Consider the following 112,841-nt stretch of genomic DNA (forward strand, 5'->3'; position numbering starts at 1 on the left):
CCTTCAGCGCCCGGGTCGGCTTGGTGCCCGTGCCGGTGGTGTCCGAAGGAAGCACGATCCCCTTGGGCGCGACGGTCCCGCTGTCCACCGCGCGGTGGAGCGGTCCGGTCGCGTAGACCGTGGAGTCGGTGTTGCCGGGGTGCATCGGGTCGTGGCTCAGCTCCCGCGCGTAGGGGTCGATGAGCAGCTTGTTCGGGTTGAATCTGTTCCCCTGAGCGTCCACGTCGGAGAGGAACCCGGCAGCCGACCCCTTGGTCCACGAGGAGCTGAAGGGCCAGTTGGGGCCCCACGCGCGGTAGCCGTAGTAGACGGGGCCGGTGATCCCGTAGGAGTTCCGGAGCGTCGTGACCGGCACACTGGTGGACCAGACGCCGTCGGCGCCCTTGGTCAGCGTGAGGGCCGCGGTCTCCTGGCTCCCGGTGGGCGCGCTGTAGAGGTAGAGATCGATCCGGGTCGCACGCGAGGAGTAGATCCGGAAGTCGACGGCCGTACCGGCCGCGTTGTAGTGGGCCCCCAGGGACGACGCCGAGGAGGCGGCGGCCGTCGGGACGAGCGCGGCCGGTGAGCCGGGGCCGGCCAGGCTCACCGTGAACATGGCGGCGATGGCCAGCGCGGCAGCGCGCAGGGCGAAACGGGTACGTCGTGGCCGTGGACGGGAGAAAAGGCGCATGGCGGCTCCTGGGACGGAGGAAAAGCCGCACGCGCGACGACCGTTGCATCTTCGTGGTTCTTGCGAACGCGCTGGACAATAACCGTGCTCGCCGTGATCGGCAAGCCCACCCGCGACCGTTCCGGCGTTGTCACCGGGACGCTCAGGGCCGTACCCGTCACTTCCTTGGGCTGAGGCCGGCGCCGCGCGACGGCGACGGCCACGACGGCCCAGGGCCGGACGACATACGGCCGTCATGAGTAGACGGCGGCCACCTGGGTGTCACGCAGGTCGGGGCCGGAGCGGTGAGGCAATCGGCACCGCCCCGCGGCAGACCCCAGAGACCCCGCCGTCGGACGCTCGCTGAGCAGTCTTGGGGAAGACTCCCGGGTGCGGGGACGACTCCGGCCCGGACCTGGGCGACACCGTGCGCGGGGGGAAGACTCCCGCGGGTGCGGGGACGACATGGTGACTGAGCGGCGCTCGTAGTCGGCGTACGGAAGACCCCCGCGGGGTGCGGGGACGACTCCCGCGCCACCGTGAGGGTCGTTTCCCCTGCCGGAAGACCCCCGCGGGTGCGGGGACGACGGCCTCCTGACCGTCCTCCCGGACATCATCGCTGGAAGACCCCCGCAGGTGCGGGGACGACTCCTACCAGGCCGGTGAGGCCGTTGCCTACCCCGGAAGACCCTCGCGGGTGCGGGGACGACGTTGCCGACAGGGACGGCGTGGCTGCCGATGAGGGAAGACCCCCGCGGGTGCGGGGACGACGGGCGGCCAGGCTGGCGGGAGAGCGCGCATGCCGGAAGACCCCCGCGGGTGCGGGGACGACGGGGTGCCAGTCGATCAGGTACAGGCCGGGCGAGGAAGACCCCCGCGGGTGCGGGGACGACGCCACCACGGCGGGGAATGCGGCCACCGTCGCAGGAAGACCCCCGCGGGTGCGGGGACGACTGGCAGCAGTAGGCATTACCTATTCCTTATCTAGGAAGACCCCCGCGGGTGCGGGGACGACACTTGTTGACCTGCTCGTTTACAGCGGCGGGGGGCGGTTTTCAATCGGTACGGTTCGGGAGAGCATCTTGGCATCCTGGTGCGAGCGGCGGTTCGGCGACTCCAATTTCGCGGATCCCCCGTCGGTTGTCAGTGGCTTGTCTTATGGTCTGTTACCCGAAGCGATTGTACGAGCTGTTGCAAGGGTGGCACGTTGAGTGACGAGTGGGGCGGGGTGGCCCTCGACATCGAAGGGATGTTGGGCAGTCTGTGGGGGAAGTCGGCGGAGAAGGCCGGCGGCAGGAAGAACCTGCTGCTGTCTCACCTCTTCGATACCGCTGCCGTGGCCGAGCTCATGTGGGAGGGGTTTCTGGCCCCCTCCACCCGGCTGGTGCTCGACGACATCGCTGGAGGCCCTGGAGCAGGGAAAAAGTTCTTCGCCTGGCTCTGTGGCGTACATGACTGTGGGAAGGCCACGCCGGCCTTTCAACGCATGTGGCCCGAGGGCGCCGCGGAGGTACGGAAAGCCGGATTGACCTGGCACGACCACCTCATCCCCCGGAAGCCGTGGCGTCACGACCGGGCGGGAGGGCACCTGTTGTGCCGGGATCTCGCCGGGGCCGGGTGGACGGAGGAGCAGATCGATTGGCTCTGGCCGCTCGTCGCCGGGCACCACGGGCGGTTTCCCAGCCGGGGGGAGCTCAAGCCCGCCAACCGGGCTAAGGGACAGCTGGTCGGCACCGGCTCCTGGCCTGCTGTTCAGCGTGCGTTGTTGGAGCGCTTCACCGAAGGGTTGGGCTTCGAGGGCGTGGCAGCGGTGGCTCCAGCCCGCAAGCCCTCCCGGGCGGTGCAGCTGCATCTGAGCGGTCTGATCGTGATGGCGGACTGGATCGCCAGCGATGAGAAGTACTTCCGTGGGGTGGATGACCTCCGCCGAGTGACCCTGGAAGCCGCCCGCGAACGAGCGGGGGAGGCCTGGCTGGCCTTGGGCCTGCACCAGGGCTGGGGCGGCCATGGGATTCCCGGGCAGGAGGCGTTCAGGGAGCGTTTCGGTCAGGAACCGCGTCCCTCCCAGATGATGGTGATCGAGGCGGCTGGGCGAATGAGCGCGCCCGGGCTGTTGCTTGTCGAGGCGCCCATGGGGGAGGGGAAGACCAAGGCGGCCTTGTTGGCTGCGGAGGTCCTCGCGGCACGTTTCGGGGCCGACGGTGTCTTCGTCGGCATGCCCACCCAGGCCACCAGCGATCCGATGTTCAGTGAGGTTCGTAAGTGGCTGAGCCGAATCGATGAAGAGCTGCCGTCCCGGGTTGCGCTGTTGCACGGCAAGCGCATGTTCAACCCGGAATGGCGTGCACTGCTGGAAGGCTCCGAGGCAGACGATGCTTCCCGGTTCGGCGGTGTGGACGAGTACGGCGAGTGCCTTGACGACGATCTGTACGGGGCCGGAACCAGTGACTGGGAGGACAGGACTCCGGCGCCGGGTACGGGAGCGCGGGGCCCCGCAGACTGGTTCCTCGGGACCAAGCGCGGGCTGCTCTGTCCCTTCGTCGTCGGGACTATCGACCAACTGCTGCTGGCCGCGACCAGGACCAAGCACGTCATGCTGCGTATGGCCGGCCTCATGGGCAAGGTCGTCGTCCTCGACGAGGTCCATGCCGCCGACGTTCACATGTCTCAGTTCCTGATGGAGGGACTGCGCTGGCTGGGGCAGGCGGGGGTGCCGGTGGTGCTGCTCTCCGCCACCCTGCCGCCCCGGCAACGGCAGGATCTCGTCACCACCTACCTGGCAGGAGCCTCGTCCCGCGAGGAGTACGTGGCGCACGGGCTGCCCGAGACTGATGGGTACCCGTCGGTGACGGCCGCCTGGCCGTCGAGCCGATCCGGGTCCGTTGCCGAAGCCGGTGGTGTGCCTGAGCCTCAGTACTTGGTCGCGTGCTGCTCGGGGTGGCGCACCGATCTCTCCCTTTCGGTCGATCTCCTCGGTGAGGTCGTGCCACCGCCCCACACCAAGCGAGAGGACCGGGAGGCAGCTGAAGATGGCGCGGCGCGCTCAGTAGTCGACCTGCTGGAGCGGGAACTCAATGCCGGCGGCTGCGTTCTGATCATCCGCAGCAGTGTGCCGCGAGCCCAGAGGCTCTACCGGCTGCTGCGCGACCGGTACGGCGACGAGGTGCACCTGTTGCACGGACGTCTCGCTGTGGGGGAGCGGGCGGACCGGACCGCGAGATGCTTGCGCCTTCTCGGCCCTCCGCAGGGAGTGGAAACCGGAGAACGGCCCGGGCGGATGATTCTGGTGGCCACCCAACTCGCCGAGCAATCGTTCGATGTCGACGTCGACCTGCTGGTGACCGATCTGGCTCCCATCGACCTTCTCCTGCAGCGGATTGGAAGACTGCACCGGCATGCCGGTGTGTCCCGCCCCGCCGGGCTGACCGCGCCGCGTGTGGTGATCACCGGCGTGGACGCGGTGGACCTCGCCGCGCCTCAGTTCCCGGGGGTCTCCGAGGCAATCTACGGACGATTTCTGCTTCTGCGGTCGGCGGCCCTCGTGCGACGGGCGCTGGCGAGTACGGAGGGGACGGCCAGGGGCAGCGGGTGGCGGGTCCCTGCGCAGGTGCCCGAGCTGGTCGCCGCCGGGTATGACGTCTCGGACGCCCTCCTGCCACCGCAGTGGCTGGAAGCCGCCGAGGCCGCTCATCGGCAGTGGGAGAAGACGGAGGGGGAGCGGGCGGAGAAGGCGAGCCAGTCCCTGTTGACCAGGCGCGGTGACAAGGAAGGGAGCACCCTGGCGGGTCTGCACTACGCGGGCCGGCCCGAGAGCGGTGGTGACGCCACGGTGGAGTGGTTGGTGCGGGATGGGTCCCCGACCGTGGAGGCGATCCTGGTCGTGCGGAAGGGCGAGGTCCACTACACCTTGAACGGGCGCGCTCTCTCCGTGAACGGAGATGTCGGAGCCGACCTGTTGGAGGACGTCCTGGCCGGTACCGTGCGGCTTCCGCCGTCCCTCACCGAGTCCGCGCTGAAGGAACTGCGCCCGCTGCCGGGGTGGTTCGGTCACGCCAGGCTGCGCCACTGTCCGGCCTTGCTGCTGGATCACCGAGGACGCACCGTTCTGGGGGACCACGACGTGAGCTACGACCCCGATCTGGGATTGCTGGTGCAGCGGCTCGTCACGAACTGACCGGGCGCCCGGACGAGGCCCAGGTCCCGTCCCCGCTGATGCGGGGCCGACCGGTCGGTGAGACACAGAAGGGGACCACCCCCGCCGCAGTCCGATGCCTCCTCTCGGGAGGGCGGCTGCTCGCGGGGCCGAGGCAATTCTCGCATTCGGCTGCGGAGCGGGGAAGAGCCGTGCCAGAGTTGGCGCTGCTTCAGACAAAGAAGATTGGGAGAGGTCAGTGTCGTTCAACCTGCTCGACGATCCCTGGCTGTCCGTGCAGGTGGTGGACCCGAGTCTGCCGGCCGGCACCGGAGAGGGAGGCACCGTCGAAGTGGGCGTGGGAGAACTCCTGCTCCACGCCGAGCGTTACCGGGATCTGGTCGTTGATCTGCCTACCCAGAAGCCCGCCATTCTCAGACAGGTACTCCTGCCGGTCCTCGTGGATGCGCTGGGGTATCCCGCCGGAGCCGGCGAATGGCTCGCCATGCTGCGTGCCGGTGGCCTCTCCTCTCAGCAGCGCGACACCCTATCCGCCTATCTGGAGGAATATCGGGGCCGTTTCGACCTCTTCGATCCGGTTGACCCTTTCGCCCAGGTGTCCGGGCTGTGCACAGCGAAGGGGGAGAGCAAAGGGGCCGCCCTGCTGGTGGCGACCGCCGCCACGGGGAACAACGTGCCGTTGTTCGCATCGCGGACCGAAGGCGATGTGCTGGAACTGACTCCGGCGGCGGCGGCCCGATGGCTGCTGCACACCCACTGCTGGGACACCGCAGCCATCAAGACCGGGGCGATGGGGGACCCGCGTGTGAAAGCGGGCAAGACCACGGGGAATCCCACCGGGCCCCTTGGCCAGTTGGGGGTAGTGATGCCCATGGGCAGCACCCTGTTCGAGACGCTTGTGCTGAACACCCCCTTCGGCCGTACGCGGCTGTCGGACGACCTTCCGCAGTGGCGTCGGCGCCAGACCACCGGCCGGATCCTGGACACTCTCTCCTGCGCTCTCCCCACCTGGCTGGAACGTGCTTCTCGCGGCCCGCTGGATCTGTGGACCTGGCAGTCCCGGCGCATTCGCCTCATCCCAGAGCAGACCCCGGCCGGCACCCGGGTGACCAGGGTCGTTGTTGCGGCGGGGGACCGGCTGACCGCTACGCCGGACCACGAACCGCACACCGCCTGGAAGCTCACCCCTGCCCCGAAGCGGCCGAGAACCGGGACCGCGGCGAAGCGACCCGTCCCCGCCGTCCTGCCTCGCCGTCACCAGACCGGAAAGGCCGGATGGCGTGGCCTGGAGGCTTTCCTCGCTGTCGAGCGGGAGCAGCGCGAAGCCCGCGGTGACCGTGCCGGCTTCCGCACCAGCGTGCTGCTGGACCAACTCGGTGGGGTGCGGGACCGTCTGCCCGCCACCTACCCACTGCGCGTGGAGCTGACCGGTATGGCGTACGGAAACCAGTCAGCGGTGGTGGAGGACCTCTACTTTGACGCCATTCCCCTTCCGCTGTTGGCCCTCGATCCGGAGGGGCCGGTATCCGCCTCGTTGCTGGAAGCCGCTGACCAGGCGGAACAGCTCGCCGCGGCGCTCAATCACCTGTCCGGCGACCTGATGCGTGCGGCCGGCAGCGAACCCATCCCCTGGGACAAGAGCCAACGGCCCGGTGAGACCCTGCTCTACGCCCTGGACAGCCCGGCCCGTCTCCTCCTTCTGGATCTCCGGGCCGAACCCGAGGACTTCGACGCCTCGGAGAGCGCACTCGAGAAGTGGGAGCACACCGCTGCCAGACACACCTGGGAGGTGGCCGAGCAGGTCCTGGCCACCACCGCTCCCGGCATCTTTTCGGGCCGGCGGAAAGTCAAGGACAAGACGGAGCACGTCTACCGGCTTGCCACCGCCGAACAGAGCTTTCGTGCACGGCTGAGGGTCATCCTGCCTCGCTGGGCGGCCTCTCGCCTCGCCGCACGTCTCGACGCACCTCCGGACCCCACTCCACTTTCCAGCGAAGGATGACCGACGCCGTGACCACCGACAGCACTGCTTCCCCGCCTCCTGGTTCCGAAGGGGCAGATGTGTCCCCGGGCCCTCTTGAGGAGGCGTCCTCGGGCGCCGTCCGCTACTGGGACCGGTACGTCTCCGCCCGGGGGACCTGGCGGCTCCACCCTGTCAGCCGTCAGCCGATGGAGCCGCCGGGGGAGGATCTCGCCGCCATGCGTGCGGGGCTCGCACATCCCGCTGGTGAGGTGTTCGCCCTGTGGCCCTTCTACACCGCCCCCTGCGACGGACGCATCACCCGGCGGCTGGAGGCCGAACACGCTGCCCTCGCCCTCTACGGCCTGCATCAGCAGAGCCGCCGTGAGCCCATGCACCGGCCGGGTGTCGGCTTCGGCGCCGCACTGGCCCGCCTCCGGGAGGGGGGACGCTTTGGCGCCGAAGCGCTGGACCGCCGTGTGGACACAGCGGCCAACGCCACCTCGGTGGCTTCCCTGCGGCACCGGCTGCGAGGGCTCGTCACGCAGTTGCGTACCGGCGGCCAGCCCCTGGACTACAACCGTCTCCTCGAAGACCTCCATGACTGGCATCTGCCCGAGAGGCGTCGCCGTGTCCGCCGCAAGTGGGGGCTCGAGTACTACGCACGCAAGTCCGAACCGCAGAGCTGATCACAGTCCCCGCGGTAGTCAACTCCCGCCCTCGAAAGACGAGGGACTCGACAAGCTGAAGGGAACCGGAGAAACCCGTGACCTCGCGCCAGTACATCGACGTACACATCATCCAGACCGTGCCGCCGGCCAACCTCAACCGTGACGACCAGGGGAACCCCAAGGAAGCCCACTTCGGTGGCACTCGCCGCTCGCGCGTCTCCTCCCAGGCATGGAAGCGAGCCACCCGCCTGCACTTCGCCGAGCGCGTACCGAAGCAGGATCTGGGCACCCGCACCAAGCGCGTCGCCGGAAAGCTCGCCGAACGCATCACCGCCACTGCCGGGGTGGACGCGGACGCCGCGACACGCCTCGCCGGTGCCCTTCTCGCGCCGCTGAAGATCACCGCGGGCAAGAAAGAAGGGGACACCGCCTACCTCTTCTTCTACGGCCGACGGCAGCTCGACGCCGTCGCCGAACTCGTGCGGGGCCGCGCCGCTCAACTCGCCGCTCTTGACGACGACGAACTGGCCGCCGAGATCAAGCAGATGCCCGTGCGCGAAACCTTCCGCTCCGGGCACCCCATCGACGTCGCCCTGTTCGGCCGCATGGTCGCCGACATCCCCGCCCTGAATGTGGACGCCGCCGTGCAGGTCGCCCACGCGCTGTCCACCCACACCACCGAGCTCGAGTTCGACTACTTCACGGCTGTTGACGACGAGAACGAGAAGGAGGAGACGGGCGCCGGCATGATCGGCACCATCGGCTTCAACTCGGCCACCCTCTACCGGTATGCCACCGTCGGCATGCACCAGCTCGTGGACAACCTTTCCGACGAGAAGGCAGCCGTCGACGCGGTTGCCGAGTTCGTTACCTCCTTCGCCCGCTCCATGCCCACCGGCTACCAGAACTCCTTCGCCCACCACACGCTGCCCCGGCTGGTCGCCGTCACCGTCCGCACCGATCAGCCGGTCAACCTGGTTTCCGCCTTCGAGGAGCCGGTCGACCTCGGCACCGAGACACACACCGGCATTGCCCCGGCCTCCATTCGCCGCCTGGCACGCGAACAGCTCACCGCGGTTCGCGCGTGGGGCAACGAGCCTGCCTTCAGCGCTCACTGCCACACCCTCGATCCCGATCACCGGGACGCCATCTCCCTTCTTGGAGAGGCTTTCGGTTCGGTCCGTCCGTTCGACGAACTGCTGATCGCCCTCCGGACCCACCTCACCGGCGGGGACGCCCGATGACCCCAACCCCATCCGGGGACGAGGCCGTACTGCTGCTCCGGCTCGCAGGTCCTCTCCAGGCCTGGGGTGACAGGAGCGCCTTCAACCGCCGCGAGACCCGTCCCATTCCCACCAAGTCGGGAGTCATCGGCCTGCTCGCCGCCGCCGCCGGCCGCGCTCGCGAGGATCCCCTCGACGACCTGTCACACCTGACGCTCGGCGTGCGGGTGGATCAGCCCGGAACACTTCTGCGCGACTACCACACGGTGAGTGACTACCGCGGACGTCCATTGCTCCAGGCGGGGGTCTCGGCCAAGGGGACCCAGAAACCCACCTCCCCCGCGAAGCACACCCACGTGACCACCCGGTACTACCTTCAGGACGCGGTGTTCCTGGCCGCCGTCGCGGGCCCACGGGAACTCCTCCTAGGCCTCCAGCATGCTCTTCGCAACCCTGCTTTTCCGCTGGCCCTCGGGCGGCGCTCCTGTCCGCCCACCCAGCCACTCTGCCTGGGGCTCAGGGAGACCGATACCGAGTTGGCACTGCGCGACACCCCCTGGCAGGCATCCCGACGAGTGCAGGACCGCTACGCCGGCCGATGGCGCCGCGAACGGAAAGCCGAACGTTCTGCGTACCCGACGACCGTTCCCTGCCCGGTCACCCTTGAGGATCCGCGCGGTGACGACGTCCTCAACGACGTCCCGGTCTCCTACGACCCACTGCGCCGGACCTTCGCAGACCGGCGGGTGCGACACGACTGGTTCTCCGTCCCCACAGCCTTCCCGGCCACGACCGGGCCCCGTACGACCGACAGCCCGGAGGACGGCACCGGGCACGACCCCTTCGCCCTCCTGGGCTGGTGATCACCATGACCTACCTCTCCCGCATCCGCCTGAACCCCTTGCGCGCCATGAGCCGCACCCTCCTGGCCAACCCTCGGGCCATGCACGGTGCGGTGGCCGGCGGCGTTCCCGGCGGCCCTGGCTCCGAGCGGGTGCTCTGGCGGCTCGACGCCGACAATCCCTACCGGCCCCACCTGTTCGTCCTCACCCGTTCCAAGCCGGACTGGACGCACATCGTCGAGAGCGCCGGGTGGCCCGATGCGGATGGTGAACACGCTGCCATCCGCGACTACACCCCTCTCCTCGACAACATCGCACTGGGCCGTGAGTTCGCCTTCCGGCTCACCGCCAACCCCGTGCAGAACACCCACACCCCGCTCAACCCCACCCCAACCCAGAAAGCAAAGCTCGACGCGGCAGCCACCTCGGGAAAGGCGGGGCGCCCTCGAGGACAACGCATCGGCCACCGTACGGTGAGCGCCCAGCTCCGATGGTTCCTCGACCGCACCGAGCGATGGGGTTTCACCGTCCCCCCGGCACGCCTCCCGACTCCAGGAGGGGACGAAGGCACCTCCGTCTTTCCGGAGCCCGACCCACCGCGCGACCTTCGCATCACCGAGCGGCGGCGTCACTCCTTCGCGAAGAGGGAGGAGCAGAAAGCCCGCGTCACTCTCACCACTGCCACGTTCGAAGGCCGCCTGCGCGTCACCGATCCGGCTGCCCTTACCGAGAGTCTCCTCGGCGGCATCGGGCCCGCCAAGGCATACGGGTGCGGACTGCTCACCCTCGCTCCGCTTCGTGAAGGGAGTAACTGACCCGTGGCCGACATTTGGTGGAAGGCCGACCCGCACGACCTGCATCGCATCACCGACCGCGTCTCCAGCGTGTACGTCGAACGCAGTCACCTCGACCGTGACGAGAACGCCGTGGTCATCATCAACAAGCGCGAGACCGTGCGCGTTCCGGCAGCGATGATCGCCGTGGTCCTCCTCGGCCCCGGGACACGGGTGACCCACGGCGCGATGCGTCTCCTCGCCGACTCCGGCACCGCGGTGTGCTGGGTGGGGGAACAGGGAGTGCGCATGTACGCTGCCGGCCTCGGGCCTGCCCGCGGGGCAGGGCTGCTCCACCGGCAGGCGTGGCTTGTGACCCGCCCCAAGGAACGCCTGGCGGTCGCGCGGGCGATGTACGCAATGCGATTTCCGGGTGAGGACGTCTCCACCGCCACCATGCAACAACTCCGTGGCCGGGAGGGGACCCGCGTACGTCGGCTCTACAAGGAACATTCCCGCCGTACCGGCGTGCCATGGGACGGCCGTGTCTACAAGGCGGGGGATGCCTTCGCCGCCGGAGACGATCTCAACCGGCTGCTGTCGGCTGCCAACGCTGCCCTCTACGGCATCAGCCACGCGGTCATCGTGGGCGTGGGCGCGAGTCCAGGGCTCGGCTTCGTGCACACTGGATCGGCCATATCCTTCGTCCTCGACATCGCTGACCTCTACAAGGCCGAGTACACGATTCCCCTGGCCTTCGATCTGGCGGCCAAAGGGTTGACCGAGGAACGCGACGCGCGCCTCGGCCTCCGTGACCTCATCGCCGAGAACAAGCTCCTCGGCCGCATTGTGCAGGACATCAAAGGGCTGCTCTCCACGGACGGAACAGACTTCGACACACCGGTCGTCGGTGAGCTGTGGGACGAACGCGTGGGCGCGGTGCCGTCCGGAGTCAACTGGTCGCAGGGCGGAGAGGAAACACCCGTCCCCGCCGCCCCTCCCGAAGGGGAGCGCTCCGTCCCGCCGCCCCTTCTTCGGTCGGCAGACATGGGAGAGGAGCACATCGCCGTCATCGGTCCTGAGTTCGATACGCCCTCCGCCACTCCGGAGTCATCCCCATGACCGTCATCGTTCTCATAGCAGCTCCGGAAGGCCTGCGCGGCCACCTCACGCGCTGGATGGTCGAGGTCAACGCAGGTGTCTTTGTCGGCAACCCCAGCCGTCGAGTACGCGACCGCCTGTGGGAACTCCTCGCCACTCGGATCGGCGATGGCCAAGCGGTTCTCGTGGAGCCTGCCGCCAACGAACAGGGGTGGGCCGTCCGCACCGCAGGCCGGGACCGCTGGCGTCCGGTGGACTACGACGGTCTTCTCCTCTCCGCCCGGAACCGGCGGTGACCTGATGCGATTCCAACTAAATGAAAACGACCCCTCACCGCGCTAAAACCCCAGGTCAAAAAGTGTCGGCCCCGCACCCGCGGGGATGGTCCTGCGCATCATCCGGCGGTGCCTCCCAATGCCCGGTCGGCCCCGCACCCGCGGGGATGGTCCTGTAGATATCCAGTTCGTTTCCCGTCTCCTCCGGTCGGCCCCGCACCCGCGGGGATGGTCCCTTCCCCAGCGAGGTGATAGGGACCCATGCCACGTCGGCCCCGCACCCGCGGGGATGGTCCCGCGTCTTGCGCCCTCTGCCCCGTATGGCGTACGTCGGCCCCGCACCCGCGGGGATGGTCCGGCCACGCGCTTTGGGTGCTTTCCACTCGTCACGTCGGCCCCGCACCCGCGGGGATGGTCCCCGGCCGGCGGGGGCCCGTGATGGGCCCCCGCGGTCGGCCCCGCACCCGCGGGGATGGTCCTCTCCGGGTCCATCCCGTTGCCGTAGCGCACCCGTCGGCCCCGCACCCGCGGGGATGGTCCGTCCTCTATGGCGGCCATCAGTCCTCCTGTCCGGTCGGCCCCGCACCCGCGGGGATGGTCCTCTCACCCACGGCCTGCAGCCCGGCCAGATGATGTCGGCCCCGCACCCGCGGGGATGGTCCGCTTTCCGATCGGTCGTGCGCACGTGGTCTTGAGTCGGCCCCGCACCCGCGGGGATGGTCCTACCGATTCGTAGTCGTCCGCCAGGAACGAGATGTCGGCCCCGCACCCGCGGGGATGGTCCGCGCCACGAGCTGACACACATGCGCCGCGCGAAGTCGGCCCCGCACCCGCGGGGATGGTCCGCAGCCCTCACCGCCGCCGCATGTCCTCCCTCAGTCGGCCCCGCACCCGCGGGGATGGTCCGAGACATGGGCTGGATCCACGAAGACCCCGACCGTCGGCCCCGCACCCGCGGGGATGGTCCGCACGTCGAGTCCATCACGGACATCTCGGAACAGGAGGGCTCATGGCGGCGAATCGCTTCCGCTGCCCGAACTCGCTTCCACGGCGTACCGCAGGCGCGCGGTGAGGGTCGGCGGTCCGGGGCGGCAGTGCTGTCGGGCGGGGCCGGGCACGTCGTAGGCTGGGGCGCGCAGCTGGTTCGCCCCGTCCGCCAGGCGGGATGCGTCGTAAGAGGGAACCCCGGTGGGAATCCGGGACTGCCCCGCAGCGGTGAGCGGGAACGACCGCCGTCATCGAGCACTGGGTCCGACGTACCGGACCCGGGAAGCGACGGCCAGTAGGTGCCCGGTGTTGAGACACCGGGTGTGCCCGCGAGTCCGAAGACCTGCCCGCTGCCCGCGCGCCACCTGCGCGCGCGGAAGCCGTCCCGCCGCGACTCGCGAAGGAGAGTTGACGTGGCCGAAGCCAGCGTGCCCGTGCGTTCCGCGCCCAAGACCCCGGCCGATTCCCGGGTGACCCTCGCTCACATCATGAGCGAGCACGACACCAACCTGTACGGCACCATCCACGGCGGTGTCGTCATGAAGCTGATCGACGACGCGGCGGCGGCCGAGGCCCGCCGCCACGCCGACGGCCCGGCCGTGACCGTGTCGGTGGACCGCATGTCCTTCCCGGCGCCGGTGCGCGCCGGTGATCTGCTTCGTCTGCACGCCGAGTTGGAGAAGGCCGGGCGGACCTCGATGACTGCCGTGGTGCGGGTGACCGCCGAGCGCTGGAACGCCTCGGGGCCGTTGACGGACGTGGCCACCGCCCGGCTGACCTTTGTCGCCGTCGACGCGGAGGGCCGGCCCCGCCCGGTCCCGCCGCTGGAGTCGGCCTCGCCGGCTGCCGCCTGACCCACCCGCTACCCGGGCCGCCCCTGAGGGGCGGGCGCCCTCCCCTTCCGCCTGCCGGTGTCCGCGCCGGCGGGGGGTGGGGTGCGGGGCGGAGTGGGTCTCCCCGGAAGAGAACCGGAAGCGACCGGAAGACAAGGAGAGTGTCGTCGTGGGCGAGAGGCCGGAAGGAAGCGGTCCGGTGCCGTGCCGGGTCACGGTGTGCCGGGACTGCTGCTGCGGCAGCGCCAAGGTGGCCGGTGTCGACCATGCCGGGCAGGTCGAGCGGCTGCGCCGGGAGACGCGGGTGCGGATCTCGGAGTGTCTGGATGTCTGCGAGAGGGCGAACGTGGTCGTGGTGCAGCCGTGGGCCGCCGGCCGCGCGGCCNCCTGGTTCGGGCTGGTCAACGACCCCGCCGCGACAGAGGACATAGCGGACTGGGTGCGGGCCGGCGGTCCGGGGATCGCCGACTGCCCCGAGGTGCTGGAGCTGTACGCCTTCCCTCCGCCCCGGCGGCACCGGGCCGGTCCGCCCGCTGTGCCGTAACCGCTCCCGGCCCACCCCCGCGGGCCCGGGAACGCGGTTCGCGGGGGCGGAGTGGGGTCAGGTCCGTTCCCACGCCACGACCAGGTCGGCGCGGGCGCCGAACTTCTCCAGGTGGCGTCCGACGACGCCCTCCACCCGGTCCAGCGTCTCCCGGTCCACCGCACGCGAGCGCAGTTCCAGGTCGCCCTCCCGTGCCACAGCAGCAGGCAGTCACCGCCCGGGAAGACCACGCGCGAGCCGGCCTCCTCCTCGACTGTCTCCAGCTTGCGGCCGAGGTGGGAGACGAGCTGCTTGGCGTAGTGGTGCTGGGTGTCGGTGCGTACCACCGCCCGGCCGGTCAGGCCCGGGGTGCCGTCGGTTCCGGCGGTGGCGCCGGGGGTGTGAGGGGTGTCAGTCTTAGAAGACTCCGATCCGGTGTCCGTCGATGTCATGGATGGCGATGCCGAGGTCGTAGACGGTCCACAGGGCGTCGGACCGCAGGATGTCGGCCGGGGCGCCCTGACGGACCACGCGTCCGTCGCGCAGCGCGACGATGTGGTCGGAGTAGACGGACGCGAAGTTGATGTCGTGCAGGACGACGACGGTCTTGCCCAGCTCGTCCACCGCCCGGCGCAGGAAGCGCATCATCTCCACCGCGTGTTTCATGTCCAGGTTGTTCAGCGGCTCGTCCAGGAGCAGGTAGTCGGTGTCCTGGCACAGCACCATCGCGACGAAGGCCCGCTGCCGCTGGCCACCGGACAGTTCGTCCAGGTAGCGGTCGGCCAGGCCGCCCAGGCGCAGGTGGTCCAGCGCCCGTTCCACGTGCTCCCGGTCGACGACGGTGAGCCGTCCCCGGGAGTGCGGGTACCGCCCGAAGGTCACCAGCACCGTCGACAGCAGCAGACTGTCGTCGACCGTGTTGAAGTTTCCGGTGAGGAGCTCGAGCTGGATGCCGCTGGCCTGGAACTCGGCGGACAAGGTCAGCTCGGCCGTGTTCCTGGCGAGCCGCTTGAGCTCGTGGTCGGTGAAGTGACCGGCGTCCGGGGAGCGGCTCCCTTGAACTGGTACTTCGCGGCGGTCTTCCCGCCCCTCGTGCGGCAGGCGCTTCCGGCGGGTGCGTCGGGCAGTCGTGACGTTCTACCGCCGCGCTGGGGCGGCAGCGACGGGCCTTGGATGCTTGCCCGGCGGATCTTGTGGCCATCTGATGGCCGGCTCGTTGCGCCGGGCCTGGCGGGGGGATCTGCCGGACGCCGTCGTCAGGGCCGGTTCGGGTCGGGGTGCACCACCAGGAAGAGCGACCACGCGGGCGCGGCTGGGTCGTCCGGGCGGGCGGCGAACTCGTCCAGCAGATCCTTGAGCCGGGTGCGGAACTCCTCCATCTGCGGCGGTGGCAGGCGCAGCGCCATCCTGATGCCCTCGGCCTCGGCCTCGACCGCGGGGACGAGGGCAAGTTCCTCCAGGAACGCGTCGAGCATCGACCGGTCCAGCGCGGGCGCTTCGAGGCTCCAGCTCTTGCGCGTCGCCAGATACGGGATCTCTCGTGCGCCGCGCGCGCCGCGCCGTTCTTCCTGCGCCTCCAGGAACCCGGTGCGGACCAGCGTTCTGGTGTGGTGCAGCACGCTGGCCGGGTCTCGGCCGAGGATCGCCGCGATCTCCTTGTTCGTGCGCGGCTCCCCTGCGCAGATGCGCAGGATGCGCAGGCGGAGGGCGGAGGCGAGTGCCTTCGCCTCCGCGTCGGTCGCCAGCCGGCGTTCGGTCATGACCGGCAGCCTACTGAAGAGCGGACAGCATCCGTTGAAGGGCCAGACCATGAGTGATTGACAAAACCCAATCACTCGACCAGAGTGCCGCTGTGCCCTTCACAGCCCGGGGATCCGCAGATCTCCCGCCACGCCCACCGTGGCCCGAACAAGCGAGGTCAACCATGCCGAACCGTCCCGGAAAGACCGGCGGGACCGCCGCTCCCGAGAGCCCCGCCGAACAGGCGGATGGTGTCCTGGGTGAGTCCCGTCGAGGCACCCCGGGGCCCGGGGAGAGGGCGAACGACTACGACAGCTTCGCCGAGGCGTACACGGCCGAGAACGAGACCAGCCTCCTCAACGCCTACTACGCGCGCCCCGCGATCGTGGACCTGGCCGGCGACGTGGCGGGCCGCCGGATCCTCGACGCCGGCTGCGGCGCCGGCCCCGTGGCCGAGGCCCTGCGCGAGCGGGGCGCCGTCGTCGCCGGCTTCGACTCCAGCGCCGGGATGCTGGAGTTGGCCAGGCGGCGGCTCGGCGAGGGCGTGGTGCTGGAACGCGCCGAACTGGGCGGCCCGCTGCCCTTCGCCGACGCCGGGTTCGACGACGTCGTCGCCTCCCTGGTCCTGCACTATCTGGAGGACTGGACGACGGCCCTGGCCGAACTGCGGCGCGTGCTGAGGCCCGGCGGTCGCCTCATCGGGTCCGTCCACCACCCCTTCGTCCAGCATATGACGGCACCGCCCGGAACCGACTACTTCGCGACCCGCTCCACCTCCCAGTGGTGGGAACTCGGGGGCACCAAGCACCTGATGACCTTCTGGGACCGGCCGCTGCACGCGATCACCGACGCGTTCACCGCGGCCGGCTTCCGGATCGACGTCATCAGCGAACCGGCCCCGGGACCCGGCGCCCGCGAACGGTTCCCCGAGGTCTTCGAGCAGAAGGAGTCGGGCAGGTTCCTGTGCTTCCTGTTCTTCGTCCTCACGAAGGCATGACCTCCGCCCGTGGGCGCGGGCTGTGGGCTCAGGAGCCGGCCACACGCACGCCTCGTACGGCGTCGCAGATGTCGAGGACCACAACCCCGTCGATCTTCTCGATGCTGCCCTTTCCGAAGCGGCGCCGCAGCGGGTGGGCCCCGGCGTCGCGGGCGAAGGTGAGCTTCTGCGCGGAGGCCGGGTTCGGTGCGGAGTCGATCTCCACAGCGATGTCCTGACCGCCGGATGGCCAGATCACCACGTCCAGTCGCCCGGTCCACGGAGTGGCTGCGCGCGGGAACCCTCCAGCACATGACGTACGTCGTACGGAGCCTGCCCGGCGGTTGAGTGGGTCACTGGGCAGGCTCCATGGAGCCCGGTTCTGCCTTGCGGGGGTCAGTCGAACAGCGGCGCCAGCGCGGCCTCGCCCGCGAGGATCCGCCAGGCGGGCACCCGCACCGTCCGGCCCACCCGGCCGGGCTTGGCGCCGTGGCCCCCGGAGGGCAGGCCGGTGAGCAGGTCGCCCCGCACGTGGAGCAGCCGAAGGTGCCGGGCAGGGTCCGCGCCGGCTCCCGGGCCGGGGTCGATGAGCACCGCCGTGTTCTCACCGGCATCGGTGAACAGCAGGTCCACCGGGTGTCCGCCCACCGGCACGGCCCGCTCCACATCGGTGACGCCCCGTCCGGTCAGGTACGCCTGCAGACGATCGGCGAGGTCCGCGCGGGACTCTGTCACCGGGCTGGGCGTGCCCGCCTCGTCCGCCGCTCCACTGCCTGTTCCCAGCGGTGCCGAGCGTGCGGCGAGGAGGGCCGGCAGGCCGCTCTGCCCCTGCCAGAAGGAGAGGCCGCCGACCGTGATCAGCTGCGACCTGGCCCGGGTCACCGCGACGTTCCACAAGTTGACCTGGCTCGCCACCCAGTGCGTCGTCCGGGGCGGGGTGTTGGCCGCCGCCACCGGACTGAGCACCATCACGTCGCGCTGTCCGCCCTGGAAGGTGTGGACGGTACCGACCCGTACCCGGTCGTCGTCCCGCCACATCCTGGCCAGGGCCTCCTTCTGGGCGCGGAACGGCGTGACCACTCCCACCGTCGCGTCCGGCGGGAGACCCGCCAGCAGTCCGTCGACCACGCGCCGCACGGCCTCCGCCTCCGCCGCATTGCGCCAGGACTGCCCGCCGCCGCCGCGTGCCGACTCACCGGACGGTACGTCGACCCAGCCGAGCACCGGAGCCGGGTCGGCCGTTCCCACCGGGTCGTGCACCGGAACCTGCCGCCGCACGTCGGTCAGCACCCGCAGCCGGCCGCCGTAGCAGTGGCCGTTGACGACGTCCGCGATCCGCGGGTGACAGCGGTAGTGCTCGTCGAGGAGCAGCGCGCCGTCGCCGTGCTGCTCGGCCGCGTGGTACGAGGAGTGCACGTGGTAGGTGAGGCGGTGGTGCTCCAGTTGGGCCGCGCGCAGCCCGGCCCGCGTCCGCGCCTGCCGCTCCTGCTGCGGTGACACTCCGGGGATGTGCCCGAGCTGCATGGGGTCACCGATGATCAGTGCCCGGCGGGCCCGGAACAGCAGCGGCAGCACCGAGGGGATGGAGCACTGGCTCGCCTCGTCGATGACGACGAGGTCGAACAGTTTCGGTGTGAGTTCCAGTTGACGCACCGAGTGGGTGCTGACGGCCCACCCCTTGATATGCGTCATCAGGTTCTTCTGGCTGCGCTGGTAGCCGGACCGGCGGCGGAGCGCCTGGAGCCGCTGGTTCATCAGTGCGGTCGCCCGGCCGGTGGCCTCGGCGGACAGCGCACGGGACAGTTCCGCCGCCAGCCCGCTCAGGGCCTCCGCCGTCGCCAGCCGGGACTCCATGAGCCCGTCCTCGTCCCATTCCCCGTGCTGACGGACGAGTTCCCGCACCTCCCGCTCCACGGACACGACACCGGCCAGCGACTCCAGCAGTTCCGGGGGCACCGGTCGTTGCGAGGCCCAGGCCGGCCATGCCGGTCCGGGCCCTTCCGCTTCTTCGGCCCCAGCCGCCCCCGCAGCGACCAGCGCGGCGAGTGCCCGCCCGCGCCGCCATGCCCCGAGCTGCCACCAGCGGGCCCCGGCAGTCCTCCGCGCCTGGTCCGCCCACCGGTTGAGCGGGGACAGACCGTCCGCGTCCGCCGCCCAGGCCCCTTCGAGGAGGGACAGAGGCAGCTCCAGGGCGGTCGTGCGCTCCTCCCGGTCGCGGAGCAGTTCCAGCAGCCGGATCTCCTCGCCGATCCGCTGTGCCGCCTCCTCCCGCAGCCGGTCGGCCGTCCTGCGGGTGTTGCGCAGCTCGCCGCCCACGGTGGCCGATCCGCGTCGCAAAGGCTCGGCCGGTTCGGCGAGCAGCCGTTCCAGCTTGGCCGCCTCCTGCTCCAGCGCCTCCGCGTTGCCCGTCCGCATCAGCAGGCCGGAAGCGATGTCGTCGCAGCGCTGGGCGACGACGTTCACCGCCTCGTTGTTCGTGGAGGCGACCAGCACCGACTGCCCGGCAGCGACGCAGGTGGTGACGACGGCCGTGACGACCTCGCTCTTGCCCGTGCCGGGCGGCCCCGTCGCCACCGTCAGCGGCTGGGTCATCGCCGAGGAGATCACCTGCTCCTGGCTCTCGTTGCACGGCCCCGGGGCGACGGGCGTCACCGGGACCGTGGTGGTGGCCGGCGCCTGCCCGGCCCCGCGGGCCAGCAGCGCCTCCAGGGCGGTGCCGGGAATCTGCGCGGTCCGCGTGGAGATCTCCAGGAGATTGTCCACCAGCGCCTGGGTGGCCCTGGCCTCCGCGCCCGAGGGCACCAGCAGCACGGCAGCATTGTGCGCTCCGGGCCGCAGGGCCTGCATGACCGTGCGGTCGCTCAGCGCGGACGGGGCCAGCGGTTCGAGTTCCGGCAGCCCCAGCTCCTCCAGCAACTCCCTCACGGCACGCAGCATCTGGGCGTCGTTGCCCTCCTGCCAGGCCGGTTGCCAGCGGGCGACCAGGTCGGCGGCGTCGCCCGCGTCGAGGAATTCCGAGACAACGCCACTGTGGAGGGAGGGCATGCCGCTGGGCCGGAGCACGTCCCGGCCATTCTCATCCGGCGCCAGCTCCAGCTGCTGGATGAGCAGCGGCGCCAGCTCAACCGTGGCGCGTCGCCCCCGGCCACCGTCCCGCGCGGGCAGCGTGATCGCCGGATACCCGTACCAGTACTCCTGCCGTGTCCCCGCCTCAGTAGCCGGCCCGGTCTGTTCGTCCTGAGGCCGCGAAAGCGGTCCGGGCGCGACGATGTGCGGTCCCCGGCCCGACTGGACTGTTTCCTCACCCTGGCTCAGCAGGAAGTACTTCGTGTTCCGGCCGGCGTCCCGGTCGGGCCGCATCCCGGCGGCCGCCTGCGCCGTGAGGCAGTCCGCGTAGTACCGCAGGAGCCGCTGCGAGTCGATGCCGTCCCGTTCGTCCGCCTCGGCCGCCTGCCGCGCCTTCAGCAGCGCGGGGGAGTGCCGGGCGGCCTCGGTGGTGTCATGGGGCAGGGAGGGAAGCCGCACCGGTCGTGCCACGGACCGAGCGAAGGGCAGGCTCCGGGTGGCCCGGATCGTGGACTTGGTGGGCCGCTGCTCCTCTGGTACCCCGTTGCGGGCCATCTGGGCAGTGAGGTAGTCGAAGAGATCGTCGGGGGTGATCCAGCCGCCGTCCTTGACATGCCCGTTGCGCAGCCCTTCGACGATCTCCCCGGTGAACCGTGAGGTGCCGAGGCTGGATCCGGGCGGCGCCATCGCGGAGGCCGCCTGGAGGGCGTCGGACGCGGTGATGAAGTACACGCCGGTCGGCCGCAGCAGGGTGCTCGGCGCGGGCCGCTCCGGCTCCCCCGCCGGACCCTTGGCGGTCCAGCCCTGGACGACGGAACCGCTGGAGCAGCAGTCCAGCAGGACCAGTTTGGAGGCGGCCCGGCAGGACTGGAGCATCCGCTCCAGGAACTCGGCCGGTACGGCCGTGCCCGGCAGGTCGGCGGGGTCGGTGTCGCGGGTCAGGAAGTAGAGCTGGCCGTCCTGCTCGCAGTACTCGCCGTGGCCGCTGAAGTAGAGCAGCGCGGTCTCACTGGGCTGCCGCGCCTCCAGGAACGCCTCGACGGCGTGCAGCATCTCCGTGCGTGTCGGCTCGGCGGCGACAGCACACTCGTTGTACATGCCGATCTCGGTGTTCTCCAGGACCGCCCGCATGTAGTGCAGGTCAGCCCGCACGGCTGGGAGGTCCCGGTATGTGTCGCTGTCGTACGTGGAGACGCCGACGAGCAGGGCGTGGCGGTCGTTGTCGGTCATTGCCGCTCAGCTCGCCGTCGTACCGTCGCTGTCGTCGTCCGCGAGGAACCGCTCGACGAGGTTGCTGTCCTCGCGAGCCTCCTTGCCGGTCACACGCAGGACCGCCCCGTCGGGCCGTTTGACCACGAGGGTGCGCTGAGGGATCCGCGCCAGCCACACCTGCACCAGTGCGGCGACGAGCGAACCGGTGCTCACCAGCAGCCCGACGGTCTCGAGGGACGGGCCGCCCTTGGCGTCGCTCCCTGCCGGGCTTCCGGGTCCGGGCAGATCCAGCCTTGCGGTGGAGTCCGCCTCGGCGAGGGCGGCGAGCAGTTCGCGTGCTTCCTTGCGGGCGCGCAGCGGATCCTCGTCGATGACGGAGATCCGGTATCCGGTGTGGTTCTTGGGCATGACGGTTCTGTGCTCCCCCCTGGGTTTACCGGCTCGGTGCCGGGCGAGCGACACTAGCGCCCGGCACTGACAGTGACGGCACGGTAACCTGCTCTCGCCGCGTCGTTGGCGTGAACCGGTCGCCGATGGCCGAGTCCCGCACCTCTCACGCGAGGCGGAGTTCCGCCCATACCGTCTTTCCCGGCGCGTCCTCGCAGGGGGCGACCGCCCAGCGCGTTGCCAGACCCGCGACCATCTGCAGGCCCCGGCCGGACTCCGCGTCGCCGGGCGGCTCCAGGCCGGAGAGAACGGGGAGGCGCTCGGGACGGGAGTCGGTGACCTCCACGCGCACGGTGTCGGTGTCGTGGATGAGCCGGACGTGGAAGTCCTGTCCGGAGACGTGCCCGTGTCGTACGGCGTTGGCGGTCAGCTCGGCGGTGATGAGCGTGAGGGTGTCGTTGACCCGGCTGCCGTACGGGTGGCCCCACGCGTCGAGCCGGTGGGAGACCAACTTGCGGGCGAGGCGCGCGCCGCGCGGAGTGGAGGTGAAGACCATCGCGAACTCATGGCGGGGGCGGCCGGTCTCGGGCTCGGCCTCGATGCGGGGGGCGTACCCCCGTGGGGTGGAGATTGGGCTGTTCATGTGGCCCACGCTGCCGCTGCCGTCCTAGCGTGACCAGATACGGCGCGCGCACGCAGGGTCGCTGTAGGTGTCCGGTGTGCGGGTGTCGGCGAGACGGAGCGTGACTGCCGGCGCGGGGGCCGCGTTGGCCGTGAGAGGTGGTGCGGGGATGAGTGAACCGACAGGACTGGTGGGCGTGACGTCCGCGAGCGGCGACGACGGTGGCGGGGAGCGGCAGCTCGGGCCGGAGGTCGGGTTCGGTGTCCTGCGTGCCTTCGGGCGGCAGTTGAAACGGTTCCGGGTACGGGCAGGGTTGGAACGGCCCGAGTTCGGCTCCCGGACGGGCTACTCGGCGTCGACCATCGCCGCGTACGAGCAGGGACGCCGGGTGCCACCGCCGAGGTTCATCGACCAGGCGGACGAGGTGCTGGACGCGGCCGGGGTACTCCTGGAGATGAAGGAGGAGGTGGCTCGGGCCCAGTATCCGGCGTTCTTCAGGGACGCGGCCCGGTTGGAGGCAGAGGCCGTGGGGTTGCACGTGTACGCGACGAAGGCTGTGCCGGGGCTCCTCCAGTCCGACGAGTACGCCCGTGCGGTGTTCAGCATGTGGCGGCCGTTGCTGGCTCCGGACGTCATTGAGGAGAGGGTCGCCGCCCGACTGGCCCGCCAAGAGATCTTCGCTCGTGTACCCCAGCCGACCATCAGCTTCGTCATCGAAGAGGCGGTGCTGCGAAGGCCGCTCGGAGGTTGGACGGTCATGCGGGGGCAATTGGAGCAAATCCTGCTGTACGGCCAGCGTCGGAACGTTGAAGTTCAGGTGGTGCCAACCGACTTGGAGGAGCACGCTGGACTGGAGGGGCCGTTCACCTTGATCGAGACGCGCGACGGGCGCAGGATCGCTTACGTGGAGGGGTACAAGGACAGCCGCCTGCATACCGAGCGCGAGGCAGTCCGGGAGCTTGAGGAGCAGTACGGCATCCTCAGAGCTCAAGCGCTCACCCCTCGCGCGTCACTGGCCTTCGTCGAAAAGTTGCTGGGAGAACAATGAACGCCGAGAAGTCCACCGCGTCTGAGTTGGCGTGGTTCAAGAGCAGTTACAGCACGGGATCGGGCGGGGAGTGCATCGAGGTTGCCGTCTGCCCTCGCGCCGTTCGAGTGCGCGACTCGAAAGACGTTGCTCGGCGCGGCCTTGAGGTCGACGCTGGGGCTTGGGGAGCTTTTATCGGCTTCACTGCTCAATGAGCGATAGGTCTGCTCCCGGTGGCGCACCGGGGGCAGACCTGTGGCAGGGCCGTTTGTGCCTGCGGTACAGGCGAAGATGCCTGCTGTTCTTCACCTGTTCCCTCGCCAGTGAGGAACAGGCACAAACACGATCGGTCGGTGTCTGGGATGAAGGACGAATGGGTGCCCCATGCAGCGATCACTCGTGGGGTCAGTGCTTCTGTATGGGTGTCTGTGCCTGTCAAGAATCAGGCACAGAACTCAGGAGGCTGGCGGATGTCGCCGCACTTCGTACTCGGCCTGTACCGGGCCGGCAACGTTCTCGGCACCGTTCTCGCCCCCTGAGAATGTGGTGACAGGCTGTTACGGATGTCCCGCGTCTCGGAAGACGCAGGTCTCATCGCGTCTTATAGAGACCGAAATCAAGGGGCGCTCATCCCTGACGGGTCAGCTTTGCGATGGTCGCCAGCAGAAGATCGGTGTCCGTCAGATCCGGGAGGACCGCGTCCGCGCCTTCCGCGCCGAGCCTTTCGGCAGGCGTCGTGCCGGATGCTACCGCGATCACCCTGGCTCCGCCCTCGACGCCGGTTCTGATGTCCTCCAGGGAATCACCGATGATCACGGTGTTCTGCCGGTCGTACGGGTTTCCGTGTCTGGCCCGCGCGCGTTTCTGCGCCACGGCGACGAGTGCGGGCCGGTGCGAATCGTCGGAGCCTAGCCTCCGATCCCGGTCTCGACGTACCTGTGGAGGTCGAAGGCCCGGAGCTTGACCTTGGCGTTGGGCTGGAGATTGCCGGTGACGACGGTTGGGAGAAGTTCCGGACTCTTCCTTACCGCCCGGAGGGCTGTGAGGGCCCCGGGCATGAGCTGCCCGTCACGCCGGATATCGGGTATGTGCCGGGACAGAAGCTCCGGGAGCAGCCGAATGATCCTGGGAAGCAACGCCGGTACGTCGCTCTCCGGCACACCGTTGTCCAGAAGGAGGCCGCGGACTGCGAGGGGCATGGTTACGCCGGTTCCGCGGGCCGGGAGCCTCTCCGCGGGGCGTCCGACGATCTCGGCGAAAGCCTCCCGGTAGACCTGCCGGTCGATGTCGCCGACGTACAGCAGTGTGCGGTCGATGTCCCACAGCACCAGCACGGAGCGGGCCGTCACCGTTCCCCCTTGGTGGTCAGCATGGTCATGCGGTCGAGCAGGTCACCGGCGTCCGAGGTGTGCCGTTCACCTTGGAGTTCCTCGGCCACATCTGAGAGGTGGTCGTTCAGACGTGCGGACTGCACCCGCTCGGCGAGCGTGAGGGCCCGCTCGGCGGTAGCGCGACCCTCCTCGTGTTCTCCGTTGCGGAGCTGCGCCGTCGCCGCTCTCGCCTGGAACAGCGCCCGAGTGCGTGTCTCCCCGGGGTTCATCGCGTCGTAGGCCAGGGCGAAGCTGTCGGCTGCCCGTCCGGGGGCGCCGAGGTCCAGGAAGCAGCTGCCGGTCTGGCCGTGGATCTCCCCTTCATTGATCCAGTACAGCCACTGCGGGTCGTTCTCGGAACGGCCGCCGGCGCACAGTTCGGATGCCTGCCCGAGGGCGCGCAGGCACTCCTCCCGCTCGCCCAGTTTCGCGTGTCCCCGGGCCTGCCGGGTGAGGAGCATGGCGTGGAGGGCGGGTGTCCCGGCCGGCCTAGTCCTCTGCCAGGGCCACACCGGGCAGACCCCCGAACCCGGCCTTGCCGTCGGTGGTCAGGACGGCGCGGGCGGTGGCGGCGGCGGTGGCGGCGATGATCAGGTCGTGGGCCCCCCGGGGTTTGCCCTGGGTGCGCACGTGGGCGAGGAGGCGGGCGTGCGCGCGGGCGATGTCGAGGGTGTAGTCCTCGACGGGAATGACGGCGAACACCAGGTCGGCGAACTCCTGACGCCGCTGCCGTCGTTGCGGGGTGTCGGCGCGTTCCACACCGGTCAAGAGCTCCGCAGCCGTGACGGCGGCGATGACCAGATCTGCGTTCCGGTTCAGGTGGGTGAGGTCGAGCTTGCCGCGTTCGGCGTCGATGAGGATTCCGGTGTCGAGGATCAACCGTTCCACGGGTCGTCCTCGGTCAGGAGGTCACGCGCGCCGAGGACGTCGTCCCCGTAGGTGGGGTCGTCCTCGGGGTGGCGGCCGCGGAAGGCGAGGAGTGCCTCGGCGAAGTCTCCTCCGTTGGCGACGGGGGCTGGGCCGATCAAGGCCAGGCGTCGTCCGCCGCGGGTGATCACGATGGTCTCTCCGCGCTCGGCCCGGTCCAGGAGGCTTGCGAAGTTGCGCGAAGCCTCGGAGGCCGTGATCAGTCTCATGGGTTCAGAATATCAGAAAACGCCTGTTTGAAGGGTTCCTGGGTCGCGTTGAAGGGCTCGCCGTCATCAGGGAAGTCGTCCACGTCCGGCGCCAGGTGGACGGTACGGACGAACCTGTGCTCCGCGCTGCTCAAGGGGCGCGAAGTCCGAGATGCGCCTCTGCCGCCCAGCGTGGCACGCGCCGTCCAGCAGTACGCGGAGCTCTTCGCGCCGGTGCTGGTGACGCCGCCCCGGGACGACCCGACCTCGGCCGGGACGCCGGTGGAAGCCAAGCACCGGCGGCCCCTGGGGACGGGACGCGAGCGGAAGGCCGCCCCGTGGGAGTGCCGGCGCAGGTGGAAAGCCCCAGAGACGTCCCACAGGTGCCGTCGCCCCCGCCTGACCAGCGTTCTTACTCGTCAGGCGGGGTTCGGCGGCTTCGGTGGTTCAGATGTCGCGGAAGGTTTCGATCTGGGCGCCGACCGAGTTGAGGCGTTCGGCCAGGTCCTCGTAGCCGCGGTTGATGACGTAGACGTTGCGCAGCACGGAGGTGCCCTCGGCGGCCATCATGGCCAGCAGGACGACGACGGCCGGGCGCAGCGCGGGCGGGCACATCATCTCGGCGGCGCGCCAGCGGGTGGGGCCTTCGACGAGGATGCGGTGGGGGTCCAGGAGCTGGAGGCGTCCGCCGAGGCGGCTGAGGTCGGTGAGGTAGATGGCGCGGTTGTCGTAGACCCAGTCGTGGATGAGGGTCGAGCCGTGCGCGGAGGCGGCGATCGCGGCGAAGAACGGGACGTTGTCGATGTTGAGGCCGGGGAACGGCATGGGGTGGATCTTGTCGATCGGGGCTTCGAGTTTGGAGGGGCGGACGGTGAGGTCCGCCAGCCGGGTGCGGCCGTTGTCCGCGGCGTATTCCGGGCCCAGGTCGTGGTCCAGGCCCATGGTCTCCAGGACGGCCAGTTCGATCTCCAGGAACTCCACCGGAGCGCGGCGGATGGTGAGTTCGGAGCCGGTGACGACGGCGGCGGCGATCAGGCTCATGGCCTCGACCGGGTCCTCGGAGGGGGAGTAGTCGACGTCGCGGTCGATCTCGGCGACGCCGTGCACCCGGAGGGTGGTGGTGCCGACGCCCTCGATGCGCACTCCCAGCTGCTCCAGGAAGAAGCACAGGTCCTGGACCATGTAGTTGGAGGAGGCGTTGCGGATGACGGTCTCGCCCTCGTGGCGGGCGGCGGCCAGCAGGGCGTTCTCGGTGACGGTGTCCCCGCGTTCGGTCAGGACGATCGGGCGGGCCGGGTTGACGGTGCGGTCGACGGTGGCGTGGTAGGTGCCCTCGGTGGCGGTGAGTTCCAGGCCGAAGCGGCGCAGGGCCGTCATGTGGGGTTCGACGGTCCGGGTGCCGAGGTCGCAGCCGCCGGCGTAGGGGAGTTTGAACTGGTTCATGCGGTGCAGCAGCGGGCCGAGGAACATGATGATGCTGCGGGTGCGGCGGGCGGCCTCGGCGTCGATGGCGTCGAGGTCCAGTTCGGCGGGCGGTACCAGTTCGAGGTCGACGCCGTCGTTGATCCAGCGGGTGCGGACGCCGATGGAGGAGAGGACCTCCAGGATGCGGAAGACCTCCTCGATGCGCGCGACTCTGCGCAGCACGGTGCGGCCGGAGTTGAGGAGGGACGCGCACAGCAGGGCGACGCAGGCGTTCTTGCTCGTCTTGACGTCGATGCTGCCGGAGAGGCGGCGTCCGCCGACCACGCGCAGGTGCATGGGTCCGGCGTAGCCGAGGGAGACGATCTCGCTGTCGAGTGCTTCGCCGATGCGGGCGATCATCTCAAGGCTGATGTTCTGGTTGCCGCGCTCGATCCGGTTGACCGCACTCTGACTTGTCCCGAGCGCCTCTGCGAGTTGCAGCTGGGTCCAGCCCCGGTGCTGGCGGGCGTCCCGGATGAGGTGGCCGATGCGGCCGAGGTAGTCGTCGGTCATGAAGATCAGCCTATCTCAGATATGAGATGTGTCGCGTCAGGCAGGGCTGTTCGGGTGAGTCGGATGTGCCGCGGGGGTCCCGTCCGGGTCCTCGACCAGCTATGGTTGAGTTGTTCTACTGCAATGCAAATAATGGTCGCGGTGATGTCGTCGTCGCGGCGGTGAGAAGGGCTGGAGATGGGCGAGCAGATGCCGGATGCCGGCGGGAGGGGCCGCAGACTGGCGCTGCTGTCGGCCCCGTACGTGGCCGCCCTGGTGGCCCTGGCGGTGTTCTCCGTGAGCCGGTACGACCGGCTGCCGGACCCGATGGCCACCCACTTCGGCCCCGGCGGCGGTGCCGACGGTTACCTGGCCAGGCCGGTCGCCCTGTGGGTGCCGGTCGCATTCGTGGTCGGCATGTGGCTGCTGTTCGCCTGGATACCGCTCCGGAGCGGTCCGGGGCCCGGCCGCCGTCCGATGCTGGCCCTGGGAGCGGGCGTGGGTGCGATGCTGGGGTACGTCTTCGTGGTCACCGTGCTGGTCAACACGGACGTGGCGGACGCGGCCGAAGTGGCGCTGCCGATATGGCATCTGGCCGTGAGCTTCGGCATCGCCGCACTGGTGGGGCTGGTGGTGTGGCGCCTGGCGGGCCCCGACCCGGAGCCGGAGGCGGACCCGGCGGTGCCCGCGCCGCGGCTCGATCTGGCCGAGGGCGAGGCGGCGTCCTGGAGCCGCCGGACCGGCTCGCCGTTGCTGGGCGGCGTCGCGGTGGCCGCCGTGGTGGCCGCACTCGTGCTGGGGGTGGTCGGGGTGCGGGCGGCTGTGGTGCCGCTGCTGGTGGCCGCCGCGGTCACCGGGGCGCTGACCGGCATCCGGGTCACCGTGGACCGGCACGGTCTCACCGTCGGGCATCCGCTGGTGCGACAGCCCCGCAAGCGCGTGCCCCTGGAGCGCATCGAGGCGGCGCGTACGCGGCGGATCAGTGCGCTGGCCGAGTTCGGGGGCTGGGGGTACCGGATCCGGCCCGGGGCCAGCGGGCTGGTGCTGCGCTCCGGAGAAGGGCTGTCGGTCATGCTGGCCAACGGCAAGGAGTTCGTGGTGACGGTGGAGGATTCCGCCACCGCCGCCGCGCTGCTCAACACCCTGGTCGAGCGGGCGCGAAGGGCGGCGGGCTGAGGATGCTGTTCCGGGTGGACACCGGTTCTCCCGTGCCGCTGGGGGAACAGATCGCGGCATGTGTGCGTGGAGCGATCGCCGAGGGGAACGCGGCACCGGGGGACCGGCTGCCCGCCGCGCGGGAGGTGGCCGATTCCCTCGGGATCAATGTGCATACGGTGCTGCGGGGCTACCAGCGGCTGCGGGACGAGGGCCTGATCGAGCTGCGACGGGGCCGGGGCGCGGTGGTGACGGCGGGGGACGCGCCGGCCGGGCGGGCCCGGCTGGTGGAGTCGGCCGCCCGCCTGGTGGCCGACGCCCGCTCCCTGGGGATGACCGATCAGGAGGTGCTGGGGCTGGTCCGGGCCGGGCTGGTCCGGACACGGGGAGGCGGAGCATGACCACGCGGGGCCGATGTACTAGAGTTATCTCGACATCGAGATATATCTGCGAGGGCGCTGTCGCCGCGGCATCGCGGCAGGCCGCGCGCATCATGCACTGAAGGAGACTGTCGTGTCGGCGAACAGCTTCGATGCCCGCAGCACACTGCAGGTGGGCGACGAGTCGTACGAGATCTTCCGGCTGGACAAGGTGGAGGGCTCCGCCCGCCTGCCCTACAGCCTGAAGGTGCTGCTGGAGAACCTCCTGCGCACCGAGGACGGCGCGAACATCACCGCCGACCACATCCGGGCGCTGGGCGGCTGGGACGCCAAGGCCCAGCCGAGCCAGGAGATCCAGTTCACCCCGGCGCGCGTCATCATGCAGGACTTCACCGGCGTACCGTGCGTCGTGGACCTCGCCACCATGCGGGAGGCCGTCAAGGAGCTGGGCGGCGACCCGGCCCGCATCAACCCGCTGGCCCCGGCCGAGCTGGTCATCGACCACTCCGTGATCGCCGACCGCTTCGGCACCCCCGAGGCGTTCGCGCAGAACGTCGAGCTGGAGTACGGCCGCAACCGTGAGCGCTACCAGTTCCTGCGCTGGGGCCAGACCGCCTTCGACGAGTTCAAGGTCGTCCCGCCCGGCACCGGCATCGTCCACCAGGTCAACATCGAGCACCTGGCCCGCACCGTCATGGTCCGCGGCGGCCAGGCCTACCCGGACACCCTGGTCGGCACCGACTCGCACACCACCATGGTCAACGGCCTGGGCGTGCTGGGCTGGGGCGTCGGCGGCATCGAGGCGGAGGCCGCCATGCTCGGCCAGCCGGTCTCCATGCTCATCCCGCGGGTCGTCGGCTTCAAGCTGACCGGCGAGCTGCCCACCGGCACCACCGCCACCGACCTGGTGCTGACCATCACCGAGATGCTGCGCAAGCACGGCGTGGTCGGCAAGTTCGTCGAGTTCTACGGCGAGGGCGTCGGCGCCATCCCGCTGGCCAACCGCGCCACCATCGGCAACATGTCGCCGGAGTTCGGCTCCACCGCGGCGATGTTCCCGATCGACGGGGAGACCCTCACCTACCTGAGGCTCACCGGCCGCGACGAGCAGCAGCTCGCCCTGGTCGAGGCGTACGCCAAGGAGCAGGGCCTGTGGCTGGACCCGGCCGCCGAGCCGGAGTTCTCCGAGTACCTGGAGCTCGACCTGAGCACCGTGGTGCCCTCCATCGCCGGCCCCAAGCGCCCGCAGGACCGCATCGCCCTGTCCGACGCCAAGTCGCAGTTCGAGCAGGACGTGCGCAAGTACGTGGACGACACCGACCTGGACGAGGCCGGCAAGGAGTCCTTCCCCGCCTCCGACTCCCCGGCCGTCAGCAACGGCGTGCCGACCAAGCAGGTCACCGTCACCGCCGCGGACGGCACCACCTTCGAGCTGGACCACGGCGCGGTGACGGTCGCGGCCATCACCTCCTGCACCAACACCTCCAACCCCTCGGTCATGGTCGGCGCGGCGCTGCTGGCCAAGAAGGCGGTGGAGCGGGGCCTGACCCGCAAGCCGTGGGTCAAGACCACCCTGGCCCCCGGCTCCAAGGTCGTCATGGACTACTACGACCGGGCCGGTCTCACCCCCTACCTGGACAAGCTCGGCTTCAACCTCGTCGGGTACGGCTGCACCACCTGCATCGGCAACTCCGGCCCGCTGCCGGAGGAGGTCTCCCAGGCCGTCAACGACAACGACCTGGCCGTGGTGTCGGTGCTCTCCGGCAACCGCAACTTCGAGGGCCGGATCAACCCCGACGTCAAGATGAACTACCTGGCGTCGCCGCCGCTGGTGGTGGCCTACGCCCTGGCCGGGTCGATGAAGATCGACATCACCACCGAGCCGCTCGGCCTGGACCAGGAGGGCAAGCCCGTCCACCTCGCCGACATCTGGCCCACCGAGCGGGAGATCGAGGAGGTCGTGGCCTCCGCGATCGGCCAGGAGATGTTCGGCGAGAGCTACGCCGACGTCTTCGCCGGCGACGACCAGTGGAACTCCCTGCCGATCCCGACCGGCAGCACCTTCGAGTGGGACCCGCAGTCCACCTACGTCCGCAAGCCCCCGTACTTCGAGGGCATGGGGAGCGACCCGGAGCCGGTGCGCGACATCGCCGGTGCCCGGGTGCTGGCCAAGCTGGGCGACTCGGTCACCACCGACCACATCTCGCCGGCCGGTGCCATCAAGGCCGACACCCCGGCCGGCCGGTACCTGACCGAGCACGGCGTGGAGCGGCGCGACTTCAACAGCTACGGCTCGCGCCGCGGCAACCACGAGGTCATGATCCGTGGAACCTTCGCCAACATCCGGCTGCGCAACCAGATCGCGCCGGGCACCGAGGGCGGCTACACCCGCGACTTCACCCAGGCGGACGGGCCGGTCGGCTTCATCTACGACGCCTCGCAGAACTACCAGGCCGCCGGCATCCCGCTGGTCGTCCTGGCGGGCAAGGAGTACGGCTCGGGTTCCTCCCGCGACTGGGCGGCCAAGGGCACCGCGCTGCTGGGCGTGCGGGCCGTCATCGCCCAGTCCTACGAGCGCATCCACCGCTCGAACCTGATCGGCATGGGCGTGCTGCCGCTGCAGTTCCCCGAGGGCCACGACGCGGAGACCCTGGGCCTGACCGGTGAGGAGACCTTCTCCATCTCCGGCATCACCGCGCTCAACGACGGCGGCGTCCCGGACACGGTCAAGGTCACCACCGACAGCGGGGTGGAGTTCGACGCGGTGGTCCGCATCGACACCCCCGGTGAGGCGGACTACTACCGCAACGGCGGCATCATGCAGTACGTACTGCGCCAACTTGTCGGTTCTTGACCTGACGTGAACGAGCGCCCTGCCCCTGCATCTCGCGCGCGGGGGCAGGGCGCTCGCGCGCGACGGGGCGGAAGATGCGCCTGCGAGCATGATCGCACGCGATCTGTTCCCGGAGCGGAGCTGCGCATCCTACGGCGACGAAGAACCCCGACATCCCGCATCCGGAGGTCGAGTCCGGCGCACGCACTCCGCAGCCTCCACTGGACTTCCGAATACGTTCCGAATACTATGGATCCATGACCATCGCAGCAGACCTCCCCGTGGCGACTCGGCGCTCCTCGGACCTGAGCAAACACTCCGCCGAGGTCTTCGCCGAGGCCGAGGACCACCCCGTGACGGTGACCCGGCGCGACGGCGAGGCTCTGGTCCTGATGTCGCAGCGCGAGGCCGAGGGTCGTGCCCGCTTGCTGAACTTTGCCGCGCAGCTCATCACCGTCACCCTCGACGACCGCGGCTCGCTCGCCGAGCGGATGTCCAAGGCCTTTCCTTGGATGCTCGCGCTGTCGCCGGCCGACCGGGAGTCCTGCGCGCAGGACCTCGTCGATGCGGCGCGCGCGTCGTTCTCCACCGACCAGCCGCACCTCGCGATCGCAGAGCTGACCTCCTGGAGGGAGACGGCCACCGCCGTCGCGGCCGGGCTCAGCAGCGGCAGCGCCGGTCTGGAGTGGCTCGACGACGATGAGACCGTGGAGCGTCCGTAGCCGTGGCGGCCGCCAGGAAGCGCGAGCTGGTTCCTCGCCCTCCGAAGAAGTTCGAGTACGAGATCCGCTTCGCCACAGCCGATGCGCAGAAGGGATGGCGCGACCTCGTCGCGACGATCCGCAACCCTATGACGGAGACCTGGGACTTCCTCACGCGGACGCCTCTGGCCACGACGCCGACGAACTATCGGCTCAAGGGTGAGCTCGGCATCATCGAGCGTGGCGGCGCGACCCATGAGCGGTGGCAGCACAAACCGACTGCGAAGGGCACCGCGCGCATCTGGTTCTACGTCCACGAGCGCACGGTCTTCCTGGAGCAGGTGCACACGAGTCACCCGAACGAGACGAAGTAGGCGGGCTTCGCAGCGTCGCACCACATGGTCGGTGAGCGCGCATCCGATTCGGATGATCGCCGTGTGGCTGCCGCGACCGGGGACTTTGACTTCACTCGAGGTCGGCGCGGCCTTGGGAAAGGGCGACTCGATCTCCCCGATCACTCCGCGGAGGGGAAGTCTCTGGGTGAAGCGGCTTCGTCAGCTTGGAGGGCTTGCCCCGCTAGTCCAAGAAATCGTGCATGCTCGATAGAGAGAGGGCCTTCTCGTCACACTGCGAACGCCTGCTCGACGGGGTCGCTCGGGTGTGGATCCAGGTGAGTGACCGGCATCATGAGCCACGGAGCCATAGGGAGACCCTTGAGCGCCCGGTCGAGCGTCTCCCGGTCGGTCGCCTGCCACACCCCGTGGGCAGGGAGCCCGTCCGGGCGGAGCCAGAGACGGCGCAGCGGGCCCGCCGACGCAGCGTTGCCGGCAGCCACTGCCTCCTGCTGCCACTTGTCTGCGAGCTGATCCGGAGCCAGGCCACTGGTGTCGCCGGTCTGCTGGGCCCGGACGCAGAGTTTCGCACCTCTCACGAATCCGGCGGCTACCGGGAGGACGGCAGCGGATTCGGCTGCGAGGTCCTGATCACACAGGCCGGCGACGTCTGGAGCCTGCACCGCGGGGACTCGGTCTGGAGCATGACCCGTGAGAGCGAGGGCAGACGGCAGCCGGACGGCAGAACCCTCTTCAGCTCATGGATCGACCTCGCCCCCACACCCACCACCAGCCACCCTCAGCACCTGGCCGCGGAAGTCCGCGCGGCCCTGCTCTCCTGAAGGGGCGCCCCGCATTGCAGATGGCGGCGTCAGCCGGGCCTGCTGTTCGCCCGACCGATTCAACCGATCACGGACCGGGCGAAGGCGACAGTACCGGCGAAGGCACCGCCAGCAGCCAGTACCGCGACAGCCCAGCCGTTCCCTTCCAGCACCGTCAGCACACCGGCGGCCACGGCGATCTGCAGGCCAAGCATCAAGATGACCGCAGCACGCACCGTCATGAGCGGCTCCTGTGAACGATCGGACGGCGTACTCACGAGCACACCCGACCGTCGTTCTCGAGCCTGCTCCACTTCTTTCCGAGGCGGATCAGCTTGCGTCGAGCCCGCTCGCCTTGTGCTCGGTCTTCCTCGACCAATGCCGAGGCCTTGGGCCACGTCATGCGGCCGTTCTCCGAGAAGGCGCGGACTACGGCCTCCTCCCGATCGTCGAGTCGGCTGGCCACATACCGCACAGGGGCGGTCTCGAACTGCTGGGCCCAAGGAACAAGGCGAGGGATTACCAGATCCTCCGGCCCCGGCAAGGTAGCCCGCTGCTCCCAGCCCTCCGGGATGTAGCCAATCGAGGCGCCTCGAATCTGGTGATCGCGCTCCAGATCACAGCCTTGTCGTGCGTACTGGGTCAGGATGCTGCGGACCGACTGGTCATCGGTGAGGTCGACCTCCTGCTCCCAAGCGCGCTCGAACATCGCCACGGCCAAGGCCTGACAGTGGTCCTCCGAGACTGGCCGCAGGCGCAGGCAGCGGTGGAGGAAGTTCTTCATCGGCTCCGGGTCGCCCTTCATATACGCGTCGAAGGCGTAGCGGGCCTCGGCAAGGACGGACGGCTTGAGCTGCTTCGCCCAGTCGGTGACGGAGCCGATTTCGGCGAAGAGGTGCGCCGCATGGCTGCCGATGAGGTCCATCGACGGAAGAGAGCGGAGGAGCTCCTGCATCATCCGCGGCAGTCCCATCTGGACTGCGGTGAAGGCGTCCGGTGCCCATGACCCGGCCATCTGCGCCAGAGGTGCCAGGGACCCAGTCATCTTCTCCAGGCTGGACAGCGGCGAAATCAGAGTCGGAAGGCATTCGAGCACCGGGGCCAGGCCGACGTGCAACTGACGAACCTGACTGGCCAGTGACTGGAAGACATCAGCCATCGATGATAGCCCGGCAGCCACGCCTGCCCAGTTGATCTGCGGTTCGACCACGGACAGGATCGTCCTGGCAACGTTGATGCCGCCCATCAGCCCCAGCGTGTCCACGGTGGAGGCCGGCAGGACCGAGTTCACGGTCTCGGACAAGGAGAGGACCTGGGGCTGCATGTTGGACAGCGCGGCACCATGGGTCCCCAGCCCGTACAGCAGCGACTGGCCGACCATCTCGCCGATGTCAGGAAGCCGGGGAACTGGCAGCTCGATGCCGGCGAGGGCCGGGGCCAGGCCGAAGTTCGCCAGATCGGTGAACTTGAACTCGCTGAGAATCGGGTCGAGTCCACCCAATGACCGGAAGGAATCATCGATACCGGACAGAAGGGAAGCCGCGTCAAGGACGTCAGTCAGCCCGCCGGAGCTCAGGACGGAGTCGCCCAGCGCCGCGAAGTGACTGTGGTCCAGATCGAGCGTGTCCATGGGTGCTGCGAGTCCGGCGCCCGCCACCAGTGCTGCGAGTCCGGTGTTGGCCGGCTCGTCGAGCACCGAAGTTCCGTGCGCGCCGGAGCCTTGCGCTGAGGGCGCGAGCGGTGTTCCTGCTCCCTCGCGCGGTTCTGCAGCAGGCTGCTCTGCGGTGTCCTCGGGTGCCGAGTCCGGCGTTGAAGTCGCAGGCATCTCGGGCCTCCTTTGTTGCTTGGGTAAGTCTGTTCACCTACCTGCGGCGGCAGAGAGCCGATCCGGCACTTACTCCCCAACAATTTTCGTGATCCACATCACATCTCGTTTTCCGGCGGCAGTTCCTGCCACCAACCCGCCCCAACCGTTGGAAGAAGCTGGCTGATCACTGCCCTGACACTGCACCACCCACGTGCAAGGGTCGGATGTGATCACCCCAGACGGTGGGCTGCGTGTCGTGGCCTCCCCGGTTGCTACCGGCCTGTCGTCGTCCGGTAGTCAACAGCGGTGCTGCGGCCCGTCGGCCGAATTGGGGCGAAGTTCCCCGTGTAAATCTTCGTGACGGCAGCCGCGCGGTGATGGACAGCCTCCAGCACATGCAAGCCAGCAGCCCCTGCGGCCGCCACTGGTGGTGACGATCCTGCTGGCTGATTCGGTCACGCGGCAAGGGATAGGCCGAGGCGGGCCGACGTACACCGCCGCCTCGTACACCGCCCAGGTGGGGCGGTCGGTGTCGGCGGTGGCGTACGAGAGCCCTCCGCGTGGGCGGGGTCCTCGGTCTCCTCGGCGGTGGTCACGGGCGCCTCACGCGCAGGCGGCGATGTGCTCGCCGAGCTCAGCGGCGTCCAGGCTGTCGAGGGCGAGGTGGAGGTGTTCCTCGGCGGCGGTGAGATCGCCGAGTTTGGCATGTGACATGCCGGACTCGTGGGCCCACCGGCCGTGGCTGTAGTGCGACGCCCAGGACTGCCCCGGCAGGGCGGGGGCGTGCTCGATGGCAGCCTGGGTGGAGGTGAGGAGCTTGGCGGGGTGGTGTGGTCGCCGTCGGCGGCTGCGGCGCGGGCATAGGTGTTGCGGTAGTACGCGAGCGCCTTGGGGTTGGTCAGCTTCCTGGCTCGCTGCTCGCAGGCTTCGGCGAGCCGTACGGCGGTGGGGATGTGGCCGAGGTCGATGGCCTGGTCCGCGAGCCCGCGCAGGGCGGTGGCGGCGAGTTCGTTCTCGCCTGCCTCGGCGGCGAGCCGGTAGCTGTGCGGGTGTACGGGTTCAAACCGGGTCGGGTAAAGATGTCAAGCGCGAGGCCGGTAGCTATCGCTTCTCCGCTAGCCTCCATGGCATGCGCCCTGTTTTGAGGCGTGAATGCCCCGCCCACAGCGCGCTCAGGCCGAGCGATGCAGCCACGAACGACTGCACGTGCGGAATCCGAGCTGCGGTCGCCGTCCGCCCGATCCCGATGGAAGCGGTCCGCATCGGAGCCGCCGTTACCGCCTCCATCGCCCTGCGTCGCGCAGGGATGGAGGATCAAGCAGATCAGCTCGTCCGCGATACAGACGGCAGCGACAGCACGCCACGTCGTCCCGCCTCGTCCAAGTGCCCGGTCTCCGTACGCCAGGAACCCCGCAGTGACCGGCGCAACGTATGTCGCCGATCACTGCCACGAGCGCGTCCCCGTAAGGCCGCCAAGCCGAGTCCTCGAAAGACCCTTGCGCCTCTAACCTCCCTGGTTCGCTTGTGGGCTGAGCTGGTCTGATCTTGGTGGAACGCGGTGGGTTCGGCTTCTGGGGGCCGGGTGGGCGTGACTGGGGCCCGACGCGCGGGTCGGGTGCTCCGGGTTGCTCGGGTCGTGGGTGGGCAGGGACGGTGGCGCGGTTTGGGTGGCCGGCCTGGGCAGGGCTGCCAGGCGGGTGAAGGCGCTGGTCAGCTTGTGTCGCCAGGGCCAGGCGGCGGCAATGCGTAGGTGGAGGCGGCGGGCGCCGCGGGTGATGCGGGCGGCTGCGTGCAGGATCCGGTGGCGGAGCTTCTTCGGTTCGGCGGTGGCCAGCTCGCCTTCCAGCAGCAGGGTTCGGGATGCTCCTATGGCTGTCAAGCCGCTGGAGTCAGGTCGGTTTGAGTGATTCGTTCGGTTGGTGTGCTGGTCAGGGCGCGGTAGACCTCGCGGGCGACGAATCGCTTGAGGCAGCGCATGATGTCCTTCTTGTTCAGTCCTTCCTTGGTGCGGCGTTCGACGTAGGCGCGGGTGCGTTCGTCGAAGCGCATGCGGGTGAGGACGGTGGTGTGCAGGGCGTTGTTGGCGGCTCGGTCGCCGCCTCGGTTGTGCGGCCGGAGGAGGCCGGGATCGGAGCGACACCGGCCAGGTGCGCGAAAGCGCTCTCAGACCGCATCCGCTCGGGGTTGTCCCCGGCTGAGGCCAGCAGCTGGCCGGCGGTCTCCGGGCCGACGCCGAACAGCTCCAGCAGCGCGGGGGCAGCCTGCTTGACCAGCGGACCGATCTCGGTGTCCAGCTCGGCGATCTCCTCGTCCAGGGCCTGGTGACGGCGGGCGAGCCGCCGCAGCGAGGCCCGGGTCGCCGCCAGCGGGCGGGACAGATCGTCACCGGGCCGCAGCCGGGCCAGGGCGCGTATCAACACGGACCTGTCCAGCCCGGCGGCCTGCTCGCGCAGCATCGCGGGGGCTGCCACCAGCAGGTTACGGATCTGGTTCATCGCCTGGGTGCGGGCCTTGACCGCACTGCGGCGAGCGACTCGCAGGACGCGGACCGCCTCGACAACGCCGTCGCGGCTCTTCGGTGTGCCGGTGGCCCGCCCGGACAGCACGGCCGTCGCGGCGGCGTAGGCGTCGATCGGGTCGGACTTGCCCTTCATCCGCCGGGTCTTGCGGTCGGGTCGGTCCACGTCGATGACAGTGGTCCCGGAGGCTGCCAGTACCCGGGCCAGTTCGGCGCCGTAGGCGCCGGTGCCCTCGATCCCGACCGCTGTCAGTTCGCCGTGGCAGCGCATCCACTCCAGCAGGTCTCGGTAGCGCGGCCGTAGCCGGCGCAGCGCATCGGTGAGCGCACCGGTCAGACCGGTGGCATCGGCGAGATCGGCCAGCAGACGCGAGCCGGCGTGGCTGACCACCCCACGCCCGTCGGCCGAGACCACAAGACGGGGACGCGACCCGGTAGTGTGCACGTAGAAAGTGCCTTCCCGCTCGGACTGCTGAGACCTTAGACAAGCCTCATCTTCCCAGCTCAGAAGGCACTTTCGCTTTCCCGATCAAGATCCGAACACCGCAGCAACTGAAACGCGCAGGGTAGTGGGCGATCGCGGTGGTGACGGCGACGATCCGTTCCGCGCGGAGGCGCTTGGCCTTGTCGACGGGCTTCGGCCAGTACTCGATGCGTTCGAGGTCCGCTCGCAACTCGGCCTCGTCCGCGTATGCGCGCGGGGCGTCCGGCGACTTCGCGATGGCCTTGCCGTACTCGAGCGTCCATGTCATCCCGGTCTTCGTGAGCCGGGTCGGGGCCGTCCACGGCGTGTGACGCGGTCCGAAGAGGTGCGGCCGCTTCCGCATGGTCTCGCTCGCCCACTCGGGAAGGCCGCCGTAGCCGACCGGGGCGGTGGGCGGCCAGAACCACTCGAGCGGCACGACGTCCGGGTCGGCCACCGCCCAGGCGTGCTCCGACAAGGTGCTGGCGACGTCGTCGCTGAGGAAGCGCAGCATGCCGAGCGTGAAGCAGATCGGGTCGTCGGAGTCGGCCATGTCTTCGGCCCCGCAGAAGCCGAGGAGATCGCGCCGAAGCATCTACTGGCGAGAAGGTCGGGGATCGGCAAGGCAGGGGCGCACAGGGGCCCGGTCACGCGAGGACCCGGGCCCGCCGCCGTAGCAGCGGGCGGAACACGGGGCAACCGCCAACGGAGCACGTCGACTCTCCGTGCCGCGCGTGTTGAGGTGCTGCGTTGGCGGTAGGAAAACTCAGCCAGACGTGCCCTCCACGCCCGGAAATTGTGCGCATTGTGGCGATCTGATGCGAGGATCACTGCCCATAACGCCATCGTCCTCGAGATCCTGCAGAACTACCGTGCAGCGGGAGCACGTCGCAGTACGTGCTGCGCTCGCTGATCCGCAAGTAACCGGCGGCGGAAGGGTTTTCGCCGGACGGCGGGCCGCGTTTCCTCTCGGGGAGGGACGCGGCCCGCCGTTTGTGTCGGGCAGGTCTCAACTCGGAAAAGCATGCCGGTGAAGGCTGTTCCTGATCTTGCCCCCGCCGTGCGGAGTGGACTATACCTGTCCGGGTCCGGAAGGGCCGCCCGAGCGGCGGTCCTTCGTTCCGGGGCAGGCGACGGCGGCAGCCCTGCGGAGGTCTGTCGCTGCTTCCTCCCGTGCACGACGAGCGAGACCTGCTGCAACTGAACCGCGGTGTCGGACCCTCACCTGCGCGACGGACGGGAGACCGCCACACCGCCTGAGTCCTGTATGAAGGCGAGGACTTGAGCATGACTTCCAGCTCGCATGTCAACCGGCGCGCCCTCCTCAAGCGCTCCGCCGCGGCCGGTGTGCTCGCCGTCCCGGCGATGGGCGCGCTGTCCGCCTGCGCCAGCGGCGGCTCGGACGGGGACGGCGGCGGTGCCGCCGAGGTCGAGGCCACCGACGACAACCCGCTGGGCGTCGACGCCGAGGCCCGCCTCGAAGTCGTCATCTTCGACGGCGGCTTCGGCGACCAGTACGCCCTGGACGCCGGCGAGATCTACATGGCGGACTACGGGGAGATCGACCACTCCAAGACGCAGGAGATCCGCTCCCGGCTCCAGCCCCGGATGGTGTCCGGGGACCCGCCGGACCTCATCAACAACTCCGGCGCCGAGCAGATGGACATGCCGGCCCTGATATCCAACGACCAGGTCGCCGACCTCACCCCGCTGCTGGACGCCCCCTCGCTGGACGACCCGGACGTGCCGGTGCGCGACACCCTGGTCCCGGGCACCGTCGAGGTCGGCCAGTACGGCGGCCAGGAGGTCTACCAGCTCAACTACGCCTACACCATCTACGGCACCTGGTACTCCCGTACCGCCCTGGAGCGGCTGGGCGTGGAGTATCCCAGGACCTGGGACGAGATGCTGTCGGTCTGCGAGAAGGCGAAGAAGGAGGACATCGCGGGCTGGACGTACGCCGGCCAGCACCCCTACTACTTCACCTTCACGCTGCTGCCGTTCATTGCCAAGATCGGCGGCGCGGACGTCCTGAAGGCGATAGACAACCTGGAGCCCAACGCCTGGCGGCACGACGCGGTCAAGGCCGCCTTCGAGGCGTACTACGAGCTCCAGGCCAAGGGATACATCCTGCGCGGCACCCCGGGCCTGGACCACATCGAGTCGCAGACCGAGTGGACCAAGGGCCGCGCGCTGTTCCTGCCCAACGGCTCCTGGGTGGAGAACGAGGCCGCCGAGACCACCCCCGACGACTTCGAGATGGCCGTCGCGCCGCCCACCAGCCTCGACGCCGGCGACGCCATGCCGTTCGAGACGGTCTACGCCGCGGCCGGCGAGCCGTTCATCGTGCCGGCCGACGCCGGGAACCGGGCCGGCGGCATGGAGTTCCTGCGGATCATGCTCGGCCGGGAGTCCGCGCGGAACTTCACCCAGCTGGTGTCCTCCCTCAGCTGCGTGCAGGGCGCCGCCGAGGGCCTGGACCTGCCGCCCGGCCTGAGCACCGCCAGCCAGGTGCTGGAGGCGGCCGGGGAGAACGTCGTGAACCCCCGGTTCCGCGAGTGGTACCCGGAGCTGTTCCGGGAGCGGGTCGGCGGGGAGATCGCGGCCATGATGTCCGGCGACATCGACCCGGACCGGGCGATCGCCAACATCCAGCGGCACGCCGACGACACCGCGGCGGACGACTCCATCCAGAAGTTCCAGCACCCCTGATCCGGGCGGCGGGGCACCAGGGCAGGGACGAGGAACCGGGGGCAGGGCAGTGACGAAGCGGGGCGACATGGCCGAGGACGTCCGGACGGCACCGCGCAAGGGCGCCGCGGCGCCGCCCGCCCGCCCGGAGGCGACGACGGCCGGCGACCGGCTGCTGTTCGTGGCGGCCTTCTTCCTGCCGCCCCGCCTCACCCCGGACCGCGTCCGCTATCACCGGTGGTACCGGAAGCTGGACACCTACCGGTTCATCTGCTGGTTCCTGTCCCTGCCGCTGCTGTTCTACGGGGTCTTCGTCGTCTCGCCGTTCCTGCAGGCGTTCTTCTACTCGCTGACCGACTGGACCGGGCTCAGCGCGAACTACAACTTCGTCGGCTTCGACAATTACGTCAGGCTGTGGGGCGACGCGCAGTTCTGGAGCGCGCTGTGGAACAGCGTGCTGCTGCTGATCGTCGTCCCGGTGGTGACGCTCGCGCTGGGCCTGTTCTTCGCGTTCATGCTCAACGCCGGGGGCCGGCACAAGAAGAACGAGGCGATCTCCGGGGTGCGCGGCTCCCAGTTCTACAAGATCGTGTACTTCTTTCCTCAGGTGCTGTCGGTCGCCATCATCGCGGTGATCTGGGCGCGGATCTTCAGTCCGCGCAGCGGCATCCTGAACGCCTCGCTGGAGCGGGTGGGTCTGGGCGCCCTGACCCGGGACGACTGGCTCGGCGGGCCCTGGGCGCTGGCGTGCGTCATGGCGGTGCTGTCGTGGTCCTTCGTGGGCTTCTACGTGGTGCTGTTCTCGGCGGCCATGGGGTCCATCCCCAAGGAGATCTACGAGGCGGCCCTGCTGGACGGCGCGAGCCGGCCCGCCACCTTCTTCCGGATCACCTTCCCGCTGAGCTGGGACGCGATCCGGACCGGGTGGATCTACATGGGGATCCAGGCGCTGGACGCCTTCGCGCTGGTCAACATCATGATCCCGGACCACGGCATGGACGTGCTGCCCACCTTCCTCTACAAGCAGGCGTTCGTGCGCGGACAGGCCGGCTACGCCACGGCCGTCGGGGTGGTGCTGTTCCTGGTCACCCTGGTCTTCGCGGTGGCGATGATGCGGCTGGGGCGCCGCGACCGGATCGAGTTCTGACGAGAGCGGGGAGAAGCGAGCGATGAGCACGACACATCCGCCGGACCGGCAGGAGCCCGCCGCCGAGGGTGCCGGCCGGGACCGTCCGCCGCCCGGCACGCCCGGCACCGCGCGCGGGGGAGAGAGCGCCCGGCGCAAGGAGGGCGGGGTCCTCAACGTCTTCGCGCACTCCTTCCTGGTGGTGTGGGTGCTGCTGGCGGTCGGCCCGCTGCTGTGGGTGGTGCTCTCCAGCTTCCGGCCCACCGGGGAACTGCTGGAGGCCCCGTTCGCGATTCCCAGCGGCCTGCACTGGGAGAACTTCGTCAATGCCTGGACCGACGCGAACATCGGCCAGTACACGCTGAACTCGCTGATCATCCTGAGCGGTTCACTGACCGGCACGATGCTGCTGGGGTCGATGGCCGCCTACGTCATCGCCCGGTTCGACTTCCCCGGCAACAGGATCATCCACTTCCTGTTCGTCGGCGGCATGATGTTTCCGGTCTTCCTGGCGCTGGTCCCGCTGTTCTTCATCATGGACAACCTCGGGCTGCTGAACACCCGGCAGGGCCTGATCATCGCCTACATCGCCTACTCGCTGCCGTTCACCACGTTCTTCCTGGTGGCGTTCTTCCGGACGCTGCCGACCGGCGTGCAGGAGGCGGCCACGATCGACGGCGCCTCGCACACCCGGACGTTCTTCCAGATCATGATGCCGATGGCCAAGCCGGGCCTGATCAGCATCGGGATCTTCAACTTCCTCGGCCAGTGGAACCAGTTCATCCTGCCGAAGGTCCTCAACATCGCCGATCCGGACGACGCGGTGCTGCCCCAGGGGCTGGCCGCCCTCATGGTCCAGCAGGGCTACCGGGGGGACTGGGGCGCCCTCTACGCCGGCGTGACCCTGGCGATGCTTCCGGTCCTGGTGGTCTACATCGTCTTCCAGCGGCAGGTGCAGGCCGGGCTGACCGCCGGCGCGCTGAAGTAGCCGGTCTTCCCCCGGCCGCCCGGCTCGCCCCCCGTGATCCCCGCCACGGGTTCATATAGTGTTCGCGGCGCCGTGCCCCGTCACCCGGGGACGGCCGACGGGCGGTCCGCACGCGCGTCGTGGCGACGAGGACAGGGAAGTGAGCGGTGGAGACTCCGGGGTCGCAGTCCTCCCTGCACAGGGCGAACCTGGAACGCGTGGTGCGGGCGGTACGCTCGGCGGGCGCGCTCACCCAGGCGGAGATCGCCCGGACCACCGGGCTGTCCGCGGCGACGGTCTCCAACATCGTCCGTGAGCTGAAGGACATGGGGACGGTGGATGTCCGCACCACCTCCGCCTCGGGCCGCCGGGCCCGCAGCGTCTCGCTGTCCACCGAGGCAGGCATCGTGGTCGGCGTCGACTTCGGCCACTCGCACCTGCGGGTCGCGGTGGGCAACCTGGCCCACCAGGTGCTGGCCGAGGAGGCCGAGCCGTTCGACGTGGACTCCTCCGCCGCGCACGGCTTCGATCGCGCCGAGGAGATGGTCGGCCGGCTGCTCGGCATGGCCGAGGTGGACCGGGACAAGATCGTCGGCATCGGCCTGGGAGTGCCCGGGCCGATCGATGTGGAGACCGGCAGGCTGGGCTCCACGGCCATCCTCCCGGGCTGGCGCGGAACCAATCCCCGCGAGGAGCTCAGTTCCCGCACCGGGGTGCCGGTGCACGTGGACAACGACGCCAACCTCGGGGCCCTGGGCGAGCTGGTGTGGGGCAGCGGGCGCGGCGTGGCCGACCTCGCGTACATCAAGGTGGCCAGCGGCCTCGGCGCCGGCCTGGTCATCAACGGCCAGATCTACCGGGGACCGGGCGGCACCGCCGGCGAGATCGGGCACATCACGCTGGACGAGTCCGGCCCGGTCTGCCGCTGCGGCAACCGCGGCTGCCTGGAGACCTTCACCGCGGCCCGGCACGTCCTGCCGCTGCTGTACGCCACGCACGGCACGGACCTGACGATGCCTCGCGTGGTGCAGCTGGCGCGCGAGGGCGACCCGGGCTGCCGGCGCGTGGTCGCCGACATCGGCCGGCACATCGGCTCCGGGGTCGCCCAGCTGTGCAATCTGCTCAACCCCAGCCGTGTCGTGCTCGGCGGCGATCTGGCGGAGGCCGGCGAGATCGCGCTGGCCCCGATCCGGGACTCCGTGGGCCGCTACGCCATCCCGAGCGCCGCCCGGCGGCTGACCCTGGTCGCGGGTGCTCTGGGGGGTCGCGCCGAGGTCCTCGGCGCCCTGGCCCTGGTGCTGCGCGAGATGGGGGACGGGGTACTGCTCGGCTCGGCGGCCGAGCGGCCGCGGAGCAGTTCCTGACCGGTACGCCGTATGGGGGCGTGACGTGAAGGAGGAGTGAGGGAATCGCCGGAAGGTGAAGGCGCGGTACGCCGTCCCTGGCTTCTTGCGTCGCATTCCCGGCTCTGTGGATTCATTGAACGAACAGCCGTCGTTTCCCTCCGACGGGCGACAGCAGGACAGCGGCCGGGCTGGGGACGGCGCGAAGCGCCTCATTGGACGTCAGAAGCGTGCTGCAGCAGGCCACATGACACCGGCATGGGGTTTCTGGGACCGGCAGTGCTTGGCGCGGTCGAACAGACATTGCTCGAAGGTGGGTTCATCTATTGACGGCAAACCGGCGCGCGTAGTTGTCTTTCTGACGCCAGGTCTGCGACGGCGGCCTGGGAGGGAGGCAGAAGCCACAATGCGTGCCAATCAGCGCCGGATCGCGATCGGTGTCACATCCCTGGCCATGGTCACCGCCCTGGCCGCCTGTGGTGAGGCGGGCAGCGGGGGCGGGGACGACAGCGCGTCCGGGGACGGCGGTACCCCCACCATCGGGCTGTTGCTGCCGGAGAACACCACGACCCGCTACGAGGCGTTCGACCGCCCGTACATCGAGGCCAAGGTCCGCGACCTGTGCCCGGACTGCGAGTTCCAGTACAACAACGCCAACGAGGACACCGCGCTGCAGAAGCAGCAGTTCGACGCCATGCTCACCCAGGGTGTGGACGTGATCATCCTGGACGCGGTGGACGCCGCCGCCACCGAGTCGTGGGTGGAGGAGGCCGCGGCGCAGAACGTCCCGGTGGTCGCCTACGACCGGCTGGCCGAGGGCGACATCGCCGCCTACGTCTCCTACGACAACTACCGGGTCGGCCAGTTGCAGGGCGAGGCGGTGCTCGACGCGCTGGGCGAGGACGCCGAGGACGCCCGGGTCGTCATGATCAACGGCTCGCCGACGGACCCGAACGCCGCGATGTTCAAGAGCGGCGCCCACGACGTCCTGCACGACGCCGTGGAGATCGTCTACGAGCAGGACATCGACGGCTGGGACCCGGCCCTGGCCAACGAGAAGATGACCGCCGCCATCGAGTCGCTGGGCGCCGACGGCTTCGACGCGGTGTACTCCGCCAACGACGGCATGGCCGCCGGCATCATCACCGCCCTCGACGCCGCCGGCATCAGCGACATCCCGGTGGGCGGACAGGACGCCGAACTGGCCGGTGTCCAGCGCATCGTGTCGGGGCAGCAGGCCTTCACCGTCTACAAGGCGATGATCCCGCAGGCCGAGCTGACCGCCGAGATCGCCGTGCGGCTGCTGGAGGGCGAGGACATCGACGAGCTCACCCCCGACCGCGTGGACAGCCCCACCACCGACGGCGTGCCCAGCGCACTGCTGGAACCCCTCGCGCTGACGGCGGACACCATCGAGGGGACCGTCATCGCCGACGAGGTCTACTCCGCCGAGGACATCTGCACCGCGGACTACGCCGCGGACTGCCAGGAACTCGGCATCGGCTGACGGGCCTTCCACCCCGCGCTCCGGGCCTGCCGCCCCATGGGCCGCGGCAGGCCCGGAGCCCGCCCGCCCCCTCGCCCCGCCTTCCCGTCCGCGCCCGGCCGGCGGCTCCGGACGGGATCGCACGACCGTGCCGCGCACCGCCGCGGCCGAGGAGCTGACCTGAACATGACCGCCGCACCCGTGCTCGCGCTGCGCGGCGTCTCCAAGCGGTTCGGGGCCGTCCAGGCCCTGACCGGTGTCGATCTGGAGATCCGCCCCGGCGCGGTCACCGCCCTGGTGGGCGACAACGGAGCCGGGAAGTCCACCCTCATCAAGGCGATCGCCGGGGTCCACCCGTGCGACACCGGCGTCATCGAATGGAAGGGCGAGCCGGTACGCGTCCAGCGCCCGAACGACGCCCAGCGCCTGGGGATCGCCACCGTCTACCAGGACCTCGCGCTGTGCGACAACCTGGACGTCGTCGCCAACCTCTTCCTGGGGCGCGAGATCCACCGGGGCCACGTGCTGGACCAGGTGGAGATGGAGAAACGCTCCCGCGACCTGCTGGACACCCTCTCCATCCGCATCCCCAGCGTCCGGATCCCGGTGGCCTCGCTCTCCGGCGGCCAGCGCCAAGTGGTGGCCATCGCCCGCGCCCTGATCGGCGAGCCCGAGGTCGTCATCCTCGACGAGCCGACCGCCGCGCTCGGCGTGGAGCAGACCGCGCAGGTCCTGGACCTCGTGGAGCGGCTGCGCGCACGCGGCCTGGCGGTCATCCTGATCAGCCACAACATGGCCGACGTCCGGGCCGTCGCCGACGAGGTGGCCGTGCTGCGCCTGGGCCGCAACAACGGGGTCTTCCCCGTCGCCACGACCAGCTCCGAAACCATTATCGCCGCCATCACCGGAGCCGGCGACAACGCCGTGACCCGTCGCCGCAGCCGGCTGGGCAAGGACCCGGAGACCGGCGGCCAGGACAGCTCGGAGGACGAGCAGTGACCCAGCCCGCCCCCGACCCCCGGCTGCTCGTCCGCGACAAGGGCCTGGCCGGCTACGCCGAGGAGTTCCGCCGCAAGATCCGCGGAGGCGAACTCGGCGCCATACCCGTGGTGATCGGCCTGATCGTGATCGCCGTCACCTTCGAGTCCCTCACCGGCAAGTTCCTCACCCCCGGCAACCTCAGCAACATCACCGTCTACATCGCGGGCCCCGGCATCATGGCCGTGGGCATCGTGCTGGTGCTGCTCCTCGGCGAGATCGACCTGTCGGTCGGCTCGATGGCAGGGCTCAGCGCCGCCCTGTGGGCGGTGCTCTCGGTCTCCCAGGGTGTCCACGACCTGGTGGCCATCGCCGCCGCCATCGCCGCCGGGGCGGCGGTGGGCACCATCCATGGCTTCTTCTTCGCCCGCGTGGGCGTGCCCGCCTTCGTGGTGACCCTGGCCGGATTCCTGGGCTGGAGCGGCCTGCAGATCTGGGTGATGGGGGACGAGGGCACCATCAACATCCCGCGCGACAGCATCGTGCGGGACCTCAACAGCTTCTACTTCAGCGACATCTCCGCCGCCTACGGGCTGGCCGCCCTGCTCACCGCCGGCTACGTGCTGGCGCTGGTGCGGCAGGAGAGCCGCCGCCGCACGGCCGGACTCCCCACCCGGCTGCGCAGCGAGATCGTGCTGCGCGGCGGACTTGTCGCGGCGGCGGCCTTCACCGTCGCCCACACCCTCAACCAGCACCGCGGGCTGCCGCTGGCCCTCGTGGTGTTCCTCCTGATCCTGCTCGCCGCGGACTTCATGGTGCGCCGCACCAGCTACGGGCGGCAGATCTTCGCCGTCGGCGGCAACGCCGAGGCGGCCCGGCGGGCGGGCATCAACGTGGTCCGGGTGCGGCTGACCGTCTTCACCCTGGCCAGCTCGCTGGCCGCGCTGGGCGGGCTGTTCTGGGCCGCCCAGGCCGGCGGCGCCTCCAAGAGCCTGGGCTCGGGCAACCTGCTGATGAACGTCATCGCCGCGGCGGTCATCGGGGGCACCAGCCTGTTCGGCGGGCGCGGCTGGATCTGGTCCGCGCTGCTGGGCACCCTGGTCATCCAGTCCATCACCACCGGGCTCAACCTCATGGGCATGGCCAGCGAGATCCAGTACATGATCACCGGCGTGGTCCTGCTCATCGCCGTCGTGGTGGACTCCGTCTCCCGCCGCACCCAACGGACCGCCGGGCGGACGTAGTCGGGCGGCAGGCCCGCCCGGATCTCCGTCCGGTTCCCGCCCGCGCGTGTGGCCGCCGCGCGGGCGGGAACACGGCGGTGACGCATCTCGCATGGTGGGACGCGTGCGCCCTGCCGGAGAACATTAGACTCATCAGACCGGCACGAGGTGCTATTCGCTCGAAAGCAAGGAGGCACGGGTGGCGCTGCTGACCCGCATCACGGGACCGCGCGATCTCGACCGGCTGGCACCGGAACAGCTCGGCCAGCTGGCGGAGGAGATCCGTACCTTCCTCATCGGCTCTGTCGCCCGGACCGGCGGCCACCTGGGCCCCAACCTGGGCGTGGTGGAACTGACCATCGCCCTGCACCGGGTCTTCGACTCACCGCGCGACCGGGTCCTGTGGGACACCGGCCACCAGAGCTACGTCCACAAGCTGCTCACCGGGCGCCACGACTTCTCCCGGCTGCGGGCCAAGGGTGGCCTGTCCGGATACCCCTCGCAGGCCGAGTCCGAGCACGACGTGATCGAGAACAGCCACGCCTCCACGGTGCTGGGCTGGGCCGACGGGCTGGCCAAGGCCAACCAGCTGCGCGGCCGCGGCGACCACGTGGTGGCCGTCACCGGGGACGGCGCGCTGACCGGCGGCATGGCCTGGGAGGCGCTGAACAACATCGCCGCCGCCAAGGACCGTCCGCTGGTCATCGTCGTCAACGACAACGAGCGCTCCTACTCGCCCACCATCGGCGGGCTCGCCAACCACCTGGCCACCCTGCGCATGACCGACGGCTACGAGCGCTTCCTGGCCCGCGGCAAGGAGATGCTCAACCGGACCCCGGTGGTCGGGAAGTCGATCTACGGCACCCTGCACGGCGCCAAGAAGGGCCTCAAGGACGTCATCGCCCCGCAGGGCATGTTCGAGGATCTGGGCCTGAAGTACCTCGGCCCGATCGACGGACACGACATCGAGGCGCTGGAGTCCGCGCTGCACCGCGCCAAGCGGTTCGGCGGGCCGGTGATCGTGCACTGCCTCACCGAGAAGGGCCGCGGCTACCAGCCCGCCCGGGACGACGAGGCCGACCAGTTCCACGCGGTGGGCGTCATCCACCCCGACACCGGCCTGCCGGTGTCGGCCGCCGGTGCGGACTGGACCTCGGTGTTCGGCGAGGAGATCGTGAAGCTCGGCCGGGAGCGCGAGGACATCGTGGCCATCACCGCGGCCATGCTCCGCCCGGTGGGCCTGCAGGAGTTCGCCGAGGAGTTCCCCGACCGCGTCTACGACGTCGGCATCGCCGAGCAGCACGGCGCGGTCTCCGCGGCGGGCCTGGCCTTCGGCGGCCTGCACCCCGTGTTCGCGCTCTACGCGTCCTTCCTCAACCGGGCGTTCGACCAGCTGCTGATGGACGTCGCGCTGCACCGCTGCGGCGTCACCTTCATGCTGGACCGGGCCGGGGTCACCGGCCCCGACGGCGCCTCGCACCACGGCATGTGGGACATGTCGATCCTGCAGTGCGTGCCGGGACTGCGGCTGGCCGCGCCCCGGGACGCCGAACAGCTGCGCCGCCAGCTGCGCGAGGCCGTCGAGGTGCGCGACGCCCCCACCGTGGTCCGGTACTCCAAGGGCGCCGTGGGCCCGGAGGTGCCGGCGGTCGGCACCGTCGGCGGCATGGACGTGCTGCGCGAGCCGGGCACCGACCGCCCCGACGTGCTGCTGGTGTCGGTCGGCGCCCTGGCCGGCCTCTGCCTGGAGACCGCCGGACTCCTGGAGCGTCAGGGGATCAGCACCACGGTGGTCGACCCGCGCTGGGTCAAGCCGGTGGACGCCGCGCTTCCCGGGCTGGCCGCCGGGCACCGGCTGGTCGTCACGGTGGAGGACAACTGCCGGGCCGGAGGCGTCGGCTCGTCCGTCGCCCAGGCGCTGAGGGATGCCGACGTGGACGTGCCGCTGCGCGACTTCGGGCTTCCCGACCGGTTCCTCGACCACGGTTCCCGCAAGGAGGTGCTGGCCGAGGCGGGCCTGACCGCCCCGGACATCGCACGGCAGGTCACCGGCCTGGTGGCCAGGCTGGACGGCCGTCTGGAGTCCGCCACGGCGGGCATGGGCGGCGACTGAGCCCGGGCCCCCGGGCGGGTACCGGCCCACGCGAGCCGGTGCCCGCCCGGGGAACCGGGCTACCCGGGCGCGCCGCGCACGCTCCGGGGCCCCGCCGTCGCGGCGCCCAGCTCCGTCACCCGGCGGCGCAGCTCGCGGTCGGCGGTCACCACCGTCACGCGCCGCCCGGGCCCCGCCTCGCGGACCAGTCCGACGATCCTGTCGTCGCCACTGCCGTCGGCGGCCTCGACCCGCACTCCGGGCACCGGCTCCACGCCCCGGGCCGCGCCCTCCACCACCAGGACCAGATCGAGCGGGCCCGGCACACCGGCCAGGCCGTCACCGGCCAGGCCCGCCAGGGAGTCCCGCAGGCGCTCGGTCGCGCCGCGCCGGTCCCGCCACCAGCCGTCCGGTACGGAACCGACCACGTTGGCGCCGTCCACCACCACCAGCGGCCGCACCTCCCCGCCCCCTTTCAGCGGCTCCGGGCCGCCGGGTCCCGGCCTCTCCGGCCTCTCGTGACGCCTGCCCCGGTCAGCGGGGCGCCGGACCGGTGCCGGGGTGCTCCTCCTCCGGCAGGCCGGCGCGGTCGGCGCGCAGCGCCTCCCACACCGTATCGGCCTCGGGTTGCCGCAGCCACGAGCTCTCCGGGCCGTCCCCGGAGTTCTCGCCGGAGCGGTCGACCGGCAGTGCCATGGTGATCATGTTGCCGGTGTCCACCCCGCTCAGTTCGTTGGCGAAGTCCACCAGATCCGTCAGCGAGCCGAGGTCGGAGTCGGTGGTCAGCGACTTCGTCGCGGCCTCCGCCACCTGGTAGAGCTTGGCCGGGCTGGACAGCACGCCCTGGCGGTTGACCTCGTGGATCAGCGCCAGCAGGAACTGCTGCTGAAGCTCCAGGCCGTCCCCGCGCCGCGGGGCCGGGTCGTCCGCGGCGGGGCCGGCCGGGGTGGTGGCGTCCGGGGCGGAGCGGACCGCGGCCAGGGCGGTGTCGCCGTCCAGCGTGTGCCGCCCGGGCTCCAGCTCCAGTCCGGCGTGTTCGTCGGTCACCGGGTCGGTCAGGGTGATGGAGACGCCGCCGAGCGCGTCGACCAGATCGCCGAAGCCGGCGAAGTCCACCTCCAGGTAGTGGTCCATGCGGATGTCCGACATCCGCTCGACGGTCCGCACCACGCAGCTGGGCCCGCCCAGGGCGTACAGGTCGTGGAACCGGACGTCGCCGCCCGGGCCCTCGCCGTCCTCACCGGCCACGTCGTCACCGGCCGCGTCCTCACCGGCTTCTTCCGCCGCCGTGTCCTCGCCGGCGCACTCGGGGCGTTCCACCCGCAGGTCCCGGGGGATGCTCACCACGGTCGCCCGCCCCGCCTCGGCCGGAAGATGCACCACCATGGCGCTGCCCGACCCCCCGGTGCCGTCCGGCCCGGGGTCCTGGGAGTCCGAGCCCAGCACCAGGATGTCGTGGCCGCCGCCGGTCGCCTCCACCGGGCGGTCGGTGCCGAGCTCCGCGTGGAGGTCGACGCTCTTCAGACTGCCGTTGAAGTGCGTGTAGAGCCACGCTCCGGTGCCCAGCGCGGCGACCAGCACACCGGCCAGGGTCCAGAGCACGGTGGTGCGTATACGCCGCCTGCCACCGTGACCGGACTGCTCACTCTCCGCCATGCGGAAGACTCCTCAGAGTACGGAATGACCTGAGGATCGATGATATGTCCGGTGCGCCGTTTCGGCACTACCTCGGCCCTCCGCTGTGGGCGAAGCGGCCGGACGCTATACAGGGTGCGAACGCCGCCGACCGTCCGGGTGAGGTGCCCGGAGCCGGCCGACGGCCGGGAAGGAGCCACCGCGATGACGGACGGGACCGCACCGAGCGCCCGCGGCCTGTGGGAGCTGATCGAGCCGGTGCACGCGGTGACGTACTTCGCCCCGGAGGCACTGGACGCCTTCAAGGACGCCGGCCTCAGGGGCTTCTGGCGCGGATACTTCGCCGGCCGGGCCGCGCCCCTGGGCGCCGTCGGGCCGGGCCCGGTCCAGGCGGCCTTCTTCAGTTTCGCCCCGGCCATGGTCGCCAGGGCCCTGCCGGAGACATGGGACCGGGTGCCGCCGCACCGGGCGCTGGAGGTGCGCCGGGCCGGGGCGGGCGCCGCTCTGCGCCGGCTGCTGGCCGGACTGGAGGACGAGACGGAGCGGGCGGCCGCAGCACTCATGCCGCTGCTGGACTCCCTGGACTGCTCCGGGCGGGTGCTGGCCGCCGCGAACGCCGCCCTGCCGCCACCGGTCGACGCGGTGGACCGGCTCTGGCACGCCACCACCGTGCTGCGCGAGCACCGCGGCGACGGCCACGTGGCCGCCTGCGTCGCCGCGGGCCTGGACGGCTGCGAGACGCTGGTGCTGCGCGCCGGCATCGACCTGCCGCGCGGCGAGCTCCAGCCGTTCCGCGGCTGGACCGACGCGCAGTGGGAGGCCGGCGGGCACCGGCTGGCCGCCCGGGGCCTGCTGGGACCGGACGGCTCGGCGACCGCCCAGGGCCGCCTGCTGCACCGGCGCGTCGAGGAGGCCACCGACCTGGCGGCTGCCCGCCCCTGGCGGGAGCAGGCCCCGGCGGCGGCCGGAGAACTGGCGCGGGTGCTGGCCCCGTTGGCCGCGGCGGCGGCCACCGCGCTGCGCTTCCCCAACCCGATCGGCGTTCCCCGCCCGACCGGGGGACCCGGCGCCTGACACGCCGACGGCCGGCCGGGGCATCGTGGTGATGCTCCGGCCGGCCGTGTGGCTCAGCGGGGATTCCCGGTCACCCGGTCACCCGTCACTCGGGGACGCTTGCGACCCCCGGGGCCAGGAAGCGGCGGCCGAGCACCCGCTCGGAGACGCCCGCCCGGTCCAGGTACGGGGTGATGCCGCCCAGGTGGAAGGGCCAGCCCGCACCGGTGATCAGGCACAGGTCGATGTCCTGAGCCTCGGCGACCACGCCCTCCTCCAGCATCAGGCCGATCTCCTCGGCGATGGCGTTCAGCGCTCGGTCGCGGACCTGCTCCTCGGAGAGCACGGTGTCCCCGGTCTCGAAGAGCTCGGAGATCTCCGGGTCCAGCTCCGGCTTGCCCGAGTCGTGCAGGTAGAAGGCCTTCTTTCCGGCCTGCACCACCCGGCCCAGGTTCTCCGAGACGGCGAACCGCTCGGGGAACGCCTGGTGCAGGGTGCCCGCCACGTGGTGCGCGACGGCCGGACCCACCAGCTCCAGCAGCTGGATGGGCGACATCGGCAGGCCGAGGGGGGCCAGCGCGCGGTCGGCGACCTCCACCGGGGTGCCCTCGTCGATGGTGCCCAGCACCTCGCCCATGAAGCGGGTCAGGATGCGGTTGACCACGAACGCCGGGGCGTCCTTGACCAGCACGGCCGTCTTCTTCAGCTTCTTGGCCACCGCGAACGCCGTGGCCAGCGAGGCGTCGTCGGTCCGCTCGGCCCGCACGACCTCCAGCAGCGGCAGCACCGCGACCGGGTTGAAGAAGTGGAAGCCGACAACCCGCTCCGGGTGCTTCAGCTTCGAGGCCATCTCGGTGACCGACAGGGAGCTGGTGTTGGTGGCCAGGATCGCGTGCTCGGGCACCACGGCCTCGAGCTCGGCGAACACCTGCTGCTTGATGCCCATCTCCTCGAACACCGCTTCGATGACGAAGTCGGCGTCCGCGAAGGCCGCGGCCTTGTCCAGCGACCCGGTGACCAGGGCCTTGAGCCGGTTGGCCTTGTCCTGGTTGACCCGGCCCTTCAGCAGCAGCATGTCGATCTGCTCGTGGACCCAGCCCACGCCCTTGTCGACCCGCTCCTGGTCGATGTCGGTGAGCACCACCGGCACCTCCAGGCGGCGGGCGAACAGCAGCGCCAGCTGCGAGGCCATCAGGCCCGCGCCGACGATGCCGACCTTGCCCACCGGGCGGGCCAGCGACTTGTCCGGCGCGCCGGCCGGCCGCTTGGCACGCTTCTGCACCAGATTGAAGGCGTAGATGCCGCTGCGCAGCTCGCCGCCCATGATCAGGTCGGCCAGCGCCTTGTCCTCGGCGGCGAACGCCGCCCGCAGGTCGCCGTTCTTGGCCTGGGCGATGATGTCCAGCGCCCGGTAGGCGGCCGGTGCCGCGCCGTGCACCTTGGAGTCGGCGATGCCGCGGCCGCGGGCCACCGCCTGGTCCCAGGCCTCGCCGCGGTCGATCTCGGGACGAGCGATCTCCAGCTCGCCGCGGAGCACCGAGGCCGTCCAGACCAGCGACTGCTCCAGGAAGTCCGCCGCCTCGAAGATGGCGTCGGCGATGCCCAGTTCGTAGACCTGGGAGCCCTTGAGCATGCGGTTCTGGTTGAGCGCGTTCTCCACGATGACCGTGACCGCCCGGTCGGCGCCGATCAGGTTCGGCAGCAGACCGCAGCCGCCCCACCCGGGCACCAGACCCAGGAAGACCTCGGGCAGCGCGAACGCCGGGATCGACCGGGAGACCGTGCGGTAGGTGCAGTGCAGGCCGACCTCGACGCCGCCGCCCATCGCCGCGCCGTTGTAGTAGGCGAAGGTGGGCACGGCCAGCGAGGCCAGGCGGGTGAAGACGTCGTGCCCGCCCTTGCCGATCGCCAGCGCCTCCTCGTGGCGGCGCAGCAGCTCCACGCCCTTGAGGTCGGCACCCACGGCGAAGATGAACGGCTTGCCGGTCAGGCCGACGCCGACGATCTCACCGGCCGCCGCCTCCGCCTCGACCTGGTCGATCGCGGCGTTCAGATTGGCCAGTGACTGCGGCCCGAAGGTCGTGGGCTTGGTGTGGTCGAAGCCGTTGTCCAGCGTGATCAGCGCGAACCGGCCGGCCTCCTCCGGGAGGTCGAGATGGCGCACGTGCACCTGCGTCACGACCTCGTCGGGGAACAGTTCGGCGGCGCCCCGCAGCAGTTCGGTGGTGGTGCTCACTTGCCCTCCCAGTGGGGGTTCTCCCAGATCACGGTGCCGCCCATGCCGAAGCCGACGCACATGGTCGTCAGCCCGTAGCGGACCTGCGGCTGCTCTTCGAACTGCCGGGCCAGCTGGGCCATCAGCCGCACGCCCGACGAGGCCAGCGGGTGGCCGTAGGCGATCGCGCCGCCGTACTGGTTGACGCGGGGGTCGTCGTCGGCGATGCCGTAGTGGTCCAGCAGCGCCAGGACCTGGACGGCGAACGCCTCGTTGATCTCGAACAGGCCGATGTCGTCTATCGACAGCCCCGCGTTGGCCAGGGCCTTCTCCGTGGACGGCACCGGGCCGATGCCCATCACCTCGGGCTCCACACCGGCGAAGGCGTAGGAGACCAGGCGCATCTTGACCGGCAGGCCCAGCTCGCGCGCGACGTCCTCCGCGGCGATGACCGAGGCGGTGGCGCCGTCGTTGAGGCCCGCGGCGTTACCGGCGGTGACCCGCCCGTGCGCCCGGAACGGGGTCTTCAGGCCGGCCAGCTGCTCCATGGTGGTGCCCGGCCGCATCGGCTCGTCGGCGGTGGCCAGGCCCCAGCCGGTCTCGCCGGCCTCGGCGTTGGTGCGGCGCACCGAGACGGGCACCAGGTCGGCCTGGATCAGGCCGTTGGCGTAGGCCTTGGCGGCCTTCTCCTGGCTGCGCACCGCGTAGGCGTCGGCGCGCTCCTTGGTCAGGTGCGGGAACCGGTCGTGCAGGTTCTCCGCGGTCATGCCCATGAACATGGCGGACTCGTCGACCAGCTTCTCCGAGACGAAGCGGGGGTTGGGGTCCACGCCCTCGCCCATCGGGTGGCGGCCCATGTGCTCCACCCCGCCGGCCACGGCCACGTCGGCCGAGCCGAAGGCGATGGCACCCGCGGTGGTGGTCACGGCCGTCATCGCGCCCGCGCACATGCGGTCGATGGAGTAGCCGGGCACGCTCTGCGGCAGGCCCGCCAGCAGCCCCGCGGTGCGGCCCAGGGTCAGACCCTGGTCACCGATCTGGGTGGTGGCGGCGACGGCCACCTCGTCGATGCGCTCGGGCGGCAGCCCGGGGTTGCGGCGCAGCAGCTCGCGGATGCACTTGATGACCAGGTCGTCGGCCCGGGTCTCGTGATAGATGCCCTTCGGGCCCGCTTTTCCGAACGGGGTGCGGACGCCGTCGACGAAGACGACATCCCTGACGGTACGAGGCACGATGGCTCTCCTCCACATGGGGTCCCTGCTGTCCGCAGCCTATGCTACTTGCGGGTAACCCGCTGGCAAGGCCGGACCACCCGGCAGGGCGCAGGTCACACACCCGGCCCGGCGGCACCGGCCCGCCGCGGCGCCGCACCGGCCCTGGCACCGGACGGTCACGGCTGCGCGGCCAGCGCCTTCACCAGCAGCCCGGCGGTCTGCTCGATCTGCCACTCCCGGGCGCCCAGGTTGCGCAGCGCCTGCCCCACCGCGTGCTCGGTGCGCTCGGCCGGCGGCTGCCAGCACACCCGCCGCACGGTGTCCGGGGTCAGCAGGTTCTCCTGGGGCAGCACCAGCTCCTCGGCGCGCGCGGTGATCGCCGCCCGGGCCGCCGACAGCCGCGCGGCCGCCACCGGGTCCTTGTCGGCCCAGGTCCGCGGCGGCGGAGGCCCGGAGGAAGCCTGGCCCGGCTGGGGCAGCCGGTCGTCCTCCAGCTCCCGCGCCCGGTCCACGGCCGCCTGCCACTGCTGGAGCTGACGGCGCCCCATCCGGTGACCGAAGCCCTGCAGCGCGGCGAGTTCCCGGATGTCGGAGGGCATCGCCTGTGCCGCGTTCACGATGGCGGCGTCGGAGAGCACCTTCCCCGGGGAGAGGTCGCGGCGCCGCGCCACTTCGTCGCGGGCCGTCCACAGCTCCCGCACGACCGCCAGCTGCCGCCGCCGGCGCACCTTGTGCATGCCCGACGTGCGCCGCCAGGGGTCCTTGCGGGGCGGCGGCGGGGGAGCGGCGGCGATGGCCGCGAACTCCTCCAGCGCCCACTCCAGCTTGCCCTGCGAACGCAGCTCCTCCTCCAGCGCCTCACGCAGATCCACCAGCAGCTCCACGTCCAGCGCCGCGTAGCGCAGCCAGGGCTCGGGGAGCGGGCGGCTGGACCAGTCGACCGCGGAATGCCCCTTCTCCAGGGCGAAACCCAGCACGTTCTCCACCATCACCCCCAGGCCGACCCGCGCGAAGCCCGCCAGACGGCCGGCGAGCTCGGTGTCGAACAGCCGGGTGGGAACCATGCCTATGTCCCGCAGGCACGGCAGATCCTGGGAGGCCGCGTGCAGGACCCACTCGTCCGCGGCCAGCGCCTCGCCCAGCGCCGACAGATCGGGGCACCCGACCGGGTCGATCAGTGCCGTCCCGGCTCCCCGGCGGCGCAGCTGGACCAGATACGCCCGCTGCCCGTAGCGGTAGCCGGAGGCCCGCTCGGCGTCCACCGCGACCGGACCGCTGCCGGCCGCGAAGCTCCGGACGACCTCCGCCAGGCCCGCCTGATCCGCCGTCACGGGAGGCACGCCTTCCCGCGGTGCCAGCAGGGGGGTCGGCGCCGGACCGGAGGGCTGCTCGGAGGGCGGCACGGTGGCATCGGCGGTCTGCTGGGCGTCGGTCACCAGTCAACTCTAACTGTGTGCGCACGGTACGCGACGCCGCTACGCGCCGCGCACGGGCCCGGCACCGGCCGCGCCGCCGAGCGTGCCGGCGGACACCGGGGCTCCCCGGCGCCCACCGGGTCAGTGGATGATGCCGGTGCGCAGGGCGACGGCCACCATGCCCGCCCTGTCGCCGGTGCCGAGCTTGCGGGCGATCCGGGCCAGGTGGCTCTTCACCGTCAGCGCGGACAGCCCCATCGAGACGCCGATGGCCTTGTTGGACTGGCCCTCGGCCACCAGCCGCAGCACCTCGACCTCGCGGCCGGACAGTTCGCGGTAGCCGCCGTGCTGCCCCGGGGCGCCGTGCTGCCTGCGGTGCATGCGCGCGGCGCCCGCGCCGATCTGGGCGGCCCCCGGGCGAGTGGGGGGACCGAGGTTGGTGCGGGTGCCGGTGACGACATAGCCCTTGACGCCCCCGGCCAGGGCGTTGCGCACCGCGCCGATGTCGTCCGCGGCCGAGAGCGCGAGGCCGTTGGGCCACCCTGCGGCGCGGGTCTCGGACAGCAGGGTGAGGCCGGAGCCGTCGGGCAGGTGGACGTCGGCCACGCAGATGTCGCGTGGGTTGCCGACTCGGGGGCGCGCCTCCGCGATGGACGACGCCTCGATCACGTCCCGCACACCGAGAGCCCACAGATGGCGGGTCACGGTGGAGCGGACGCGGGGGTCGGCCACGACGACCATGGCCGTCGGCTTGTTCGGGCGGTAGGTGACCAGGCTTGTGGGGTGCTCGAGGAGAACAGACACCGGGCCTCCTGAAAAGAGGGGTGGGGACGGGGCCGGCTCCGGGAAGGGAGACGGGGCGATCCGCGTGGAAGGGTCACTGAGTTCTTCGGCAGGACGCTCCGGGGCCTTTAGGGAATGATCACGAACCGGTGATTCCTGCGCGCGACCGGCGGGCCACCGGGCGGAAAGCGCCTTCGCGTGCTGAGGTGTACGCGCGGCGCGGCGCACGGCCCCCCGCGCGCATCGCCGCGGTGACCCCTGCGCCGGACCGCGCGCCCGCAGTCCGGTCCCCGGGAGACACCCCGGACAGGGCACGCCGGGAGACGGCCGGGAGCCGGGGCGGAACGGGGGCGGACGCGCGGGGCGGGATCAGGCCGGGCGAGGGCCGCGACGGCGGGGGAACACGGTGATGGCCGGGCTGCTGCTCTCCGGCGGCAGCCCCGCGCACTGCGCCAGCAGCCCGCACCAGGCCAGCAGATGACCGGCCACCTCGCCCGCCCCCGCCGGGGTCCACGAGGCGCGCAGCTCGATCTCGGCCTTGGGCGGGCGGTCGGCCAGCGCCCCGAAGAAGTGCGAACCGGACCGCGTCACGGTGCCGCTGGGCGCCCGGTGGGTGAGCCCGCGGGAGTCCAGCGCCTCCGTCAGCCACGACCAGGCGACGTCCGGCAGCAGCGGGTCCGCCCCCAGTTCGGGCTCCAGATCCGCCCGGGCCAGTGTGACGACGCGGAAGTCGCCGTCCCACCCCTCGTGCCCCGCCGGGTCGTGCAGCAGCACGAAGCGCCCGTCCGCCAGCTCCTCCTCGTCCACGGCGACCGCCGCCTCCGCGGCGAACGCGAAGGGGGCCAGCCGCCGGGGGGCCGGGACCTGGGACACGCTCACCTCGGGACGCGGCCTGGCCTCCATCAGCGCGGCCACCGCCTGCCGGAAGGCGAACGGTCCCCCGTCAGCCGGGTCGTTCATGTCCTGGGGCCCCTCCACCGTCCGAGTCCGAGCCGCTGCCATGGCCGGTAACCCTAGGCGCCCGGGGGCCGACCCGGCGGTAGCCACACCCGTGCGGGCGGGTCGTGCCACCCGCCGTGCGAGACTTTGCCGCGTGAGTGAGACGAGCGAGAACCGTGCCGCCGTGACCGATTCCGCGTTCCTGCGCGCCTGCCGCCGGGAGCCGGTGCCGCACACTCCGGTGTGGTTCATGCGCCAGGCCGGACGTTCGCTGCCCGAGTACCGCAAGGTGCGCGAGGGCATCGCCATGCTGGACTCCTGCATGCGGCCGGACCTGGTCACCGAGATCACCCTGCAGCCGGTCCGCCGGCACGGGGTGGACGCCGCCATCTACTTCAGCGACATCGTCGTCCCGCTCAAGGCCATCGGCGTCGACCTCGACATCAAGCCCGGCGTCGGCCCGGTCGTCGAGAAGCCCGTGCGCAGCTACGAGGACCTGGCGCGGCTGCGCCCGCTGGAGCCCGGTGACGTCCACTACGTCACCGAGGCCATCGGCATGCTCACCCGCGAGCTCGGCGCCACCCCGCTGATCGGCTTCGCCGGCGCGCCCTTCACCCTCGCCAGCTACCTGGTCGAGGGCGGCCCGTCGCGCAACCACGAGCACACCAAGGCCATGATGTACGGCGAGCCCAAGCTGTGGGCGGCCCTGCTGGACCGGCTCGCGGACATCACCTCCGCCTTCCTGCGGGTGCAGATCGAGGCAGGGGCCTCGGCCGTGCAGCTCTTCGACTCCTGGGCCGGCGCGCTGGCCCCGGCCGACTACCGGCGGTCCGTGCTGCCCGCCTCGGTCAAGGTCTTCGACGCGGTCGCCTCCTACGGGGTGCCGCGCATCCACTTCGGTGTCGGCACCGGTGAGCTGCTGGGGCTGATGGCCGAGGCCGGGGCCGATGTCGTCGGAGCCGACTGGCGGGTGCCGCTGGACGAGGCCGCCCGGCGGATCGGCCCGGACAAGGCCGTGCAGGGCAACCTCGACCCCGCCGTCCTCTTCGCCCCGCGCGACGCGGTCCGCGAGCAGGCCCGCAAGGTCCTGGACGCCGCGGAGGGCCTGCCGGGCCACATCTTCAACCTCGGCCACGGCGTGCTGCCCGACACCGACCCCGACGCCCTGACCCGGCTCGTGGAGTACGTCCACCAGGAGACCGGCGGCCGGCAGCCCTGACGCCGCCCGTCCCGTGTCCGGCCCCTGACGGGCCGGACACGGGGACACAGGCGGGTCTCAGGAATCCGCGGGCGGCTGCGGCGCGGGCCGCGCCGGCTCCTGCGGGCGCCCTCCCTGCGTCATCGGTGCGGGAGCCGCGACCGGCGGCGGCGGGACGGCTCCGCGCCGCCGCGGCCAGGTGGGACGCAGCCGCTCGGGCAGCCACCTGACCAGCAGCCGCCGGACGATCTCCAGCAGGAGCAGGGCCGCGGCGAACGGCAGCACGGCACCGATCACGACCGCCGTCCACAGCAGCGTCGTCTTCAGAGCGCCCCATCCGGCGGCCAGCGCGCCGCCCACCGAGGGGCCGCCCGAGTCCTCCTCCTCTTCCTCGTCCACCCGGTCCGGCTCCAGCAGCACCAGCGAGACGGTGGCCGTGCCGGTCTGCTCCCGCAGCGACGCCAGCCGGGCTTTCAGGGCCTCCAGGTCCGCCTGCCGGGTGCTCAGCTCCGCCTCCAGCGCGACGATGTCGGAGAGCTTTCCGGCCTCCTTCATCAGCGCCCGCACCCGGGCGACGCTCTCCTCCTGGGTGGCGATCCGGCTCTCCACGTCCACCACGGTGCCGGTGACGTCCTCGGTGCTCACCTCGCGGTGACGCAGTTCGCCGAGGCGGGAGAGGTCCGCCAGCAGCCGCTCGTACCGCTCCGGGGGGACCTGCAGAGTGATCCGGGAGAGGCGGCTCCCGTCGTCCTCGCGGTCGGTCTGCTCGGCGCTGACCCAGCCGCCGGCCTCCTCCGTCAGCTCGACGGCCCGGTCGTACCCGCCCTCGACGTCCTCGGTGACCACCGTGATCTCGGCGGTGCGGATCAGGTGGGCCGGGGCGAGCGAGGCGGTGCCCGTGTCCGGCGCCTGCTCCGCGGCCCCGGCGTCCTCCCGCGCGGCCCCTTCCTCCCCGTCCCCCGCACCGCCGTCCCGGTCGGCGGGCGCCTCGGGGGCGCTGTCCTCGGCCTGTGCCTCCGCGGCACCGCCGGAGAGGTCGGCGGTGCGGTCCTGCCCCGAGCCGCAGCCGGCCACCGCGAGCAGCGCGGCCAGCAGCAGGGCGGCGGATGCCGCCGTACCTCTGTGATGCATCGTCGTTCCTCCCCTTGAACGCCGGACCCGTGGACGGGCCCGTGCGGATCGCCGGTTGGACGGTCCGGGGTCCGCCGCCGGTTGCGCGCACGGCGTACCGGGGCGGTCACGTTCGGGACTCGGTCCGGCGTCTGGGAGAGTGGGACCATGCATGTGATCGTCATCGGTGGCGGCATCGCGGGCCTGGCCGCGGCCCACCGGCTCCGGACGTCAGGGGCACGGGTGACCGTGCTGGAGGCCTCGCACCACTTCGGCGGCAAGCTGCTGTCCGGGGAGGTGGCCGGGGCCCGGATCGATCTGGGCGCGGAGTCGATGCTGGCCGTCCGCCCGGAGGGCACGGCCCTGGCGGAGGCGGTGGGCCTGGGCGAGGCCCTGCGGCCGCCCGCCGTGGCGGCCGCCTCGGTGTGGACCGGCGGCGGTCTGCGGCCGATGCCCGGCGGGCACGTGATGGGCGTCCCCGGCACCCCCGGGGCGCTGGCCGGCCTGCTCTCCGAGGCCGGGACGGCCCGGGTGGCCGAGGAGGCCGGCCTGCCCCCGCTGGAGCTCGGGGAGGACGCGGCGATCGGTGAGGTGGTCGCCGGGCGGATGGGCCGCGAGGTCGTCGACAAGCTGGTGGAACCGCTGCTGGGCGGCGTCTACGCGGGCGACGCCCACCGGCTGTCGATGCGGTCCACGGTGCCCGCCCTCTTCGACGCCGCGCGCAGCGAGAAGAGCCTGCTGGCGGCGGTCCGCGAGGTGCAGCGCCGGGCCCCCGGACGGGCGCCGGGGCAGGCCGTTTTCACCGGGGTCGAGGGTGGTCTGGGCGCCCTGGCCGAGGCGGTCGCCGCGTCCTGCCGTGCCGCCGGGGCGACGCTGGAGAGCGGCGTCGCCGTGACCGCGCTGCGCCGCACGTCCCAGGGGTGGACGGTCACCTCGGAGGACGGGCGCGAGCGGGCTGCCGACGGCGTCGTGGTGGCGGTGCCCGCCGGGCCGGCGGCGCGGCTGCTGGCCGCCGAGGTGCCGGCCGCGGCGCGGGAGCTGGCGGGCATCGAGTACGCCTCCATGGCGCTGGTGACGCTGGCCTTCGACCGCGGCTTCCTGGAGCGCGACCTGGGCTCCCTCCCGGGCGGCAGCGGTTTCCTGGTGCCCGCCGTGGAGGGACGCACCGTCAAGGCCGCCACGTTCAGCAGCGGCAAGTGGGGCTGGGTGGCCGAGCGGGCGCCCGGCCTCTTCCTGCTGCGCGCCTCGATCGGCCGCTACGGGGACCGGACGGCGCTGGAGTGGACCGACGAGGAACTCGTGCGGGCCGCGCTCGCCGACCTGCGGGACGCGATCGGGCCGGTCGGCGAGCCGGTGGACTCGGCGGTCACCCGCTGGATCGACGGGCTGCCGCAGTACGCGGTGGGGCACCACGCGCGGGTGGAGCGCGTCCGCCGGGCCGTGGAGGGCGTCCCCGGCCTGCGGGTGTGCGGTGCCGCGTACGAGGGTGTGGGCATCCCGGCGTGCGTCGCCGACGCCGGGCGGGCTGCCGGCGGTCTGCTGGCGACCCTGCCGCACTCCTCTCCGGAAGAAGCGGGAGAATAGCGGTATGAGCGCTGCACCCGAAGAGTCCCCGAAGCCGGAGAACGCCGGCAAGAAGGCCAAGGACCTCAACCAGGTCATCCGTTACACCCTGTGGTCGGTGTTCCGGCTGCGGGATGTCCTGCCGGAGGACCGTTCCGGATACGCCGAGGAGGTCGACGAGCTGTTCGAGCAGCTCGCCGCGAAGGACGTGACGATCCGCGGCACCTACGACGTGTCCGGCCTGCGGGCCGACGCCGACATGATGATCTGGTGGCACTCCGAGACCTCGGAGGCGCTGCAGGAGGCCTACAACCTCTTCCGCCGGACGCGGCTGGGCCGTTCGATGGAGCCGGTCTGGTCGAACATGGCGCTGCACCGGCCCGCCGAGTTCAACAAGTCGCACGTGCCGGCGTTCCTCGCCGACGAGACCCCGCGCGACTACGTGAGCGTCTACCCGTTCGTGCGGTCCTACGACTGGTACGTGCTGCCGGACGAGGACCGCCGCCGGATGCTGGCGGACCACGGGAAGATGGCCCGCGGCTACCCCGATGTCCGGGCGAACACGGTGGCGTCGTTCTCGCTGGGCGACTACGAGTGGATTCTCGCCTTCGAGGCCGACGAGCTGTACCGCATCGTGGACCTCATGCGTCACCTGCGCGGCTCCGAGGCGCGGATGCACGTGCGCGAGGAGATCCCGTTCTACACCGGCCGCCGCAAGCCGGTCTCCGAGCTGGTGGCGGGCCTGGCCTGAGCCGCCCGTCCGCTTCCGTCCCGCCGCCCCGGGCCGGACGGAAGCGGTGCACCGCGGCGTCAGCGGCCGTGGTGGGCCAGCAGCTGTGAGGCGACGGTGGGCTCCGGCGCCAGGTAGGCGGGCTCCGGCGCGGGCCGGGCCGGGCAGGTCAGCTGTGACCCGGCGGTCCGGCCGTGCAGCAGGTACTCCTCGATGTGGGCGTCGGCGCAGGCGTTTCCGCCGGTGACGCCGTGGTTGCCGGCGCCGTCCTCGGTGACCAGCGTGGAGCCGGGCAGCCGCCGGTGCAGTTCCAGCGCCCCGCGGTAGGGGGTGGCGGCGTCCCGGGTGGCGGCCACGACGAGGACCGGCGGCAGCGCGTCCGGCGCGGCACCGACGTCCAGCGGGGCGGCCTGTTCCACCGGCCAGTGGGCGCAGGGCAGGTTCATCCAGGCGTTCTCCCAGGTCTCGAACGGCGCCACCCGGGCGAGCCGGGTGTGGTCGCGGTCCCAGCGCCGCCAGTCGCGCGGCCAGGGCGCGTCGGTGCACTCCACGGCGGCGTAGACGGCGTTGCCGTTCTCCGCCCGCGCCGCGTCCTGCGGGTCCGGCCGGGCCTGCTGGACGAGCGGGCCGGGCTCACCGCGCAGGTATTCGGCCAGGGCGGTGGCCATGACCGGCCACGACCGGTCGGAGTAGGTCACCGACAGGAAGGCGTCGTGCAGCTGCTTGGGTCCGACGGTCTCCCCGACGGGCTCGTCCTCCAGCTGGTCCCTCGCCCGGTCGAAGCCGCGCTGGACCTCCTGCGCGGTGCGGCCCAGGCCGTAGACGTCGTGGTGCCCGGCGACCCACTGCTTCCAGTCCTGCCACCGGCCCTCGAAGGCGTACGACTGGCGGAGGTTGTTGCCGTACCAGACCTGTGCGGGGTCGGGATCCACGGCGCTGTCCAGCACCATCCGGCCGACCGAGCCGGGGAAGAGGGTGGCGTAGACCGAGCCGATGTAGGTGCCGTAGGAGGCGCCCAGGTAGGTGAGGCGCTGCTCGCCGAGTGCCGCCCTGATGGTGTGCAGGTCGCGGGCGTTGTTCGGGGTGGTGAAGTGGGCGAGCCGGTCGCCCTGGCCGGCGAGGCAGCCGGCGGCGTAGGCGGCGGCCCGCAGGTTCATCTGCCGCTTGAACTCCTCCGACGGTGTCCGGGGTGCGGGGGAGGGGCCGCGCTGGAAGGTCCCGGGGTCCTGGCAGGAGACCGGCGCGGAGCGGCCGACGCCGCGCGGGGCGAAGCCGACGAAGTCGTAGGCGCGGTGCAGGTTCTGCCAGGGCCCGCTGTCCAGGTGCAGCGGGTAGAGCGGGAAGACCATGCCGTTGGCGCCGGGGCCGCCGGGGTTGTAGAGGAGTGCGCCCTGCCGCTCCTTCTCGGGGCCGGTCGCCTTGAGCCGGCTGACGTGCAGCTCGATGGTGTCGCCGTCGGGCGCCGCGTAGTCGACCGGCACGGTGACCGTGCCGCACTCGACGGGCTCCCGCAGGTTCTCCGCCGGGTCGCACGGGCCCCAGGAGATGCCCGCCGCCTCGGCGCGCTGCGCGGCGAGGGCGGCTCCGCGGGCCTCGTCGGCACTCCCCGGCGGGGGCGCCTCGGCCACGGCCGGCGGGAGCGCCAGCGTCCAGAGAGCCAACGCACCCAGGGTGCCCATCACCGCGGCCTTGTGCACTGCCGCTCCCTTCGCTGCCGGATCCAGAGAAAGTGATCATCATCAAATGACGGCATCCGGCGCAGACCCGGCCGCCCGTGTCGGGCGAACAGCCCACGAACGGGTGACCCCCGAGGGGCCGGTCGCGCCAGGTCCGGCTCCGGAGGCGTGGCAGGCCGCGGGCGGGGAACACGTCGGCGGCCCGTGTCGGCGAAGGGCGGGCGGGCAGGTGCTGGGCGGGTACGCTGCGCAGCAGCCCTGAAATCGGGTCATGTGTCGGTATGTCGGGAGCGTATTGATGGTCGAGAGCCTGGAGCGCCTCCGGCGCGCGCTGGGTCTCCGTACCGATGCGGTGATCTTCTTCGTGTCGGCCGGGCTCACGGTGGTGTTCGTCGCCGCGGCCATCGCCTTCACCGACTCCGTGGACCGGATCTTCCGGGCGGCCTCGGGCTGGATCATGGGCAATCTCGGCTGGGTCTACATCCTGGGCGTGACGTCGTTCCTGGTCTTCCTCATCTGGATCGCGCTCAGCCGCTACGGACACGTCCGGCTCGGCGGCTACGACGCCCGGCCCGACTACCGCAACAGCGTCTGGTTCGCGATGCTCTTCGCGGCGGGCATCGGCACCATCCTGATGTTCTGGGGGGTGGCGGAGCCGATCAGCCATTTCGCCGAGCCGCCCCGGGCCCACATCGAGCCGGAGTCCACCGAGGCGGCCAACACCGCCATGGCGTACTCGCTCTACCACTTCGGCCTGCACACCTGGGCGATCTTCACCCTGCCGGCGCTGGCGTTCGCCTACTTCGTCTACCAGCGGGGCCTGCCGTTCCGCCTCAGCTCCGCCTTCCACCCCTTCCTGGGGGACCGCATCCACGGGCGGCTCGGCCGGACGATCGACGTGGCCGCCGTCATCGGCACGCTGTTCGGGGTGGCGGTCTCCATCGGCCTGGGCACTCTGCAGATCAACAGCGGCCTGGCCGAGCTGTTCGGGGTCGAGGAGAGCAAGCTCGTCCAGATCGTGCTGATCACGGTGGTCACGGCCATCGCCACCACCTCCGTGGTGCTCGGCCTGGACAAGGGCATCAAGCGGCTGTCCACACTGAACATCAGCATGGCCGTCGGGCTCATGACCTTCGTCTTCCTCGCCGGCTCCACGGTCTACCTGGCCAAGGGCATCATCGAGATGACGGGCAACTACCTCAGCTCCCTGGTCCCCCTGGCCTTCTGGAACGACACCTTCGCCGACTCCGGCTGGCAGGACACCTGGACGGTCTTCTACTGGGCCTGGACGATCACCTGGTCACCGTTCGTCGGCATGTTCATCGCCCGGGTCTCGCGGGGCCGCACCATCCGGGAGTTCGTCCTCGGGGTGCTCGCGCTGCCCACCGGCTTCACGATCGTCTGGTTCAGCGTGTTCGGGCTCTCGGCCTTCGACATCGAGATGAACGGCACGGGCGGGCTGGTGGAGAACGTCGTCGACGAGGGCGACATCCCCGGGGCGCTCTTCCAGTTCCTGTCCAACTACCCGCTGGCGACGCTGATCTCGTCCATCGCGGTGCTGATCGTGGTCATCTTCTTCACCACGTCCTCCGACTCCGCCTCACTGGTGATCGACAACCTGTGCTCGGGGGACCGGGTGCACCCCACGCCGACCCGGCAGCGGGTGTTCTGGGCGGTCACCGAGGGCGTGGTGGCCGGCACCCTCATCGCGGCCACCGGAAAGGGCGGCCTCGACGCCGTCTCGGAGGTGATCACCGTTCTGGGGCTGCCGTTCTTCGTGCTGGCGTTCCTGATGATGGCCTCGCTGTACCGGGCGCTGCGCACCGACTACCCCGACCTCCACCGGCCCCAGCTGCCCCCCAGCATCAGGACCATGCCCAAGAAGGCGAATCGGCGGGGGCTGCGACGGCAGGCCGAACAGCGGAAGGCCCAGCAGGGGGAGTGACCGCCGGCCGTTGGCCGCCCGGTCCGGTGGCGCGGCGCGGCCGGACGATTCCGGCTCGCCGGGTGCCTCCTGAGGCCGGTCCCGCGACGTGCCACCGGCGGGCCCGGCCGCCTGTCCGATCAGCTCCGAGACCTTGACGAAGCGGTAGCCGCGTTCCCGCAGTACGGGAACCATCCGGCGGACCGCCTCCGTGGTGACGGGAGCCGCGCTGCGGGTGATGTGCAGGACCACCACCGAGCCGGGGGCCACCTGGGACAGGACGGTCCCGGCGACCGCGTCCGGGTCGGTGGCGAAGGCGTCACCGCCGGCGACGTCCCACTGCACCGCCGTCAGCCCCAGCGGTGCGAGCGCCCGGAGTGCCTCGTCGTCGTGGCAGCCGCCCGGGAACCTGAAGTACGGCACGGTCCGCTCCACGCCGGCGGCCCGGATCTCCCGCTCGGCGCGCCGCACATCCGCGGCGAACTCCCCGGGATCCAGGGCCGGCAGCCCCCAGCAGGGGCCGTCGGCGAAGGCGTGGTGGGCGTAGGAGTGGTTGGCCACCTCGAACAGCGGGTCGCGGCCGATCGAGGCGGCCTGGCCGGGGTAGGTGCGGGCCCACATGCCGGTCATGAAGACGGTGGCCGGGATGTTCTCGCGGCGCAGGAGGTCCACCAGTGCGGGATTGTCGAAGGGCTCGCCGGCCGCGGCGCGGCCCGTCTGATCGGCCGTCATGTCGGCGTCGAAGGTGAGCGCCACCGCCTTGTCCGCGCCGCCCTCCCCGCCACCGTTCTCCAGCCCTTCGCGGGGGCCGTGCCGGAAGACGGGCATCCTGCCGCCGTCCAGGGGCAGGGTGGCGGCGGCGGGCGGTGCGGCATCGGCCGGGGGAGCGGCGGAGCGCGGCGGCGCCTGAGGTCCCACGGTTCCGTCCGGCCCGGCCGGCTCCTGCGCCCTGCCCGTCCCGGCGGGCTCCGGGCCCGGGGCGGGAGCGGCGCAGCCGGTCAGCAGGGCGCCGGCGGTCAGGCAGCCGGTCAGGGCGGTGGCGACGGCCGCCCGCACTGCGATGATCATTTTTGCAGGCTAGGCGGGGTGGGCCCGGACCGCCCGCCGGGCTGTGCCGGACGGGTGCCCGCCGCTGAGGCGTCTTCCCCGGGGCCTGGCGGCGGACGGCTCAGCCCTCCGGCAGGTGCTTCGCCTCCCGGGCCAGTGCCGTCAGCCGGGATATCGCCCGGAAGTACTTCTTGCGGTACCCGCCGCGCAGCATCTCCTCGCTGAACAGCCGGTCGAACGGGACGCCCGAGGCGAGCACGGGTATCTCCCGGTCGTACAGCCGGTCGGCGAGCACCACCAGGCGCAGCGCGGTCGACTGGTCCGGCACCGGGGTCACGCCCCGCAGGCAGACCGCGTCCACGCCCTCGCACAGCGCCCCGTACCGGCTGGGGTGCACCCGCGACAGGTGGTCCAGCAGCGCGGGGAAGTCGTCCAGGGACGCGCCCGGGGTGGCATGCGCGGCGCGGGTGACCTCCGCGTCGTCACCCGGCTCGGGCGCCTGCGGAAGGCCGCGGTGCCGGTAGTCCTCCCCGTCGATGCGCAGCGGCTGGAAGTGGGCGGCCAGCCCCTGTATCTCGCGCAGGAAGTCGGCGGCCGCGAACCGGCCCTCGCCGAGCTTGCCCGGCAGGGTGTTGGACGTGGCCGCCAGCGCCACCCCCGCCTCGACCAGCTTGCCCAGCAGGCTGGAGACCAGCACCGTGTCGCCCGGGTCGTCCAGCTCGAACTCGTCGATGCACAGCAGCTGATGGTCCGAGAGGGTCCGCACGGTCTGCTGGAAGCCCAGTGCGCCCACCAGGTGGGTCAGCTCCACGAAGGTGCCGAACGCCTTGCGCCCGGGGGCCGCCGGGGCGGCGTGCCACAGGGAGGCCAGCAGGTGGGTCTTGCCCACGCCGTAGCCGCCGTCCAGATACATCCCGCGCGGCCCGGCGGGCGCGGCGGCCTTCGCCCGGCGGCGGAAGAGCCCGCGCAGGCCGCTCGGTCCGTCCCCGCCGTCCCCGAGCCCTCCGGCGAAGGAGCTCAGCCGCTCCACCGCCTCCCGCTGGCTGGGCTGCGCCGGGTCCGGATGGTAGGTGGAGAACCGCGCCCCGCCGAACCGCGGCGGCGGGACCAGCTCGGCGACCAGCCGCTCGGCCGGCACATGCGGCTCGCGCGCGCACAGCCGCGCCGGGCCGTCCTCACCGCCGGGGCGGGAGGCTGTGGTCCGGGCCTGGGGCTGGGGGCCTGCGGTACTCGACACAGTCCTCCACTGTACGCGGCGCCGCCTGTGCCACACTGCGGCCCATGCGACGCCTGTATCCCGCTCCCCAGGACCGCGCCGGCACGGAGGACCGGGAGTGGTCCCTGGAGGAACTGGCCGACGCCTACGCCTACCCCGAGGACGTGCCGCTCACCGAGGGGTGGCTGCGGGCCAACATGGTGTCCTCGCTGGACGGCGCCGCGTATCACGACCACCGCTCGCAGCCGCTGTCCGGCCCGGCCGACATGCGGATCTTCGGGGTGCTGCGGGCGCTGGCGGACGTGGTGGTGGTCGGTGCGGAAACGGTCCGGCAGGAGGGCTATCGTCCCGCCCGCCGCCGGGCGGAGCTCGCCGCCGAACGCGCCGCCGCGGGCCAGACACCGGCCCCGGCCATCGCCGTGGTCAGCGCCGGCCTGCGGCTGGACTGGTCGCTGCCGCTGTTCGCCGCCTCCCCCCAGCCCACCCTCGTCGTCACCGGTGCGGCGGCCGACCCCGCGCACCTGGCGGCAGCCCGGGACTCCGGGGCCGAGGTCGTGCCGGCCGGGGAAGGGGCCGGTGCGGACCCGCACCGCATCAAGGCCGAACTGGCCCGGCGCGGCTACACCCGGCAGCTCACCGAGGGCGGCCCCCGGCTGCTGGGACAGTTCGTGACGGCCGGTGTGCTGGACGAGCTGTGCCTGACCGTCTCCCCGCGCCTGACCGCCGGGACAGCCCCCCGGGTGGTCAGCGGCCCCGAGATGTCCGTTCCCCGTGAGATGGCCCCGGCCTCACTCCTGGAGGATTCCGGATTTCTGTTCACCCGCTACCACAAGGTGTGACAATCGGCGGAATGCGCGATTCTGTCGGCTGGGGAGGGCAGACTGGTAGGGCGCAGACCCGTGCCGCGGCGCAGCCGGATGGTTTCTGCCGGGGTTGCGCGGGTCCCGGCCTCGCGAGAAGGGCGCTGAGCGTGATCACCACGGTTCTCATGATCGAAAGGCCCATGGCGCCCACCGACGTGGAGCTCGTCACCACGCTGCACGGTGACGAGCCGATGTCCTTCGTCGTGCTGATGCAGCCGCGCGGGGACCAGGACCGGCTGCTGCGGGCCCTGGACGACATCGCCCTCGGAGAAATCGGCGAGGCGATGCTGGAGGCCGCCGAACCGGACGACGAGGACCCGCGCGCCCCCGCCCGGCGGGCCCTGGAGCACTCGCTGAAGGCGCTGCGCGACGCCGGGGCGGAGGCCGTCGGCCAGATCGCCGACGACAACCCGCTGGACCTGCTGACGTCCGTGGTCGAGCAGACGCACGCCGACGAGGTCATCGTGCTCACCGCACCGCACTACGTCGAGGAGCTCTTCCACCGGGACTGGGCCTCCCGGGCCCGGCACCGGGTGGGCGTCCCCGTCCTCAAGCTGTTCGCCCATTCGGAGTAGGGCGGCGGCGGGGGTCCGCCGTCACCCGCCCGGCCGGACCGGGCCGGGACCGACATGTCCGCCGGGAGTGCGACAATCGCCGGAGCACGCGCTTCGACGAGGGAGACACAGCAGCGATGGCAGCGACGGCCCTGACGATCCCGCCGGCCATGGAACGACCCCACTTCGTGGGTATCGGCGGCGCCGGGATGTCGGGCATCGCCAAGATCCTCGCCCGCCGGGGCGCCCGGGTCGCCGGCAGCGACGCCCGCGACTCGGCCACCGCGGCCGCCCTGCGCGCTCTGGGCGCCTCGGTTCATGTCGGCCACGCGGCGGCGAATCTGGCGGCCGACACCACCTGCGTGGTGGTCTCCAGCGCCATCCGCGAGGACAACCCGGAGCTCGCCGCCGCCCGGGAGCGGGGCATCGAGGTGATCCACCGCTCCGCGGCGCTCGCCGCCCTCATGGAGGGCGCCCGGACGATCGCGATCGCCGGCACCCACGGCAAGACCACCACCACCTCCATGCTCGCCGTCGCGCTGCGCTCCCTGGGCCTGGAACCCTCCTACGCCATCGGCGGCGACCTGGACGTCCCCGGCTCCAACGCCGAACACGGCACCGGCGACCTGTTCGTGGCGGAGGCCGACGAGAGCGACCGCAGCTTCCACCGCTACACCCCCGAGGTCGCCGTGGTCCTCAACGCGGAACTGGACCACCACGCCAACTACGCCTCGATGGAAGAGATCTACGAGTCCTTCGAGACCTTCGCCGCCACCCTGCGCCCCGGCGGCACGCTGATCGTCAACGCCGACCAGTCCGGCGCCCGGGAGCTCACCGGCCGGCTGAGGCGGCGCGCGGCCGCCACCGGCCGCGGCCCCGCCCTGGTCACCTACGGCACCGGCCCGGACGCGGACGTCCGTATCCTGCGCGTCGTCTCCCACGGCCTGACCAGCGAGGTCACCGTGCGGCTGGACGGCGCCGAGCTCACCTTCCCGGTCTCCGTGCCCGGCCGGCACTACGCCCACAACGCCGTCGCCGCCCTGGCCGCCGGAGTGGCCGCCGGCGTCCCGGCCGACGGACTGGCGCCCGCCCTGGCCCGGTACACCGGCGTCGCCCGGCGCCTGGAGCCCAAGGGCGAGGCGGACGGGGTGCGCGTCCTGGACTCCTACGCCCACCACCCCACCGAGATGACCGCCGACCTGGAGGCCGTCCGCGACGCCGCCGGAGACGGCGGCCGGGTCCTGGTCGTCTTCCAGCCGCACCTGTTCAGCCGCACCCGCGAGCTGGGCATCGAGATGGGCCGGGCCCTGGCCCTGGCCGACGCCTCGGTGGTGCTGGACATCTACCCCGCCCGTGAGGACCCGATCCCGGGCGTCACCAGCGAGCTGATCACCGACGCCGCCCGCGCCGCCGGAGCCGACGTCCGGGCCGAGCACTCCAAGGCGGCCGTCCCCGGCGTCGTCGCCGGAATGGCCAAGCCCGGCGATCTCGTTCTCACCATGGGGGCCGGCGACGTCACCGAGCTCGGCCCCGAGATCCTCGCCCACCTGGCGAACTGAAGCGAACCGAGGAGCAGCACCTCATGGGCTACGAAGTAGAGAAGACCGACGAGCAGTGGCGCGCGGAGCTCAGCGAGGAGGAGTACCGGGTCCTGCGCCAGGCCGGCACCGAGCGCGCCTTCACCGGTGAGTACACCGACACCAAGACGGTCGGCGTCTACACCTGCCGCGGCTGCGGAACCGAACTCTTCCGCTCCTCCACCAAGTTCGACAGTCACTGCGGCTGGCCCTCGTTCTACGACCCGGCCGACAGCGACGCCGTCGAGCTGCTGCCCGACCACTCCATCCCCGGCAGGCCCCGCACCGAGGTGCGCTGCGCCACCTGCGGCTCCCACCTGGGCCACGTCTTCGAGGGCGAGGGCTACGGCACCCCCACCGACCAGCGCTATTGCATCAACTCCATCGCCGTCCGGCTGGTGCCCGAGGAGGAGTGAGGTTCCTGCCGCATGGCCAGGACCAGGATCAGGATCAGCGTTGAGCAGGCTCAGGCCGAGCGCATCAGGCAGCACGCCGAGCGAGCCGGGATGGATGTTCCGGCGTATCTGCTGCACGCCGCCACGCGGCGGATGACGGAGACCGACGCGACAGAGCGACAGTTCGCGGAGGTGGACGCGCTGATCCCGGCAGCCGGGTCGAGGCCGGGAGTCCGGCCCGCCGCTTCGTGACACCGGCAGGTACCAGCAGGCGGCGATGGCCGCCGACGGGAGAAGAGAAGAGTGGCTGTGGGGGCAGGGGCGGCCGTACTCGCCGCGAGCGGACTGGGGTACGAGGTGGCGGGCCGCAGGCTGCTGGACCGGCTGGATCTGGTGGTGCGTGCCGGGGAATCGGTGGCGGTGACGGGACCGAGCGGCAGCGGGAAGAGCACTCTGCTGATGTGCTTGCTCGGTCTGTTACGGCCGCACGCCGGTGACATCCTCGTCAAGGGAACGGATATCACCGGGCTGAGGGAGCGCGCTCTGGCCCGGTACCGCCGTGAGCACGTCGGTATCGTCTTCCAGTTCGGTGAGCTTCTGCCGGAACTCACTCCCCTGGAGAACACCGCACTGGCTGCCCTGCTTTCCGGTGTCCCCCGGGACGAGGCGTACGCACGCGCGGAATCTCTGCTGTCCGAGTTCGGGGTGCCGTACGGGAGGACACCCACGGCCGACCTCTCGGGAGGTGAGCGGCAACGCACCGCCGTCGCGCGTGCTCTGATCAACGAACCGAGCCTGCTGCTCGCCGACGAACCCACCGGGGCGCTGGACGGTGCGACCCGGGATGCGATGGCCGAGGTGCTCTTCTCGGTGCCACGCCGCTGGGGCTGCGCCTTGTTGCTGGTCACCCATGACGCCTCGGTGGCCGCGCGCGCGGACCGGCATCTCGCACTCGGCGACGGGCGCCTGACGGAGGTTGCCGTCAGCGGAACAGAGGCGGGCCGGTGAACGCACCTTCCCTGCAGCGGCAGCTTCTCTCGGTCGGCAGGGCCGCGGCCAAGGGGTCCGAGGGCAACCGGCTGCGTTTCGCGGCGCTGCTGTGCGCCACGCTGGCACTGGCGGTGGGTTTCGTCTTCCTCGTCGCGGGCTTCGCCACCTACGACGGTCGCGAACTGCGGGGAAGCGCCCGCGCACCGCACTACCTCGGTGAGGACCAGGAGGACCGGGCGACCTCCTTGTGGCGGCAGTCCTTCGACACGGTCGGCGGACTCCAGCATTCCGTCGTCTTCATCGAGCCGCTGCGGGAGGACGCCGAACTGCCACCAGGAGTCGAGGCATGGCCCGCCCCGGGCGAGGCGGTGCTGTCACCGGAGCTGCGCGCTGCGCTCGTGCGGGAGAACGCCGTCGATCGCTACGGGAACGCCGTCGGCGTGCTCGGGGAGGACGGGCTGGAAGTACCAGGAGAGCGCCTGGCCTACGTCCGGCCCACCACGACCGCGCTGGCTCCGGACAGCATGTTCAGGATCTCGGGATACGGCGGGGAGTCCCGGGCCGCCGTGGGTGACGAACTGCGTGTCCAGAACCTCTCCGCCTTCGTCCCCACGGTCATGGGCTTCCTGCTGCTGCCGGCGTGTGCGCTGGTGGTGATCGCGGCCCGCTCCGGAGCCGCCGCCCGCGACCGCCGTGCGGCCCTGCTGCGCGCGCTCGGAGCGGGGTACCGGGCCCGGGCTCTCGTCAACCTGGGGGAAGCCGCCCTCGCTGTGGCCACCGGGGTGGTGGCGGCTGCGGCACTGGCGGGCAGCCTGCTGGTGTGGAATGTGCGGGTTCCCGTCGTCGGATACACCGTATCGGCGGCCGACGCCTCCCGCTGGGCCCCGGAACTCTTCGGCTCGGTACTCCTGGCGGGATGCGTGGTGCTGTGCGCGGTGGTGTTCCTGCACCGGGTGGAGAAGGGAACCCGCTCGACCCGTCCCGGACATCACGCGGGACGGAACCCTCGGTGGGCGGCGTGGCTCTGCCCCGTGCTGCTTCTCGTCGCGGTCCGCGGTCCCGGACTCGCCGGCGGAGCGGAAGCCAACCCTCTCGTGTTCCTGGCGGTCTACTCGACCGGGGTCATCGGCACTCTGGCGACTCTGCCCGCGGTCATCGCCCTCGCGGTCGCCGGGGTGGGACGCCTGCTGGTACGCCACGGAAACCGGCACGGCAGGCCCGGTCCGCTGATCGCCGGGCGGTGGAACATCGCACGCCCCGGCGTCACCACCCGCATGGTGGCGAGCGTGGTGATCGCGATCGGACTGGTCGCACAGGTCCAGCTGTGGTCGAGCCGCCTCAACGAGCCCATGCTGGAGGCGCAGGCCACCTACGCCCGGATCGGCGACAGCGCCGTGACCATGTGGTCCCTTGCGGACACGCCCGAGAGAACCGAGACGTTCCTGAAAGAACTTCCCGAGGGAGTGCACGGGCTGGGGATGCACCGGTCCCCGGCCGACGGCGGCATGGAGCTCCGAGGCAGCTGTGAGGCGCTCCGGGCGCTCGACGCCCCGTGTGACGCGGGACCGGCTCCTCGGAACGATCCCCGTCTCCAGGAGGTCGCCGCCTGGTACGGCGCCGGGGGTTCCGGGATCACCGTGCGGGAGGGCGCGGTCTCGGCCGACCACGCGGTTCCCGAGGCCCTGTTGCTGGTCAGCGCCCAGGGCGGCGACCTGCCGGTATCCGAGGTGAAGCACACGGCCTTCCGGCAACTGCTCGGTCCCCAGGCCGAATCCCTCGGCGGATCCTGGCTGACCGGGGCACGACAGCTGGAGAAACCGGCCGCATGGGTGCTGCTCCTGGGACTGGCGGGAGTGGTCCTGCTGACCGTCACCGCGGCATTGAACAACCTGGGCGAGTTCCTCCGCTTCAGCCGGAACCTGGCTCCCGTCAGCGTGCTCACCGGACGCCGTACCGTGTTCTTCACGACCGCGCTCTGGGTGATCCTCATGCCCTTGGCCCTGGCCGGACTCCTCGGAACGCTCGTTGCCGTCTGGCTGGGGACGCCACTGACCCAACCGGGCGGGGGAGCTTCGCTGTCCTGGCCGATCCTCACGGCCACTCTGATCGTCGTCGAGACGCTGGCGGTCGCCTTCTGGTGGTGGGGCGGGACAGCGGCCTCCCGCGCGGCCGCACAGTGGCGCCCGCAGGCGGACTGACAGGCCGTTCCCCGCGCTGGTCCGGTGCCGGTGTCATACGTGCCGACCCGGGCCGCCGTGCCCGGAACCGGGGGTGGTGCGGCTGCGGAGCAGTACGGCGGCTGACCGGGCAGGCAGACGCAGTGTTCCGTCCGCGTCCGGCGGCGGGCACCGGTGCGTGGCGGCCAGCACCTCGTGCCGGGCGGGACCCAGCGGCACGCGGGCGGACTTCTCCGGGTGCAGATTGACCGCCACGGTCAGTGGCCCGTGGCGCATCGCCAGCCAGCGGTGCTCCTCGTCGTGGGCGACGGCGGTGTCGGCAAGCCGCAGCCCGTGGGGCAGATGGGTGTGCCGGATGGCGATCAGCCGCCGGTACCACTCCAGCAGCCAGCCGTTGTGCTCCCGTTCCGGCCATCGCAGGCAGGACCGCTCGCGGGTGGCCGGGTCCTGCGGGTCGGGCACCTCGTCGCCCGTCCAGCCGTGCGCGGCGAACTCCGCGCGCCGCCCGTCCCGGACCGCCTGCGCGAGCCGCGGATCCTGGTGGTCGGTGAAGTACTGCCAGGGCGTGGTGGCCCCCCACTCCTCGCCCATGAACAGCATCGGGGTGAACGGCCCGCACAGCACCAGGGCCGCCGCGCAGGCCAGTTGCCGCTCGTCCAGCAGTGTGCCCAGCCGCTCGCCACGGGCCCGGTTGCCGATCTGGTCGTGGGTCTGGGAGTAGCCGAGAAACCGTTGCGCGGGGGTCGTGGAACGGTCCACCGGTGCGCCGTGGTGCCGCCCGCGGAAAGACGACCAGGTGCCGTCGTGGAAGAACGCCCCGGTCAGTGTCCGGGCCAGGGCGGTGGTGGGGGCGGCGGCGAAGTCGGCGTAGTAGCCCTGCGACTCGCCGGTGAGCGCCGCGTGCAGGGCGTGGTGGAAGTCGTCGTTCCACTGGGCGTGCAGCCCCAGGCCGTTGGCCCCGCGCGGGAGGGTGGTGCGCGGGTCGTTGCGGTCGGACTCGGCGATCAGGAACAGCGGACGGTCCAGTTCGGCGGCGAGCTCGTCCACCGACTCCGACAGCTCGGCCAGGAAGTGGCGGGCCCGGTTGTCCGCCAGCTCGTGCACGGCGTCCAGCCGCAGCCCGTCCAGCCGGTAGTCCCGCAGGAACGCCAGCGCGCTGCCGGTGAAGTACGCCCGCACCTCGTCCGAGCCGGGCCCGTCCAGATTGACCGCCGAGCCCCAGGGCGTGCGGTAGCGCTCGGTGAAGTACGGGCCGAAGCGCGGCAGATGGTTGCCGGACGGGCCCAGGTGGTTGTGCACCACGTCCAGCACGACCCCCAGCCGGTGGCCGTGCGCCGCGTCCACGAACCGCTTGAGTCCATCCGGCCCGCCGTACGGCTCGTGCACCGCCCACGGCGCCACCCCGTCGTACCCCCAGCCGTGCCGTCCGGGGAACGGGCACACCGGCATCAGCTGCACATGGGTGATGCCCAGCTCGGCCAGATACCCCAGGTGCCCGGCGGCGGCGTCGAACGTCCCGGCGTCGGTGAACGTGCCGACGTGCAGCTCGTACAGCACCGCGCCCGGCAGCCCCCGGCCCGTCCACGGCTCGCGCCACACGAACCTCTCGTGCTCCACGACGGCGCTCGTACCGTCCGGCCCGTCGGGCTGCCGGCGGGACCGCGGGTCGGGCAGCACCGGCCCCCCGTCCAGCGAGAAGCCGTAGCGCACGCCGTGCCCGGCCTCGGCCTCTGCCTGCCACCAGCCGGTGCCCGGCCCGCCGCCCGGGCCGCGGGCGGCGGGCCGCATCGCGACACGCTCGTCCGCCAGCAGCAGATCCACCTGACCGGCCCCGGGGGCCCACACCTCGAAGAGCATGCCCTCCATGCTCAGCCCCCGCGGCCCTCCCCGGCCAGAGGGCCCGCCGCGCGTACGCGGGAACCGAAGGGCTCAACCCTTCTGAGGGCGCGCCCCTCGGCCCCGCGGAACCTCGCCCGTCAGGTCATGCAGTACCGGTGGCCGGTCACCGGGTACCCGGCCCGGGCGAACGCCGCCGCCATCGCGGCGTTGCCGACGTCCGTGGCGGCCGCGATCTGCCGCGCACCCTCGGCGACCAGCTGGTGGGTGCACTCGGCCAGCAGGTCATAGGCGTAGCCGTGACCGCGCTGCCCGGGAACGACGCCGATGAAGCCGACACAGGGCCGGGACGGGTTGTGGGCCGGGACCTGGATGCCGGCCAGGTCCCCTTCCGGCGTGTACGCCAGCCGCCACCAGTCGCGCGGCGACGGGCACCACGTGAGGAAGTCCAGCTCCTCCCGTGCTGCCAGGTCCACGCCGCCCTTCTCGATGGCCTGCAGGGCATGGGTGTCCAGCGTCTCGCTGTGGACGCGGCGCAGCACCGACAGGATCACCTCGTCGTCGGGCTCGGGGCGGAACTCCAGCCGTCCGGGCCGCGCGGGCAGTCCGAGGTCCGGTGTCCACCGGTAGATGTACCGCTCGGTCAGCGGCGTGTACCCGGCCTCGGCCGCCGCCTCGATGCGGGCCGTGGCCGCCTCGCACACGGCCGGATCCTCACGCCACCCGGGCGGCAGCTCCAGCTCGTACTCGACGTGGAAAGGGGTGTGGCGCAGCAGCTCGACCCCGGCGGCGCGGTCGCTGAAGTCGAACCAGTTGAGCACGACCGGTGCCTCGTCGTCGGGGCCGCCCCAGTAGGCGGCGCGGGCGACGACCTGCCCGTCGCGCAGCGCCACCCAGGTCCACTCGGGACGGTAGGAGCCGCCGGCGGCCACGGTGGCGTAGGTGCTGTGGGGCGGCCCGAGAACGGGCGGGCCGACCGGAACGGAGACGGGCAGGGAGGTGAAGAGGTCGTGCGCCTCGTCCTCGACGAGCGCACGGATGACCAGATCGGTCATGGGTCGGAATCCTTCCGAAGGGCGGTGGCGCGCCTCCGGGGTGCCGTAAGGGGCTCTCTCAGCCCCGGAACGCCCGGCGGTGGGTGCGGAAGCGCGCGGTGGTCACGGCGAACACGGTCATGACTGCCACGAGGCGCCTCCCTTCCTCGACCCGAGGGCGTCCCCGCACGCTAACCCCTCCCCGCCGCCGCGTCCACGTATTTGCCGGCGGGCACCGGGCCCTCTTCCCGCAGCCTGGCCGCGCTTCAAGGGCCCGGTGCAGCCTTTGCCCGCCGGGAGCGGGGAAACCCCGGTGCGTGAGGAGGGGGAGTGGGGCACTCTGGCCGGGTGAGCAAGCGGAAGGCGCAGCTCCGGACCTTCGCGGAGATGCTGGCGGCAGTGCCGCGGGAGCCCGCGCCCGACCCGGTGACCGACGAACCCGCCCGGGCCGGACGCCGGGACGACGGCACGATGGCCGACCCGGCCGGACGCGTCTACACCTGCGTCCGCGAGACGGTCTCCGCGACCGCGGCACTCGCGGCAGCGGCAGCGGGAGCCGTCGTGGTGTGGGACCCGTGCGGCTGCGGCGGGGGCTGCGGATTCCGGTGGCTCGGCGAGGCGGAGACAGCCCGCCTTGTGGCTTCCGGCCCTCCGCGCATCCGGTGCAACAAGCGCCGGAACGGCAACATTTCGCTGTGGCGCTCGGCGGACGGCACGGTGCTGCTGCTGGCCGAGGACGCGGTGTTCTGGGGTGACGTGCTGGCCTGAGCCCTGGCGCTGCCGTCCAGCCCGCCCGCTGTTCAGTTGCCGTGCAGCGTCCCGTCCTTGACGGCGTGCAGGAAGGCGGCCCAGGGGGCGGGGGAGTGGAGCTGCGCGGGCGCGGCGGGGTTCTTGCTGTCCCGGACAGCCCGCCCTCCGTCCGAGGTGAACGCCACCTCGACACACTCGTTGACGGCTCCTCCCGAGTAGGAGGACTTGACGAACGCAGAGACTATGCGGGGCTGGTTCACCTTGACGTATCTCCTTGAAGCAGTTGATCCATCTGTTGCGTGATGAAGCGCTTCGTTTCCTGGGGAGAGAGCGCTGCGGACCTCAACGTGCTGAAAGCCTGATCGTAGTTGGCGATCTCGTCGGAGTCCTCGACCATGATGGTGTTGGAAACGGTGTCCGTCGCCACAACCTCCGGAGAGTGGTCCCGGCCGAAGGAGTAGGCGATGAACGGGGGAGCGGCCATGGCAGCTCCCCACTGACTGAAGGGCAGGACCTGAACGGTGATGGTCTGCTGGTCCGCGGTACGCAGCAGGTGAGTCAGTTGGTCCTGCCGGTCATGGGGCGATGACATGGGAGTGGTGATTGCCGGTTCCCAGATGACGGCAGCGAACTCGGTGCCGTTCTCGCGCAGTACTGCCTGACGCGCTTGTCTGACCTGTACCACCTCATCGGCCGCCTCCGGGGACAACGGCGTGGGGTTGGCTGCCAGCAGTGCCCGTGTATAGGCCGGTGTCTGGAGAAGACCGGGCAGGAAGGCATGCTGCCACGTCTGAATGGAGGTGGCGTCTGCCTCCATGGAGACAACATCTCCCAGATGGGTGAGAGAGCTGGTGTCGTAGTCGAGCCACCAGCCCTTCTTGCTGCTGTCCCGCGCAAGCCGTTCGAGACGGTCACGGCGGTCCTGGTCTGCCACTTCGTAGAGATCCAGCAGGATACGAAGGTCTCCGAGCCGAGCCTTCACCGTTCCTGACTCGATGCGGCTGATCTTGGCCGTCGAGCAGTCCACGGCTTGCGCTGCCTGCTCCTGGTCGAGGCCGGCGGACAAGCGCAGCTGGCGAAGAGTTGAGCCGAGTCGCCTGCTGCGAGCTGTGGGCTTTCCCCCTGAGGGCACTGGCTTCCCTTCTTGCGACAAGCGTTGGTGGCGTCCCATCACGTTCGACTGACTGTAGCCCTCGCAGCATTCGAAAGTGGCCTCGAACAGAAACCTGGACGCTTTGCAAGGCTTGCAAGTGGTCGAGCGCGACGTCTAGCGTGGCGATCGTCACGCATGGCGTTCGAGTGTACGCGTTGCGTGACTCCCGTCGTCATCTCTGTCTGGGAGTTGCCCATGTCCGACCGCATCTGTTCCTACCGCCTTCCGGCCGAAGCCGCCTCTGTACCCGAGGCGCGGGGGAAGGTGAGGGCGCTGCTGGTGGAGTGGAATCTGCAGCATCTGGCCGACGACGCCTGCCTGGTCGTCAGCGAACTGATGACGAACGCCATCCGGCACACTGGGCGGACCGAGGACGGCCATCTCGAGCTGACGGCTGGGCAGGGTGATCACGACCGGTTCTTCGTCGAAGTGGCGGACGGCTGTACCGGAACTCTCCCGCAGCAACGCTCGCCCGGCCCGGACGACAGCGGCGGACGCGGGCTGCTTCTCGTGCAGCGGCTGTCCGACGACTGGGGAGTGCGTACATGCGGGACGGGAAAGGTTGTCTGGGCTCAGCTGCGCACCAGCGGGGGCGGGGCGCCCGCATGCTGATGCTCGCGCCTCGTTTTCCTGCGCCCGTCCCGGTGCTGGGGCATGGGTTCCGCTGCGAGTGCGTGGCCTATGTGCCCGATGAGCGGACACTGTTCGTCCTCGGCGCACACAGTGCCGACTCGGCATGGGCCGCTGTGCTGTGGCTGTCCTGGCGAGCGGCACACCTCGCCGATCAGCTGGAGCTGCCGGCGGCCCGCTCGCTGAGGGGATGGCTCGGCGACCGCAGGGAAGGTGCCCGCGCCCTGGCGCGGCTGAGCAGGCCCGCTGCCTTCGCCCTCATCGTGCCGGAAGGATCGGCGCGATACGTGCTGTCGGCGGTCCCCGAGGAGACCCGACGGGAAGAGGTCTCCGCCGTGGCGGTGGCGGCGGCCTGACGCCTCCCGCGCGGCTGGAGGTGGTTACCGGGCTGCGGGTCGGGCGGGCCGCCGACCGGGCTGGTGTGTGCCAGGGCTGTGACAGGGCCGATGTGGACAGATACTCGCAGCTCACGGAAGAATTCCCGCCATGACCTCTCTGGAGAACGGCGCCGTTCCGCCCCGGGTGTCGGACGCGGAGCGGGAGCGGGCACTGGAGGTGCTGCGGGAAGGGGTCACGCACGGACGGGTGTCGCAGGACACCTTCCTGCGGCGGATGGAACTGGTCATGTCGGCCCGCTTCCCCGGCGAGCTGCACGCCGTGCTGCACGACCTGCCGCAGCCCGAACGCCGTCCCGGGGCCCTGGTGCGCGCCGTCGGCAAAGTGGCCGCTCTGCGGCAGCGGATGCGCAGCGCCTGGACCGTGGAGCAGCTGCCGCCCCTGCTGCTTCCGGAGCCGGGCCCGCACCCGCTGTCGATCGGCCGGGCCCCCGGCTCGGTGCTGCGGCTGAGCCACCACAGCGTCTCGCGCTTCCACGCCCAGCTCTCCAGCACGGGCGGCGGCTGGATGCTGCGGGATCTCGGCTCGGCCAACGGCACATGGGTCAACGGCGGCAGGGTGACCGGTGCCGTGCGGGTCAGGCCCGGGGATCATGTGCAGTTCGGCGGGGTGGCCTTCCGGCTCGCCGCGCGCTGACCGGCCCGTTCGCGGCCGCGATCGCCGCGGGCTCCGGGCCCGCCCGGACACGCCGAGCCGGCCTGCCGTCCGAGCGGGGGCTGGGAGGTGGGACGGCAGGCCGGAGTGTGGCGGTGCTGACCGCTGCTGATGCGGTGGGTCGGTCAGCGGCCGGACCAGCCGGTCACCAGGGTCCGCACGGTTTCGGCCACCTTCTCCGTCGCCCTGGGGCCTTCGGCCGGCTGGTCGGTGGTGTGGGCGGCGTGCGTCGCGTGGTGAGCGTGCGTCGCGTGGTCCGTGTGCGACTCGTGGTCGTGGTCCACCGCCGGGGTGTGGGCCTCGGCGACGTCGAGGCCGGCGCCGGACGAGCCACCGGGCACGGTGACCTGGCCGTTACCGCCGTCGAACACGACGTCGGAGCAGCTGTAGAAGTTCTCCGGCGAGTCGGAGCGCTCCCACAGCATGAAGATGACGTGGCGGCCGGACTTGCCCGACGGGAGGTTGGTCCGCCAGTAGTACTCGGCGTCGATCGTGCCGACCTGCCCGCGGTAGGGCGGGTTGGTCACGGTGTGGAAGTGCTCCAGGTCCGCCCAGCGCAGCGGCTGGTTCGGGTCGTAACCGTTCTTGGTGATGTACATGTGGAACGAACCCGGGTGGTGGGCCCACACGTTGTAGGTGAACTCGTAGGAGGCACCCGACGTCAGGTGGGTGGTGGGCCAGTCGGTGCGGGCCTGGTCGAAGCCGCGGAAGTCGTAGGCTCCGGAGGCGCCGCTGCACAGCTGGCCGTCGGGGATGAAGCCGGTGGTGCGGCCCTGGCCGTTGGACTGGAGCACCGCGAACCAGTTGTAGAAGCCGGTGGCGCCGCTCTGGTCGAGCGCGGAGCGGCAGGCCGGGTTGCTGGGGTTGACCTGGCCCGTGTGGTCGACGCCGTGCACGTAACAGAGATAGGTGCGGCTGCCGGGGTCCATCGGGGCGCCGTGGGCCGACGCGGTGCCCGCGGCAAGGCCGGAGAGGGCCAGGGCGGGAAGCGTGGCGAGGGTGGTGAACAGACCGGCCTTCTTCAGGCGGGCGCGGCGCTTCGTGCGGTCGCTCATCGCGGTGTGTCCCTTCGCGTGATGAGGTGGGGGGTGACCTTCGTTCGGCGTCTGCGCGAGCAGAACCAGGAGTTCGTGGGAGCGCTCCCAGTTCTCGGACCGTAACCTTTGCGCGATGCGGCTGTAAAGGTTCATGACAGGATGTTCCGTCCGAAAGTTTTTCGGCTTCCGGGCCCGGAACCGCTTCCGCACAGGGGGACGTCCCCGGCCGGGCGGCGGCCGGGGACGTCGTCACTGACGGGCTGGCGGGGGCCCGTCAGGTGCCGGCGCAGCTGAGCGTCACGCCGGAGCTCGGCGGGGTGCCTTCGGCGATGTAGCCGAAGGTCGCCGAGGCGCCGGGAGCCAGCGAGCCGTTCCAGGCCGCGTTCCTGGCCATGATGTGGGATCCGTGCGCCTCCACGGTCGCACCCCACGCCTGGACCAGGGAGCCTCCGGCCGGCAGCGACCAGTCCGCCGCCCAGCTGGAGATGGCGCGGTCGCCGGTGTTGGTGACCGTCACCTCGGCCTGGTAGCCGCCGCTCCAGGTGTTGACCGAACCGTGCGTCGCGGTGCAGACCGGGTTGACCGGGTCACCGGGGTCACCGGGGTCGCCGGGGTCGCCGGGGTCACCCGGGTCCGAGTCGACGCCCGGGATGGTGACCTCGCCGTTGCCGCCGTCGAAGACCACGTCGGAGCAGCTGTAGAAGGTCTCGGGGGAGTCGGAGCGGTCCCACACCATGTAGATGACGTGGCGCCCGCTCTTGTTGGCCGGGAGGTTGGCGGTCCAGTAGTACTCGGCCTCCACGGTGCCCACGCTGCCGCGCCACGGCGGGTCGGTGACGCTGTGGAACGGGGTCGACTCCATGTCGGCCCAGGTCAGCGGCCGGTTCGGGTTGTAGCCGTCCTTGGTCACGTAGAGGTGGAAGGTGCCCGGGTGGTGAGCCCAGACGTTGTAGCTGAAGTTCCACCGGGCGCCCGCGGTCAGGTGGGTGTAGGGCCAGTCGTCACGGGCCAGGTCGAAGCCGGAGAAGTCGTAGGCTCCGGAGGCGCCGCTGCACAGCTGGCCGTCGGGGATGAAGCCGGTGGTGCGGCCCTGGCCGTTGGACTGGAGCACCGCGAACCAGTTGTAGAAGCCGGTGGCGCCGCTCTGGTCGAGCGCGGAGCGGCAGGCCGGGTTGCTGGGGTTGACCTGGCCCGTGTGGTCGACGCCGTGCACGTAACAGAGATAGGTGCGGCTGCCGGGGTCCATCGGGGCGCCGTGGGCCGACGCGGTGCCCGCGGCAAGGCCGGAGAGGGCCAGGGCGGGAAGCGTGGCGAGGGTGGTGAACAGACCGGCCTTCTTCAGGCGGGCGCGGCGCTTCGTGCGGTCGCTCATCGCGGTGTGTCCCTTCGCGTGATGAGGTGGGGGGTGACCTTCGTTCGGCGTCTGCGCGAGCAGAACCAGGAGTTCGTGGGAGCGCTCCCAGTTCTCGGACCGTAACCTTTGCGCGATGCGGCTGTAAAGGTTCATGACAGGATGTTCCGTCCGAAAGTTTTTCGGCTTCCGGGCCCGGAACCGCTTCCGCACAGGGGGACGTCCCCGGCCGGGCGGCGGCCGGGGACGTCGTCACTGACGGGCTGGCGGGGGCCCGTCAGGTGCCGGCGCAGCTGAGCGTCACGCCGGAGCTCGGCGGGGTGCCTTCGGCGATGTAGCCGAAGGTCGCCGAGGCGCCGGGAGCCAGCGAGCCGTTCCAGGCCGCGTTCCTGGCCATGATGTGGGATCCGTGCGCCTCCACGGTCGCACCCCACGCCTGGACCAGGGAGCCTCCGGCCGGCAGCGACCAGTCCGCCGCCCAGCTGGAGATGGCGCGGTCGCCGGTGTTGGTGACCGTCACCTCGGCCTGGTAGCCGCCGCTCCAGGTGTTGACCGAACCGTGCGTCGCGGTGCAGACCGGGTTGACCGGGTCACCGGGGTCACCGGGGTCGCCGGGGTCGCCGGGGTCACCCGGGTCCGAGTCGACGCCCGGGATGGTGACCTCGCCGTTGCCGCCGTCGAAGACCACGTCGGAGCAGCTGTAGAAGGTCTCGGGGGAGTCGGAGCGGTCCCACACCATGTAGATGACGTGGCGCCCGCTCTTGTTGGCCGGGAGGTTGGCGGTCCAGTAGTACTCGGCCTCCACGGTGCCCACGCTGCCGCGCCACGGCGGGTCGGTGACGCTGTGGAACGGGGTCGACTCCATGTCGGCCCAGGTCAGCGGCCGGTTCGGGTTGTAGCCGTCCTTGGTCACGTAGAGGTGGAAGGTGCCCGGGTGGTGAGCCCAGACGTTGTAGCTGAAGTTCCACCGGGCGCCCGCGGTCAGGTGGGTGTAGGGCCAGTCGTCACGGGCCAGGTCGAAGCCGGAGAAGTCGTAGGCTCCGGAGGCGCCGCTGCACAGCTGGCCGTCGGGGATGAAGCCGGCGGTGCGGCCCTGGCCGTTGGACTGGAGCACCGCGAACCAGTTGTAGAAGCCGTTGCTGCCGCTGGTGTTGAGGGCGGCGCGGCAGGCCGGGTTGGTCGGGTTCATCGCCCCGGTGGCGTCCCGTGCGTGCTGCCAGCACAGGAAGGTGCGGCTGCCCGGGTCCATCGGGGCGCCGTGCGCCGACGCGCTGCCGCCGGTGAGCATCACCAGGCACAGAGCCGGCAGCGCGGCGATCAGGGTCAGCAGAGCGGACTTCTTCATACCCGCTCTTGATCTCGGACGGTCTCTCACGCGTTGCGTCCCTTCGCCGTGATGAGGTGGGGATCTTCCGTGGCGGAAGAACCGGCAACTGGGAGCGCTCCCACCGGGGAACGTAGCGGCGGTGGGGCGCGCTGTAAAGACTCCGGACCGTTTGTGTGAAGAACTCTCAGTTCCTGTCGCGGACCAGCAGTGCCACCGGTGCGTCGGCGAACAACTCCGATGCGGCCAAGCTTCGTTGGACGTTCCTGCCGGTCAGCGCGTCACGCCAGCGGCCACCGGGGAGGTCCAGCCGGGTGCCGCGCCACCCGCCGTCCGCCGCGAGCCGCCGCGAGAGCCGGGTGACGGCCGCCACGACATTCCCGCCCCGGGCGAAGGCCAGGCAGTGGGCGGAGGCGGGGCCCTCGGCCCGCAGCGGCAGATACCCGGCGCCCTCGCCGAACCACTCCGGGTGCTTGCGCCGCAGCCGCAGCGCGACGGCGGTCAGCCGCAGTTTCTCCTCGGCGGGAGTCGCGGGGGGCCGCCCGGAGTCCAGAGCGGCCAGGCGGTCCGCGGGCAGCGGCGGCAGACGGCGGTTGTCCGGGTCGACCAGCGCGCGGTAGTCGCTCTCGCTGCCCCGGTAGACATCGGGGACGCCGGGGACGGTGAGGTGCAGCAGTGCTCCGCCCAGCATCACGGCCCGCACCTGCGGGGCCAGTTGTCCGGCGAACCGGTCGAGTTCGCGGTGCGGCGGGCCGCACGGGCCGCTCTCCGTGAACCGCGCGAGGGCGTCCTCGTAGGCGGCGTCCGGCTCGGTCCAGGACGTGTGCAGCCCGGCCTCCCGGGCGGCCTTGAGCAGCGCGGGCCGCAGCCGTCCGGCGTCCGGGGTGCCCAGTCCGAAGGCGGTCTGCCAGGCGGCCCATGCCAGTTGGGGGTCGGGCGGGGCCGCGCCCCGCCAGGCGGTGTCGCGGGTCAGCCGGACCACCAGTTCCGCCCAGCCGTCCGGATCCTCGGTCAGGGCGGTCAGCGCGGCCCGGACGTCGGCGCTGCGCTTGGTGTCATGGGTGGACAGCACGGTTCCGGTGTGCGGCCAGTCCCGCTGGAGGCGGGCGCAGTGCGCGTGGAAGGCGTCCGGCGACACCGAGGGGCGGCCCGGGTCACAGCCCACTTCGGTCGCCGACAGCAGCGCCGGGTAGCGGTAGAAGGCGGTGTCCTCCACCGCCTTGGCGTGCAGGGCCGCCGCGACCTGGGCGAAGCGGACCCGGAAGTCGCTCATTCCCGGTGCTCCGCCCAGCCGGCCCAGGGCCAGGGCGTGCACGGTCTCGACGGCCGCCGCCTCCTGCTCCACGGCGAAGTCGGAACGCGCACCCTCGGCCGCCGCGCCCAGCAGGCGCTCGTCCACCGCCGAGGCCCTGCCCCCCGCGGGAACATACGGCCGGTACACCGGCAGCCGCACCAGCATCCCGGTGACGGCCGTCCGCAGCGCCCACCGGGCGTGGTCGCGCATCCGCAGTGCGGGGGACTCCTGGCACACCCGTTCGGCGACGCGGACCAGCCGGTCGCGTTCGGCGGCCAGTTCGTGGTCGATCACCTCCCGGGCGGCGCGGCGCACGGTGGCCTCCCACTGCCCGCCGGTGTCGTCCGGGGCCTGGGTGAACTCCCGGTAGTGGCCGGTCATCCGCTCGGCGCCCTCGGGGTCGGTGAGGACGGCGCCGATGTGCCGGAGGGTGTCGTAACCGGTCGTGCCCGCGACCGGCCAGGAGACGGGAAGCCGTTCGTCCGGGCCGAGGATCTTCTCCACCACCGTCCAGGCCCCACCGCCGCGTTCGTGCAGCCGGCGAAGATAACCGGCCGGATCCGCCAGCCCGTCGGGGTGGTCCACGCGCAGCCCGTCGATCACGCCTTCGTCGAGCAGCCCCAGCACCGTGCGGTGAGTGGCCTCGAAGACCTCCGGGTCCTCCACACGCACGCCGATGAGTTCGGAGATGGAGAAGAAACGCCGGTAGTTCAGCTCGGTGCGGGCCAGCCGCCACCAGGCGAGCCGGTAGTGCTGGGACCGCAGCAGTTCGGCCATCGGCAGCCGTCCGGTTCCCGGCCGCAGCGGGAAGCGCTGCGGCCCGTAGTGCAGGACACCGTCCGACACGGACAGGGCGGGCAGTTCACCGGCGAGCGGCCCGGCGAGGACCGGCAGCAGCAGGCGGCCGTCCCCGGCCTCCCAGTCGATGTCGAACCACCGCGCGCGGCGGGAGGCGGGACCGTCCCGCAGGACCTCCCACAGCGGCCCGTTGAGTTCGACGGGGGAGGGCACCGCCATGTGGTTCGGCACGATGTCCAGGATCAGGCCGAGTCCGTGGGCGCGGGCGGTGCCGGACAGGGCGCGCAGGCCTTCCTCCCCGCCGAATTCGGCCCGCACCCCGCTGTGGTCGGTCACGTCGTATCCGTGCCCCGAACCGGGCACCGCCTCCAGCACGGGGGAGAGGTGGAGGTGGGAGACGCCCAGGGAGGCCGCGTAGGGCACGGTCTCCTGCGCGGCGGCGAACGGGAAGTCCGGCCGGAGCTGAATGCGGTATGTCGAAGTGGGGTTTCCCATCACGTCAGTTGCCCTTCCCGCGCCGGTGGCCGGCAGTCGTTGTTCCTTGCCGACCGGGCTGCGTGGCACCGGATCGGCGCAGTAGGCTTCCTTGATCCATCAGCGGGGCGGAAGGCGGTGCAGGCGGTGAGCTCTTCGGGGCTGGAGCTCCCCTCGGGGAACGGGGGTGAGGCCGCCGAGGCGACCACCGGAGCGATCCCCGTGCCGCGTCCGGTCGAGATCGGCGCCGACCTGGCCTGGAAGGCCGAGGACTGGACCGAGGTACGCACCCGCGTGGAGCGCGCCGGGCGGGCGTATGTCTGGCTGAACCTGGTCGAGCAGCGGCTGCGGGCGGTCGTGGCCGCCGTGCTGCGGCCGGTGTACGAGCCGGTGCACGGGGAGGAGTGGGAGATCGCCGCCGCCGGGCCGACCGGGCAGGAGTGGGTGCAGCGGGCGGCGGCACTGCGCGAGGTGAGCCGCCGCAAGGGGTATGTGCACGATCCGGCAGACGACACGGTGCTCGCCTTTCTGACGCTACCTCAGCTCCGTGAGCTCATGGTGCAGCACTGGCCGTGTTTCGCGCCGTATCTGCCGAACCGGCGCGAGTTGGAACTGACGCTGGACGAGTTGGAGGGTGCCCGCAGCGCGGTCAGCCGCAACCGGGGGATGAGCCGGACGGTGCTGGACCAGGCCGAGCGCGGCTGCGCCCGGCTGCTGCGGATGCTGGAGGGGCAGGACAGCGGGCCGGGCCCGGAGCGGCGGATGCCCGCGGACGCCGTGGACCACCTGGTGGGGGACCGCTTCACCGACGTGGCGGGCGTGCACCCGGACCGCGTGCGGCTCCAGCGCCAGCTTCCCCCCGAGGAATTGTTCGGCGGCGCCCGGCGGCTGGACGCGGCGGGGACGGGCCTGGGACTGCTGGTGCAGAACTTCCCCGGCCGCCGGCTGGTGCGGCTGGCGGACTCCGGCTGCCGGGTGCGGCTGATGCTGCTGAACCCGGCCAGCGGCGCCATGCGCCGGCGCGAGCGCGAGCTGGGTCTCAAGCGCGGCGAGCTGAGCCGCTCGGTGGAGACGAACATCCTGCACGTGCGGCGGGTGCGCAGCCGGGTGCGGGACCCGGAGGGCTTCGAGATCCATGTCTCGGACGAAGTCCCCCGGTTCAGTGCCTACTTCGTGGACAGCGACAGGCCCGGCGGCGTGGCGGTCGTCCAGCCGTATCTGCGGCGCACCCGCGGGATGGAGACCCCCGCGCTGGTGCTGCGCCGCGGCTCCCGCCGGGACCTGCTCCAGCGCGGGGGCCGTCAGACGGACGGCGAGCCCGGGCTGTTCGACACCTACCTGGAGGAGTTCGAGTCGGTGTGGGCGGTCTCCCGCCCGGTGTCCTGACCGTCCCGCCCGGAGGTGGACCATGAAGAGCCGCGGACGCCGGCAGCCCGTTCCTGCGCGGGTGCACAGCAGGGCTCGGCAGCTCCCGCAGCCGGGGGCCGTCCGTGGTTCAGCGCACCGCGACCAGGACGCAGCTGGTTCCGCAGCGCCAGACCACACCGGCGGTGCGGAATCCGGCCTTCTCCAGCAGGGCGAGGTGGCCGTCGAGGGACAGTCCGTTGTCGGCGCCCGGGCCCAGGCCGCAGCGTTCCCGTGCGGCCAGTAGCGGCGCCAGTTCCGGTGCCCGTGCGACGGCTGCCCACCAGGTCTGCCAGTCCTCCTGCCGCGGCACGCCCCGCCGGTGTGCCGCGCGGGTGTCCACGGCGGAGGCGTAGCGCGCCACCATGGGGTCGGTGGGCGGCAGCTGGTCGGCGTTGACCAGGACCCCGCCCGGCCGCAGCAGCAGGCCCAGGTCTCGGTAGAGATCCAGCAGCCGGTGCTCCGGCGGATAGTGCAGTGCGGTTGAGGAGACCACCGCGTCCACCGGGCGGCCGGCAAGCCCCAGCAGCCCGGTCCAGCCCGGTGCGCCCGCGCGGATCCGCGTGTAGCGCACCCCGTCTGGCGCGCCGGCCTCGGCCAGGCCCAGCAGCAGGGGATCCTCGTCGACCCCGACGATCTCGGCTCCCGGCAGCCGGGCCGCCAGCCGTGCGGCCAGGGATCCCGGACCGCAGCCGATGTCCAGGATCAGCGGGTCACCGTGGTCCGCGGCGGCTTCCTCCACCACGTCGGCGATGACGGAGAAGCGCTCCTCGCGGCCGGTGGCGTAACGCTCCTGCTGGCGGTCCCAGCGCTCTGTCCAGTGGGCTGCGCGCTGGACGGTCAGTTGCTCGGACATGGGTGGTGTTCCGATTCTCGTGATCTACGCGGCCGGCCGGGCCGGGCCGGAGCGGCGGGCTCTTGGCGGCTGTAGTCCGCGCGACGACCCTGTACATGAAAATCATTGTCATTGATTCCCGCTGTCGTCAAGCGCCGGCAAGGTGGCGCCCGGCCGCTGTCCGGTGAGGGCGCGTCCGGTATCTCCACTTTCTGGCGATTCGCCGGGATCATTCCCCCGGGGTGGGGTTTCGGCTCCCGGCCGGGGTGTGGGCGGTTGTCTCGTATGACATTTCTTCCGGGGGCGGTAAACGGTGTACCCGGGCTTGCTTTCCGGTGAACGGTGCTCCTAGCGTTGCCGCACCCCGATTCCTGTCAGGAAGCATGTGAAATGCGTCGAGACATTCCTCCGCTGGCCGAAGTGCGCGAATCCACGCAGAAGAAGCGGGACGCGTGGTGGACAGTGCTGCTGGTGGACCCCGTCGCCGTCCCGCTGGTGCGCTGGACGGCGATGTGGACCAGAATCACTCCCAACCAGCTGACCTGGTTCGCGCTCTTCCTCGGTCTGGGGGCGGCCGGCTGCTTCGCGGCCGGCTCCTGGGGCTGGCTGCTGGTGGGTGCGCTGCTGTACCACCTGAGCTTCGTCCTGGACTGCATGGACGGGAAGCTGGCCCGGCTCGCCGGAACGGGCTCGGTGTTCGGCGCCTGGCTGGACTACGTCTTCGACCGGATCAGGGTGTTGGTCTGCGCGGTCGCGCTGATGGGGGGCCAGTACGCGCGGACCGGCGAGGTGATCTTCCTGTGGCTCGCCCTCGCAGTGGTGTTCCTGGACATGCTTCGGTATATCGACGCGCTCCAGATCTTCAAGATCCGGCACGGCATGCGCAAGGAGATCAAGGCCCGCGCCCAGCGTGCCCGGGAGACCGACAACGGCGCCGAGCTGGCCTTCATGGAGGATCTGCTGCGGGACAACCCGGAGGCGGACGCCGAGCAGGACCAGGACCGGCGTGCCGAGCGGGCCGCGCGCCCGGTGGTGCCGGCCCAGCGGGGTCCGGCGGCCGAGGAGACCACGGGCGGGCCCGCGGTCGTCGATCTCCACCAGGAATTCCGGGCCCGCTTCCCCTGGTACCTGCGCTTTCGTTCCTTTCTGCTGCGGCACCGCATCCGTACTCATCTGGTGAGCGGCATCGAGTTCCAGATGGCGGTCTTCATCATTGCCCCCGCCCTGAATGCCGTCGTGCCCGTCACCATCGTGGCGGGAAGTCTGCTGCTCGTCTTCGAACTCGCCATCATCTACAAACTGCTGCTCTCCACGCGCGACTTCGCCCGCACCATGGCCTCCTTCACGCCGGCGGAGGAGGCCGCGGCGAAGGAGGGCGAGGTTCGCGGAGCGTCGGAGGGGGTGCAGGAGGGCTCGCGGGTCGTGTGACGCCCGCTGTCCGTGGCGCGGGGCGCCGGATACCACATTGCACGAGACGTATCGTCTCGTTATGGTGGTGGCATGACCCCACCCCGCCCTCGCCGCGCCCACGTCGCCATGGTCAGCATTCCGGCCCCCGGGCACGTCCACCCCAACCTCGGCGTCATCGCCGAACTCGCCGCCCGGGGGCACCGCGTCAGCTACGCGGTGCCCGGCCCCTTGACCGACGCCGTCGCGGCGGCCGGGGCCGAGCCCGTCCCCTACACATCGACCCTCCCCCTGGACGAGGAGTGGGGGGACGAGTACCTCGACCATGTCGAGCCCTTCCTGGCCGACAACATCGCGATGCTGCCGCAGCTGGCCGACGCCTTCCGGGGCGACGAGCCGGACCTCCTGCTCTACGACATCGCGGCCTTCTGCGTCCGCGTCCTCGCCCGGCGGTGGAACGTGCCGGCGGTGCAGCTCTCCCCGTGCATGGTGGCCTGGGAGGGCTACGACGAGGAGCACGCCGAGCTGACCCGCCCGCTGCGGGAGGACCCCAGGGGCATCGCCCACCTGGCCAGGTTCCGCTCCTGGCTGGAGCACAACGGGTTCGCCGGCACGGACCCGTTGGACTTCGCCGGCCGGCCCGACCGCTGCCTGGCGCTCATACCGCGAGCCCTCCAGCCGCACGCGGAGAAGGTCGACGAGTCCGTGTACACCTTCGTCGGCACCTGCCAGGGCGACCGCTCGCGCGAGGGCGACTGGCAGCGCCCCGCCGGGCTCGGGCCCGGGGACCGGGTGCTGCTGGTCTCCCTCGGCTCCTCCTTCACCCACGAACCCGCCTTCTACCGCGCCTGTCTGGCCGCCTTCGGGGGACTCCCCGGCTGGCACGTCGTCCTCCAGATCGGCAAGCACACCGACCCCGCCGGCCTGGGCCCGCTGCCGCCCAACGTGGAGCTCCACCGCTGGGTGCCGCAGCCCGCCGTCCTCCGGCAGGCGGACGCCTTCCTCACCCACGCCGGCATGGGCGGCTGCCAGGAAGGGCTTGCGGCCGGTGTCCCCATGGTCGCCGTGCCGCAGGCCGTCGACCAGTTCACCAACGCCGCCCTGCTCCAGGAACTCGGCGTGGCCCGGCACATCCCCAAGGAGGAGGCGACCGCCGAGGCCCTGCGCACGGCGGTGCTGGAGCTGACCGCGGACCCCGGCGTCGCCCGGAGACTGGCCGAGGTGCGTGAGGCGACGCTCGCCGAGGGCGGCAGCCGCCGGGCCGCCGACCTGATCGAGGACCTGCTGCCCCGGCCCTGACCGCCCGCGATACCCGGATGCGGCGCCGCCGCGGTCCTGCCAGCATGGGCCCCATGACCGAGGTGCGGATCGTGCACACCGCGGACCTGGAGCGGCCGGACCGCGAGGCGGCCAGGGCCCTGCTCGACGAGGCGTTCGACGGTGACTTCACCGGCCACGACTGGGAGCACTCGCTGGGAGGCCTGCACGCGATGGTGTGGGAGGGCGGGGAGCCGGTCGGACACGCCGCCGTCGTCCAGCGGCGCCTGCTGCACGGCGGGCGCGCGCTGCGCGCCGGTTACATCGAAGGGGTCGGGGTGCGCGCCGACCGGCGCGGGCGCGGCATCGGAGGGGCCATGATGGCGGCGTTGGAGCGGGTGGCGCGCGACGCCTACGACCTCGGCGCGCTGGCCGCCACGGACGAGGCCGTCCCCTTCTACCGGGCGCGCGGCTGGCTGCCCTGGCGGGGCCCGGCCCACGCCCTCACCCCCGCAGGCATCGTCCGGACGAAGGACGCCGACGGCGCGCTCTTCGTCCTGCCCGCAGGGGTCCCGCTGGACCGCACCGCGGATCTCGTCTGCGACTGGCGCGACGGCGACGTCTGGTAGCCGGTGCGGATCAGGAGTCGGTGGCCAGGCGGGAGTGCAGCTCCACGTCGTGCCGCGTCCCGCCGTAGCGGAGCTTGGCGCGCTGCAGGCCCTCCACCGCGAAGCCGGCCCGGCCGGCCACCTCGCACGACGCCCGGTTGTCGGTGCGGTGCCCCAGCTCCAGCCGGAACAGCCCCAGTTCACCGAAGGCCCAGCCGGCGGCAGCCCGCAGCGCCGAGGAGGCCACGCCGCGTCCCTGGGCCGCCCGCACCGTCCAGTACGAGACCCACCCGGTGTCGTGCACCCGATCGACCGCCCCCACCGCGACGCAGCCGACCACCACCGGCCCGTGCGTTACCGCCCAGGAGTAGCCGGCGTCCTCCTCCCGCTCCCGGCGCCGGTCGGCGATCCACCGCCCGGCCATCTCGTCGTCCACCGCCGTCCGCCGCATGGACGGCGGCAGCTGACGCAGCATCAACGGTTCGTTGAAGGCGTCCCGGACGGCTTCGAGGTCGCTCTCCGCCCACGGGCGCAGGGTCAGTCCGGTGTCCGTGCCCATCTCACCGCTCACCGCGCGGACACTAGCCGTGCCGGGCCGCGCGGACAACGGCCTCACCGTTCGCCCCCGGCGATTCCGCTCCCCGCGAGAACCGGTGCCCCGCCGCCCGGAGCCGGGGGAGGGTGAAGCGCATGAGACTTCTTGTGCTGGGCGGGACCGAGTTCGCGGGACGGGCGATCGCCGAGGACGCGGTGCGGCGCGGCTGGCAGGTGACGGTCTTCCACCGCGGGCGCCACGCGCCGCCCGACGGCGTGACCGCGCTGCACGGCGACCGCACCGCCGAGGGCGGGCTCGCGGCCCTGGAGCGGGGGGAGTGGGACCTGGTGGTGGACACCTGGTCGGACGCCCCCCGCGCGGTACGGGACACCGCCCGGCTGCTGTCCGGGCGGGTGCCCCACTGCACCTACATCTCCAGCCGCTCGGTCTACCCCTTCCCGGCACCGGCCGGCAGCACCGAGAACGGCCCGGTGGTGGAGGGTTCCATGGACGCCGGACAGGTGGAGTACCCGCGGGACAAGCGAGGGGGCGAGCTGGCCGTCGAGGCCGCCTTCGGTGACCGGGCACTGCTGGTGCGGGCCGGGCTCATCCTGGGCCCGTACGAGAACGTGGGCCGGCTGCCGTGGTGGCTGCGGCGCATGGAGCGCGGCGGCCCGGTCCTGGCGCCGGGGCCGCGCACGCTCAAGCTGCAGTTCATCGACGTCCGTGACCTGGCTGCCTGGACCCTGGACGCGGCCGAGCGCGGTCTGGCCGGCCCTTACGACCTGGTCGGCCCGCCCGGCCACGCCACCATGGAGAGCTTCCTGCGAGCCTGCGCGCGGGCCACCGGCTCCGGCGCCGAACTGCGCTGGACCGAACCGGAGAAGATCCTCGCCGCCGGTGTGCGTCCGTGGACGGAACTGCCGGTGTGGGCGCCGCCGGGGGAGATGCACGGCGCGGTGCACGGCTCGGACGTCTCCAAGGCGCTGGCCGCCGGGCTGCGGTGCCGGCCCGTGGAGGAGACCGTCGCGGACACCTGGGCCTGGCTGCGCTCCCTGCCGGGCGACGCTCCCCAGCGCAGTGACCGCCCCCGCCTGGGCCTGGACCCGGAGACAGAGGAACGCGTCCTGAACGCCTGAGGCGCGGAGCCCGGTTGCTGTCAGGCCGCTGTCCAGTCGTCGCCCGGGACCCGCCGCCCGTCTCTCCGCAGGCGGGCGGCCAGAGGACCTGCGGCGACGTACACCCATGCGTCGATCCGGCCGCCGTCCGGCGTCAGCGCGGGCATCGCCATCCGTTCGTAGTGATTGCCGGGGGCGCCCGGCAGATATCCCTCCAGATGGTCCAGGTCCTTGAGGACGGTCTCGTAGTGGCCGGGCGCCGGGTGGATCAGCTCGCCGTGCGCCTGTGCGCGGGGGTCCTCCGGAGCCGGAACGGCGTAGGGGAAGCCGGGGCCTTCGTAGAGCACCACGCCCGGGAGCCGGGCCGGCTGCTGTGCCGCCGTCCGCCCGGCCAGTGCCCAGCCGTGGTGGCGGCCGCCGGGACGCAGTGTGCCGTAGACGAAGAACGGCAGCCGTCGGCCGTTCATCGTGTCGCCCGCGCGCCGGGCGCGGTCGGCAGCAACAGCGTCATGCGGCCAAGCGTAGGAGGGGAAGGGCGGGCGGAGGACTTCCGGGCGGAACCTTGGTCTATACCTTGACAGGTATAGACCAAGGTTGTTGGGTGGTCGGCAACCCCCACGACAAGGATGTGGTCCCATGATCCGACAGCGCCTCAAGGCGATGCTCGCGGCCTTCGCCGTGGCCGGTGTGCTGGCTGTCCTGCTGCCCATGACCTCCGCCAACGCCACCGGGGCGTCCGCCTCGGCGGCCTGCGCCACCGCGTGGAACCCGGCGACCGTCTACTGGGGCGGCGACACCGCCTCGCACAACGGCCGCAACTGGCGCGCGCGGTGGTGGACCCAGAACGAGACGCCGGGCGGAGGCTCGGGCGTCTGGGCGGACCAGGGTCCGTGCGGAGGCACCGAGGAGCCGGGTGAACCCAACCCCGGCGGATTCGTCGTCTCCGAGGCCCAGTTCAACCAGATGTTCCCGAACCGGAACCCCTTCTACACCTACAGCGGGCTGACCCAGGCCCTCAGCGCCTACCCGGCGTTCGCCAACACCGGTGACGACACGGTCAAGCGGCGCGAGGCCGCCGCCTTCCTGGCCAACGTCAGTCACGAGACCGGCGGCCTGGTCCACATCAGGGAGCAGAACGAGGCCAACTACTCGCACTACTGCGACGTGAGTCAGCCCTACGGTTGCCCGGCGGGCCAGTCCGCCTACTACGGTCGCGGGCCGATCCAGCTCAGCTGGAACTTCAACTACCACGCGGCCGGCAACGCGCTCGGCATCGACCTGCTGAACAACCCCTGGCTGGTCGAGCAGAACGCGAGCATCGCCTGGCAGACGGCCATCTGGTACTGGATGACGCAGAGCGGGCCGGGCTCCGTGCCCGCTCACCAGGCCATCACCGGCAGCCACGGCTTCGGCGGGACCATCCGCGCGATCAACGGCGCTCTGGAGTGCGACGGGCGCAACCCCGCCCAGGTCCAGAGCCGGATCAACACCTACCAGCAGTTCGTCCAGATTCTCGGTACCACTCCGGGCAGCAACCTCAGCTGCTGACCAGGGACCGGCATACGGCGTGCGGCCCGGGGAGACCCCCGCGGGCCGCACGCCGCTCGTGCGCTGCCGGACGAACCCGCTTCCCGGCGCGGTGGCGGCTCAATGAGTGCGCCAGAAGGAGCCGAGCCGGGGACGGGCGCCGGGGTCGTGGAGAAAGCGCTCGACACCGGCCAGGCCGAGGACCGGTTCACCGGTCAGAGCGGCGAAGGCGGATGCCGCCGTCATCACCGCGAACAGCGCGGCATCGCGGGCTCGGCTCACCCCGACACGATAACGCCCGTGCGGGAGCGCAGGTCAGGCCCCGAAGGGCCCGTGTGTGCGCACCACGCTCAGCAGGGCGCGCAGCCGGGCCGGAGTGGTGGTCAGGACAACATCCGGCATGTCGCTCTCCCGCACCAGGAGCCCCCCGCCGCCCGCCGGGCCCCGGGCCGCCTCCAGGCAGTCGTTCTGCCCGCTGCCACTGAACGAGGACTTCTGCCACGTCGGCTCGGTCATGCGGAAAGCTCCTTCGCCTGGAGGGTGCGCATCAGATGCTGGATGAGACTCAGGGAGTCCGGGCCTTCATGAGACTCCGGGTGAGAGAGCGGGTCAACAGGAGGCAACGCCATTTCCGATAGTTTGGCGAACAGCGCGCGTACTGGCTGATCCGCTCGGTGTCGCGCAGCAACGGCGAGGTGATCGGCTGTTCCAGCCGAACGGTGTCCAGTTCGGGCGTAGGGCCCCCGTAGATCGTGAACGCCCTGCAGAACGCGGAGTAGGTGCCCGCCTCGAAGGGGAAGATCTGGATCGAGACGTTGGGGAGGCGGCTGACCTCAACGATCCACTGCAGTTGCGCGCGCATGTCCTGGCTGCTCAACGGTCTGGTGCGCAGCGCGCTCTCATGGACCACGGCATGGAATGACGGTGGCGGGTCGTCGCTGAGCCTCCGCTGTCCGGCCATGCGGAACTCCACGTACGCGTTGATCCGTTCTTCGGCGTCGCCGGCGGTCCTGCACACGGCGCGGGCGTACCCGGGGGTCTGGAGGAGGCCGCTCCGGCCTTCGTGGTGCGTGACGTGGGGTCACGCGGTGGGCCGGGGAGAACGAGAGGAGATCTTCGTGTGCTCTGTTCCCGGTTTCGTGCAGGAGTCCGGCGGTGACGTCAGGCTCGCGTTTCCGCCCAGTCCGGCGTGGGTGCGGCCCGCCCGGGAGGCTGTGCGGACCGCGCTGACCGAGGTCGTGCCGGCGAAGCGCGACCTGATCGAGACGGCGGCCCCGCTGACCTCGGAGCTGGTGACGAACGCGGTGGTGGCCTCGCTCGACAGTCTGCGTCCCGTGCCCGTCGGCCTCTACGCGGCCTGGACGTCCCAGGGCGGCCTGCGGGTGGTGGTGCAGGACTCCGCTCCCGGATATCCCCAGGTCCCGCCGGGCGTGCCGCCACCGGAGGAGGAGCACGGCCGCGGGCTTCTGCTCATCACACTCCACGCCCTGGACTGGGGTGTCTGCCACCACCTGCCCGGGCCGGGCAAGGCCGTGTGGTTCGTGCTCTGAGGCGCCGCGGGGGCAGGGCGGGGTCCGCGCGCCCTGCCCCCGCAGCGCCGTCGGCCGTATCGGCGGGCAACGGTGCCGGGGCGCCGCCGGCTGCGGCGTCTCACCGGGCGGCCGGTGCGCCGGGCGAGGCATCCGGTGACCCGCGCCCGACGCACCCGATGCGCGAGTCGTCCTCAGCGCTCCGTCGGTTCCGGAAGCCACCGGGTCCGGGTGAAGTACCCCAGGCAGGTGGCGAACCACTCCTCGTCCACCTCCGGGCGGACCACACCGGAACCGGCCAGCGCGGCATCGGTGGCGGTGGGGTCGAAGAGCAGGCCGCCTTCCGAGCCGCCCCCGGCCACCTCCGCGGCCAGCGTGCCCAGCAGCGGGAACGCCGCGTTGCCCGCGTCCGCGCCGATCCGGGCCAGCCACTGCTGCGGATCGACCTCGGGCAGTGCGTAGCCCCTGGCCCGCAGCCGGCCCAGCATGGTGTCCAGCCGCAGCAGCCGACCGGTGGCCAGATGGAATGTGCGGCCGGCCGCCGCAGGCCGCAGGGACAGGGCGACGAGGGCGTCGCCGACCCAGTCCACGGGCACCAGGTCGAACGCGGTGTCCACTCCGGCTGGCGCGGCCTTGGCCTGGACGCAGCCCTTGAGCATCAGCCACATGTAGTCACCGCTCTGGCAGGCACCGGTGCGGCTGTGCCCCGCGATCCGCGTCGGCCGGTACACGGTGGCGGGCAGGGACCGGGCGCGGGCGGCCTCGATCAGCTTTTCGGCCGCCCACTTGCTCTGCGTGTAGCCGTGTTCCAGCGCCTCGGCCGGGCCTGTGGGGTGCTCCGGACCGATCCGTCCGCCCCCCGGCCTCGCGTGCCCCGCGTACACGCCGACCGTGGACACGTGGTGCACCGGCACGCTGCGGTGGCGGGCCGCCAGCCGCAGTACCCCGGCCGTGCCGTCCACCGTGGCGGCCTTGAGCTGCCCGTAGGGAGAGGCGAGATTCACCGCCGCGCCCACGTGGTACACCGCGTCCACGGTGTGGGCCAGCGCGTCGAAGTCCTGCTCGGAGAGGCCCAGGTGCGGCTGCGCCAGATCACCGAGGACGATCCTCACCCGCCGCTCGGCAGACTCGTCCCGGATTCCGTAGCCCTCCATGACCCGGCGCAGCCGCGCCGAGGCCTGCTCCCGTCCCGCGCCGCGGACCAGACAGTGCACCACGGCGCGCGTCCGGTCCAGCAGGGAGCGCAGGGTGTAGGCACCGAGGAAGCCGGTGGCACCCGTCAGCAGTACGTGAGCGGGGTCCTCCGCGACCCGGATCGTTTCGCGGGCCGCCACGATGTCGGCCGGCAGCCGGATCTCCGCGGCCGGGTCGAAGGCCTGGTCGCCGGCGTCCCGCCCGGCCGTCCGGTCGCGGTCGGCCAGCGCCGCGAGAGCGGCGACGGTCGGTGCCGCGGAGAGGGCGCCGAGCGGGAGCTGCTGCCGCGTCTCCTGGCGGAGCCTCAGCATCAGACGCACCGCCGACAGGGAGTCGCCGCCGAGGGCGAAGAAGTCGTCGTAAACCCCGACCCGGCCCCTTCCCAGTACGTCCTGCCAGGCGGCGGCGACGATCCTTTCGGTGGGTGTCCCGGGCGCCACGAACGAGTCCGCCGGCTTGCTGTCCGCCTCGTCCGGCAGCGGCAGCGCGAGCCGGTCCAGCTTGCCGCTCGCCGTGCGCGGGAACTCCTCCAGCGCCACACAGACGGAAGGCACCATGTACTCCGGCAGTCGTTCCGCCACCGCGCGGCGCAGCTCGTCCGGCCGAGGGGCGGCCCCGTCGGCCGGAAGGTAGTACGCGATCAGGCGCTTGTGCCCCGGGCCGGCCGCTTCCCGCGCCACCACCGCGGCATCGGCCACTCCGGGCACGGCCTGCACCGCGGAGGCGACCTCCCCGGTCTCCACCCGGTGCCCGCGGATCTTGACCTGGCCGTCCACGCGGCCCAGGAACTGGATCCGCCCGTCCGGCAGATACCGGGCCGTGTCGCCGGTGCGGTAGAGGCGGGCCCCCGGGGAGAAGGGGTCCGCGACGAACTTCTGCGCGGTCAGCGACGGGCGGCCCAGGTAGCCGTCGGCGAGGGCGGCGCCGCCGACACATATCTCCCCCACCGAGCCGACGGGGGCGAGGCGCTGGTACCGGTCCAGCAGCAGGACACGCGTGCCGTCGACGGGCCGTCCGATGGACGGCAGGCCGGGCCAGGTCTCCGGATCGCCGTCCATCCGTTCTGCCGTGACCACATGGGTCTCGGACGGGCCGTACTGGTTCTCCAGCACCGCGCCGGGTGCGTGTTCCCGGAAGAACTCCCGCAGTGCGGGGGTGGCATGAAGCTGCTCGCCCGCGGTGACGACCTCGCGGAGAGTCGCCGCCGAGCGTCCGGCGGAGCACGCGTACTCGGCGAGCTGCTGCAGAGCGACGAACGGGAGGAACAGCCGCTCGACGCGCTGGGCGGCCAGCAGGTCGAGGAGGAGGGCCGGGTCGCGTCTCGTTCCGTCGTCGGTCATGACCAGGGTGCCCCCGTCGGCCCAGGTGCCGAAGAGCTCCTGGAAGGCCACGTCGAAGCCCGGCGCGGCGAATTGCAGCGTCCGGGTGCCGGGGCCGGCCGGGGAGCGGCTCCGCTGCCAGGCCAGCAGGTTGGCCAGTGCTCGGTGCGGCATGGCGACGCCCTTGGGGCGGCCGGTGGAGCCGGACGTGTAGATCAGGTAGCAGAGGCCGGCGGGTGCCGCAGCGGGCAGGCGGACCTCGGGGGCGGCCGGGAGGTCGTCCAGGGAGATCGTCTCGACCGTGGCGGGGAGCAGGGCGGCCAGGTCCCGCTGGACCAGTGCGACCCCGATTCCGCTGTCGGCCGCCATACCGGCGATCCGGCCGACGGGGTGGGCGGGATCGATGGGCAGACAGCCGCTGCCGGCCTTGAGGACGCCCAGCACCGCGACGGCCAGCTCCGGGCCGCGGCGCAGGCAGACGCCCACGGGGCGCCCGGCCGTGCCCCGCGCCACCAGGTGCGCGGCCACCTCGTCCGCCGCCCGGTCCAGCTCGGCGTACGTCAGCACCCGGTCCCCGTGCACGACGGCCGGGGCGCGGGGCGTGCGCAGGGCCTGTGCGGCGAACAGTTCGTGGGCGAGGGGCCGCTCGGCCGGGGCGGCGGCCCCCCGGGACCAGCTCCCGAGGATCAGCCGGCGTTCGGCGGCCGGAAGGATGTCCAGCTCGCGGACCGGCAGGCCGGGGCGGGCGAGGGCATCGGCCAGCAGGATGCGCAGCCGCTCCGACAGACGCAGGGCGGTGGCGCGGTCGAAGAGGTCGGTGGAGAACTCCAGGAAGCCGTCGAAGCCGCCGCGCGCGGGCACCAGGTGAAGGAAGACGTCGTACTTGGCCGTACCCGAGTGGATGTACAGCCGTTCGGCGGTCACACCCGGCAGGTCCAGTGCCGGGGCCGGGGCGTCGTCCAGCCCGAAGACCACCTGGAAGAGGGGAAAGCGGTCCGGTGAGCGCTCCGCCCCCAGCTCGCGGACCAGACGGGAGTAGGGGACGTCGCGGTGCCTGACCGCCCCCCAGACCCGCTCCTTGGTACGGGCCGTGAGCTCGGCGAACGACATGCCGTCCGGTATGTGCTGACGCAGCGGCATGACGTCGGTCAGGCAGGCGATCACCGGTTCGAGAGCCTCCTCGTCCCGGCGGGAGACGGGCGTGCCGATCACCACGTCGTCCTGTCCGGACAGCCGGGAGATCAGCACGCTCAGCGCTGTGGCCAGGACCGCGAACGGAGTGCTCCTCGTCCTCCGGGCGAGGTCGCGGACACCGGCGCCGAGTCCGGGGCCCAGCGTGAATTCGACGCGGTCCCCCGACGCGCCGAGGGCCGCGGGCCGGGGCCTGTCCGTGGGGAAGGAGGACTCCGGCGGGGCCCCGCGCATCGTCTCCCGCCAGTACTCCAGGGAGTCCTTGTGGCCGCCCGCGTCCGCCGCCCGGCGGCGTTCCTGCGCGTACGGGCCGAACTGCAGGGGCAGTGCGGGCAGCGGGGAAGCGGTGCGGTCCAGCGCCGCCCGGTAGAGCGCGCTGAACTCGGTGTCCAGCAGACCGAAGCACCAGCCGTCGATCACCGCGTGGTGAATCGCCACCACCAGGACGCTGTCGTCCTCGGCGAGTTCCAGCAGCGTCGCCCGCAGCAGGGGCGGCCGGTCCAGGGGCACCGGCCGGGTGGCCGCCGCCACCATCGCGGTGCGCAGATCCCGCGAACTCACCCGGCGGACGTCCAGCTCGACCTCGGCCGGTGGCATCACCGTCTGCCGCGCCTCGCCTCCGCCTTCGTTGCCGCCCGGGCTGCCGGCTCCGGCCTCGGCCAGGCTCAGGCGGCTGCGCAGCGCCTCGTGCCTGGCCACGATTCCGGTGAGTGCCCGCCGGGCCGCCGCCGCGTCGATCCGGGCACCGCGCAGCCGGTACGCCCACGACTCCACGTACCGGGACGGCCCCTCCTGGAGCTGATCGTTCAGCCAGATCGACTCCTGTTCGAACGACATCGGGTAACTGCGGGCCGCGGTGTCCGCGGGGAGTCCGGCGAGCGTCACGGGGGAGCGCTTTCTGCTTCGGGAAACGGGAGGGATCACAGGGAGGCGAGCAGGGCTGCGCGGTCGAGCTTGCCGTTGGTCGTGGTCGGCAGGGCGGCGCTCCGGCGCACGCTGTGGGGCACCATGTGGCCCGGCAGCAGGTCCGCCAGTGCGCGGCGCACGAGGGCGGGAGCCGGCGCGGCGGGGTCCTTCGCCGTGTAGAACAGGGCCAGTCGCTCGTATCCGCCGCCGACGGCCGGCACGGGAACCAGGGCCGCTTCCCGGACCCCCGGTATCCGGCGGGCGGTGCTCTCGATCTCTCCCGGTTCGACGCGGTGTCCGGAGATCTTGATCTGGCGGTCGGCCCGGCCGCGGAAGTGCAGTGTCCCGTCGGAGTCCAGGAGGCCGAGGTCTCCCGTCCGGTACAGGCGCGCCGGTGCCGCCCGGAGCGGCAGGGAGACGAAGGAGGCGGCCGTGGCCTCGGCGTCGCCGAGGTAGCCGAGGGCCAGGCCCTGCCCGGCGAGGCAGATCTCACCCACCGCCCCCGGAGGGAGCACCTGTTCCCCGTCCAGGATGTGCACGGTGGTGCCGGGTACCGGGACGCCGATGGGGATGCCGTCCGGGCGGCCGCAGTCCGCCGCGGTGACCCGGTGCGTGGTGGCGAAGACGCAATTCTCCACCGGGCCGTAGCCGTTGATCAGCGTGATGTCCGGGTGCCGCTCCAGGAACCGCTCCACATGGGCGGTCGAGAGGCGCTCGCCACCGGTGAGGACCTGGCGCAGCCCGGTGAAGCAGGAGTGATCGGGGTCGTCCTCGTCGACGAGGAGGTTGAACAGGGAGGCGGTCAGCCAGGCGGTGTCCACTCCGGCGTTCGTGACGAGTTCCCCGAGGGTGCCCGGCAGGAGATAGTCCGTGTCCGCGATGACACAGGTGCCGCCGGTGGTCAGGGGGCCCCACAGTTCCATGCTGAACGCGTCCCAGGAGACCGGGGCCGCCTGCAGCACCACCCGGCCGGGGCCGAAGTCCGCGAACCCGGAACGGGAGAAGAGACGGGTGGTCGCGCGGTGCGGGGAGAGTACGCCCTTGGGGGCGCCGGTACTGCCCGAGGTGAAGAAGACCGTGGCGGCACGGGAGCTGTCCTGGGCCACGGGCGGCAGGGCGCCGCGGCGCGACGCGGCCTGTCGCAGCGGCTCGTCCGGAACGATCCACAGGGGTGTCTCCCCCTGCGCGCCGGTGTCGGTCACCATGAGAGGGGCCCGCGATAAGGCGGCGATCCGGCTGATCCGCTCCCGCGGCCAGCGCCGGTCCACGGCCGCGTACGCCGCGCCCCGTTTCAGTACGGCCAGCAGGACGGCCACCAGCCGGGCCGAGCGGGGCAGCAGGACCGGAACGGTGGTTCCGGGCCCCACGCCGGCGGCGTCCAGGGCTTCGGCATAGGCGTCCGCGGCGGCGTCGAGGGTGGCGTAGTCGACGGACTCGCCCCGGTGGACGACCGCGACGGCGGTGGGACGGATCCGCGCCTGACGGGACACTGCTTCGTGTATGAGCGGCGGATCTGCGGGACGGCGCACGGACTGGCTCCTGGACTGCGGGGGAATCGGGGGCATCGGGCGACAGTCGGGGGCGTGAGAGCGGGATCGCTCCTCAGTCCTCGACCGCGGAGACGACGTCGGCGAAGCTATCGCACTCGAACAGGGTCTCCGGGGTGACGCTCAGGCCCAGTTCCTTCTCGATCCGGGCGCAGATCCGCATGGCCTGCAGGGACGTGCCGCCGAAGTCGTAGAAGCTGTCCGACGCCGTGACGCGCGGCACCTTCAGCACGTCGGCGGCGATGCGCAGGACGGCCTCATGGTTCCCGGTCCGCTGTGCGGGGGCGTGCTGCTCGGTCACGATCTTCTCCTCATCTCGCCACGGACGTCGGTGCCGTGGCTCTCCATGACGGTCCACGGACACCCGGCAGTCCGGCAGCCCACCGGACCGGGGCCGGCGCGTGCGTTGTCCTTCGGCGAGACGTCCGGACTGCGGGACAGGAGCGGGATGTCATGGGCGGGGGCGTCCGGCCGAAGGAAGCGGTTCGTGCGGGAGCCGGGTCAGGTTCCGCCGGGTCCGTGTGCGCGTGCCGCGTCCAGCAGGGCGTGCAGCCGGGCCGGTGTGGTGGTCAGAACGGTCTCCGGCCTGTCGCTCTCCCGCAGCAGGAGCCCCCCGCTGCCCGCCGGTCCCCGGGCCGCCTCCAGGCAGTTGTCGCTCCCGTCGCTTCCCGAGAAGCTCGACTTCTGCCAGTGCGGTCGGTACACGACAAGCCCTCCGTGATCAGGCGCCGGAGGCTGCCCGTCCGATGCGGTCGAGCGAGGAAGCCGGTCCGAACGCTGACGCTCGCATGGTGTCGAACAGCGCCCGGTAGCACTGGACTTGGTCATCATCCTCCACGTTCACAGGAGAAGCAATGCTCGCCGTCCGCACCACGTCCACCCCGGCTGCGGCCATGGGTGCGTTGCCGTCACCACCCGTCAGGGCCGACCTGCGCGCCGACCTGACCCGTGCCTCCGGCGCCGGACTCGGCCGCAACATCCGCTTCCACCTCGACGCCGGTCTGCCCGGCGGCACGATGTCGGTCCTGCTGCTCTACCTGGCCATGCGCGGACTCATCGTGGACGACCTCACCGTGCCCGAGGTTCTCGCGCGCTATCCCCTCGATGACCTCATCGGCGAACTGGTGCGGAGGGTCCTGCCGCCGGATACGGAGTGAGGTGCTGCCCCCGTCCGGTGCCCAGCCGGCGGTCGTACGCAGGAAGCAGTGGCAGGGAGCGGACAGTACTGTCCGGTAGGCGGTCGTCGCGTCGCGGCATGAGCTATCAACGACTCATGAGACTTACTCGGGGGACACGGGCCGCCGCGGCGGCAGTGGTGACCGTGGTCGGCCTCGGCATGGCCGGGTGCCCCGGTGACGGCGACTCCATGGCTACGGAGCCGGATGCCACGCACCTGGACCTCGGTGGCCCGGAAGGCCCGGAGGCCGGCCTCGGCCTCACAGGCGTCGGCAGATCCCTCCCCGGTGACTGACCCGGTGCCGCACCGCTCCGGGGCAGGCTTCGGGCGGAGTGCGGGGAGGGGCCGCGGTCACTGTGCGGCTTCGTCGAGGAGGATCCGCGCCAGCTCGTCCGGTTGGGAGAACATCGGCCAGTGGCCGGTGCCCATCTCGACCAGCCGCCACCTCTCGCCGGCCAGCAGACCGGCCACGATGTCGCTGGGCTCGGCACCGTCGAGCAGACAGAGGATGTAGGTGGCCGGGAGCTCGCCGAGCGGCCGTGACAGCACAGCCGGATCGGCCAGAGAGGCACCCGGATGCGGCGTCGATCCCGCGACGATCCGGGCGACCTGATCATGGGTGAGGCCGTGACCGGCGTAGTCGGGCTCGGCCAGTGGGGCCCAGAAGCCGCCGTTCCCCGCGAGGGCGGCTTCCAGCTTCGCCGGACCCTCCCACCAGGTCGAGAGGAAGGACTCGCCGGGGCTGGGCACATCGGAGTCGACGAAGACCACCCGGGCCAGCCGGTCGCCGATCCGGTCCGCCGCCTGACCCACCGGAATCCCCGAGTAGCTGTGCCCCACCAGCACGACATCGCGCAGATCGAGGCGCTCGACCTCATCGACGATGTCCTGGACGTGAGTCTGCCGCCCGACGGGCACGGCCTGCTTCTCGGCCAGGCCGGACAGGGTCAGCGGATGGACACCGTGACCGGCCTCCCGGAGCGTGGGCACGACCTCGTCCCAGGCCCACGACCCGAGCCAGGCACCCGCCACCAGTACGAAGTTGGACATGGCCACAGAGTAGGAGGGGCCACTGACAACGCCCCGCATTCACGTCTCCGTGCGCCCCGGGCCGGCCGTGCGGAGTCCTTCACCGCTTCGTCGCGACAGGGACCCTGATGTTCAGCCGGCGGCCCGGGAGCAGGTGCTGACGGTCCGGACCGTTCGCGGATCACGCCGTGAGCAGGGTCGGGCGGGTCAGGCGGGCCCGGTCGTAGCGGGCCGCCAGGACGGCGGCCAGTTCCGGGGCGTCGCCCAGGACGGGGGCGAGCAGGTCGGCGCCGGCCTCGCGGGCCCCGGCGGCGATGCGGTCCGGCAGGAAACCGGGCGCGATCACGTAGGGGGCGACGGCCACCCGGCGGACGCCGTCGGCGCACAGGGCGCGGACGGCGTCCGCCGTGCGGGGCGGGGATGCGGAGGCGAACGCAGGACGCACGGCACACCAACCAGCAGTGCGCCGCCACTCCCGCGCGGTTTCTGCGATCGCTGCGATCGCCTCCGGGTCGGAGGAGCCGGCCGAGGCCAGGACGATACCCGTCGAGGCCCGGTCGGCGAAGGGGAGACCCGCCTCGTGCAGCCGCCGTTCCAGGGCGGCCACCAGCAGCGGGTCCGGGCCGAGGACGTCGGCCTGGTGGACGGAGAGACCCGGCAGCCGGGCGGTCTGCTCCGCCAGCGCCTGGGGGATGTCGGACTTGGCGTGGAAGGCGCGGCTGAGCAGCAGCGGCAGGGCGATGACGCGGCGCTGCCCGTCCGTGTGCAGGCGGGAGAGCACCTGCGGCACCGAGGGAACGTTGAAGTCCAGGTAGCCGGTCTCCACCCGGAGCCCGGGGCGCAGCCGGCGCAGCCGCGCGCACAGGGCGGTGACGGTCGCGGCGTGCCGGGGGTCCCGGCTGCCGTGTGCGACGACCAGCAGGGCCGGGTGGTCCGGGAACAGGCGGCTCATGGCGGATCAGCTTCCGGCGGCCAGGCCGCGGTGGCGCAGCACGCGGCGTTCCAGCGGGGTGAACAGGGCGGACTCGACGAGGACACCGACCGTCAGGATCAGCGTCACCGAGGCCAGGACCAGGCTCATCGACTGGGCGGCGTTGCCCTCGGCGAGCATCTGCCCGATGCCGGGCAGCGGGGTGGCGGTGATGAGTTCGGCCGTCATCAGGGCCCGCCAGCCGAACGTCCAGCCCTGGCGCAGCGCGGTGATGAAGCCGGGCAGCGCGGCCGGGACGGTGATGAGGGTGGCGCCGCGCAGTCCGGTGGCGCCCATCGAGCGGCCGGCCCGCAGCAGCAGCGGGGGCAGCTGGTCGACGGACGCGGCCACGGTGACCGCGATGGACGGCACCGCTCCCAGGAGCACGACGGCGTAGACGGCGCCCTCGGTGTTGCCCAGGGCGATGACCGCGACCGGGACCAGGGCGGCGGCCGGCAGCGACTGGACGGCGGACAGGATGGGCTTGAGGACGGTGCGCAGCGGCGGCACCCGGGTCAGCAGGAGACCGAGCGGGATACCGATGGCCGCGGCGGCGCCGAAGCCGATCAGGCAGCGCAGCAGGCTGTGGCCGACGGACGGGGCCAGGGTGCCGGCCGACCAGGCGACGGTCAGTTCCGACCAGACCTCTCCCGGGGAGGGGAGCTTTCCCGACCAGTTCAGCGTGTGGGCGAGCTGCCACAGGGCCAGCACCAGGGCGGCGGCGAGCAGCGGAGGGCCGGCCTTGGCGAGGACCCTGCGGGGCCCGGAGGTCTTGCGGTCCGCCTGGGTCTCCAGGGCGTCCAGGCCGGAGGCCATCTCCAGGGAGTCGTCGGCGGGGCGGCCGGCCGGCTGTGTCCCGGTGCCGGTGTGTGCGTCGGTGCCCGTCTCAGGCCCGGGCATGTCGGACGATCTCCTCGTGCAGGTGGCCGGTGATCTCGGTGGCCAGGGCGGCGACGCCGCTGTCCTCGATGCGGCGCGGGAAGGGGAGGTCCACCTGCCACTGGCGGGCGACGCGGCCGGGGCGGGAGGACAGCAGGACGACGCGCTGGCCCAGCCGGACGGCCTCGCGGACGTTGTGGGTCACGAACAGCACGGTCAGCTTGCGCTCCTGCCACACCCGGCTCAGCTCCTCGTGCAGGAGGTCACGGGTGATGGCGTCGAGCGCGGCGAACGGCTCGTCCATCAGCAGCACGTCGCTGCCCTGGGCGAGCGAGCGGGCCAGGGCGACGCGCTGCCGCATGCCGCCGGACAGCTGGTGGACCCGCTTGCCGTAGGCGTCGGGGAGCCGCACCAGGTGCAGCAGTTCCTCGGCCCGGGCGCGGCGCTCGGACTTGGCGACACCGGCCAGCCGCAGGGCCAGCTCGACGTTGCGCCCGGCGCTCAGCCACGGGAACAGGGCGTGGTCCTGGAACATCAGGGCGGGTCGGCTGAAGGGGACCCGGACGGTGCCGGAGGTGGGCCGGTCCAGGCCGGCGACCAGGTTGAGCAGGGTGGACTTCCCGCAGCCGGAGGCGCCCAGCAGGCAGACGAACTCCCCGGGGGCCGCCTCCAGGCGGATGTCGTCGAGTACCAGCTGGGGGGTGCCGGATGAGGTGAAGACCTTCGAGACGCCGTCGAGACGGACGGCGTAGCCGGCGTCCTCGGGGGTGTTCCGGGCGGCGTCCGCGGCGGTCCTGGTGCGGTGGGGTGTTGCCAGTCCGGTGCTCATGTCAGAAGTCCCATCCATCGTCGTCCGGCGCGGCGGGCGCGGCGCCTTCGCCGGTGCGGCCGGTGAAGGCGTCGCCGGCCATGCCGGCGGTGAGCGTGGTGCCGTCGGCGGGGTCGATCAGCAGGAACGAGCCGGTGCGGCGGGAGGCGGCGTAGTCGTCCAGGGCGAGCGGTTCGGAGGTGCGGACGGTCACCCGGCCGATGTCGTTGGCGACGAGTTCGCCGGGGGCCGGGTGCTGGGAGAGGTCGTCCAGGGTCAGCCGGGAACCGATCTCCTTGACGATGGCCTTCACGGTGCGGGTGGTGTGCTTGAGCAGCACCCGGGCGCCGGGCGTCAGCGGCCGGTCGTGGAGGTGGCAGACGGTGGCGGTGATGTCCCGGGTGGGGGTGGCGGCGGCGCCGGCCGGGGCGATCAGGTCGCCGCGGGAGATGTCGAGGTCGTCGGCGAGGGTGACGGTCACCGACTGCGGCGCCCACGCCTCCGGCACGGCCGTGCCCAGGGCGTCGATGCCGGTGATGGTGCTGGTGCGGCCCGAGGGCAGGACGGTCACTTCCTGGCCCACCCGCAGCACTCCGGAGGCGAGCTGCCCGGCGTAGCCGCGGTAGTCGGGGTGCTCGGGGGTCTGGGGGCGGATGACGTACTGGACGGGGAAGCGGGCCGGGTCGCCGGCCGGGTCGTGCGCGACCGGCACGGTCTCCAGGTGTTCCAGCACGGTGGGGCCGCCGTACCAGTCCATGTTCGCCGAGGCGGTGACGACGTTGTCGCCGGCCAGCGCGGAGATCGGGACGGCGGTGATCTCCGGCACGCCGAGGGAGGCCGCGTAGGCGGTGAACTCCTTTGCGATGGCGGCGAAGACGGGCTCGGCGTAGTCGACGAGGTCCATCTTGTTGACGGCCAGCACCAGGTGCGGGACGCGCAGCAGGGCGGCCACCGCGGCGTGCCGGCGGGTCTGCTCGACCACGCCGTTGCGGGCGTCGACGAGGACGACGGCCAGTTCGGCGGTGGAGGCCCCGGTGACCATGTTGCGGGTGTACTGCACGTGCCCGGGGGTGTCGGCCAGGATGAACCGCCGCCGGGGGGTGGCGAAGTAGCGGTAGGCGACGTCGATGGTGATGCCCTGCTCGCGTTCGGCGCGCAGCCCGTCGGTGAGCAGCGCCAGGTCCGGCGCGGCCTGCCCGCGCGAGCGCGAGGCGTGCTCGACGGCCTCCAGCTGGTCGGCGAGGACCGACTTGGAGTCGTGCAGCAGCCGTCCGACCAGCGTGGACTTGCCGTCGTCGACGGAGCCGGCGGTGGCGAAGCGCAGCAGCGAGGCGGCGGGCGCCGGCGCGTGTCCGGAGCCGTCCTGGACGGTCGTGGTGCTCATCAGAAGTAGCCCTCCCGCTTGCGGTCCTCCATGGCGGCCTCCGACAGCTTGTCGTCGGCGCGGGTCGCGCCCCGCTCGGTGAGGCGGGAGGCGGCGATCTCGGCGATGACGGCCTCGATGGTGGTGGCACCGGAGTCGACGGCACCGGTGCAGGACATGTCGCCGACGGTGCGGTAGCGCACCTGGCGGCGCTCGACCCGCTCGCCGTCCTTGGGGCCGCCCCAGTCGCCGGGCGCCAGCCACATGCCGGAGCGGGCGAAGACCTCGCGCTCGTGCGCGTAGTAGATGGCGGGCAGTTCGATGTTCTCCCGGGCGATGTACTGCCACACGTCCAGTTCGGTCCAGTTGGACAGCGGGAAGACCCGCACGTGCTCGCCGGGGGAGTGCCGGCCGTTGTAGAGCTGCCACAGCTCGGGGCGCTGCCGGCGCGGGTCCCAGCCGCCGAACTCGTCGCGCAGGGAGAACACCCGCTCCTTGGCGCGGGCCTTCTCCTCGTCGCGGCGGCCACCGCCGAACACCGCGTCGAAGCGGTTGGTCTCGATGGCGTCCAGCAGCGGCACGGTCTGCAGGGGGTTGCGGGTGCCGTCGGGGCGCTCGCGCAGCCGGCCGTCGTCGATGAACTCCTGCACCGAGGCGACGTGCAGGCGCAGCCCGTGCCGGGCCACCGTGCGGTCGCGGTAGTCGATGACCTCGGGGAAGTTGTGCCCGGTGTCCACGTGCAGCAGTGCGAACGGCACCGGCGCGGGCGCGAACGCCTTCAGCGCCAGGTGCAGCATGACGATGGAGTCCTTGCCGCCGGAGAACAGGATCACCGGGCGCTCGAACTCCCCCGCCA

Annotated in this window: 104 protein-coding genes, 4 pseudogenes, 2 CRISPR repeat arrays and 1 riboswitch (2 of these 111 running past the window's edge); of the genes and pseudogenes, 52 read left to right on the plus strand and 56 right to left on the minus strand. The window is 71.7% G+C overall.

The genetic code is table 11. The features are described 5' to 3' along the window. Positions 1-670, minus strand: the 5' portion of a protein-coding gene (locus ABD299_RS10485) for a glycogen debranching protein (RefSeq protein ID WP_344260779.1). It extends 1,694 nt beyond the left edge of the window; 670 of the gene's 2,364 nt are visible here — the first part of the coding sequence; it begins with the start codon at positions 668-670; its stop codon lies off the left edge, out of view. A 538-nt stretch (positions 671-1,208) separates the two neighbouring features. After that, positions 1,209-1,664: direct repeats of the CRISPR family, unit length 29 nt; unit sequence AGGAAGACCCCCGCGGGTGCGGGGACGAC. Positions 1,665-1,856: 192 nt separating this feature from the next. On the opposite strand from ABD299_RS10485, the gene cas3 reads away from it, so the two are divergent. From cas3 to ABD299_RS10535, 10 genes are all read left to right on the plus strand, one after another. Further along, positions 1,857-4,823, plus strand: a complete 2,967-nt coding sequence (gene cas3, locus ABD299_RS10490; RefSeq protein WP_344260782.1) for a CRISPR-associated helicase Cas3' — start codon at positions 1,857-1,859, stop codon at positions 4,821-4,823. 94 nt (positions 4,824-4,917) lie between these two features. Next, complete coding sequence (gene casA / locus ABD299_RS10495) at positions 4,918-6,804, plus strand: type I-E CRISPR-associated protein Cse1/CasA (protein ID WP_344260784.1); 1,887 nt, start codon at positions 4,918-4,920, stop codon at positions 6,802-6,804. An 8-nt stretch (positions 6,805-6,812) separates the two neighbouring features. Continuing rightward, entirely contained in the window at positions 6,813-7,451 is a 639-nt protein-coding gene (casB, locus tag ABD299_RS10500) for a type I-E CRISPR-associated protein Cse2/CasB (protein ID WP_344260786.1), read from the plus strand. A 77-nt stretch (positions 7,452-7,528) separates the two neighbouring features. Beyond that, the gene (cas7e, locus tag ABD299_RS10505) at positions 7,529-8,677 is read left to right on the plus strand and encodes a type I-E CRISPR-associated protein Cas7/Cse4/CasC (RefSeq protein WP_344260788.1); all 1,149 of its coding nucleotides are present in this window, start codon (positions 7,529-7,531) and stop codon (positions 8,675-8,677) included. Beyond that, the gene (cas5e, locus tag ABD299_RS10510) at positions 8,674-9,519 is read left to right on the plus strand and encodes a type I-E CRISPR-associated protein Cas5/CasD (protein ID WP_344260791.1); all 846 of its coding nucleotides are present in this window, start codon (positions 8,674-8,676) and stop codon (positions 9,517-9,519) included. The genes cas7e and cas5e overlap by 4 nt, the downstream gene beginning before the upstream one ends. A gap of 5 nt (positions 9,520-9,524) precedes the next feature. Then, positions 9,525-10,313 (plus strand): type I-E CRISPR-associated protein Cas6/Cse3/CasE, encoded by a 789-nt coding sequence (gene cas6e / locus ABD299_RS10515; RefSeq protein ID WP_344260793.1) that lies wholly within the window; start codon positions 9,525-9,527, stop codon positions 10,311-10,313. Positions 10,314-10,316: 3 nt separating this feature from the next. Then, complete coding sequence (gene cas1e / locus ABD299_RS10520; protein WP_344260795.1) at positions 10,317-11,393, plus strand: type I-E CRISPR-associated endonuclease Cas1e; 1,077 nt, start codon at positions 10,317-10,319, stop codon at positions 11,391-11,393. Continuing rightward, complete coding sequence (gene cas2e / locus ABD299_RS10525; RefSeq protein ID WP_344260797.1) at positions 11,390-11,668, plus strand: type I-E CRISPR-associated endoribonuclease Cas2e; 279 nt, start codon at positions 11,390-11,392, stop codon at positions 11,666-11,668. The genes cas1e and cas2e overlap by 4 nt, the downstream gene beginning before the upstream one ends. Before the next feature lie 64 nt (positions 11,669-11,732). Then, a CRISPR array of direct repeats spans positions 11,733-12,614; the repeat unit is 28 nt; unit sequence GTCGGCCCCGCACCCGCGGGGATGGTCC. A gap of 156 nt (positions 12,615-12,770) precedes the next feature. After that, a riboswitch (cobalamin riboswitch) is annotated at positions 12,771-12,999 on the plus strand. A 48-nt stretch (positions 13,000-13,047) separates the two neighbouring features. Continuing rightward, complete coding sequence (locus tag ABD299_RS10530) at positions 13,048-13,488, plus strand: acyl-CoA thioesterase (protein WP_425581299.1); 441 nt, start codon at positions 13,048-13,050, stop codon at positions 13,486-13,488. A 148-nt stretch (positions 13,489-13,636) separates the two neighbouring features. Next, positions 13,637-14,011, plus strand: coding sequence for a hypothetical protein (locus ABD299_RS10535; RefSeq protein WP_344260799.1), 375 nt, complete (start codon positions 13,637-13,639; stop codon positions 14,009-14,011). Positions 14,012-14,068: 57 nt separating this feature from the next. Here the strand turns inward: ABD299_RS10535 and ABD299_RS10540 are convergent, their stop codons facing one another. From ABD299_RS10540 to ABD299_RS10550, 3 genes are all read right to left on the minus strand, one after another. Next, positions 14,069-14,209, minus strand: coding sequence for a DUF2218 domain-containing protein (locus ABD299_RS10540; protein ID WP_344260801.1), 141 nt, complete (start codon positions 14,207-14,209; stop codon positions 14,069-14,071). 198 nt (positions 14,210-14,407) lie between these two features. Beyond that, positions 14,408-14,968 carry an ATP-binding cassette domain-containing protein gene (locus ABD299_RS10545; RefSeq protein ID WP_425581300.1) on the minus strand — a complete coding sequence of 187 codons (561 nt, stop codon included), beginning with the start codon at positions 14,966-14,968 and terminating at the stop codon, positions 14,408-14,410. 278 nt (positions 14,969-15,246) lie between these two features. Next, positions 15,247-15,750, minus strand: a complete 504-nt coding sequence (locus tag ABD299_RS10550) for an ArsR/SmtB family transcription factor (protein ID WP_344260803.1) — start codon at positions 15,748-15,750, stop codon at positions 15,247-15,249. A gap of 164 nt (positions 15,751-15,914) precedes the next feature. On the opposite strand from ABD299_RS10550, the gene ABD299_RS10555 reads away from it, so the two are divergent. After that, entirely contained in the window at positions 15,915-16,727 is an 813-nt protein-coding gene (locus ABD299_RS10555; RefSeq protein ID WP_344260805.1) for a class I SAM-dependent methyltransferase, read from the plus strand. 28 nt (positions 16,728-16,755) lie between these two features. On the opposite strand, the gene ABD299_RS10560 is transcribed toward ABD299_RS10555, so the two are convergent. The 4 genes from ABD299_RS10560 to ABD299_RS10575 all read right to left on the minus strand — a co-directional run bounded on the left by ABD299_RS10560 (position 16,756) and on the right by ABD299_RS10575 (position 22,014). Beyond that, positions 16,756-16,965, minus strand: coding sequence for a hypothetical protein (locus ABD299_RS10560; RefSeq protein ID WP_344260807.1), 210 nt, complete (start codon positions 16,963-16,965; stop codon positions 16,756-16,758). A 137-nt stretch (positions 16,966-17,102) separates the two neighbouring features. Continuing rightward, complete coding sequence (locus tag ABD299_RS10565) at positions 17,103-21,002, minus strand: caspase, EACC1-associated type (RefSeq protein WP_344260809.1); 3,900 nt, start codon at positions 21,000-21,002, stop codon at positions 17,103-17,105. Positions 21,003-21,008: 6 nt separating this feature from the next. Further along, positions 21,009-21,392: an effector-associated constant component EACC1 gene (locus ABD299_RS10570; RefSeq protein ID WP_344260811.1), complete on the minus strand. Its 384-nt coding sequence runs from the start codon at positions 21,390-21,392 to the stop codon at positions 21,009-21,011. Between the two features lie 145 nt (positions 21,393-21,537). Further along, entirely contained in the window at positions 21,538-22,014 is a 477-nt protein-coding gene (locus tag ABD299_RS10575) for an ATP-binding protein (RefSeq protein ID WP_344260813.1), read from the minus strand. 148 nt (positions 22,015-22,162) lie between these two features. Between ABD299_RS10575 and ABD299_RS10580 the strand changes: the two genes are divergently transcribed. After that, positions 22,163-23,041, plus strand: a complete 879-nt coding sequence (locus ABD299_RS10580; protein WP_344260815.1) for a helix-turn-helix domain-containing protein — start codon at positions 22,163-22,165, stop codon at positions 23,039-23,041. Then, on the plus strand, positions 23,038-23,235 hold the full coding sequence (locus tag ABD299_RS10585) for a DUF397 domain-containing protein (protein ID WP_344260817.1): 198 nt from the start codon (positions 23,038-23,040) through the stop codon (positions 23,233-23,235). Before ABD299_RS10580 ends, ABD299_RS10585 begins: the two co-directional genes overlap by 4 nt. Before the next feature lie 412 nt (positions 23,236-23,647). Here ABD299_RS10585 and ABD299_RS10590 read toward each other — a convergent pair whose 3' ends face one another. The 6 genes from ABD299_RS10590 to ABD299_RS10615 all read right to left on the minus strand — a co-directional run bounded on the left by ABD299_RS10590 (position 23,648) and on the right by ABD299_RS10615 (position 27,482). Then, positions 23,648-23,893, minus strand: coding sequence for an HAD family hydrolase (locus ABD299_RS10590; RefSeq protein WP_344260819.1), 246 nt, complete (start codon positions 23,891-23,893; stop codon positions 23,648-23,650). A gap of 35 nt (positions 23,894-23,928) precedes the next feature. After that, entirely contained in the window at positions 23,929-24,369 is a 441-nt protein-coding gene (locus tag ABD299_RS10595) for an HAD family hydrolase (RefSeq protein ID WP_344260821.1), read from the minus strand. Beyond that, on the minus strand, positions 24,366-24,851 hold the full coding sequence (locus ABD299_RS10600; RefSeq protein WP_344260823.1) for an NsdA family TPR-like regulatory protein: 486 nt from the start codon (positions 24,849-24,851) through the stop codon (positions 24,366-24,368). Before ABD299_RS10600 ends, ABD299_RS10595 begins: the two co-directional genes overlap by 4 nt. Positions 24,852-24,879: 28 nt before the next feature. Next, positions 24,880-25,278 (minus strand): PIN domain-containing protein, encoded by a 399-nt coding sequence (locus tag ABD299_RS10605; RefSeq protein WP_344260825.1) that lies wholly within the window; start codon positions 25,276-25,278, stop codon positions 24,880-24,882. Next, complete coding sequence (locus tag ABD299_RS10610) at positions 25,266-25,526, minus strand: type II toxin-antitoxin system Phd/YefM family antitoxin (RefSeq protein WP_344260827.1); 261 nt, start codon at positions 25,524-25,526, stop codon at positions 25,266-25,268. Before ABD299_RS10610 ends, ABD299_RS10605 begins: the two co-directional genes overlap by 13 nt. Positions 25,527-25,952: 426 nt before the next feature. Then, a complete protein-coding gene (locus tag ABD299_RS10615) occupies positions 25,953-27,482 on the minus strand; it encodes a helix-turn-helix domain-containing protein (protein WP_344260829.1) in 1,530 nt (509 codons plus the stop codon). Positions 27,483-27,659: 177 nt separating this feature from the next. Between ABD299_RS10615 and ABD299_RS10620 the strand changes: the two genes are divergently transcribed. The 5 genes from ABD299_RS10620 (at position 27,660) to ABD299_RS10640 (ending at position 32,904) form a co-directional block, all read left to right on the plus strand. Beyond that, the gene (locus ABD299_RS10620) at positions 27,660-28,637 is read left to right on the plus strand and encodes a DUF1648 domain-containing protein (RefSeq protein WP_344260831.1); all 978 of its coding nucleotides are present in this window, start codon (positions 27,660-27,662) and stop codon (positions 28,635-28,637) included. A 2-nt stretch (positions 28,638-28,639) separates the two neighbouring features. Continuing rightward, a complete protein-coding gene (locus ABD299_RS10625; protein WP_344260833.1) occupies positions 28,640-29,017 on the plus strand; it encodes a GntR family transcriptional regulator in 378 nt (125 codons plus the stop codon). Positions 29,018-29,129: 112 nt separating this feature from the next. Next, positions 29,130-31,850: an aconitate hydratase AcnA gene (gene acnA / locus ABD299_RS10630; protein ID WP_344260835.1), complete on the plus strand. Its 2,721-nt coding sequence runs from the start codon at positions 29,130-29,132 to the stop codon at positions 31,848-31,850. Positions 31,851-32,086: 236 nt separating this feature from the next. Then, the gene (locus tag ABD299_RS10635) at positions 32,087-32,551 is read left to right on the plus strand and encodes a prevent-host-death protein (protein WP_344260836.1); all 465 of its coding nucleotides are present in this window, start codon (positions 32,087-32,089) and stop codon (positions 32,549-32,551) included. A 2-nt stretch (positions 32,552-32,553) separates the two neighbouring features. Next, positions 32,554-32,904, plus strand: coding sequence for a hypothetical protein (locus ABD299_RS10640; protein ID WP_344260838.1), 351 nt, complete (start codon positions 32,554-32,556; stop codon positions 32,902-32,904). A 248-nt stretch (positions 32,905-33,152) separates the two neighbouring features. Here ABD299_RS10640 and ABD299_RS25130 read toward each other — a convergent pair whose 3' ends face one another. Further along, a complete protein-coding gene (locus ABD299_RS25130) occupies positions 33,153-33,365 on the minus strand; it encodes a muconolactone Delta-isomerase family protein (RefSeq protein WP_425581307.1) in 213 nt (70 codons plus the stop codon). Between ABD299_RS25130 and ABD299_RS10645 the strand changes: the two genes are divergently transcribed. Further along, complete coding sequence (locus ABD299_RS10645; protein ID WP_344260840.1) at positions 33,291-33,704, plus strand: hypothetical protein; 414 nt, start codon at positions 33,291-33,293, stop codon at positions 33,702-33,704. The genes ABD299_RS25130 and ABD299_RS10645 overlap by 75 nt on opposite strands. A gap of 59 nt (positions 33,705-33,763) precedes the next feature. On the opposite strand, the gene ABD299_RS10650 is transcribed toward ABD299_RS10645, so the two are convergent. From ABD299_RS10650 to ABD299_RS10680, 6 genes and pseudogenes are all read right to left on the minus strand, one after another. Continuing rightward, the gene (locus ABD299_RS10650) at positions 33,764-33,925 is read right to left on the minus strand and encodes a hypothetical protein (protein ID WP_344260842.1); all 162 of its coding nucleotides are present in this window, start codon (positions 33,923-33,925) and stop codon (positions 33,764-33,766) included. A gap of 32 nt (positions 33,926-33,957) precedes the next feature. Next, a complete protein-coding gene (locus ABD299_RS10655) occupies positions 33,958-35,379 on the minus strand; it encodes a hypothetical protein (RefSeq protein WP_344260844.1) in 1,422 nt (473 codons plus the stop codon). Positions 35,380-37,162: 1,783 nt separating this feature from the next. Beyond that, positions 37,163-37,351: pseudogene (locus tag ABD299_RS10665) on the minus strand (transposase); the annotation flags it as partial. 14 nt (positions 37,352-37,365) lie between these two features. Continuing rightward, positions 37,366-37,539: a hypothetical protein gene (locus ABD299_RS10670; RefSeq protein WP_344260846.1), complete on the minus strand. Its 174-nt coding sequence runs from the start codon at positions 37,537-37,539 to the stop codon at positions 37,366-37,368. Further along, positions 37,482-38,453: an IS110 family transposase gene (locus ABD299_RS10675; RefSeq protein ID WP_425581301.1), complete on the minus strand. Its 972-nt coding sequence runs from the start codon at positions 38,451-38,453 to the stop codon at positions 37,482-37,484. Before ABD299_RS10675 ends, ABD299_RS10670 begins: the two co-directional genes overlap by 58 nt. A 46-nt stretch (positions 38,454-38,499) precedes the next feature. Further along, on the minus strand, positions 38,500-39,024 hold the full coding sequence (locus ABD299_RS10680; RefSeq protein WP_344260848.1) for a hypothetical protein: 525 nt from the start codon (positions 39,022-39,024) through the stop codon (positions 38,500-38,502). 734 nt (positions 39,025-39,758) lie between these two features. Here ABD299_RS10680 and ngcE point away from each other — a divergent pair. The 8 genes from ngcE (at position 39,759) to dxs (ending at position 50,398) form a co-directional block, all read left to right on the plus strand. Continuing rightward, positions 39,759-41,183, plus strand: coding sequence for an N-acetylglucosamine/diacetylchitobiose ABC transporter substrate-binding protein (gene ngcE / locus ABD299_RS10685; protein WP_344260850.1), 1,425 nt, complete (start codon positions 39,759-39,761; stop codon positions 41,181-41,183). 67 nt (positions 41,184-41,250) lie between these two features. Beyond that, positions 41,251-42,309, plus strand: a complete 1,059-nt coding sequence (locus ABD299_RS10690; protein WP_344260852.1) for a carbohydrate ABC transporter permease — start codon at positions 41,251-41,253, stop codon at positions 42,307-42,309. Positions 42,310-42,331: 22 nt separating this feature from the next. Continuing rightward, positions 42,332-43,276 carry a carbohydrate ABC transporter permease gene (locus ABD299_RS10695; protein ID WP_344260854.1) on the plus strand — a complete coding sequence of 315 codons (945 nt, stop codon included), beginning with the start codon at positions 42,332-42,334 and terminating at the stop codon, positions 43,274-43,276. Between the two features lie 146 nt (positions 43,277-43,422). Next, positions 43,423-44,619, plus strand: a complete 1,197-nt coding sequence (locus tag ABD299_RS10700) for an ROK family transcriptional regulator (RefSeq protein WP_344260856.1) — start codon at positions 43,423-43,425, stop codon at positions 44,617-44,619. 385 nt (positions 44,620-45,004) lie between these two features. Further along, on the plus strand, positions 45,005-46,105 hold the full coding sequence (locus ABD299_RS10705) for a substrate-binding domain-containing protein (RefSeq protein WP_344260858.1): 1,101 nt from the start codon (positions 45,005-45,007) through the stop codon (positions 46,103-46,105). A 165-nt stretch (positions 46,106-46,270) separates the two neighbouring features. Further along, positions 46,271-47,083, plus strand: a complete 813-nt coding sequence (locus ABD299_RS10710; protein WP_344260860.1) for an ATP-binding cassette domain-containing protein — start codon at positions 46,271-46,273, stop codon at positions 47,081-47,083. Further along, positions 47,080-48,306: a sugar ABC transporter permease gene (locus tag ABD299_RS10715; RefSeq protein ID WP_344260862.1), complete on the plus strand. Its 1,227-nt coding sequence runs from the start codon at positions 47,080-47,082 to the stop codon at positions 48,304-48,306. The genes ABD299_RS10710 and ABD299_RS10715 overlap by 4 nt, the downstream gene beginning before the upstream one ends. A 178-nt stretch (positions 48,307-48,484) precedes the next feature. Next, positions 48,485-50,398, plus strand: a complete 1,914-nt coding sequence (dxs, locus tag ABD299_RS10720; RefSeq protein ID WP_344260864.1) for a 1-deoxy-D-xylulose-5-phosphate synthase — start codon at positions 48,485-48,487, stop codon at positions 50,396-50,398. Positions 50,399-50,457: 59 nt separating this feature from the next. Here the strand turns inward: dxs and ABD299_RS10725 are convergent, their stop codons facing one another. Then, entirely contained in the window at positions 50,458-50,838 is a 381-nt protein-coding gene (locus ABD299_RS10725) for a PIN domain-containing protein (protein ID WP_344260866.1), read from the minus strand. Between the two features lie 73 nt (positions 50,839-50,911). Continuing rightward, the gene (locus ABD299_RS10730) at positions 50,912-52,033 is read right to left on the minus strand and encodes an LCP family protein (protein WP_344260868.1); all 1,122 of its coding nucleotides are present in this window, start codon (positions 52,031-52,033) and stop codon (positions 50,912-50,914) included. Positions 52,034-52,216: 183 nt separating this feature from the next. On the opposite strand from ABD299_RS10730, the gene ABD299_RS10735 reads away from it, so the two are divergent. Continuing rightward, positions 52,217-53,086 (plus strand): SCO6745 family protein, encoded by an 870-nt coding sequence (locus tag ABD299_RS10735; protein ID WP_344260870.1) that lies wholly within the window; start codon positions 52,217-52,219, stop codon positions 53,084-53,086. An 85-nt stretch (positions 53,087-53,171) separates the two neighbouring features. Here ABD299_RS10735 and ABD299_RS10740 read toward each other — a convergent pair whose 3' ends face one another. From ABD299_RS10740 to ABD299_RS10760, 5 genes are all read right to left on the minus strand, one after another. Then, on the minus strand, positions 53,172-55,301 hold the full coding sequence (locus tag ABD299_RS10740; protein WP_344260872.1) for a 3-hydroxyacyl-CoA dehydrogenase NAD-binding domain-containing protein: 2,130 nt from the start codon (positions 55,299-55,301) through the stop codon (positions 53,172-53,174). Beyond that, entirely contained in the window at positions 55,298-56,512 is a 1,215-nt protein-coding gene (locus ABD299_RS10745; RefSeq protein ID WP_344260874.1) for a thiolase family protein, read from the minus strand. The genes ABD299_RS10740 and ABD299_RS10745 overlap by 4 nt, the downstream gene beginning before the upstream one ends. A 158-nt stretch (positions 56,513-56,670) precedes the next feature. Then, positions 56,671-57,930: an HRDC domain-containing protein gene (locus tag ABD299_RS10750; protein ID WP_344260876.1), complete on the minus strand. Its 1,260-nt coding sequence runs from the start codon at positions 57,928-57,930 to the stop codon at positions 56,671-56,673. Positions 57,931-58,050: 120 nt separating this feature from the next. After that, positions 58,051-58,713: a LuxR C-terminal-related transcriptional regulator gene (locus ABD299_RS10755; protein WP_344260878.1), complete on the minus strand. Its 663-nt coding sequence runs from the start codon at positions 58,711-58,713 to the stop codon at positions 58,051-58,053. A 348-nt stretch (positions 58,714-59,061) separates the two neighbouring features. Next, entirely contained in the window at positions 59,062-59,652 is a 591-nt protein-coding gene (locus ABD299_RS10760) for a DUF3000 domain-containing protein (protein ID WP_344260881.1), read from the minus strand. Positions 59,653-59,785: 133 nt separating this feature from the next. On the opposite strand from ABD299_RS10760, the gene hemE reads away from it, so the two are divergent. Further along, the gene (gene hemE / locus ABD299_RS10765) at positions 59,786-60,850 is read left to right on the plus strand and encodes a uroporphyrinogen decarboxylase (protein ID WP_344260885.1); all 1,065 of its coding nucleotides are present in this window, start codon (positions 59,786-59,788) and stop codon (positions 60,848-60,850) included. Between the two features lie 57 nt (positions 60,851-60,907). On the opposite strand, the gene ABD299_RS10770 is transcribed toward hemE, so the two are convergent. Then, positions 60,908-61,960, minus strand: coding sequence for a DUF4349 domain-containing protein (locus ABD299_RS10770; protein ID WP_344260887.1), 1,053 nt, complete (start codon positions 61,958-61,960; stop codon positions 60,908-60,910). A 147-nt stretch (positions 61,961-62,107) separates the two neighbouring features. Here ABD299_RS10770 and hemG point away from each other — a divergent pair, with 147 nt between their 5' ends. Both hemG and hemQ read left to right on the plus strand, forming a co-directional pair. Then, positions 62,108-63,523 carry a protoporphyrinogen oxidase gene (gene hemG / locus ABD299_RS10775; RefSeq protein WP_344260889.1) on the plus strand — a complete coding sequence of 472 codons (1,416 nt, stop codon included), beginning with the start codon at positions 62,108-62,110 and terminating at the stop codon, positions 63,521-63,523. 4 nt (positions 63,524-63,527) lie between these two features. After that, entirely contained in the window at positions 63,528-64,253 is a 726-nt protein-coding gene (hemQ, locus tag ABD299_RS10780; protein WP_344260891.1) for a hydrogen peroxide-dependent heme synthase, read from the plus strand. A 59-nt stretch (positions 64,254-64,312) separates the two neighbouring features. Here hemQ and ABD299_RS10785 read toward each other — a convergent pair whose 3' ends face one another. Beyond that, positions 64,313-65,929, minus strand: coding sequence for an alpha/beta hydrolase (locus tag ABD299_RS10785; protein ID WP_344260893.1), 1,617 nt, complete (start codon positions 65,927-65,929; stop codon positions 64,313-64,315). A gap of 277 nt (positions 65,930-66,206) precedes the next feature. On the opposite strand from ABD299_RS10785, the gene ABD299_RS10790 reads away from it, so the two are divergent. Beyond that, entirely contained in the window at positions 66,207-67,853 is a 1,647-nt protein-coding gene (locus ABD299_RS10790; RefSeq protein ID WP_344260895.1) for a BCCT family transporter, read from the plus strand. Between the two features lie 333 nt (positions 67,854-68,186). On the opposite strand, the pseudogene ABD299_RS10795 reads toward ABD299_RS10790, so the two are convergent. Together ABD299_RS10795 and zapE are read right to left on the minus strand one after the other, a co-directional pair. Continuing rightward, positions 68,187-68,900: pseudogene (locus tag ABD299_RS10795) on the minus strand (polysaccharide deacetylase family protein); the annotation flags it as partial. Between the two features lie 100 nt (positions 68,901-69,000). Beyond that, a complete protein-coding gene (zapE, locus tag ABD299_RS10800; RefSeq protein WP_425581302.1) occupies positions 69,001-70,116 on the minus strand; it encodes a cell division protein ZapE in 1,116 nt (371 codons plus the stop codon). A 44-nt stretch (positions 70,117-70,160) separates the two neighbouring features. On the opposite strand from zapE, the gene ABD299_RS10805 reads away from it, so the two are divergent. The 7 genes from ABD299_RS10805 to ABD299_RS10835 all read left to right on the plus strand — a co-directional run bounded on the left by ABD299_RS10805 (position 70,161) and on the right by ABD299_RS10835 (position 76,672). Then, positions 70,161-70,934 carry a pyrimidine reductase family protein gene (locus tag ABD299_RS10805; protein WP_344260897.1) on the plus strand — a complete coding sequence of 258 codons (774 nt, stop codon included), beginning with the start codon at positions 70,161-70,163 and terminating at the stop codon, positions 70,932-70,934. Positions 70,935-71,065: 131 nt separating this feature from the next. After that, positions 71,066-71,533, plus strand: coding sequence for an indole-3-glycerol phosphate synthase (locus ABD299_RS10810; protein ID WP_344260899.1), 468 nt, complete (start codon positions 71,066-71,068; stop codon positions 71,531-71,533). Positions 71,534-71,649: 116 nt separating this feature from the next. Further along, positions 71,650-73,071: a UDP-N-acetylmuramate--L-alanine ligase gene (murC, locus tag ABD299_RS10815; RefSeq protein ID WP_344260901.1), complete on the plus strand. Its 1,422-nt coding sequence runs from the start codon at positions 71,650-71,652 to the stop codon at positions 73,069-73,071. A gap of 23 nt (positions 73,072-73,094) precedes the next feature. Then, positions 73,095-73,505 carry a peptide-methionine (R)-S-oxide reductase MsrB gene (gene msrB / locus ABD299_RS10820; protein WP_344260903.1) on the plus strand — a complete coding sequence of 137 codons (411 nt, stop codon included), beginning with the start codon at positions 73,095-73,097 and terminating at the stop codon, positions 73,503-73,505. 12 nt (positions 73,506-73,517) lie between these two features. Then, positions 73,518-73,736 (plus strand): plasmid mobilization protein, encoded by a 219-nt coding sequence (locus ABD299_RS10825; RefSeq protein WP_344260905.1) that lies wholly within the window; start codon positions 73,518-73,520, stop codon positions 73,734-73,736. A 51-nt stretch (positions 73,737-73,787) separates the two neighbouring features. Further along, a complete protein-coding gene (locus ABD299_RS10830; protein WP_425581303.1) occupies positions 73,788-74,492 on the plus strand; it encodes an ABC transporter ATP-binding protein in 705 nt (234 codons plus the stop codon). Continuing rightward, positions 74,489-76,672, plus strand: a complete 2,184-nt coding sequence (locus ABD299_RS10835; protein WP_344260906.1) for an ABC transporter permease — start codon at positions 74,489-74,491, stop codon at positions 76,670-76,672. The genes ABD299_RS10830 and ABD299_RS10835 overlap by 4 nt, the downstream gene beginning before the upstream one ends. A gap of 33 nt (positions 76,673-76,705) precedes the next feature. Here ABD299_RS10835 and treZ read toward each other — a convergent pair whose 3' ends face one another. Both treZ and ABD299_RS10845 read right to left on the minus strand, forming a co-directional pair. Next, positions 76,706-78,508: a malto-oligosyltrehalose trehalohydrolase gene (gene treZ / locus ABD299_RS10840; RefSeq protein ID WP_344260908.1), complete on the minus strand. Its 1,803-nt coding sequence runs from the start codon at positions 78,506-78,508 to the stop codon at positions 76,706-76,708. Between the two features lie 119 nt (positions 78,509-78,627). Continuing rightward, positions 78,628-79,542 carry a GNAT family N-acetyltransferase gene (locus ABD299_RS10845; RefSeq protein WP_344260911.1) on the minus strand — a complete coding sequence of 305 codons (915 nt, stop codon included), beginning with the start codon at positions 79,540-79,542 and terminating at the stop codon, positions 78,628-78,630. Positions 79,543-79,869: 327 nt separating this feature from the next. Here ABD299_RS10845 and ABD299_RS10850 point away from each other — a divergent pair, with 327 nt between their 5' ends. After that, positions 79,870-80,289, plus strand: a complete 420-nt coding sequence (locus ABD299_RS10850; protein WP_344260914.1) for a hypothetical protein — start codon at positions 79,870-79,872, stop codon at positions 80,287-80,289. A gap of 32 nt (positions 80,290-80,321) precedes the next feature. Here ABD299_RS10850 and ABD299_RS10855 read toward each other — a convergent pair whose 3' ends face one another. Beyond that, complete coding sequence (locus ABD299_RS10855; protein ID WP_344260917.1) at positions 80,322-80,531, minus strand: DUF397 domain-containing protein; 210 nt, start codon at positions 80,529-80,531, stop codon at positions 80,322-80,324. After that, positions 80,528-81,442, minus strand: a complete 915-nt coding sequence (locus ABD299_RS10860) for a helix-turn-helix domain-containing protein (protein WP_344261019.1) — start codon at positions 81,440-81,442, stop codon at positions 80,528-80,530. The genes ABD299_RS10855 and ABD299_RS10860 overlap by 4 nt, the downstream gene beginning before the upstream one ends. Positions 81,443-81,619: 177 nt before the next feature. Here ABD299_RS10860 and ABD299_RS10865 point away from each other — a divergent pair, with 177 nt between their 5' ends. The 3 genes from ABD299_RS10865 (at position 81,620) to ABD299_RS10875 (ending at position 83,086) form a co-directional block, all read left to right on the plus strand. Then, a complete protein-coding gene (locus ABD299_RS10865) occupies positions 81,620-82,036 on the plus strand; it encodes an ATP-binding protein (RefSeq protein WP_344260919.1) in 417 nt (138 codons plus the stop codon). Between the two features lie 62 nt (positions 82,037-82,098). Further along, positions 82,099-82,410, plus strand: coding sequence for a hypothetical protein (locus tag ABD299_RS10870; protein WP_344260921.1), 312 nt, complete (start codon positions 82,099-82,101; stop codon positions 82,408-82,410). Positions 82,411-82,540: 130 nt separating this feature from the next. Next, positions 82,541-83,086 (plus strand): FHA domain-containing protein, encoded by a 546-nt coding sequence (locus tag ABD299_RS10875; protein WP_344260923.1) that lies wholly within the window; start codon positions 82,541-82,543, stop codon positions 83,084-83,086. A gap of 143 nt (positions 83,087-83,229) precedes the next feature. Here the strand turns inward: ABD299_RS10875 and ABD299_RS10880 are convergent, their stop codons facing one another. From ABD299_RS10880 to treY, 4 genes are all read right to left on the minus strand, one after another. Then, positions 83,230-84,159, minus strand: coding sequence for a lytic polysaccharide monooxygenase auxiliary activity family 9 protein (locus ABD299_RS10880; RefSeq protein ID WP_344260925.1), 930 nt, complete (start codon positions 84,157-84,159; stop codon positions 83,230-83,232). 256 nt (positions 84,160-84,415) lie between these two features. Continuing rightward, positions 84,416-85,513, minus strand: a complete 1,098-nt coding sequence (locus ABD299_RS10885) for a lytic polysaccharide monooxygenase auxiliary activity family 9 protein (protein WP_344260927.1) — start codon at positions 85,511-85,513, stop codon at positions 84,416-84,418. A 256-nt stretch (positions 85,514-85,769) separates the two neighbouring features. After that, complete coding sequence (locus tag ABD299_RS10890; protein WP_344260929.1) at positions 85,770-86,837, minus strand: lytic polysaccharide monooxygenase auxiliary activity family 9 protein; 1,068 nt, start codon at positions 86,835-86,837, stop codon at positions 85,770-85,772. A gap of 166 nt (positions 86,838-87,003) precedes the next feature. Then, positions 87,004-89,403, minus strand: coding sequence for a malto-oligosyltrehalose synthase (treY, locus tag ABD299_RS10895; protein WP_344260931.1), 2,400 nt, complete (start codon positions 89,401-89,403; stop codon positions 87,004-87,006). A 126-nt stretch (positions 89,404-89,529) separates the two neighbouring features. On the opposite strand from treY, the gene ABD299_RS10900 reads away from it, so the two are divergent. After that, entirely contained in the window at positions 89,530-90,768 is a 1,239-nt protein-coding gene (locus ABD299_RS10900; RefSeq protein ID WP_344260933.1) for an SAV2148 family HEPN domain-containing protein, read from the plus strand. A 109-nt stretch (positions 90,769-90,877) separates the two neighbouring features. Here ABD299_RS10900 and ABD299_RS10905 read toward each other — a convergent pair whose 3' ends face one another. Further along, positions 90,878-91,642: a class I SAM-dependent methyltransferase gene (locus ABD299_RS10905; protein WP_344260935.1), complete on the minus strand. Its 765-nt coding sequence runs from the start codon at positions 91,640-91,642 to the stop codon at positions 90,878-90,880. Between the two features lie 369 nt (positions 91,643-92,011). Between ABD299_RS10905 and ABD299_RS10910 the strand changes: the two genes are divergently transcribed. From ABD299_RS10910 to ABD299_RS10920, 3 genes and pseudogenes are all read left to right on the plus strand, one after another. Continuing rightward, entirely contained in the window at positions 92,012-93,049 is a 1,038-nt protein-coding gene (locus tag ABD299_RS10910) for a CDP-alcohol phosphatidyltransferase family protein (RefSeq protein ID WP_344260937.1), read from the plus strand. A 37-nt stretch (positions 93,050-93,086) separates the two neighbouring features. Beyond that, positions 93,087-94,327 (plus strand): annotated as a pseudogene (locus tag ABD299_RS10915) (macrolide family glycosyltransferase). Positions 94,328-94,344: 17 nt separating this feature from the next. After that, complete coding sequence (locus ABD299_RS10920; protein ID WP_425581304.1) at positions 94,345-94,914, plus strand: GNAT family N-acetyltransferase; 570 nt, start codon at positions 94,345-94,347, stop codon at positions 94,912-94,914. Between the two features lie 10 nt (positions 94,915-94,924). Here the strand turns inward: ABD299_RS10920 and ABD299_RS10925 are convergent, their stop codons facing one another. Continuing rightward, complete coding sequence (locus ABD299_RS10925) at positions 94,925-95,452, minus strand: GNAT family N-acetyltransferase (protein ID WP_344261021.1); 528 nt, start codon at positions 95,450-95,452, stop codon at positions 94,925-94,927. 131 nt (positions 95,453-95,583) lie between these two features. On the opposite strand from ABD299_RS10925, the gene ABD299_RS10930 reads away from it, so the two are divergent. After that, the gene (locus ABD299_RS10930) at positions 95,584-96,567 is read left to right on the plus strand and encodes an NAD-dependent epimerase/dehydratase family protein (protein WP_344260941.1); all 984 of its coding nucleotides are present in this window, start codon (positions 95,584-95,586) and stop codon (positions 96,565-96,567) included. Between the two features lie 20 nt (positions 96,568-96,587). Here ABD299_RS10930 and ABD299_RS10935 read toward each other — a convergent pair whose 3' ends face one another. Continuing rightward, positions 96,588-97,013, minus strand: coding sequence for a gamma-glutamylcyclotransferase family protein (locus ABD299_RS10935; protein ID WP_344260943.1), 426 nt, complete (start codon positions 97,011-97,013; stop codon positions 96,588-96,590). A gap of 169 nt (positions 97,014-97,182) precedes the next feature. Between ABD299_RS10935 and ABD299_RS10940 the strand changes: the two genes are divergently transcribed. Beyond that, complete coding sequence (locus ABD299_RS10940) at positions 97,183-98,094, plus strand: glycoside hydrolase family 19 protein (RefSeq protein WP_344260945.1); 912 nt, start codon at positions 97,183-97,185, stop codon at positions 98,092-98,094. 99 nt (positions 98,095-98,193) lie between these two features. Here ABD299_RS10940 and ABD299_RS10945 read toward each other — a convergent pair whose 3' ends face one another. From ABD299_RS10945 to ABD299_RS10955, 3 genes and pseudogenes are all read right to left on the minus strand, one after another. Next, entirely contained in the window at positions 98,194-98,355 is a 162-nt protein-coding gene (locus ABD299_RS10945) for a hypothetical protein (RefSeq protein ID WP_344260947.1), read from the minus strand. 33 nt (positions 98,356-98,388) lie between these two features. Then, on the minus strand, positions 98,389-98,589 hold the full coding sequence (locus ABD299_RS10950; protein WP_344260949.1) for a DUF397 domain-containing protein: 201 nt from the start codon (positions 98,587-98,589) through the stop codon (positions 98,389-98,391). Positions 98,590-98,638: 49 nt separating this feature from the next. Next, a pseudogene (locus ABD299_RS10955) lies at positions 98,639-99,112 on the minus strand (DUF5753 domain-containing protein); the annotation flags it as partial. Positions 99,113-99,191: 79 nt separating this feature from the next. Between ABD299_RS10955 and ABD299_RS10960 the strand changes: the two are divergent. After that, positions 99,192-99,623, plus strand: coding sequence for an ATP-binding protein (locus tag ABD299_RS10960; protein WP_344260951.1), 432 nt, complete (start codon positions 99,192-99,194; stop codon positions 99,621-99,623). Positions 99,624-99,796: 173 nt separating this feature from the next. Here the strand turns inward: ABD299_RS10960 and ABD299_RS10965 are convergent, their stop codons facing one another. The 4 genes from ABD299_RS10965 to ABD299_RS10980 form a co-directional block, all read right to left on the minus strand. Then, entirely contained in the window at positions 99,797-104,191 is a 4,395-nt protein-coding gene (locus ABD299_RS10965; RefSeq protein WP_344260953.1) for a non-ribosomal peptide synthetase, read from the minus strand. Between the two features lie 35 nt (positions 104,192-104,226). After that, on the minus strand, positions 104,227-105,702 hold the full coding sequence (locus ABD299_RS10970) for an amino acid adenylation domain-containing protein (RefSeq protein WP_344260955.1): 1,476 nt from the start codon (positions 105,700-105,702) through the stop codon (positions 104,227-104,229). A gap of 112 nt (positions 105,703-105,814) precedes the next feature. Further along, a complete protein-coding gene (locus ABD299_RS10975; protein ID WP_344260957.1) occupies positions 105,815-106,060 on the minus strand; it encodes an acyl carrier protein in 246 nt (81 codons plus the stop codon). 200 nt (positions 106,061-106,260) lie between these two features. Continuing rightward, a complete protein-coding gene (locus tag ABD299_RS10980) occupies positions 106,261-106,464 on the minus strand; it encodes a DUF397 domain-containing protein (protein ID WP_344260959.1) in 204 nt (67 codons plus the stop codon). 149 nt (positions 106,465-106,613) lie between these two features. Between ABD299_RS10980 and ABD299_RS10985 the strand changes: the two genes are divergently transcribed. Continuing rightward, the gene (locus ABD299_RS10985) at positions 106,614-106,916 is read left to right on the plus strand and encodes a hypothetical protein (protein WP_344260961.1); all 303 of its coding nucleotides are present in this window, start codon (positions 106,614-106,616) and stop codon (positions 106,914-106,916) included. Positions 106,917-107,032: 116 nt separating this feature from the next. After that, positions 107,033-107,230, plus strand: a complete 198-nt coding sequence (locus ABD299_RS10990; protein ID WP_344260963.1) for a hypothetical protein — start codon at positions 107,033-107,035, stop codon at positions 107,228-107,230. Positions 107,231-107,287: 57 nt separating this feature from the next. Here the strand turns inward: ABD299_RS10990 and ABD299_RS10995 are convergent, their stop codons facing one another. The 6 genes from ABD299_RS10995 to cysD form a co-directional block, all read right to left on the minus strand. After that, complete coding sequence (locus tag ABD299_RS10995) at positions 107,288-107,986, minus strand: alpha/beta fold hydrolase (protein WP_344260965.1); 699 nt, start codon at positions 107,984-107,986, stop codon at positions 107,288-107,290. 160 nt (positions 107,987-108,146) lie between these two features. Next, positions 108,147-108,917, minus strand: a complete 771-nt coding sequence (locus ABD299_RS11000; RefSeq protein ID WP_344260967.1) for a sirohydrochlorin chelatase — start codon at positions 108,915-108,917, stop codon at positions 108,147-108,149. Positions 108,918-108,923: 6 nt separating this feature from the next. After that, positions 108,924-109,835 carry an ABC transporter permease gene (locus tag ABD299_RS11005; RefSeq protein WP_344260969.1) on the minus strand — a complete coding sequence of 304 codons (912 nt, stop codon included), beginning with the start codon at positions 109,833-109,835 and terminating at the stop codon, positions 108,924-108,926. Beyond that, positions 109,822-110,643, minus strand: a complete 822-nt coding sequence (locus ABD299_RS11010; RefSeq protein WP_344260971.1) for an ABC transporter ATP-binding protein — start codon at positions 110,641-110,643, stop codon at positions 109,822-109,824. Before ABD299_RS11010 ends, ABD299_RS11005 begins: the two co-directional genes overlap by 14 nt. 1 nt (position 110,644) lies before the next feature. After that, positions 110,645-112,006, minus strand: coding sequence for a sulfate adenylyltransferase subunit 1 (locus ABD299_RS11015; RefSeq protein ID WP_344260973.1), 1,362 nt, complete (start codon positions 112,004-112,006; stop codon positions 110,645-110,647). Next, a protein-coding gene (gene cysD / locus ABD299_RS11020) for a sulfate adenylyltransferase subunit CysD (protein WP_344260975.1) crosses the window boundary here: on the minus strand, positions 112,006-112,841 show its 3' portion. Its footprint extends 100 nt past the window's final position; only the last 836 of its 936 coding nucleotides appear in the window; the start codon falls outside the window, past its right edge; it ends in the stop codon at positions 112,006-112,008. Before cysD ends, ABD299_RS11015 begins: the two co-directional genes overlap by 1 nt.

Origin of the sequence: Streptomyces sodiiphilus (assembly GCF_039529215.1) — a bacterium.
Taxonomy (GTDB): Bacteria; Actinomycetota; Actinomycetes; order Streptomycetales; family Streptomycetaceae; genus Streptomyces; species Streptomyces sodiiphilus.

Excerpts from the sequence above, each read along its gene's own strand:
- casA (WP_344260784.1), top strand. The coding sequence starts at position 4,918 with ATGCCTCCTCTCGGGAGGGCGGCTGCTCGCGGGGCCGAGGCAATTCTC.
- cas5e (WP_344260791.1), top strand. The coding sequence starts at position 8,674 with ATGACCCCAACCCCATCCGGGGACGAGGCCGTACTGCTGCTCCGGCTC.
- cas6e (WP_344260793.1), top strand. The coding sequence starts at position 9,525 with ATGACCTACCTCTCCCGCATCCGCCTGAACCCCTTGCGCGCCATGAGC.
- cas2e (WP_344260797.1), top strand. The coding sequence starts at position 11,390 with ATGACCGTCATCGTTCTCATAGCAGCTCCGGAAGGCCTGCGCGGCCAC.
- ABD299_RS10550 (WP_344260803.1), bottom strand. The coding sequence starts at position 15,750 with ATGACCGAACGCCGGCTGGCGACCGACGCGGAGGCGAAGGCACTCGCC.
- ABD299_RS10555 (WP_344260805.1), top strand. The coding sequence starts at position 15,915 with ATGCCGAACCGTCCCGGAAAGACCGGCGGGACCGCCGCTCCCGAGAGC.
- ABD299_RS10565 (WP_344260809.1), bottom strand. The coding sequence starts at position 21,002 with ATGACCGACAACGACCGCCACGCCCTGCTCGTCGGCGTCTCCACGTAC.
- ABD299_RS10570 (WP_344260811.1), bottom strand. The coding sequence starts at position 21,392 with ATGCCCAAGAACCACACCGGATACCGGATCTCCGTCATCGACGAGGAT.
- ABD299_RS10575 (WP_344260813.1), bottom strand. The coding sequence starts at position 22,014 with ATGAACAGCCCAATCTCCACCCCACGGGGGTACGCCCCCCGCATCGAG.
- ABD299_RS10580 (WP_344260815.1), top strand. The coding sequence starts at position 22,163 with ATGAGTGAACCGACAGGACTGGTGGGCGTGACGTCCGCGAGCGGCGAC.
- ABD299_RS10585 (WP_344260817.1), top strand. The coding sequence starts at position 23,038 with ATGAACGCCGAGAAGTCCACCGCGTCTGAGTTGGCGTGGTTCAAGAGC.
- ABD299_RS10600 (WP_344260823.1), bottom strand. The coding sequence starts at position 24,851 with ATGCTCCTCACCCGGCAGGCCCGGGGACACGCGAAACTGGGCGAGCGG.
- ABD299_RS10610 (WP_344260827.1), bottom strand. The coding sequence starts at position 25,526 with ATGAGACTGATCACGGCCTCCGAGGCTTCGCGCAACTTCGCAAGCCTC.
- ABD299_RS10615 (WP_344260829.1), bottom strand. The coding sequence starts at position 27,482 with ATGACCGACGACTACCTCGGCCGCATCGGCCACCTCATCCGGGACGCC.
- ABD299_RS10620 (WP_344260831.1), top strand. The coding sequence starts at position 27,660 with ATGGGCGAGCAGATGCCGGATGCCGGCGGGAGGGGCCGCAGACTGGCG.
- ABD299_RS10625 (WP_344260833.1), top strand. The coding sequence starts at position 28,640 with ATGCTGTTCCGGGTGGACACCGGTTCTCCCGTGCCGCTGGGGGAACAG.
- ABD299_RS10635 (WP_344260836.1), top strand. The coding sequence starts at position 32,087 with ATGACCATCGCAGCAGACCTCCCCGTGGCGACTCGGCGCTCCTCGGAC.
- ABD299_RS10650 (WP_344260842.1), bottom strand. The coding sequence starts at position 33,925 with ATGACGGTGCGTGCTGCGGTCATCTTGATGCTTGGCCTGCAGATCGCC.
- ABD299_RS10670 (WP_344260846.1), bottom strand. The coding sequence starts at position 37,539 with ATGCGCTTCGACGAACGCACCCGCGCCTACGTCGAACGCCGCACCAAG.
- ABD299_RS10680 (WP_344260848.1), bottom strand. The coding sequence starts at position 39,024 with ATGGCCGACTCCGACGACCCGATCTGCTTCACGCTCGGCATGCTGCGC.
- ngcE (WP_344260850.1), top strand. The coding sequence starts at position 39,759 with ATGACTTCCAGCTCGCATGTCAACCGGCGCGCCCTCCTCAAGCGCTCC.
- ABD299_RS10690 (WP_344260852.1), top strand. The coding sequence starts at position 41,251 with ATGGCCGAGGACGTCCGGACGGCACCGCGCAAGGGCGCCGCGGCGCCG.
- ABD299_RS10695 (WP_344260854.1), top strand. The coding sequence starts at position 42,332 with ATGAGCACGACACATCCGCCGGACCGGCAGGAGCCCGCCGCCGAGGGT.
- ABD299_RS10705 (WP_344260858.1), top strand. The coding sequence starts at position 45,005 with ATGCGTGCCAATCAGCGCCGGATCGCGATCGGTGTCACATCCCTGGCC.
- ABD299_RS10710 (WP_344260860.1), top strand. The coding sequence starts at position 46,271 with ATGACCGCCGCACCCGTGCTCGCGCTGCGCGGCGTCTCCAAGCGGTTC.
- ABD299_RS10730 (WP_344260868.1), bottom strand. The coding sequence starts at position 52,033 with ATGGCGGAGAGTGAGCAGTCCGGTCACGGTGGCAGGCGGCGTATACGC.
- ABD299_RS10735 (WP_344260870.1), top strand. The coding sequence starts at position 52,217 with ATGACGGACGGGACCGCACCGAGCGCCCGCGGCCTGTGGGAGCTGATC.
- ABD299_RS10760 (WP_344260881.1), bottom strand. The coding sequence starts at position 59,652 with ATGAACGACCCGGCTGACGGGGGACCGTTCGCCTTCCGGCAGGCGGTG.
- ABD299_RS10770 (WP_344260887.1), bottom strand. The coding sequence starts at position 61,960 with ATGCATCACAGAGGTACGGCGGCATCCGCCGCCCTGCTGCTGGCCGCG.
- hemG (WP_344260889.1), top strand. The coding sequence starts at position 62,108 with ATGCATGTGATCGTCATCGGTGGCGGCATCGCGGGCCTGGCCGCGGCC.
- hemQ (WP_344260891.1), top strand. The coding sequence starts at position 63,528 with ATGAGCGCTGCACCCGAAGAGTCCCCGAAGCCGGAGAACGCCGGCAAG.
- ABD299_RS10790 (WP_344260895.1), top strand. The coding sequence starts at position 66,207 with ATGGTCGAGAGCCTGGAGCGCCTCCGGCGCGCGCTGGGTCTCCGTACC.
- ABD299_RS10805 (WP_344260897.1), top strand. The coding sequence starts at position 70,161 with ATGCGACGCCTGTATCCCGCTCCCCAGGACCGCGCCGGCACGGAGGAC.
- murC (WP_344260901.1), top strand. The coding sequence starts at position 71,650 with ATGGCAGCGACGGCCCTGACGATCCCGCCGGCCATGGAACGACCCCAC.
- msrB (WP_344260903.1), top strand. The coding sequence starts at position 73,095 with ATGGGCTACGAAGTAGAGAAGACCGACGAGCAGTGGCGCGCGGAGCTC.
- ABD299_RS10825 (WP_344260905.1), top strand. The coding sequence starts at position 73,518 with ATGGCCAGGACCAGGATCAGGATCAGCGTTGAGCAGGCTCAGGCCGAG.
- treZ (WP_344260908.1), bottom strand. The coding sequence starts at position 78,508 with ATGCTCTTCGAGGTGTGGGCCCCCGGGGCCGGTCAGGTGGATCTGCTG.
- ABD299_RS10845 (WP_344260911.1), bottom strand. The coding sequence starts at position 79,542 with ATGACCGATCTGGTCATCCGTGCGCTCGTCGAGGACGAGGCGCACGAC.
- ABD299_RS10860 (WP_344261019.1), bottom strand. The coding sequence starts at position 81,442 with ATGGGACGCCACCAACGCTTGTCGCAAGAAGGGAAGCCAGTGCCCTCA.
- ABD299_RS10865 (WP_344260919.1), top strand. The coding sequence starts at position 81,620 with ATGTCCGACCGCATCTGTTCCTACCGCCTTCCGGCCGAAGCCGCCTCT.
- ABD299_RS10875 (WP_344260923.1), top strand. The coding sequence starts at position 82,541 with ATGACCTCTCTGGAGAACGGCGCCGTTCCGCCCCGGGTGTCGGACGCG.
- ABD299_RS10880 (WP_344260925.1), bottom strand. The coding sequence starts at position 84,159 with ATGAGCGACCGCACGAAGCGCCGCGCCCGCCTGAAGAAGGCCGGTCTG.
- ABD299_RS10885 (WP_344260927.1), bottom strand. The coding sequence starts at position 85,513 with ATGAGCGACCGCACGAAGCGCCGCGCCCGCCTGAAGAAGGCCGGTCTG.
- ABD299_RS10890 (WP_344260929.1), bottom strand. The coding sequence starts at position 86,837 with ATGAAGAAGTCCGCTCTGCTGACCCTGATCGCCGCGCTGCCGGCTCTG.
- treY (WP_344260931.1), bottom strand. The coding sequence starts at position 89,403 with ATGGGAAACCCCACTTCGACATACCGCATTCAGCTCCGGCCGGACTTC.
- ABD299_RS10905 (WP_344260935.1), bottom strand. The coding sequence starts at position 91,642 with ATGTCCGAGCAACTGACCGTCCAGCGCGCAGCCCACTGGACAGAGCGC.
- ABD299_RS10910 (WP_344260937.1), top strand. The coding sequence starts at position 92,012 with ATGCGTCGAGACATTCCTCCGCTGGCCGAAGTGCGCGAATCCACGCAG.
- ABD299_RS10920 (WP_425581304.1), top strand. The coding sequence starts at position 94,345 with ATGCGGCGCCGCCGCGGTCCTGCCAGCATGGGCCCCATGACCGAGGTG.
- ABD299_RS10925 (WP_344261021.1), bottom strand. The coding sequence starts at position 95,452 with ATGGGCACGGACACCGGACTGACCCTGCGCCCGTGGGCGGAGAGCGAC.
- ABD299_RS10930 (WP_344260941.1), top strand. The coding sequence starts at position 95,584 with ATGAGACTTCTTGTGCTGGGCGGGACCGAGTTCGCGGGACGGGCGATC.
- ABD299_RS10935 (WP_344260943.1), bottom strand. The coding sequence starts at position 97,013 with ATGAACGGCCGACGGCTGCCGTTCTTCGTCTACGGCACACTGCGTCCC.
- ABD299_RS10940 (WP_344260945.1), top strand. The coding sequence starts at position 97,183 with ATGATCCGACAGCGCCTCAAGGCGATGCTCGCGGCCTTCGCCGTGGCC.
- ABD299_RS10950 (WP_344260949.1), bottom strand. The coding sequence starts at position 98,589 with ATGACCGAGCCGACGTGGCAGAAGTCCTCGTTCAGTGGCAGCGGGCAG.
- ABD299_RS10985 (WP_344260961.1), top strand. The coding sequence starts at position 106,614 with ATGCTCGCCGTCCGCACCACGTCCACCCCGGCTGCGGCCATGGGTGCG.
- ABD299_RS10990 (WP_344260963.1), top strand. The coding sequence starts at position 107,033 with ATGAGACTTACTCGGGGGACACGGGCCGCCGCGGCGGCAGTGGTGACC.
- ABD299_RS10995 (WP_344260965.1), bottom strand. The coding sequence starts at position 107,986 with ATGTCCAACTTCGTACTGGTGGCGGGTGCCTGGCTCGGGTCGTGGGCC.
- ABD299_RS11000 (WP_344260967.1), bottom strand. The coding sequence starts at position 108,917 with ATGAGCCGCCTGTTCCCGGACCACCCGGCCCTGCTGGTCGTCGCACAC.
- ABD299_RS11005 (WP_344260969.1), bottom strand. The coding sequence starts at position 109,835 with ATGCCCGGGCCTGAGACGGGCACCGACGCACACACCGGCACCGGGACA.
- ABD299_RS11010 (WP_344260971.1), bottom strand. The coding sequence starts at position 110,643 with ATGAGCACCGGACTGGCAACACCCCACCGCACCAGGACCGCCGCGGAC.
- ABD299_RS11015 (WP_344260973.1), bottom strand. The coding sequence starts at position 112,006 with ATGAGCACCACGACCGTCCAGGACGGCTCCGGACACGCGCCGGCGCCC.